Source organism: Dyella flava (assembly GCF_016904955.1).
In the GTDB taxonomy this organism is placed as follows: domain Bacteria; phylum Pseudomonadota; class Gammaproteobacteria; order Xanthomonadales; family Rhodanobacteraceae; genus Dyella_B; species Dyella_B flava.
Map to the genome: position 1 here is coordinate 1 of NZ_JADIKE010000027.1, position 115,343 is coordinate 115,343.

General features: G+C 58.4%; 95 protein-coding genes. 58 read left to right on the forward strand and 37 right to left on the reverse strand.

The genetic code is table 11. The features are described from left to right. Window positions 1–563: 563 nt before the first annotated feature. Entirely contained in the window at window positions 564–2,393 is a 1,830-nt protein-coding gene (locus tag ISP19_RS03460) for a PDZ domain-containing protein (protein WP_204679922.1), read from the reverse strand. A 483-nt stretch (window positions 2,394–2,876) separates the two neighbouring features. On the opposite strand from ISP19_RS03460, the gene ISP19_RS03465 reads away from it, so the two are divergent. The 8 genes from ISP19_RS03465 to ISP19_RS03500 all read left to right on the forward strand — a co-directional run bounded on the left by ISP19_RS03465 (window position 2,877) and on the right by ISP19_RS03500 (window position 14,802). After that, window positions 2,877–4,235, forward strand: a complete 1,359-nt coding sequence (locus tag ISP19_RS03465) for a glycoside hydrolase family 1 protein (RefSeq protein WP_204679924.1) — start codon at window positions 2,877–2,879, stop codon at window positions 4,233–4,235. Beyond that, window positions 4,232–4,921, forward strand: coding sequence for a TetR/AcrR family transcriptional regulator (locus ISP19_RS03470; RefSeq protein ID WP_204679926.1), 690 nt, complete (start codon window positions 4,232–4,234; stop codon window positions 4,919–4,921). Before ISP19_RS03465 ends, ISP19_RS03470 begins: the two co-directional genes overlap by 4 nt. Further along, window positions 4,918–7,158 (forward strand): beta-glucosidase family protein, encoded by a 2,241-nt coding sequence (locus tag ISP19_RS03475; RefSeq protein WP_204679928.1) that lies wholly within the window; start codon window positions 4,918–4,920, stop codon window positions 7,156–7,158. Before ISP19_RS03470 ends, ISP19_RS03475 begins: the two co-directional genes overlap by 4 nt. Before the next feature lie 44 nt (window positions 7,159–7,202). Then, window positions 7,203–8,819, forward strand: a complete 1,617-nt coding sequence (locus ISP19_RS03480) for a carboxylesterase/lipase family protein (RefSeq protein WP_204679930.1) — start codon at window positions 7,203–7,205, stop codon at window positions 8,817–8,819. Between the two features lie 99 nt (window positions 8,820–8,918). Beyond that, window positions 8,919–9,128 (forward strand): hypothetical protein, encoded by a 210-nt coding sequence (locus tag ISP19_RS03485; RefSeq protein ID WP_204679932.1) that lies wholly within the window; start codon window positions 8,919–8,921, stop codon window positions 9,126–9,128. Window positions 9,129–9,154: 26 nt separating this feature from the next. After that, window positions 9,155–11,437 carry a TonB-dependent receptor gene (locus ISP19_RS03490; RefSeq protein ID WP_204679934.1) on the forward strand — a complete coding sequence of 761 codons (2,283 nt, stop codon included), beginning with the start codon at window positions 9,155–9,157 and terminating at the stop codon, window positions 11,435–11,437. 20 nt (window positions 11,438–11,457) lie between these two features. Further along, window positions 11,458–13,650: a beta-N-acetylhexosaminidase gene (locus ISP19_RS03495; protein ID WP_204679936.1), complete on the forward strand. Its 2,193-nt coding sequence runs from the start codon at window positions 11,458–11,460 to the stop codon at window positions 13,648–13,650. Window positions 13,651–13,758: 108 nt separating this feature from the next. Beyond that, window positions 13,759–14,802 carry an alpha/beta hydrolase gene (locus ISP19_RS03500; protein ID WP_204679938.1) on the forward strand — a complete coding sequence of 348 codons (1,044 nt, stop codon included), beginning with the start codon at window positions 13,759–13,761 and terminating at the stop codon, window positions 14,800–14,802. A 71-nt stretch (window positions 14,803–14,873) separates the two neighbouring features. Here ISP19_RS03500 and ISP19_RS03505 read toward each other — a convergent pair whose 3' ends face one another. The 4 genes from ISP19_RS03505 to ISP19_RS03520 all read right to left on the reverse strand — a co-directional run bounded on the left by ISP19_RS03505 (window position 14,874) and on the right by ISP19_RS03520 (window position 19,172). Then, on the reverse strand, window positions 14,874–16,049 hold the full coding sequence (locus tag ISP19_RS03505; protein ID WP_204679940.1) for an NADH:flavin oxidoreductase/NADH oxidase: 1,176 nt from the start codon (window positions 16,047–16,049) through the stop codon (window positions 14,874–14,876). A gap of 143 nt (window positions 16,050–16,192) precedes the next feature. Then, on the reverse strand, window positions 16,193–17,173 hold the full coding sequence (locus ISP19_RS03510; RefSeq protein ID WP_204679942.1) for an amidohydrolase family protein: 981 nt from the start codon (window positions 17,171–17,173) through the stop codon (window positions 16,193–16,195). 503 nt (window positions 17,174–17,676) lie between these two features. Further along, on the reverse strand, window positions 17,677–18,624 hold the full coding sequence (locus tag ISP19_RS03515; RefSeq protein WP_204679944.1) for a LysR family transcriptional regulator: 948 nt from the start codon (window positions 18,622–18,624) through the stop codon (window positions 17,677–17,679). A 230-nt stretch (window positions 18,625–18,854) separates the two neighbouring features. Next, complete coding sequence (locus ISP19_RS03520; RefSeq protein ID WP_204679946.1) at window positions 18,855–19,172, reverse strand: acyl carrier protein; 318 nt, start codon at window positions 19,170–19,172, stop codon at window positions 18,855–18,857. Window positions 19,173–19,506: 334 nt separating this feature from the next. Between ISP19_RS03520 and ISP19_RS03525 the strand changes: the two genes are divergently transcribed. From ISP19_RS03525 to ISP19_RS03595, 15 genes are all read left to right on the forward strand, one after another. Beyond that, a complete protein-coding gene (locus ISP19_RS03525) occupies window positions 19,507–25,275 on the forward strand; it encodes a hypothetical protein (protein ID WP_204679947.1) in 5,769 nt (1,922 codons plus the stop codon). Between the two features lie 120 nt (window positions 25,276–25,395). Then, entirely contained in the window at window positions 25,396–26,790 is a 1,395-nt protein-coding gene (locus tag ISP19_RS03530) for a DOMON domain-containing protein (RefSeq protein ID WP_204679949.1), read from the forward strand. A 15-nt stretch (window positions 26,791–26,805) separates the two neighbouring features. Continuing rightward, entirely contained in the window at window positions 26,806–28,212 is a 1,407-nt protein-coding gene (locus ISP19_RS03535) for a hypothetical protein (protein WP_204679951.1), read from the forward strand. A 13-nt stretch (window positions 28,213–28,225) separates the two neighbouring features. Then, window positions 28,226–30,817, forward strand: a complete 2,592-nt coding sequence (locus ISP19_RS03540) for a hypothetical protein (protein ID WP_204679953.1) — start codon at window positions 28,226–28,228, stop codon at window positions 30,815–30,817. A 416-nt stretch (window positions 30,818–31,233) separates the two neighbouring features. Then, window positions 31,234–31,731 (forward strand): hypothetical protein, encoded by a 498-nt coding sequence (locus ISP19_RS03545; protein WP_204680086.1) that lies wholly within the window; start codon window positions 31,234–31,236, stop codon window positions 31,729–31,731. 121 nt (window positions 31,732–31,852) lie between these two features. Continuing rightward, complete coding sequence (locus ISP19_RS03550) at window positions 31,853–32,731, forward strand: lipase family protein (protein ID WP_204679955.1); 879 nt, start codon at window positions 31,853–31,855, stop codon at window positions 32,729–32,731. 566 nt (window positions 32,732–33,297) lie between these two features. After that, entirely contained in the window at window positions 33,298–33,471 is a 174-nt protein-coding gene (locus ISP19_RS03555; protein ID WP_204679957.1) for a hypothetical protein, read from the forward strand. Between the two features lie 234 nt (window positions 33,472–33,705). Then, window positions 33,706–34,515 (forward strand): hypothetical protein, encoded by an 810-nt coding sequence (locus ISP19_RS03560; RefSeq protein ID WP_204679959.1) that lies wholly within the window; start codon window positions 33,706–33,708, stop codon window positions 34,513–34,515. Between the two features lie 11 nt (window positions 34,516–34,526). Then, window positions 34,527–36,158 (forward strand): thiamine pyrophosphate-binding protein, encoded by a 1,632-nt coding sequence (locus ISP19_RS03565; RefSeq protein ID WP_204679961.1) that lies wholly within the window; start codon window positions 34,527–34,529, stop codon window positions 36,156–36,158. Window positions 36,159–36,247: 89 nt separating this feature from the next. Next, window positions 36,248–37,057 carry a phytanoyl-CoA dioxygenase family protein gene (locus ISP19_RS03570; RefSeq protein ID WP_204679963.1) on the forward strand — a complete coding sequence of 270 codons (810 nt, stop codon included), beginning with the start codon at window positions 36,248–36,250 and terminating at the stop codon, window positions 37,055–37,057. 64 nt (window positions 37,058–37,121) lie between these two features. Next, window positions 37,122–37,766 (forward strand): hypothetical protein, encoded by a 645-nt coding sequence (locus ISP19_RS03575; protein WP_204679965.1) that lies wholly within the window; start codon window positions 37,122–37,124, stop codon window positions 37,764–37,766. Window positions 37,767–37,840: 74 nt separating this feature from the next. Next, on the forward strand, window positions 37,841–39,532 hold the full coding sequence (locus ISP19_RS03580) for an asparagine synthetase B family protein (protein WP_204679968.1): 1,692 nt from the start codon (window positions 37,841–37,843) through the stop codon (window positions 39,530–39,532). Window positions 39,533–39,691: 159 nt separating this feature from the next. Next, a complete protein-coding gene (locus ISP19_RS03585) occupies window positions 39,692–41,197 on the forward strand; it encodes a hypothetical protein (protein WP_204679970.1) in 1,506 nt (501 codons plus the stop codon). Between the two features lie 67 nt (window positions 41,198–41,264). Further along, on the forward strand, window positions 41,265–41,681 hold the full coding sequence (locus ISP19_RS21595; RefSeq protein WP_204679972.1) for a DCC1-like thiol-disulfide oxidoreductase family protein: 417 nt from the start codon (window positions 41,265–41,267) through the stop codon (window positions 41,679–41,681). A 147-nt stretch (window positions 41,682–41,828) separates the two neighbouring features. Beyond that, on the forward strand, window positions 41,829–42,815 hold the full coding sequence (locus ISP19_RS03595; protein ID WP_204679974.1) for a phytanoyl-CoA dioxygenase family protein: 987 nt from the start codon (window positions 41,829–41,831) through the stop codon (window positions 42,813–42,815). Window positions 42,816–43,287: 472 nt separating this feature from the next. On the opposite strand, the gene ISP19_RS03600 is transcribed toward ISP19_RS03595, so the two are convergent. Continuing rightward, on the reverse strand, window positions 43,288–44,259 hold the full coding sequence (locus tag ISP19_RS03600) for a hypothetical protein (protein ID WP_204679976.1): 972 nt from the start codon (window positions 44,257–44,259) through the stop codon (window positions 43,288–43,290). A 291-nt stretch (window positions 44,260–44,550) separates the two neighbouring features. On the opposite strand from ISP19_RS03600, the gene bufA2 reads away from it, so the two are divergent. Genes bufA2 through ISP19_RS03615 form a run of 3 tightly spaced genes read left to right on the forward strand, consistent with a single transcriptional unit; the run spans window position 44,551 to window position 46,478 of the window. Continuing rightward, window positions 44,551–44,826, forward strand: a complete 276-nt coding sequence (gene bufA2 / locus ISP19_RS03605) for a BufA2 family periplasmic bufferin-type metallophore (protein ID WP_204679978.1) — start codon at window positions 44,551–44,553, stop codon at window positions 44,824–44,826. A 54-nt stretch (window positions 44,827–44,880) separates the two neighbouring features. Beyond that, a complete protein-coding gene (bufB, locus tag ISP19_RS03610) occupies window positions 44,881–45,732 on the forward strand; it encodes an MNIO family bufferin maturase (RefSeq protein WP_204679979.1) in 852 nt (283 codons plus the stop codon). Next, window positions 45,729–46,478 (forward strand): HvfC/BufC family peptide modification chaperone, encoded by a 750-nt coding sequence (locus ISP19_RS03615; RefSeq protein WP_204679980.1) that lies wholly within the window; start codon window positions 45,729–45,731, stop codon window positions 46,476–46,478. The genes bufB (ISP19_RS03610) and ISP19_RS03615 overlap by 4 nt, the downstream gene beginning before the upstream one ends. Window positions 46,479–46,712: 234 nt before the next feature. Here ISP19_RS03615 and ISP19_RS03620 read toward each other — a convergent pair whose 3' ends face one another. The 3 genes from ISP19_RS03620 to ISP19_RS03630 form a co-directional block, all read right to left on the reverse strand. After that, on the reverse strand, window positions 46,713–47,492 hold the full coding sequence (locus ISP19_RS03620) for an alpha/beta hydrolase (protein ID WP_204679981.1): 780 nt from the start codon (window positions 47,490–47,492) through the stop codon (window positions 46,713–46,715). A 64-nt stretch (window positions 47,493–47,556) separates the two neighbouring features. Next, complete coding sequence (locus tag ISP19_RS03625; RefSeq protein ID WP_204679982.1) at window positions 47,557–48,348, reverse strand: YkgJ family cysteine cluster protein; 792 nt, start codon at window positions 48,346–48,348, stop codon at window positions 47,557–47,559. Between the two features lie 153 nt (window positions 48,349–48,501). Beyond that, a complete protein-coding gene (locus ISP19_RS03630) occupies window positions 48,502–49,551 on the reverse strand; it encodes a hypothetical protein (RefSeq protein ID WP_204679983.1) in 1,050 nt (349 codons plus the stop codon). 232 nt (window positions 49,552–49,783) lie between these two features. Here ISP19_RS03630 and ISP19_RS03635 point away from each other — a divergent pair, with 232 nt between their 5' ends. After that, window positions 49,784–50,602: a DUF1223 domain-containing protein gene (locus ISP19_RS03635; protein ID WP_204679984.1), complete on the forward strand. Its 819-nt coding sequence runs from the start codon at window positions 49,784–49,786 to the stop codon at window positions 50,600–50,602. Window positions 50,603–50,876: 274 nt separating this feature from the next. Here ISP19_RS03635 and msuE read toward each other — a convergent pair whose 3' ends face one another. After that, complete coding sequence (msuE, locus tag ISP19_RS03640) at window positions 50,877–51,446, reverse strand: FMN reductase (RefSeq protein ID WP_204680087.1); 570 nt, start codon at window positions 51,444–51,446, stop codon at window positions 50,877–50,879. A gap of 648 nt (window positions 51,447–52,094) precedes the next feature. Here msuE and ISP19_RS03645 point away from each other — a divergent pair. Next, the gene (locus ISP19_RS03645) at window positions 52,095–53,027 is read left to right on the forward strand and encodes an ATP-grasp domain-containing protein (RefSeq protein ID WP_204679985.1); all 933 of its coding nucleotides are present in this window, start codon (window positions 52,095–52,097) and stop codon (window positions 53,025–53,027) included. Window positions 53,028–53,086: 59 nt separating this feature from the next. Beyond that, window positions 53,087–54,055: an LLM class flavin-dependent oxidoreductase gene (locus ISP19_RS03650; RefSeq protein ID WP_239556489.1), complete on the forward strand. Its 969-nt coding sequence runs from the start codon at window positions 53,087–53,089 to the stop codon at window positions 54,053–54,055. 222 nt (window positions 54,056–54,277) lie between these two features. On the opposite strand, the gene ISP19_RS03655 is transcribed toward ISP19_RS03650, so the two are convergent. Continuing rightward, window positions 54,278–54,919 (reverse strand): DUF1109 domain-containing protein, encoded by a 642-nt coding sequence (locus tag ISP19_RS03655; RefSeq protein WP_204679987.1) that lies wholly within the window; start codon window positions 54,917–54,919, stop codon window positions 54,278–54,280. A gap of 319 nt (window positions 54,920–55,238) precedes the next feature. On the opposite strand from ISP19_RS03655, the gene bufB (ISP19_RS03660) reads away from it, so the two are divergent. Together bufB (ISP19_RS03660) and ISP19_RS03665 are read left to right on the forward strand one after the other, a co-directional pair. Further along, complete coding sequence (bufB, locus tag ISP19_RS03660) at window positions 55,239–56,096, forward strand: MNIO family bufferin maturase (protein WP_204679988.1); 858 nt, start codon at window positions 55,239–55,241, stop codon at window positions 56,094–56,096. After that, entirely contained in the window at window positions 56,093–56,866 is a 774-nt protein-coding gene (locus ISP19_RS03665) for an HvfC/BufC N-terminal domain-containing protein (RefSeq protein WP_204679989.1), read from the forward strand. Before bufB (ISP19_RS03660) ends, ISP19_RS03665 begins: the two co-directional genes overlap by 4 nt. Window positions 56,867–56,892: 26 nt before the next feature. Here the strand turns inward: ISP19_RS03665 and ISP19_RS03670 are convergent, their stop codons facing one another. After that, a complete protein-coding gene (locus tag ISP19_RS03670; protein WP_204679990.1) occupies window positions 56,893–57,534 on the reverse strand; it encodes a DUF1109 domain-containing protein in 642 nt (213 codons plus the stop codon). Between the two features lie 327 nt (window positions 57,535–57,861). Between ISP19_RS03670 and ISP19_RS03675 the strand changes: the two genes are divergently transcribed. The 3 genes from ISP19_RS03675 to ISP19_RS03685 all read left to right on the forward strand — a co-directional run bounded on the left by ISP19_RS03675 (window position 57,862) and on the right by ISP19_RS03685 (window position 60,362). Next, a complete protein-coding gene (locus ISP19_RS03675; RefSeq protein ID WP_204679991.1) occupies window positions 57,862–58,149 on the forward strand; it encodes a BufA1 family periplasmic bufferin-type metallophore in 288 nt (95 codons plus the stop codon). An 83-nt stretch (window positions 58,150–58,232) separates the two neighbouring features. After that, window positions 58,233–58,712 carry a DoxX family protein gene (locus tag ISP19_RS03680; protein WP_204679992.1) on the forward strand — a complete coding sequence of 160 codons (480 nt, stop codon included), beginning with the start codon at window positions 58,233–58,235 and terminating at the stop codon, window positions 58,710–58,712. Between the two features lie 48 nt (window positions 58,713–58,760). Continuing rightward, complete coding sequence (locus ISP19_RS03685; RefSeq protein ID WP_204679993.1) at window positions 58,761–60,362, forward strand: methyl-accepting chemotaxis protein; 1,602 nt, start codon at window positions 58,761–58,763, stop codon at window positions 60,360–60,362. Between the two features lie 55 nt (window positions 60,363–60,417). Here the strand turns inward: ISP19_RS03685 and ISP19_RS03690 are convergent, their stop codons facing one another. Genes ISP19_RS03690 through ISP19_RS03700 form a run of 3 tightly spaced genes read right to left on the reverse strand, consistent with a single transcriptional unit; the run spans window position 60,418 to window position 62,422 of the window. Continuing rightward, entirely contained in the window at window positions 60,418–61,059 is a 642-nt protein-coding gene (locus ISP19_RS03690; RefSeq protein WP_204679994.1) for a DUF1109 domain-containing protein, read from the reverse strand. Continuing rightward, the gene (locus ISP19_RS03695) at window positions 61,056–61,601 is read right to left on the reverse strand and encodes a sigma-70 family RNA polymerase sigma factor (protein WP_204679995.1); all 546 of its coding nucleotides are present in this window, start codon (window positions 61,599–61,601) and stop codon (window positions 61,056–61,058) included. The genes ISP19_RS03690 and ISP19_RS03695 overlap by 4 nt, the downstream gene beginning before the upstream one ends. Window positions 61,602–61,615: 14 nt before the next feature. Then, complete coding sequence (locus ISP19_RS03700; RefSeq protein ID WP_204679996.1) at window positions 61,616–62,422, reverse strand: SDR family NAD(P)-dependent oxidoreductase; 807 nt, start codon at window positions 62,420–62,422, stop codon at window positions 61,616–61,618. 90 nt (window positions 62,423–62,512) lie between these two features. Here ISP19_RS03700 and ISP19_RS03705 point away from each other — a divergent pair, with 90 nt between their 5' ends. From ISP19_RS03705 to ISP19_RS03715, 3 genes are all read left to right on the forward strand, one after another. After that, window positions 62,513–63,109 (forward strand): TetR/AcrR family transcriptional regulator, encoded by a 597-nt coding sequence (locus ISP19_RS03705; RefSeq protein ID WP_204679997.1) that lies wholly within the window; start codon window positions 62,513–62,515, stop codon window positions 63,107–63,109. A 500-nt stretch (window positions 63,110–63,609) separates the two neighbouring features. Then, window positions 63,610–66,654, forward strand: coding sequence for a sensor histidine kinase (locus tag ISP19_RS21460; protein WP_204679998.1), 3,045 nt, complete (start codon window positions 63,610–63,612; stop codon window positions 66,652–66,654). A 366-nt stretch (window positions 66,655–67,020) separates the two neighbouring features. Further along, window positions 67,021–68,652, forward strand: coding sequence for an FAD-dependent oxidoreductase (locus ISP19_RS03715; RefSeq protein WP_204679999.1), 1,632 nt, complete (start codon window positions 67,021–67,023; stop codon window positions 68,650–68,652). Between the two features lie 94 nt (window positions 68,653–68,746). Here the strand turns inward: ISP19_RS03715 and ISP19_RS03720 are convergent, their stop codons facing one another. Continuing rightward, on the reverse strand, window positions 68,747–69,820 hold the full coding sequence (locus tag ISP19_RS03720) for an NAD-dependent epimerase/dehydratase family protein (RefSeq protein WP_204680000.1): 1,074 nt from the start codon (window positions 69,818–69,820) through the stop codon (window positions 68,747–68,749). 763 nt (window positions 69,821–70,583) lie between these two features. Here ISP19_RS03720 and lpxD point away from each other — a divergent pair. Both lpxD and ISP19_RS03730 read left to right on the forward strand, forming a co-directional pair. After that, a complete protein-coding gene (gene lpxD / locus ISP19_RS03725; RefSeq protein WP_204680001.1) occupies window positions 70,584–71,627 on the forward strand; it encodes a UDP-3-O-(3-hydroxymyristoyl)glucosamine N-acyltransferase in 1,044 nt (347 codons plus the stop codon). Between the two features lie 687 nt (window positions 71,628–72,314). Then, window positions 72,315–72,713 (forward strand): tautomerase family protein, encoded by a 399-nt coding sequence (locus ISP19_RS03730; RefSeq protein WP_204680002.1) that lies wholly within the window; start codon window positions 72,315–72,317, stop codon window positions 72,711–72,713. A gap of 227 nt (window positions 72,714–72,940) precedes the next feature. Here the strand turns inward: ISP19_RS03730 and ISP19_RS03735 are convergent, their stop codons facing one another. The 4 genes from ISP19_RS03735 to ISP19_RS03750 all read right to left on the reverse strand — a co-directional run bounded on the left by ISP19_RS03735 (window position 72,941) and on the right by ISP19_RS03750 (window position 77,381). After that, window positions 72,941–73,345 (reverse strand): Ohr family peroxiredoxin, encoded by a 405-nt coding sequence (locus ISP19_RS03735; RefSeq protein ID WP_239556474.1) that lies wholly within the window; start codon window positions 73,343–73,345, stop codon window positions 72,941–72,943. 237 nt (window positions 73,346–73,582) lie between these two features. After that, window positions 73,583–74,491: a helix-turn-helix transcriptional regulator gene (locus ISP19_RS03740; protein ID WP_204680003.1), complete on the reverse strand. Its 909-nt coding sequence runs from the start codon at window positions 74,489–74,491 to the stop codon at window positions 73,583–73,585. A 718-nt stretch (window positions 74,492–75,209) separates the two neighbouring features. Beyond that, window positions 75,210–76,046, reverse strand: a complete 837-nt coding sequence (locus ISP19_RS03745; protein ID WP_204680004.1) for an alpha/beta hydrolase — start codon at window positions 76,044–76,046, stop codon at window positions 75,210–75,212. Window positions 76,047–76,304: 258 nt separating this feature from the next. After that, window positions 76,305–77,381, reverse strand: coding sequence for an alpha/beta fold hydrolase (locus tag ISP19_RS03750; RefSeq protein WP_204680005.1), 1,077 nt, complete (start codon window positions 77,379–77,381; stop codon window positions 76,305–76,307). A gap of 504 nt (window positions 77,382–77,885) precedes the next feature. Here ISP19_RS03750 and ISP19_RS03755 point away from each other — a divergent pair. Then, a complete protein-coding gene (locus ISP19_RS03755) occupies window positions 77,886–78,425 on the forward strand; it encodes a c-type cytochrome (protein ID WP_204680006.1) in 540 nt (179 codons plus the stop codon). A 30-nt stretch (window positions 78,426–78,455) separates the two neighbouring features. Here the strand turns inward: ISP19_RS03755 and ISP19_RS03760 are convergent, their stop codons facing one another. The 3 genes from ISP19_RS03760 to ISP19_RS03770 all read right to left on the reverse strand — a co-directional run bounded on the left by ISP19_RS03760 (window position 78,456) and on the right by ISP19_RS03770 (window position 82,098). Then, window positions 78,456–79,721: a carbohydrate porin gene (locus ISP19_RS03760; RefSeq protein WP_204680007.1), complete on the reverse strand. Its 1,266-nt coding sequence runs from the start codon at window positions 79,719–79,721 to the stop codon at window positions 78,456–78,458. A 390-nt stretch (window positions 79,722–80,111) separates the two neighbouring features. Beyond that, window positions 80,112–81,020: a helix-turn-helix transcriptional regulator gene (locus ISP19_RS03765; protein WP_204680008.1), complete on the reverse strand. Its 909-nt coding sequence runs from the start codon at window positions 81,018–81,020 to the stop codon at window positions 80,112–80,114. A 196-nt stretch (window positions 81,021–81,216) separates the two neighbouring features. Further along, window positions 81,217–82,098, reverse strand: a complete 882-nt coding sequence (locus ISP19_RS03770) for an alpha/beta fold hydrolase (protein ID WP_204680009.1) — start codon at window positions 82,096–82,098, stop codon at window positions 81,217–81,219. A 216-nt stretch (window positions 82,099–82,314) separates the two neighbouring features. Here ISP19_RS03770 and leuC point away from each other — a divergent pair, with 216 nt between their 5' ends. After that, on the forward strand, window positions 82,315–83,736 hold the full coding sequence (gene leuC, locus ISP19_RS03775; RefSeq protein ID WP_204680010.1) for a 3-isopropylmalate dehydratase large subunit: 1,422 nt from the start codon (window positions 82,315–82,317) through the stop codon (window positions 83,734–83,736). A gap of 4 nt (window positions 83,737–83,740) precedes the next feature. Beyond that, window positions 83,741–84,349: a 3-isopropylmalate dehydratase small subunit gene (gene leuD, locus ISP19_RS03780; RefSeq protein WP_204680011.1), complete on the forward strand. Its 609-nt coding sequence runs from the start codon at window positions 83,741–83,743 to the stop codon at window positions 84,347–84,349. A 175-nt stretch (window positions 84,350–84,524) separates the two neighbouring features. Here the strand turns inward: leuD and ISP19_RS03785 are convergent, their stop codons facing one another. The 3 genes from ISP19_RS03785 to ISP19_RS03795 all read right to left on the reverse strand — a co-directional run bounded on the left by ISP19_RS03785 (window position 84,525) and on the right by ISP19_RS03795 (window position 87,187). Next, window positions 84,525–85,583, reverse strand: a complete 1,059-nt coding sequence (locus ISP19_RS03785) for a LysR substrate-binding domain-containing protein (RefSeq protein ID WP_239556495.1) — start codon at window positions 85,581–85,583, stop codon at window positions 84,525–84,527. Window positions 85,584–85,818: 235 nt separating this feature from the next. Continuing rightward, the gene (locus ISP19_RS03790) at window positions 85,819–86,814 is read right to left on the reverse strand and encodes an aldo/keto reductase (protein WP_204680012.1); all 996 of its coding nucleotides are present in this window, start codon (window positions 86,812–86,814) and stop codon (window positions 85,819–85,821) included. A 49-nt stretch (window positions 86,815–86,863) separates the two neighbouring features. Continuing rightward, window positions 86,864–87,187, reverse strand: a complete 324-nt coding sequence (locus ISP19_RS03795) for a carboxymuconolactone decarboxylase family protein (RefSeq protein WP_204680013.1) — start codon at window positions 87,185–87,187, stop codon at window positions 86,864–86,866. A 160-nt stretch (window positions 87,188–87,347) separates the two neighbouring features. Between ISP19_RS03795 and ISP19_RS03800 the strand changes: the two genes are divergently transcribed. Further along, window positions 87,348–88,250, forward strand: coding sequence for a LysR family transcriptional regulator (locus ISP19_RS03800; RefSeq protein ID WP_204680014.1), 903 nt, complete (start codon window positions 87,348–87,350; stop codon window positions 88,248–88,250). Window positions 88,251–88,568: 318 nt separating this feature from the next. Here ISP19_RS03800 and ISP19_RS03805 read toward each other — a convergent pair whose 3' ends face one another. Continuing rightward, window positions 88,569–89,531: a GlxA family transcriptional regulator gene (locus ISP19_RS03805; protein WP_204680015.1), complete on the reverse strand. Its 963-nt coding sequence runs from the start codon at window positions 89,529–89,531 to the stop codon at window positions 88,569–88,571. 109 nt (window positions 89,532–89,640) lie between these two features. On the opposite strand from ISP19_RS03805, the gene ISP19_RS03810 reads away from it, so the two are divergent. The 5 genes from ISP19_RS03810 to ISP19_RS03830 all read left to right on the forward strand — a co-directional run bounded on the left by ISP19_RS03810 (window position 89,641) and on the right by ISP19_RS03830 (window position 93,699). After that, window positions 89,641–89,946, forward strand: coding sequence for a putative quinol monooxygenase (locus ISP19_RS03810; protein WP_204680016.1), 306 nt, complete (start codon window positions 89,641–89,643; stop codon window positions 89,944–89,946). Between the two features lie 161 nt (window positions 89,947–90,107). After that, window positions 90,108–90,962, forward strand: coding sequence for an alpha/beta fold hydrolase (locus ISP19_RS03815; protein WP_239556475.1), 855 nt, complete (start codon window positions 90,108–90,110; stop codon window positions 90,960–90,962). Between the two features lie 262 nt (window positions 90,963–91,224). Then, on the forward strand, window positions 91,225–92,946 hold the full coding sequence (locus ISP19_RS03820; RefSeq protein ID WP_204680090.1) for a cytochrome c biogenesis protein DipZ: 1,722 nt from the start codon (window positions 91,225–91,227) through the stop codon (window positions 92,944–92,946). A gap of 100 nt (window positions 92,947–93,046) precedes the next feature. Further along, window positions 93,047–93,340, forward strand: coding sequence for a DUF1330 domain-containing protein (locus ISP19_RS03825; protein WP_275577098.1), 294 nt, complete (start codon window positions 93,047–93,049; stop codon window positions 93,338–93,340). A gap of 50 nt (window positions 93,341–93,390) precedes the next feature. Continuing rightward, window positions 93,391–93,699 carry a LysR substrate-binding domain-containing protein gene (locus ISP19_RS03830; RefSeq protein ID WP_204680018.1) on the forward strand — a complete coding sequence of 103 codons (309 nt, stop codon included), beginning with the start codon at window positions 93,391–93,393 and terminating at the stop codon, window positions 93,697–93,699. A gap of 84 nt (window positions 93,700–93,783) precedes the next feature. Here ISP19_RS03830 and ISP19_RS03835 read toward each other — a convergent pair whose 3' ends face one another. Continuing rightward, a complete protein-coding gene (locus ISP19_RS03835) occupies window positions 93,784–94,728 on the reverse strand; it encodes a hypothetical protein (protein WP_239556476.1) in 945 nt (314 codons plus the stop codon). Between the two features lie 423 nt (window positions 94,729–95,151). Between ISP19_RS03835 and ISP19_RS03840 the strand changes: the two genes are divergently transcribed. Next, window positions 95,152–95,988: a plasmid replication/partition related protein gene (locus tag ISP19_RS03840; RefSeq protein ID WP_204680019.1), complete on the forward strand. Its 837-nt coding sequence runs from the start codon at window positions 95,152–95,154 to the stop codon at window positions 95,986–95,988. A gap of 66 nt (window positions 95,989–96,054) precedes the next feature. On the opposite strand, the gene ISP19_RS03845 is transcribed toward ISP19_RS03840, so the two are convergent. Next, complete coding sequence (locus ISP19_RS03845) at window positions 96,055–96,966, reverse strand: LysR substrate-binding domain-containing protein (protein ID WP_204680020.1); 912 nt, start codon at window positions 96,964–96,966, stop codon at window positions 96,055–96,057. 258 nt (window positions 96,967–97,224) lie between these two features. Here ISP19_RS03845 and ISP19_RS03850 point away from each other — a divergent pair, with 258 nt between their 5' ends. The 3 genes from ISP19_RS03850 (at window position 97,225) to ISP19_RS03860 (ending at window position 99,547) form a co-directional block, all read left to right on the forward strand. After that, on the forward strand, window positions 97,225–97,848 hold the full coding sequence (locus ISP19_RS03850) for an isochorismatase family protein (RefSeq protein ID WP_204680021.1): 624 nt from the start codon (window positions 97,225–97,227) through the stop codon (window positions 97,846–97,848). A gap of 335 nt (window positions 97,849–98,183) precedes the next feature. Further along, window positions 98,184–98,747 (forward strand): DUF6933 domain-containing protein, encoded by a 564-nt coding sequence (locus tag ISP19_RS03855; RefSeq protein WP_204680022.1) that lies wholly within the window; start codon window positions 98,184–98,186, stop codon window positions 98,745–98,747. A 371-nt stretch (window positions 98,748–99,118) separates the two neighbouring features. Further along, a complete protein-coding gene (locus ISP19_RS03860; protein WP_204680023.1) occupies window positions 99,119–99,547 on the forward strand; it encodes a hypothetical protein in 429 nt (142 codons plus the stop codon). 153 nt (window positions 99,548–99,700) lie between these two features. On the opposite strand, the gene ISP19_RS03865 is transcribed toward ISP19_RS03860, so the two are convergent. From ISP19_RS03865 to ISP19_RS03880, 4 genes are all read right to left on the reverse strand, one after another. Continuing rightward, a complete protein-coding gene (locus ISP19_RS03865) occupies window positions 99,701–100,477 on the reverse strand; it encodes an enoyl-CoA hydratase/isomerase family protein (RefSeq protein WP_204680024.1) in 777 nt (258 codons plus the stop codon). A 175-nt stretch (window positions 100,478–100,652) separates the two neighbouring features. Beyond that, window positions 100,653–101,468, reverse strand: coding sequence for an alpha/beta fold hydrolase (locus ISP19_RS03870; protein ID WP_204680025.1), 816 nt, complete (start codon window positions 101,466–101,468; stop codon window positions 100,653–100,655). Between the two features lie 107 nt (window positions 101,469–101,575). Beyond that, the gene (locus ISP19_RS03875) at window positions 101,576–102,118 is read right to left on the reverse strand and encodes a 2,4'-dihydroxyacetophenone dioxygenase family protein (protein ID WP_204680026.1); all 543 of its coding nucleotides are present in this window, start codon (window positions 102,116–102,118) and stop codon (window positions 101,576–101,578) included. 206 nt (window positions 102,119–102,324) lie between these two features. Next, window positions 102,325–103,095, reverse strand: a complete 771-nt coding sequence (locus ISP19_RS03880) for a TauD/TfdA dioxygenase family protein (protein WP_204680027.1) — start codon at window positions 103,093–103,095, stop codon at window positions 102,325–102,327. Window positions 103,096–103,495: 400 nt separating this feature from the next. On the opposite strand from ISP19_RS03880, the gene ISP19_RS03885 reads away from it, so the two are divergent. Together ISP19_RS03885 and ISP19_RS03890 are read left to right on the forward strand one after the other, a co-directional pair. Then, entirely contained in the window at window positions 103,496–104,623 is a 1,128-nt protein-coding gene (locus ISP19_RS03885) for an alkene reductase (RefSeq protein WP_204680028.1), read from the forward strand. A 32-nt stretch (window positions 104,624–104,655) separates the two neighbouring features. Then, window positions 104,656–105,855, forward strand: coding sequence for an MFS transporter (locus ISP19_RS03890; RefSeq protein ID WP_204680029.1), 1,200 nt, complete (start codon window positions 104,656–104,658; stop codon window positions 105,853–105,855). A 210-nt stretch (window positions 105,856–106,065) separates the two neighbouring features. Here the strand turns inward: ISP19_RS03890 and ISP19_RS03895 are convergent, their stop codons facing one another. Next, window positions 106,066–106,986: a LysR family transcriptional regulator gene (locus ISP19_RS03895; protein ID WP_204680030.1), complete on the reverse strand. Its 921-nt coding sequence runs from the start codon at window positions 106,984–106,986 to the stop codon at window positions 106,066–106,068. Window positions 106,987–107,192: 206 nt separating this feature from the next. On the opposite strand from ISP19_RS03895, the gene ISP19_RS03900 reads away from it, so the two are divergent. The 3 genes from ISP19_RS03900 to ISP19_RS03910 all read left to right on the forward strand — a co-directional run bounded on the left by ISP19_RS03900 (window position 107,193) and on the right by ISP19_RS03910 (window position 109,890). After that, window positions 107,193–107,744 carry a carboxymuconolactone decarboxylase family protein gene (locus ISP19_RS03900; RefSeq protein WP_204680031.1) on the forward strand — a complete coding sequence of 184 codons (552 nt, stop codon included), beginning with the start codon at window positions 107,193–107,195 and terminating at the stop codon, window positions 107,742–107,744. A 504-nt stretch (window positions 107,745–108,248) separates the two neighbouring features. After that, on the forward strand, window positions 108,249–108,953 hold the full coding sequence (locus tag ISP19_RS03905) for a DJ-1/PfpI family protein (RefSeq protein ID WP_204680032.1): 705 nt from the start codon (window positions 108,249–108,251) through the stop codon (window positions 108,951–108,953). A 97-nt stretch (window positions 108,954–109,050) separates the two neighbouring features. Continuing rightward, complete coding sequence (locus ISP19_RS03910; protein WP_204680033.1) at window positions 109,051–109,890, forward strand: helix-turn-helix domain-containing protein; 840 nt, start codon at window positions 109,051–109,053, stop codon at window positions 109,888–109,890. Between the two features lie 136 nt (window positions 109,891–110,026). Here the strand turns inward: ISP19_RS03910 and ISP19_RS03915 are convergent, their stop codons facing one another. The 3 genes from ISP19_RS03915 to ISP19_RS03925 form a co-directional block, all read right to left on the reverse strand. Beyond that, window positions 110,027–110,623, reverse strand: a complete 597-nt coding sequence (locus tag ISP19_RS03915) for a peroxiredoxin family protein (protein ID WP_204680034.1) — start codon at window positions 110,621–110,623, stop codon at window positions 110,027–110,029. Window positions 110,624–110,812: 189 nt separating this feature from the next. Continuing rightward, window positions 110,813–112,414, reverse strand: a complete 1,602-nt coding sequence (locus tag ISP19_RS03920; protein WP_204680035.1) for an MFS transporter — start codon at window positions 112,412–112,414, stop codon at window positions 110,813–110,815. Window positions 112,415–112,546: 132 nt separating this feature from the next. Continuing rightward, entirely contained in the window at window positions 112,547–113,659 is a 1,113-nt protein-coding gene (locus ISP19_RS03925; protein WP_204680036.1) for an NADH:flavin oxidoreductase, read from the reverse strand. A gap of 154 nt (window positions 113,660–113,813) precedes the next feature. Between ISP19_RS03925 and ISP19_RS03930 the strand changes: the two genes are divergently transcribed. Further along, window positions 113,814–114,719, forward strand: a complete 906-nt coding sequence (locus ISP19_RS03930) for a LysR family transcriptional regulator (protein WP_239556478.1) — start codon at window positions 113,814–113,816, stop codon at window positions 114,717–114,719. Window positions 114,720–115,343 lie beyond the last annotated feature (624 nt).

The following is a 115,343-nucleotide window of genomic DNA, read 5'->3' on the forward strand; positions in this document are numbered from 1 at the left end:
TGGCGCCTGCCTCGACTTCTTTGAGGATCCGGACAATCTGTTCTTCGTTGAACTTCGACTTTTTCATGCAGAGCTCCTTGGGGTGGAACTCTACTTCCAACTGGATCGAATCAGCGAGGACGCTTCATATCTTCTCATGTTATAGAAAATTTTCACGCGCATATTGTTGTCGTCGGTATAGTCATAGTTAAAAATGACAGACATTTAGAGCGGAGCAACCTGGATTTATAACCGAATGGCGAATTGAAGGGCGGTCTAAGAGAGTGCTTGGCGGCCTACGCGCCTACCTGCGTCAAATGGTTAAAGTTAACTCAGGACTCTAATTCGCCTCGGTACTGAAAGCGAGGCGTGTGAGGTGACGAATGAAGCTCGCGCCATTCATCTTGAGGCTATTCGCTACCGAGTACGTTGGCTATATGCCGTGACCATTCTGCAGTAAAGGCGAGGCGAGGTCTTTTGGCAGTGGGTCTTCGCGGCGCGGTATGCCGAAGACCCTGCGTCTTGCCTATCTCAAGGATTGCGAGAGGAGCCTAGGACTCCACTCGGCAAGTCGGAACCAACGGCTACTTCCTTATTATTGCAAATACGCGCATGCCTTCTCGAAGTTTCATGCCTGCTTCAGGCCACAAAAATCCCGCACGATCTCCGGCGGAAGCGCTTAGCGCATTGCTTCCATCAATTTGTATCGAATCTATGTTTGCTTCCTCAAAGTAGATGTCACCCTCAACAACAATGCGGTCTCCCACGGAGATCTGATTCTCGGCCAAAACGACGCCGAATTTGCCGCTCATGACTTTGGCGATGTTTCCTATATAAATATAATGAGTTGGCACTATATCGATGCGCCCTTGTTGATACAAAACGGGCATTACGGTGTGGGATGGCCAATTAAGTTTTTGCGAATTTACAACTAATCTGTACAAGTCGAATCCCGTCATCAGGCCGAGACCAGTTTCCCCGGCAACGGTTAGCAATTCTTTCCGAAAAGGCTTGGCGTTTTCACGGTCCAGAGGAGGAAGTTGACGTTGATGATTGACGATGCTCAATCCTTTGATGTCAGTGCGATCGAGTTCCTTTGTGTTGATGAAGGCGTGTTTATCTGCTTGCGTAGCATCTTCATCACTCGGATATCCGCCAATTCCCTTGATGTCGACAATCAGAAGCGGGCTTGTGTCCTCTATCCGGAGGTCCTCGCGCCGACTCTTTCCACCTCGATCACGTTCCACGTCTACATCGATAACCTTTTCAAATCCTAGTGCATGCAACGCTTGCTTAACTGATGCCACTAGAGCATCACCAGTTTCCGTCACGAGACCATGCACCCAGCCTCTCGTCGAGCGCTCTTCAAGGACGGCCGCTTCAATTTCTTCAATGGCTTGAATGGCCGTACTCCGGATTGCGTCCAATTCGCCGAGAAGTTGGAGTACGCGAGGGAGCTCGTACTCATTGCGATGTGTCCACTGAGTTGCTTCGGCTTCTGGAAAAAGTTCCGGTACCAATTCCGGGAGTACCGTAGCCAAGAGATCTTTGACAAATCCGGCCTTATCCTTGATTTGCGGGACGACCAGGGTGGTGCCTTGACTGCCTCCAAAACGGGCAATCGACACGGGTTGATTAAACTTGTTTGTAGCCAAAACCTGCCAAGGGTTGTCGCTGCGACGCCCTCCGCTCAAGACGCAAGTGAACTCGCTCCCGGGCAAATATCGCGACAGTAAGCGCATGAGCTGGGAGTCTCCCGCTACTGTCATGGTCTTACCAGAATCCGACCTCGCGAGGGTGTCTATAAGTTCATTTGTAATCGACCAAACACTGGAATTAACCTGACTTTCGGGAGCGAACGAACCATACATTACCCTTCCCATGTACATTTCGATGCCGGTGCTTGGTGCTGCAAACACAACAAAAACGCCGCCAGCGTCCAGAATCCGATTAAATGTTTGTTGTTCTTCCAGTACGGTCCGAACGCGATTATCGATAAAGCCTTGATCGCACTTTGCCCAAAGATCAGTTTCTCCTTCGGGCCTATGAGGTGGCTCTGATGGGTGCGTCTCGAGGTGATTAGTTTGGAAGTCAATGATGACAATCTCCGCCTCTTCATGCCCATATAAGGACTCAGGTTGAATGACGGGCAGAAACTGCGACGATTGTTTTACTTGATATGGATGCCCCAGGGTTCCCGTGGAAACGTCCTCCCATTGCGCGGCTAGCGCGTCAGAGGTTGCGGCATCCATATCTAAAAGCAGAATTTTGGGCTTTGAAAATCGGCAGCGCAGCGTGGAAGCCTTTGAGCTTGCCGGAGCGACGGCGTCGACGGAATTGGCCGCCTGCTTAGCGCGGGAGGCATTAACGACATCACCCGCGGACTTTTTTGGTGATTTGGTAAAAATTGGCATATTCCTTTGTTCCTTAAGGGCTTGCGCCAATCCGGTGTTATCGAGTCTAGAGGATGCCTGAAAGATGGTCTGACAACCAAGCATATATTCGCCACGAGTTTGGACATTCGCCACTCAGCACATAGTCGGTGGAATGTGCCATTCCTCGCAAATTTGGGTCGACTTTAAGAAGTGCGAGCAACTAGGCGGAGCGCCTAACATTCGCGACCATGTCCAGAAGTTCTGGGAGCGCAAGAAGTCGGGCGACTGGACTAAGCACGTGCCCAAGGCGATGCGCGACGCGTTTAACCATACGCGACGGCGCACAGCTCAACGGCAGGTGCGCACTTGGGAAGCAATGCCCCTTATGCGCACCTCAACTTACAAACCATATTGACTGTTTGTTTTTAAGCCAATAGGCTCTCAACACGCCGGTAGAGGCTGTCGCTGGGGAAAAGGCGACTTCGGGGAGTTTGGGTAAGTCGAATTAGCTGGGGAGAGTCCATGACGTCGCCAATCAGCCGACGGAGCTTTCTTTCACGTTGCGCACTGCTAGCGGCCGCCGCGCCGCTGAGTCAGTTGGGTGGCATGCCTGGATCGGGTTCTCCTGGCGCGGCCTTGTCGGGCAGGGGAGTTCGTGCTCACCGCCGGCAGGGCCGCGATTTTTTGTGGGGAACGGCAGGATCGGCCTATCAGATGGAAGGCGGGAATGTCGCCAGCGACGTATGGGTGCTGGAGCACATGAAGCCTTCGATCTTCGTCGAGCCTTCGGGTGATGCCGACGACGTCTATCATCGCTTCGAGGGTGACCTGGCGTTGGCCGCATCGCTGGGTTTCAACGCGCATCGTTTGTCGATCGAGTGGTCACGCATTGAACCCGAGCCCGGCCAGATCTCGTTGGCCGAGCTGGCTTATTACCGTCGCGTGCTTGAAGCCTGCCATCGCCATGGACTGGCGCCGGTGGTGACGTTCAATCACTACACCGTGCCGCGCTGGTTCGCGGCGGCGGGTGGGTTCGAAACCGAAGCGGGCATCGAGCCCTTCGTGCGCTACTGCGAAACGGTCACGCAGCATCTGGGGGAATTGATCACGGTGGCGGCGACGTTCAACGAGCCGAACATCAACGCCTTGCTGTCGTGGTCGCCGGCTATTCAAAAGATGTTGCCGATGATCGCTGCCTTTCGAAAGGCGGCGACCCAGGCGGGCGGTTCTGCACAATGGTCGAGCCCGATGTTGGCGGATTTTCGCGTGCAGCAGCCGATCCTGATCCAGGCGCATGCAAAAGCGTATGACGCGATCACCAGGCTCTCGCAGGGGCGGTTTCCGGTGGGTGTCACGCTCTCCTTGACCGACGACAGGCCGGCCGATGGAAGTGGTGGCGTGGAACGCAAACGCGCCCAGGTTTTGACGCCATGGCTGCAGGCGCCTGGCGATTTCGTCGGTGTCCAGGTCTATACCTCCGCCGTGGTCGGTGCGAATGCGGAATTACCGCCCACGGCCGGTGTGGAGCTTACGCAGATGGGTTACCCCTACGCGCCGGAAGCGCTGGAAGGCGTCATTCGCATGGTGGCCCAACAGACGCGCCGCCCCATCTACGTCACGGAAAACGGTATTGCGACCGAGGACGACACACGTCGCATCGCTTTCATCCGGGGTGCCGTGGACGGGATGTTGAAGTGCATCGCGGATGGCATCGACGTGCGTGGATACATGCACTGGTCACTTCTGGATAATTGGGAATGGACGAGCGGCTACCGGCCGAAGTTCGGACTGGTGGAGGTCGATCGCACGACCTTTGCGCGTACGCCCAAACCCAGCGCCAACTACCTCGGGCAAATCGCCCGTAAAGGAAAAATAGCGTGACAGCCCAGAAGCCGGTGCGACGTACCCAGGCCGAACGCAGTGCAGCGATGCGCACGCGCATTCTCGAGGCGACGATCCGCAGCCTGCATGTAAACGGCTATGCGGCCACGACCACGCTCCTGGTGGCCAAGGAAGCCAAGGTGACGCGTGGCGCGATGCTGCATCACTTTGCGACCAAGGTCGACTTGATGTTGTTTGTGGTGCAGGCGGTCTACGAAGAAGAGCTGGAGCTTTATCGCAAGTATCTGGTCGAAGTGGCCGACCTCGAACAACGTCGGCTGATGCTGCCGAAAATGATCTGGGACGTGTTGAGCCGTCCGTCGGGTGTGGCAGTGCTGGAGATTTTGCAGGGGTCGCGTAGCGATGCCGTGTTGGCCAAACGGTTGGGGCCCTTGCAGGCAAAAATAGAGCGCGATTCGATTCAGCGCATCGAGAAGTACGACATGCTGGCCAGCCCGCAACCCCATTTGGCGATGGTGCGCCTGCTGGTCTGGGCTGTACGCGGCTTGTCGATCGCCAATGTGCTGGTGCGCAAGCCGTCGGAAATAGGCGAGTCGGTGGAGCTGCTGAGCGAGATGCTTGCGCATTACTACGTCGGCACCGGCGTCATGACCGCACCACAGAAAAAAGGCAGTAAGCGCGCGGCTTCAGGCCGTTCTGATGTCAAAAAGGGGAGACATCAATGAAGAAAGGTAACAAGACTCTGATGGCCGTGGCGTTCGCCGCGACCATGGTGCAAGGAGTCTGCCTGGCGGAAGGTCATGCCTGGGACGACAAGGCGCTTTCACCAGATCAGCGAGCGGCCAAGCTCGTGGATGCGATGACGCTGGATGAGCAGATCGCGCTGTTACGTCCCGTTGATGGCGCCAGCCTCGCTTCGCTGGGCATTCAGCTGCCGCCTTCGATCCCTGCATGGATGCGGCAACCGAAACCCGCGGGCGCGATTGGTTCGGCGGGTTACGTTCCGGCGATTCCGCGCCTCGATTTTCCGGCGCTGCAGGAATCGGATGCGGGCCTGGGCGTGGCCGACATCGGGTATCTGCGCCCCGGTGACGCCGCGACCGCGCTGCCGTCGTCGCTGGCGCTTGCGGCGAGCTTCGATACCGGACTGGCGCGCGAGGCGGGCAGTGTGATCGGCGCCGAGGCGCATGCCAAGGGTTTCAATGTGCAGCTTGCCGGCGGCGCCGACCTTATCCGCGATCCCCGCAACGGCCGCAACTTCGAATACGCCTCGGAAGATCCTTTGCTTACCGGTGACATGGTTGGCGAGGAAATCGCCGGCATCCAGAGTAAGCATATCGTCTCGACCATCAAGCACTACGTGCTGAACGACCAGGAGACCGGCCGCACGGTGCTCGATGCGCGGATCGATGAAGCGGCGTTGCGCGAATCGGATCTGCTCGCCTTCCAGGTTGCCATCGAGCGCGGGCATCCCGGCGCGGTGATGTGCAGCTATAACAAAGTGAATGGAAACTACGCCTGCGAAAGCGACTTCCTGCTCAATCGCGTACTCAAGGGCGAATGGGAATTTCCCGGCTGGGTCATGTCGGACTGGGGCGCGGTGCACAGTCTCAAGCAGTCGGTGGATGCGGGGCTTGATCAGGAATCACCGCAAGGTGGCGATCCGGATTATTTCGCGGGGCTCAAGGATGCCGTGACCCACGGCGACATCCCGCGCGAGAAAGTAAGAGACATGGCGTACCGGATCGTGCGCGCGCTGTTTGCCGTCGGCGCCATGGACGATCGCCCTGCGCCGGGTGGCACGATCGACAAGGTGGCGGATGCTGCCGCAGCACAGCGCGTGGCGGAGGCGGGAGCCGTGCTGCTGAAGAACGATGGTCAGCTGCTGCCTCTGCACGAATCGGTGAAAAGCATCGCGATCATCGGTGGCCATGCCGACATCGGCGTGCTTTCCGGCGGCGGGTCTTCGCAGGTTACGCCGTACGGCGGAAGTTTCCGCGATGCACGCGGCCAGACGGGTATCGCTGCCTTCCTGTCTCCGGTGTACGACTTGTCCTCGCCGCTCAAGGCACTGCAGGCACTGCGTCCAGGCACCAGGATCGTCTTTGACGATGGCTCCGATCCGCAGCGCGCGGCGGAGCTTGCACGCCACGTGGATGTCGCGCTGGTCTTTGCCGTGAAGCCGCAAATCGAAAGCCTGGATGCGCCGGATCTGTCGCTGCCGTACCAGCAGGATGCGCTGATCGATGCGGTGGCCACGGTCAACCATCACACCGCCGTCGTGCTGGAAACCGGCAATCCGGTGGCGATGCCATGGTTGCCGAAGGTGAAGGCGGTGTTGGAGGCGTGGTATCCGGGGCAGCGTGGCGGAGAGGCCATCGCATCACTGCTCGACGGAAAGGCCGCGCCTGCCGGACGATTGCCCGTGACATTTCCCGCCGGCACCGCTCAGCTGCCGCGACCCGCCATTCCCGGATTCGATCCCGCCAGGCAGGTGCCTTTCGAAGGTGCAGGCAGGCTGTCGCCTTTCCCGGTCGATTACCCGGAAGGCAGTAACGTGGGCTATCGCTGGTTTGAAAAGAACAAGTTCACGCCGCTTTTCCCGTTCGGTTATGGACTGACCTATACGCACTTTGCCTATTCGCACTTGCTGGTGAAGGGCGGGCAGGATCTGCAAGTGAGCTTCAAGCTCGCCAATACCGGCCGAACCGCCGGCGTCGAGGTGGCGCAGCTTTACGTGGCCGTACCTGGTCGCACCCATCGCCTGGTGGGCTGGGCGAAGGTCGATTTGAAACCTGGCGAGTCGCAGACCGTGACGATCACGGCCGATCCACGCTTCCTTGCTTCCTACGATGCAACGCTGCACCGCTGGACACGTTTGGCCGGTGTTTACGACGTCTACGTGGGCAAGGCCGCTGGCGTATCGACGTTGCATGGCAGCGCCACGCTCGCGGCGCAGTGATGTCTTCCGAGTACCCCCCGTCGAAGTCCGCTCGTGGAGAAGTGATGAACGCGAGGAAGTGGAGCCTGCTGCTTGCCGTCTGGGCCATGAACGCGCATGCCGGTGCAGTCGCGAGCACGTTCAACACCAAAGTCCAGATCGAGGATGGTTGGCTGCAAGGCGCATCATCTGCGGGTGTGCTGTCGTTCAAGGGTGTTCCTTACGCGGCAGCGCCGGTAGGGAATCTGCGCTGGCGTGCGCCGCAAGCCGCGCTGCATTGGAGCGGTGTGCGCCAGGCCATGGTGTTCGGGGCCGATTGTCCGCAGACGCCGACACCCGGCGATGATGCCGTCTTGCAAACCCGCTTCGACGAAAACTGCCTGTTCCTCAACGTCTGGCGTCCGGCGGGCGACACGCGCCATTTGCCGGTGATGGTGTGGATTCACGGCGGCGCCTTCGTCAACGGTGGTTCCTCGGCGCCGATCTATGCAGGGAGTTTGCTTGCGAAGCGCGGCGTGGTCGTCGTCAGCATCAACTACCGGCTCGGTCGTTTGGGCTTCTTCGGATTTCCTGCGTTGACCAAGGAGCATCCGGAGGAACCCAAAGGCAATTACGGCTATCTGGATCAGATTGCCGCGCTCAAATGGGTCCAGCGCAATATTGCGGCGTTCGGCGGCGATCCTCGTAACGTGACGGTGTTCGGCGAGTCGGCAGGTGGCATGTCGGTGCATATGCTGCTGACCTCGCCGATGGCGCGCGGCTTGTTCGCCAAAGCCATCATCGAATCGGGCGCCGGGCGCGGTGGACCTGACGGACCGGAGCGATTCCTAGGCGAAGACAAACCGGGCCTTCCCTCGGCGGAAACGATCGGCGTGAATTTCGCACGCGCGCAAGGCATCGCCGGTAACGATGCCGCCGCGCTGGCCAAACTGCGTGCCTTACCCGCCGACAAGATTGTTTCGGGGCTGAACATGGCCGTGCTTGGCTTTATGCTGGCAACTCGCCAGACGCCGACGTTCGCCGGTCCGATGATTGACGGGCGCGTCGTAGTGGAAACCCCTGATCAGGCTTACCTCGCGCATCGCCAGGCACGCGTGCCGCTCATCATCGGTGCCAATAGCGCGGATCTGAGTCTCGACTTCGCCAGTTCCACAGAGCAGGCGCTCGCGCCATTTGGTGCTCGCGCCGACGACGCCAAGGCACTGTATGACCCCACGGGGAATGCAGACTATCGCCTGGTCGCCGCGGAAGTCGGCGCCGACCGCTACATGGTGGAACCGGCGCGCTTTACCGCACGGACTCTGAGTGCGCAGGGCATTCCTGTCTATGAGTACCGGTTTTCCTATGTGGCGCAGAGCATGCGCTCGCAAGGGATTGCCGGCGCACCTCACGCGAGTGAGATCCCTTATGTGCTGCAGACGATCGATGCCCGCTACGGGCCTTCGGTAACGAAAACGGACAGGGCCGTGGCGGATCTCGCCAGCGGCTATTGGGTGAATTTTGCCCGCACCGGCAATCCCAATCGCAACGGACTTGCGCACTGGCCGCGCTACGAGAGCAAGAGCGACGAATTGCTGGACTTCCACGCCGACGGTACGGCTGAGGGCGAGGCAGATCCATGGAAGGCGCGATTGGATTTGACTGCCGCAGCCGCGAATGACGGGAGCAAGGCAGCGCACTGAGTTTGTGCATGGAAGGGTTTGCAGCGTAGGGCGTTGTGGTTTGGGGTAAACGTTGAGAGGGGCACTCTTGCACGGCCGATTTGCCAAGTGGAACGGATAATGAAGATGCAGTCCATCCTGCATGTAAGTTTGCCGGAGCGTCACGACAAGGATGTTCGATACGTCGCATCGCCTTCGTTCCGGGGAGTGGAACGGCGTGCGGCGATCAGGCGGACACATCCTGCGCTGCGTGCAGCGTTCGGCCGGTCCGCACTCAACAACATCAACCAGAAAGTCGGCGTGCTTCGGCCATGTCAGCTGGCCGCCTGAACACAGTTTGCAAAAGGGGAGAGAACATGACCAATAAGAAATGCGCATTGACCGCGGCCATTCTCGTCGCATTGACCATGGTCCACGGTACTTCGTTTGCCGCCGACGACACCACCCAGACGAACAACAAGAAACAAAAGCCGGCGGTGACTCAGCTCCAGACGGTAACGGTCACGGCGACGCACGCCGTCAAACCGCTGCAGGAGGTTCCGATTTCGATCTCGGCGATTTCCGCCGATCAATTGCAATCGTCCAATTTCAGCCAGCTCTCCGATCTTCAATATCTGGCGCCGGGCCTGTCGTACTCCCAGTCGGCGACCGCCGCGAACGGGGGCGGTTTCCAGGTGCGTGGCATTGGCACGCAAACGTACAGCCTGGGCACGGACCAAACCGTGGGCACGGTGGTGGACGATGTGGTGCTGAGTCTTCCACGCGACCCGGGCGTATCCGGCTTCAACGACATTCAGGACGTTGAAGTACTTCGCGGTCCGCAAGGCACGTTGTTCGGCAAGAATGCGTCGGCCGGTGTGGTCGCCATCAAGACCAACGATCCGGAAATCGGTGAAAACAGCGCGGACGTGCATGTGGCCGTAGGTAGTCGCGATGAGCGCGTCGTTCAGGCTGTCGGCAATGTGGCGGTCTCCAACGACGTGGCGCTTCGCGTTGCCGTGTATGACCAGTCGCAGGACGGAGCCATTCCCAATGTCTTCCACGACTGGCATGTCGAGGACAATCACGGTAATGGCGTGCGGGCAAAGCTGCTCTGGCAACCCAGCGACAAATTCTCCCTGGTGGTGACGGGGGAACATCAGAATCTGTTTATCCGCGATCCGTACTTCCTTTATTCCTTGGGTACGGATCCCAATTACAACGTCCTGTTCGCGGGCTTTCCCAATGTGGGCGGCAATCACTTTGTCAGCTATGCCAACGAGGACTGGTACGCCGAGCAAAGCGTGACCGGTTCGTCCGTCAAGGCGACCTATCAGATCAATGATGAGACAAGCTTCACGTCGATCACGGCGTTTCGTGCCTTGAAAGTGACGCAGGATGAAGATCTCGACCAGTCGCCCGCCGACATCCTGGACAACAGCGACAGCACGCTCCGCGGCCATCAGTTTACGCAGGAGTTCCGGTTCGTCGGCAAGGCCTTCTCCGACAAGCTGGACTACGCCGCGGGCGCGTTCTTCGACAAGACCGGGCTGGAATCCAACTACATCGTTTACGGCAAAGTGCTCCCGCCGTACACCTTGCCCTTTTATATCGATGCGACCGGGGGCGAGCAACGCTCAACCCTGTGGACCAAGAACTTTGCCTTCTATGGCAACACGACTTATTCGCTCACGGACAAGCTGGCGGTGATCATGGGGGCGCGTTATACCCACGACAACGTGGAAAGCGGCAACAACCCGTATATCCCGACCGAGATTGACGGATTGCCAGCGATCCCCTTTGGCATGCAGTTGCCATCCTGGAACAGTGCGGCCAAGGGTGATGTGTCCGGCAAGGTGGGCCTGCAATACAACGTCTCGCACGACGTCATGACGTATGCGACGGTATCAACGGGTTACAAGGGCCCGGCGATCAACGTCGCGGCGACGTCGACCCAGAAGATCAACCCTGAAAAGTCGGTCAACTATGAGCTGGGTGTGAAGTCAGATTTCCTCGACCACCGCCTGACCTTGAATGGCGACGTGTACTGGGACACGTTCCACAACTTCCAGGCGCAGGCCTTCGACACCCAGACCTACGAGTTTGTCCTCACCAATGCCGGCGCCATGCGAACCCGTGGCGCGGAGGGCGAGCTCTCGTGGCGAGCGACACAACACCTCACGCTCGGCATGAATGCGGCGTTCACCGATGCCAAATACCTTTCTTACATCACCGCTTGCCCGGTTCCCGGCGATGTGCCGTGCTACACGACCGACGGCTCCTCCCTGGCGAATTTCAGGGGTCAGGACCCGGCGTTTGTTTCCCGCTACACAGGCACACTGCATGCCTCTTACATGCATCCCATCAACGATGGGCTGGTGTTCGATGCCGACGGCGGTTGGGCCTGGCGTAGTTCCTTCTACAACGTTATCGGCCAGCCGCAGACCAAGACTGGTTCGTACGGGATTTTCAACGGCACCATCGGCATCAGCTCCGATAGTGATAGCTGGCGAATCGGCTTGTATACGCGAAACCTTTTCAACAAGCACTTCCGTGATTACGTGATCTACACCTCGATCATCAATACCGATGGTTATTTCCAGCACATGACCCCGGATGCCTTCCGCACCATCGGTATCTCGCTGGATCTGAAGATCTGACGGGCCGAAGGAATATCCCCATGATTGTGCGCCGAGTCCTTCTATCTATTGCCGTTTGCGTGGTGGCGATGACCGTTGGCGTGGTCAGCGGTCAGGCATGGGCGCAGGAGCATCCCCTTGCTCCTGCGCTCATGCCGCTTCCGGCGCATGTCAGCTATCAGGGCGGCGTGTTGCCGTTCCACGGCAAGTTCGATGTGCAATGGGACGGTACGCCAGACGCCTTTCTCTCGCAGGCCGTGGCCAGGTTCGATGCGGATGCGCGGCGATTGACCGGCATCCATGCGGTTGGCGGTGGTACCGCCTTGCATATCGCTTGCTGCACGAAACCGGTGAAGATCGGAGAACCCGATCTGACTGTGGCGGATGAAAGCTACCATCTCACGGTCGATCAGGCCGGGATCAGCCTTTCCGCTGCGACGGAACTGGGCGTATTACGTGGGCTGGCGACGCTGCGGCAATTGATCGTGTGGGATAAGGATGGTCCCGGCATTCGCCTGGCCGACGTGCAGGATACGCCGCGGTTTGCGTGGCGTGGACTGCTGATTGACGCGGCCCGGTATTTCCAGCCGATACCCGTGCTCAAGCGCCAGATCGACGCCATGGAGCTGACCAAGCTCAACGTGCTGCATCTGCATTTGAGCGACAACGAAGCCTTTCGTTTTCAAAGCCGGCGCTATCCCGAGCTGACGCAAGCGACGCATGGCGAGTTCTACACCCAGGAGCAATTGGCTGATCTGGTTGCCTATGCGCGTGACCGCGGTGTCAGTGTGGTGCCGGAGATCGATGTCCCCGGGCATGCGTTGGCGATTGTCACGGCGTATCCCCAGTACGCGTCGGGCCCGCTTCCAGCAGGGAGCATGGGGGGTGCGGCGATCGACGTCACCAAGCCGGAGACCTACACCTTTCTTGATCGACTGCTCGGTGAAGTGGCCGCGGTCTTCCCGGCCTCCTATTTCCACATCGGCGGCGATGAAGTCAGTGGCCAGGACTGGATGGCCAACAAGGACATCCAGGGTTTCATGCAGCGCCATGGCCTGGCGACGACGCAGCAGCTCCAGGAATATTTCTTCCTGAAGGTACACGCCTTGCTTGCCCGACATGGCAAGCAGGCGATCGGGTGGGAGGAGGTCGCGACCGGTGATACGCCCAAGGATGTGCTCGTCCAGGCGTGGCGAAGCTCCAACGCGATCTACGCCGCAACGGCGCGTGGAAATCGGGTCATTGTTTCCGCCGGGTACTACCTGGACTACCTCCTGCCGACCTCCGCCTATTACGCGGTGGATCCCCTCGATGCGGCCGGAGCTGGCATCGATCCGGCCATCTATGCCGAGATTCAAAAGAAATACCAGTTTCTGCTTCCTTATTTCCCACAGCGCGACGTCAAGAACCCTGCGCTCAAGTTGAATGATGCTCAACAACAGCTGGTGATCGGCGGGGAGGGTGTTCTATGGACCGAATTGGTTCCCGATGACATGCTGGATGGTCGATTGTGGCCAAGAATGGCTGGCCTGGCCGAACGCTTTTGGTCGCCGGCATCGGTGACCGAAGTCCCTGACATGGTCCGCCGTCTGATCGTGGTGCAGGACGAGCTGCGCGTGCTTGGGCTGGACGACGATGCGGACCGCGAGCGCATGCTCGCCCGCCTGGCGCCCGGTGACGCCGATGTACTGATGACCTTCACCAATACAGTGGCCCCGGTACGCAATTTCGCGCATATGCACAAGCTGATCGATTTTGTGCACCACCGTCCGCCTGGCGCACAGTTCTTCAACGAGGCGGCTGATGCGGCGTTTCCCGATAATGTCGTCACCGACGGGTTCACGATCGCCGCGTCTGATTTCGCGCACGGCGATCACTCTCAGGGCGATGCGCTCAAAGCCGAGCTGTCGCAGTGGCGTGACAACCATGCGCGACTGCTGGGGGTCATCCAGCGTTATCCGCGCTTGCAGACGCTAATGCCGATTTCGGCCGACGTTTCGGCGCTCGCTTCGGTGGGTATCGACGCCATTGACATGATCAACACGCATCGCGCGCCGAGTCAGGCCTGGTTGTCTCATGCGCATGGGCTTATCGCTCGTCAGGATGCGGCGCTGCAGGCTTCCAGCTCGCTGTTTGCCACGATCGTTTCGCCTGAACAACCGCCCGAAGATCTGCTCATCACCATCGTTCCCGGCGTCAAGCAACTGGTGGACGCGGCCGCCAAAACGCAATGAGTGTTTGAGCGTAGATGGCGCTCAATGACATGCCAGACCGGTGAATGTCATCGTGTGACGGGAGTCGATGAAGCTCGCCGGCCAATCTTGATGTTGCGAGGAATCTCTGTGCGCCCATTGAAAACCTTGCTGAAAATCGTGCTTGGACTGGCCATCACCGGCGTCATCGTCATCGCTGGGGTGGTTGTCGCTTTCAGGTTAAGTCCTTGGCCGGAGGCGCTGCTGCTTCGTCATGGCGGAGCCTTGCTGGGCGACCGCACGCCTGAGGTGGTCGCCGCTTTGAGCAAACATGTGCCGTCTGGGGTGGCTTCCCGACTTAATGTGACCTATGGCGAGGACTACCCGGATAGTTCACTGGATGTGTTCTTTCCTGAGCACGTTAGCGGCGCACTGCCTACGATTGTGTGGATACACGGAGGTGCATTCGTCGCGGGCAGCAAGGATCAGTTGCGTCCCTACCTGCAGATTCTTGCCTCGCACGGCTATACGGCCGTGGGCGTGGAATACGCGAAGGCCCCGGAACGAAAGTATCCGACGCCCGTTCTGCAACTCGCCCAGGCGTTGACTTACGTGCAGGCGCACGCCGCCTCGCTGCATGTCGATCCCCAGCGCATTGTGCTGGCGGGCGACTCGGCCGGGGCACACATGGCCGTGCAGGAAGTGTTGGCGATTACGAATCCCGCTTACGCGCACGAGGCCGGTATTCCTGCCGCCTTGTTGCCGGGGCAGTTGCGCGGAGTGGTACTTTTCTCGGGTGCCTACGATATGTCGTTGGTGCCGAAGACGGGCAAGTACGCCGGCTTTCTGAAGAATCTATTTTGGGCCTATCTCGGGAGCGCCAATCCCGATACTTCACCACAATATCGCTATCTATCCGTGGTGAATTTCGTCACGCGCGCATTTCCACCGGCATTCGTGTCGACCGGCAACGGCGATCCGCTATTGCCGCATTCGGAGCATCTCATTCAGGCATTGCGCAATAACGGTGTGCCGGTTGACGCAATGTTGTTTCCGAACGCCGTGCCGCCGCTGCCGCACGAATATGAAATGAATTTGGATATTCCCGCCGGACGTGAGGCGCTTGGTCAGTTGCTACAGGATCTGGCCACATGGACTGGGGCCGCTGAAGAAACGTCCACGCCGACGCGTTAGATTGAAGAAAATTTGGCCGCCTATCGGGTGCAAGCGGCTTTCAACCCGAAGTAGTTGCTGGGTGCGATCCTTTAACTACCCTTTTGTGAGCGAAACGGCAGCGCTGGACCTTGAAGTCCCCGCAGTACTGACTCGCGTCGCTCCAGCCACCAGCCGTATTGCTTTGGCCACGCATCAAACACCCCTTCGCTGCGTCCCGATAATTCGAGCTCAGCATGCAACGGCCAATTCGGGTCAAACAGGGCCTCGCGCCCGATCGCAACCAGGTCGGCTTCACCCTTTGCAACGATGTCCTCAGCCTGTTGCGGATGCAAAATCAACCCGACTGCAATGCTTGAAATACCTGCCTCTTTGCGCACAGCGGCAGCGAATGGCACCTGGAAACCGTAGCCGCGCGGCAGGCGCGCCGCGGTGGCGGGTCCTCTCAGGCCACCTGAGGAACAGTCGATCATATCGACGCCACGCGCCTTGGCCTCACGGGCAAACGCGATGGTGTCTTCAAGCGTGATGCCGCCGTCGACACCGTCCACCGCCGATACGCGAACGAATAGCGGCTTGCCGGCTGGCCATTCGGCGCGTACCGCCTCGATGACCTCCAGCGGAAAGCGCATCCGTCCTTCCCGGTCGCGACCGTAAGCGTCATTGCGAAAATTCGAAAGAGGGGAGAGGAACTGGTGCAGCAGATAGCCGTGAGCGAAATGCAGCTCAACGATATCGAAGCCGGCGGCCAGTGCTCGGCGCGCCGCCGCACGGAAGTCTTCGCGCAAGTTGTCAAGATCGCGCTGATCGAGCGCATGCGGGATCAAATACCCGTTATCCACCGGTATGGCGCTTGGCCCGACAACCGGCCATGGCTTGTCGCCACGTGCGATGTCGGCCTGGGTTAGCGCTGCGTTGCCATACCATGGGCGTTGCATGCTGCCCTTGCGCCCGGCATGTGCCAGCTGGATTGCCGGCACCGCACCATTGTCGCGAATAAAGCGGGCGATACGGGCCAACGGCGCGATCTGATCATCTTTCCACAGGCCAAGGTCACCATGGGTGATGCGGCCTTGGGCGGTCACCGCCGTTGCTTCCACCATGACGATGCCGGCGCCGCCTTGCGCTAACTTGCCGAGGTGCACAAAATGCAGGTCGTTGGCGACGCCGTCTTCGGCTGAATACAGGCACATGGGTGAGATCATGATGCGGTTCTTCGACGTCACCTCGCCGATGGTCACCGGGGTAAAAAGGGTAGGGGTCGACATGGTGGTTGTCTCCACGACAAGCAAACGGCCTTGATAAAAAAGCCAAATCAGCTGGATGCGATTGGAAGGTCAGGAGCGCGACATCGTCATTCGTGCAGCGCCCCTGACCCGGTCTCCGCGACGGGGTCGCGGAAGCTCTTGCATCAGCGCAGCTTGAACAAACGCCTGGCGTTCTCGCGGCCGATCTTTTCGCGATCGTTTTCGTTGATCTCGGCCTGATCGAACCAGGCGGCTGCCTCTTCCATGTCCTCAAACGGGTAGTCGGAGGAGAACAGCACACGGTCGGTGCCGATTTCTTCCATTGCATTGCGCATAGCGATCGTGCGGAAGTTGCCGCTGGTGGTGACATGGAAGTGCTTGCGGAAATAGTCGATGAACGGCAGCTTTGCCTTGACACCCAACGGGTTCTTGCCCGTCGCCGACGCCCAGTGGGAGGTGCGCCAGATGTTGTTCTGCACGAATTCGCCCAAGTGGCCAAGAATCACCTGCAGCTTGGGATACTCGTCGAACAGCCCGCTACCGATCAGGCGCAACGCATGCATGCCGGTCTCGCGCGAGAACTCCCACGCCGGTCCCATCAGCCAGGGATGGCCATCGATACCGGCCATCTGGGCTGGCAACGGGTTACGCGGATGCAGGTAGAACGGCACGTCCAACTGCTCCACCGCCGCCCAGAACGGCCAGTACTGCGGCAGGTCCAGATAGGTGGCGTTGTCTTCGCTGCCGATCTGCGAGAAGCCGTTGACCAGTGCTCCCTTGAAGCCCATTTCGGACACGGTGCGCTGAAGTTCGCGGGTCGCTGCTTCGGGGTCTTGCATCGGCAGTGCCGCGAAAGCACCGAAGCGATCCGGGCGGCGGGCGACTTGCTCGGCCAGCAGGTCATTCGCGCGGCGAGCCACATCGATCGCACGCTTCGGGTCGGTGATGCCCTGGATGGCCGGCGCGTTCAACGACAGGATGGAATACTCGATGCCGCAGGCATCCATACGCTCGATGCGCTCTTCCTGGATGTCCAGGAGTTGCTTGCGCTTCTTCGGCCAGATGTCGGTGGTGAAGTAATGTTCGGAGTCACCGATGGTGTCCGGTGAGGCGAAGTGTTCTTCGAGGGCGATCTTGTTTTTCATAAATCCTCCTAACAGGTGAGCATGGGTAATCGTTGATGCGGAAAAATCCGTGCAAAGTGCCCCTCTGACTGGAAGCACGCAGTCATGAAATGGTTGAGCCTGGTTGGGTCGCTACCTAAGCGGCAGCTTGCATTTGAGCCGACGCGCTGCGTTGAGAAACCTTGCAGAGCATCTGATTTCGCCGAAGTCGTCTATGACCTGGCTGGTTCGAGAGAAACCATATACCTGGGGCGGTCGCCTGTTAAATTTCTTAGGCAAATAGCGTCATTCACGGCGCTTATAGTGGTGGCGATAGGCCCTGAGCTATCCCCGCTTTTGCTCGACGACTCCAACAGAATTGGGAGTTATCCAGGTCATCCGCGTGGTTCAAACCACCATGCCGTCGCCCCGGCGCCGGCCGGGGCCCAGCGCCTTTGCTGCATCCAGGTCGCTAGGTCCCGGCCTTCGCCGGGACGACGAGCAAGAAGCGTGGGGATACCACTTGCACGCAATGTGCGCCAACCTCAAAGAACCGCACTCGGCCGTTGATCGTGAAAAAGATCGTAGACGAGCCCGCGTAACCAGTGATGTCCTTCGTCGCGTTGGTAGCGTTCATGCCAGAACTGCCCGATCTCGGCGGGGGCAATGTCAAACGGTAGCGCAACCGCACGAACACCTTCCCGGCTCGCCAGAACACGCGCAAGGCGACTCGGTATGCAGGCAACCAGATCGCTGGACGCTACAACACGATCCAGCCCGAAGGAATGTGCGAGTTGCAACGCTACATAGCGCGTCTTGCGATTCTGCGGGCACCTTTCATTGAGCTTTGCCTCGAAGTGCGAGTGACTACCCGCAGTGGGCATATACGCCAGGTGACTTGCAGCAAAAAACTGATCGATGGACATCGTGGCGCCGACAGCAGCGTGATCCTTGCGAACCAGTGCCACATACGTTTCACGAAAAAGCAGTTGCTGATGAAAATCGGCATGCAACCCGGTGAAAAGGCCGATCGCAAGATCGATTTGCCCGATTTTCATCAGCTGTTGCGCGGTATCGAGTGGCGGATCGATCGTAACAATGCGGATGCCAGGCGCAATACGGCGAAGGTGTGCCATCAGTGGCGGGACGAAGATGGCCTGTCCAAGGTCGCTTACATACAGGCGGAAAGTGCGTGTCGAGGTGCCAGGATCGAATGCACGGCCCGCCTGCAGCGCGAGATGCAATGACGCGAACCCTTCGTCAATGAACGCCGCGATTTCATCCGCCCGCGGCGTAGGTTGCATGCCATCCGAGGCCTTTACGAAAAGCACGTCATCAAACGCGGTGCGCAATCGCTTCAGGGCGTTGCTGACAGCCGGCTGGGTGAGGTGGAGCGATTCCGCTGCACGGGTGGTGCTTCGGTCCCGGTAAAGGGCATCGAACACAAGCAGCAGGTTCAGGTCGATATGACGCAGATCAGTATGCGGAGCCATGGCCTTGGACCCGTGCGTAGACGCTTGCCTTAACTATAGAGCTTGGGTCCTGGGCAGGGTAGACATTCCTTTTGAGCCGATCTCATCAGATCAGGATCGGGGCCTTGTATGAGCGTCAGCTCGCAGAATAAAAGGCCCCGTTGGCGGGGCTTCCTGATTTCCTGATGGCCGGAAATTTTATTGACGGTTTACTCGTCACCATTCACCTGACGCCACGGGATTCCAATCGATCAACTTGCACGTGAATCGTCGCTACTGTCCCGCGCATTCACCGCCGTGCCGATCGAATCGCGTTTGAGCGCTTCCTCGCGAGCGAACTCGATGATGTCGCCGACGCAGACGATGCGCCCGCGCAAATCTTCCAATGCCCCATCGAGCGACACACCTACACGCTCCTCGACCAGGAAGACCATTTCGATGAAATCCATGGAATCGACATTGAGCGATTCGAACGTGGTGGCGGGCGTAAGTTGCGCCACCGGCACGTCGAAATAATCTGCGATAAGCGCGAGCAATTGATCGCTCAAGGCGTCGTTGGTTGTTGTCATGGTTGATCGACCAGTCTTCGTGACAGGGATATCTGTAGGAATATTGATGGTTTATCCAATGACATTGCAATGACGTTGCAGTTTTTTTTCGAATGATATTTTCGCGCGTTATTCCGAGCGGCGGGTGACGCATTACGTCATCACGCCAGCTTCACCCCGTTGGAGTCTCACTTAATGGGAGGGGGGGAATCGAAATCCAGGTTTAATTCCCCGAGCAGTCGAATACGCGACGCCACGTCGAGCGCAGCCTTGCGCCGGGCGTGCGTGGGATCAGGTACGGCCAACGCATTGAACGAACTTTCAATCCGAAAACGCTACTGAGCGAGGGGAAGTCATGGATACGATTTTGCAGCTTGGAAAGACTGCAAACCTGTTTTTTGGATATCGCCCGGTATGGGTTCCTACAGCTGATTCACTGCCTTTTTTCGCGCCGCCTACGGCAGCGATTGCGCCGGTTACGGCAACACCGGTCAAGGTGCCATTTCCGGAGTGGAGCGCCACGCCGACCATTACGATCCATGAGTCGGCGGACAGCCTGTTGAATACGCTGTATGCGTATCAGGTCGCGCCCATGTCGGGCGATCCTGCGGGTATCGATGTGCCGGCCGGCCCGTTGGCGCTTGACGACGCGGATCACACCGCAGCGCTCGCCGCCCTCGGCACGTTTCTCGGCCTCGATTTTTCGCAGGATCGCGGCTACATGCTGGTGACGATGACGCGCCCGGACTCGACCTGCACGCATCCATTCAGCGCGAGCCCGTCGTTCTTGCACCGCTCCGATTACCTCACGCCCGAAGCACAGGCGATCATCGACGCGCTCCCTCCCGCTGTTCCGCCGAAAACAGGCTCTGTGCTGTATGACTCGAAGATCAGCAAGGCGGATGCGGATCAATACGTGGCGGCGCTGTACCAGCTTGGAAGCCACTTCGTCGGCGAAGTGTCCAGCGGCGATATGTTGCTTCAGGTCTTCGCCTACGACGCCAAGCATTTCGAGTTGATTCGCAGCGCCTTCAAGTCGGATGCGACGGTCCAGCCAGATGGCAGCAAGGCCGTGGTCGGCCAGTTGGCCACGGCATGGGCGTTTATGACCTCGCCAGCATCGAACGGGCGTGGCTACGTTGCGGCGTATGGCGCACTGCGTTGCCTCAGTCGCGATCCGTTGCTGGATGCGGCCATCAAAAAGGGCGACTGGGCCAATCCGTATGTGCCGACCGACAAGGCAAGTATTTTTGCCGCCGCCAACGCGTACAAGCTGATGTTGCCGCTGGTGCTGAATGTGCCGATCGCATTCATGCTGACGCCGATCGCCGACCTGATCGCCGACCCGCTGGTCTCCGGCCCCTGGGATCGCATCGTCAAGGGCGGCCTGCTGCAGAAGTACGGCGACAGCGTGCTCATCCCGCAGACCCGGCAGATCGATTACGACTGGACCACGATCTTCCCCGAGACTGCCGACACCGGCGCCGGCAGCATCATCACCCCGACCATCGATCTCTACCAGGAACGCATCGACCTGGCGAAGGTCAACCTGCTCGGTGGCAGCATCGTCGCCGAAAATTTCAGGATGCAATCGTTCACCGCATTTTCGCAGGTGCTGCACACGACCGGAGGCGTCAACTCGGACACCCTGAAGTTGCCCAGCGATCAGATTACCCTGATCGCCCAGATCATCGACATGAGCCAGGCCGTGAAAACGCCTACGCTGTCGATGAGCGTCGATGGCCTGGCCAATCTCACGGTGGTTTGTGAAGAGATGTACGGCGCGATGGTGTTCGAGGCCGACGACAACGGCAGCTTGCAGCGCAAGGTCGCGATGGATGGCATTCTGTTTGCCACCGACAGCCAGCTCGACCCCAACAATGGGCGCGCCAGAATCTCGGTATGCGGTGTGCTCGCCGACAGCATCGATCCGGAGTTGTTTGGATCGTTGAAGCAGAGCATCCAGTTTTCGCTGGTGGCTGGTGAGTCGCTGTTGCATTCGCGCGGCCCCAATGCCGATACCGTGCGCGAACTGGAATGCACCTATCTGCTCTGGCTGGCCGGCCTGATTCCGGCCGACACCCACGATTTGGATTTGGCTGAGGCGCGTGCACGCGCCTTGTACCTGGCCAACAACGTCGCGACGATGGGCGGCGACGTCATTTACGTGCCTTACGTCACCTACGACTCGTACAACAAGTTCGTTGGCGACATGATCGATCAGGCTCGGACGCTGACCGGGCAGATTTCCGAATATCAGATCCGCATCACCGACACCGTCAACAGTTTCAAGGTGATGGATTCGATCGCGAACCTCAACGACAACGTCAAGCAGATCGGCGGCGTATTGACATCGTATTTCCAGGTGCTGGCCAGCGGGCGTGGCGCCATGGACGGTTATTACAACTCCGTGCTCAATCAGCTGAACAGCCAGCAGGAGCAGACTGCCAAGGACATCCTGTCGCTCGGCAAGAAGCTGGCCGATCAGCAGGCGGTGATCAGCCATGTAGGCAGCGACCCGGGCATCATCCAGCGGTTTCAGCAGGACTATTCGGACTATGCCCGCGACCTGGTCGCCCAGTGTGTTGTATCCGCGGTGGAGGGCATATTCAGTCTCGGTCTCTCCATGGCCGCCATTCCCGGTGAGGCAGAAGGCGGTGTGCTGAAAGCGCTCAAGTCCATCAAGGATGTGTACGACAAGCTGCAGGCGGTGATGAAGGTCTTGCAGAGCCTGTCGGCGGTGGAGAAGGCCGCCAACAACATCAAGAACCTCAACGACCTGTCCAAGGACATCAGCGCGGCGAGCGCTGCCGGCACGCTGGATCTGCCCAGCCAGGTGGATTTGCAGGCGCTCGCCGAAAATGTGCGCGCGGCCCTGACCAATGTTCCCAACACCGGCAAGCTCAATCAGGACAAGGCCGATCTGATCGCCGCGGTCAACACGCTGGTCAATATCGGCACGGCCTTGCTGGAGGCGCAAACGCGCGCCAGCCAGATCGCGATGCAGATCATCAACCAGAACCGCCTGAAGACCATCAACGGCGAGCAGCAGGGCAAGCTCGATGGACTGACCAGCCTGCTGCATCTTGGCGACAGCAAAAGGGCGCCGGACATCAACAGCATCAACCTGATCGGTCTTACCGGACAACTGCAGTATCAGCTCAAGCAGGTGCTCTCGGTGCTGGCGGGCACGCTGGAATTGCAGGACGGCGCGATCCAGTACGAATACTTCGGCCAGCCCACGCCGATCACTTCGTTCAGCCTGCTCAACCTGCAGACAGTGATCGCGACGCAGGACAACGCGATCATCTCCGCGCTGCAGCAACTGAATCCGCCGCCGCAGGCCGTGCCCAAGCCGATCACCATCCGCATACCCAATGTACTGGCGTCGCGTGTGTCCGGCAGCAACGTATTCCAGTTCCCGATCGCGCTGTGCGGCTCGGAGTTCTACAGCTACGACATGGTGCGCATTGACCGTGTGGTACCACGCATCCTCGGCATCAAGAGCAGTAACAGCGGCAACTACGAAGCGCACCTGAGCTGTCAGGCCAAGCCGTTCCAGGACCGTGACTACAATCGCGACGCGTACACATTCGCCACCTCGCGGCGTGACTTCGGGCCCTATGTGTACGACATCGCCACCGGCGTTGCCGAGTTTGGCACCAACACGGGGACCTTCGCCAAGCAGACGACGCACCTGACGCCGTTCTCGACCTGGGAAATCAGCCTGCCGTCCGATGTGCTCAACAACCAGGGCATCGAATTCGACAGCTTGTTCGTCACCATCGAAGTGGACTTCTACATCACTGCCCACTACGACGATCCGGCGCTTTTGCGCCGGCCGACGTTGCGTTCGCCGATGCCGCAGGCGCTGAAGGCCATGGTAGGCCAGGTGAATAGCGGCAGCTCACCTACGCTGGCCAACCTGGAAGCGCAGATGTACCAGAACGAGGCGGTGCTGCAGAAATGGGACGCGGTATTCAATGTCCTGTCCGGCCCGGTCAATGCCTTCATGTACCAGCAGTTCCAGCAGTACGTGAAGCAGCTCAACCCCGGCAGTTCGGACAACCTGATGAAGGTCAGTGCGTACTACTGCGAGAACGTCCAGCAGGTCCACGGCTTCTGGTTCACCAATGTCACCAAGATGACCTTCAAGCTCAGCAACCCGCTGCTGCAGTTCGTGCCCGGAAACGATTCCGTTACCGTCGTCCAGAACATCTTGAGCGGCAGCGTCGTGGTCGGCACGCTCGGTGTGACCGAGAACGGCTTCGATCCCACCAAGTGTTACCTGGTCGATCAGGATGTCAATTTTACCGGCAGCGGCGGGCAAAGCACCTTGACCCTGTCCGTGCATGGCGTGTTCGAGAACAACATGCAGGTCAAGCTGCGCTCCACCGGGCAGTTGCCGGCGCCGCTGCAGGCCAATACCGATTACTGGGTGGTCGGCTGGACCAGTACGGCGACCGTCACAAGCCTGCAGCTGGCAAGCACGGCCGGCGGTGCGCCGATCGTGCTGACGAGTGCGGGCAGCGGTACGCATACGGTTTACGCGGATATCGAATGGGGCACGCCCAATAACGTCGACGTGTCAAAAAAGCCGTACGTCAACGGCAGCGTTGCGCTATCCAAGGTATCGGGCATCGTGACGCCGCCACCTGGGCAGGGTTCGTCGAGCGAAACGCATACGGTCGTGCTGGATTTCCCGGCCGGTGCGTTCACGCTCAACCAGTTCGCGGTCGATCCGCCCAATTGGGATCCGAACCACCATGCGGTGCAGATATCCAATGCGTTGGCGAGCTACTACGCGACCAATGACATCAAATACCAGGTGCAGACGATCAACTACACCAATCTCAACCAGGACGTCGCGCTGCAGCCGTCCAAGTTCGTGATGAACGCGCTGACGACCAATGCCGGCAACAATATCCTGCAGATCCTGATCGCCACGACAGGCGATGTGCAGCATGCGCATACCATCACGCTGAACGAGCCGATTCCTTATGACCCGAGCAACCCGATCCCGGGCGTGAGTGATTTCTCGGTCAGCCTGATGATCAGCACCAAGCTGATGTTCGATCACATCTTTGTCAGCAGCTTCAATCAGGGCGGCACCAATCTGCAGGTCAAGGCGATCGATCCCGGCAAGGATTTCAAGGCGTGGAGTGCCGAGGTCAGCCAGGGTAGCGCGACCGGCAATGTGGACTTCAAGAATCCCTATACCATTCGTAACACCAGGACGAATTTCCGGATTTCGTCCAGCGGCAATTCGTTGACTTGGGACTTGACCAGCCTGAAGTTTGAACGCTCGCCAGCCGCCGGCCTGGTGATGAACTATACGAACGGTACCGCGAGCCCGCCGACCGGCGGCACCAACGTCAATTTCGAGTACCAGCAGTATTACCCGCCGGTTTGCACTCGGGGTGGATGCAGCCCGGGAGGCTGGGGTAATTGGCATGGTTCCAGTGCGATGGCGTACATCACGATGACCGGCGCCTATCCGCTGGAAGTCACCGGCGCCGGCAGCGCGCAGTTGGTCAAGTTCAGCACGGTCGAGCCGACGGTGACCTTCTCCCAGTCGTCCGACCTGAAACCCACCGGGGCTTGCGAATGCAACGACAACGATTTGAAGATCGCGTTGCTCAATAGCCTGGGCGATTCGGTGCCGAAGACGCTCAAGCAGTACATGCAGCAAATCACCTTCAAGCCGATCTCGGTGTTTGCCTTGGAGAATCTGCTGTTCCCGGCCGAGCAGTTGATCACCATGCGGCAAGCGCGCGTACCCGGCGATCTGCTGGTGGTGGGCAGCTTCCTGCCGAGCGTACGCAAGAGCGCCTCCTCGTACAACGTGACCATCAGTGCATCGGCGGGCGCCAAAGGCGTGTTCGGTACTACCGCGTTCCAGAACGGGCAGGGTACGGGTAGCGCGACCGTCACCGGCCTGCCGAAGCAGTTCCAGTTCCAGTACGGGCCGATCAACCCGGCGCTGGGCGGCTTGGTCACCTACACCATTGATATCGAGGCGGGCACGGTAAGCCCGCCCCTGATGGTGGTGGTCGATCAGCCCGATCCGGATCACAACGCATCCGAAGTGATCCTGCTGCCGCCCGGTTATGCGACAAGCTGAGATAACCGGGCGAACGATACGGAGGCCGGCCCGCGCGCGACCGCAAAGTCGCCGCGCGGAGCCGGCGGTCGAATGTAGCAATGGCGCGTCCATCATCGCCAACCAAGCCAAGGAAACCTCATGAACACCAGCAGCGCTGCCACCAAGGCGCAACTGTTCCAAGAGATGTACGCGAAGGGATCGGTATTGAACGGCTGGAGTGCCGTACTGAATATCAACGGCGACTACCTCGCGCGGCGCGTGCGCAACCAATGGCCCATGGATCAGGCCGGAACGCACAGCGTTACCTTGCTCAGCGCGCAACCGTTGCCGCCCGGTCCAGGCGTCGCCAATGCGATGCGCGGTGTTGGACAGATGACCTTCGTCTTGGGCGAGCCGCAAATAAGCGTGGTGCATGGGCGTTCGGCGCTCGCCATCAGCCACCCGGTGCAGCAGGTGCTCGGTCGTTCGGGCAAGGCTACAACGATGCCGACTGCCGCCGACGCCGCAAGTGTCGCCTGGGACACCGACAGCGCAGTGAACGTGCCGGCTCATCCGGCGGCACGCGTGGATATCGAAGTGCCGCTGGTCGTTCGTCCCGCCGGCAGCGGCGCGTCCGGCTTCGACATCGTGCTTGATACGGCAGCTGCGTCCGCGGCGGCACACCATCTGCCCGCGGCGGCAGGAGACGGCGGGGCCTTGGTTCAGCACTTGGTGAATGTGCTGGGCGACAGTAACGGCAAGCTGCTGGTAGCGACTGTCGACGACAGTACCCAGGCTGATACGCCGGCGTTGCAGCCACGTTCGCTCGCGCTGCTTACGGTGCGCACTCCCGGCGGGAACCAGGTGCTGCAGGTGCACTTCGCCACGGGCGATACGCCCGCGCCGACCGGCACCGGGGTCGATCTCGGTGAACCGCTACCGGTCGTCGACGGTGCGGACTGGTCATTGATGTTCAGCAGTCAAAAAGTATTCCAGGACGTTGTCGCGCCGGAATTCAATACGCTTTCGCAACATGTGAAGCTGGCCGCTGCCGCGCCGCCCGCCGGCCATGGCGCGTGGTTCCTGCAAACGCAGAATCGCATGTATTTCGCGGGTACCGTGGATTGGGGCAACGCCATGCCGCCGGTAAGCCAGCAGGCGCAAATCGGGCTGAACTTCATCGGGTCGCCAAATGAGGGCCTGGTAGTGTCCACCTATACCGACCCCGGCGCGAACGTCGACCTTCAGTTCGATATCGCCCAGAACTACCCCGTGAAATGCAGCGGCAACCCGGGGCAGCAAACGCTGAGCTTCGCTGGTACGCAGGCGACGGTGGCCGGTGCCGGGGTGGCCGAGAACACCTTCAAGCCTTATCTGGATCAAATTCTCAGCCAGGAAATCCGCAGCGATCTGGATGCGACATCGCTGGCCTCGCTGGCCGCATTCGCGTTGCGCACCGTGCGCTTTCCTGGTGACGAGACGGTGATCGATGCGGTGCAGATCCCTGGCGACCTGGTCATGGTCGGCAATTTCGATCCCGACACAAAGGCTTGAGCCAAAGGATTTCCGATGCCCGCAAGCCCCGCGACGTTAAGCAACCTGCTGCAGCAGATGTACCAGAACAAGGAGGTACTGCAAGGCTGGGATGCCGTGATGAACCTGCTGGAGAGTTCGGTCAACACGTTCTTCATGGCGCAATGGAACCAGCAGACTGGCCAGACCGGCAGATTGTCGATCGCCGTCATCTGGTGCGAAGGCGTGCTGCCGGTGCCGCATGGCCAGGGGTATTACACCAACGTCACACAGTTCAACGTCGAGCTGGGCGCGCCGCTGTTTCAGTTCACCAGCGGCCGCAACGAAGTCACGGTGCGCCAGGATATCCTGCAGGGCGCATCGCGCCTGGGCACCATGGTGGTGCCGCAAAACTTCAACCCGGCGACCGCCAACCTGTCGCCCAACGATCCGCGCGTGGAATGGGCCAATCCACAACCGGTGGACATGTCCAAGCACCCGTACCTGTCCGGCACGGTGGCACTGCAACAGGTGCAGGGCATCGTCAACAATGCGCAGTCGCTGGTGCTGTCGTTTGCGCAGGGCGCGTTTACCTTGAATGCGTTGACCATCGTGGGGGTGGACAATACCGTGCTGGTCAACCAGCTCAAGAGCTGGTTCGCGACGCACCAGATCCGCTATGTGCTGGCCTCCATCGATTTCCAGAGCCTTGCCGGCTCGCCCGGGCTGACGCCGCGATCGTTTCGTTTCAACGTCGTGACCACCAATGCCGGCAATACCATCGTGCAGTTGCTGATCACCACTAACGGCAGCACGCCGTCGAGCAATGTGATCAATGTCAACGAGCCGATTCCCACCGCCGACGGCTTGACCTGCACCTTGATGATCAGTTCGCGCGTGCTCTACCAGGACGTGTTGACGCGCGGATTCAACAACCACGGCGGCGGTTTTTCGCTGATTCCGCTGCCGCCGAAAAACGGCTACAACGCGTGGTATGCCACCATCAATCCGCAGATGCATTTCCAGGGCAGTTTCAGCTACGGCAATTGCTGCAATCGTCATGATGTGACTTACAGCGTGTATCTGGGCGGCGACTACACCGGTACGGCCACTGAAGGTTTCGCGCTCTCGCAGCAGATTCACACGCAGGGCAATGCGCCGGTCGACATCACCGTGTCGGCGCGTTACGCGGTGGCCTTGTCCGGCAGCGGGCAGGGCCAGGCGATCCGGATCGTGCCGGGCACGCCGTCGGTGACGGTCAGCGGCGGTGCCGAAGGCGAGATGAAATCGCGCCTGCAGGACATTCTCAATAACGACATTCGCAACTCGATGGCAGGCGTGTCGTTTTCTCCGGTGACGTATTTCGCCTTGAAGAACCTGGTTTTTCCGGGCAACTTGATCAGCATGAGCCAGGTGCAGGTTCCCGCCGATCTGCTGATCGCCGGCCGCTTTTCGCCAAACTGAGGCGCTGTTGGTAATGAGTGCGATCGTGCAGTTGGGAAACAGTGTGAATGTGCTGCACGGGCTTCGTCCTGCCTGGTTCGGGTCATCCGGCACGGCGGCGCCGTTCGATTTGCCGCCATGCGCGGCATGGGTGGGGGTTCCCGTGCCCGAACCCGCGGGCAGGGGGAGTTGGGGTTCACCCGAAGTTGGCTTGCACGATACGCTCGAATCATTGGTGGACGCGCTGTTCGCCTATCGTGTTCGCCCGATACTTGCCGACGCCGGCCGTTTTGCCTTGCCACCGAGCGCCTTGATGCTTGGTGGCGGAAGGCGTGCTGCAGTGCTGGCTTCGCTGAGCGCACTGCTGCATCTGTCGGTGGAGCAACTCGAAGGCGGCGGCCTGGTCTTGCTGCAGTTGCGGCGCGAAGATGCCGATCACCGGCACGAGGCGGAAGAGGGCGGTGTCGGGAGGCGCATCCATATCGACAACTATTGGACGCGCGAAGGCCGTCACGCCATGGGCCGCCTGCGTGTCGCAGGGCGCGCGTGCGGTCATGGCGGTGCTGACGCCATCGTCCACAAGCAGCAGGCCGACCGTTACCTGGATTACTTCGATACGTGCGGAACGCACTTTGTGACGCGGATCGGCATGGGCGACCGCCTGTTTCAGGTCATGGTCTGCCACCCGCAGCGTTATCGCTTGCTGCGGACGCTCTGGTCACAGTCGGCGTGCGATGCCGACGGGCCGCTGGCCAAGGCATTTTTTGCCTATACCGGTGACGAATGGATCGCAGCGCGCGGCTGGATCGTCAGCGCGGCGGGCGATCCGCTGTTGGAGCGCAGCGTGGCCGCCGGAGCGTGGCGCGGCCATCGTTCCGCTGCCGCAGACAATCTGCTGACCCCTTTCGTGCGACCGGGCGAAAACATCGCGGCTTTGCTCGATGGTTTGCAGCGCAGCGTTCCGATCGGTATCGAATTTACCGCGCATAGTCCCTACATGGAGAACTATCGCGCGATCGCCTGGCAGCGCGTGTTGAAGGGCGCGCTGCTGCAGCGCTTCGGCGATGCCGTACGCATTCCTTTGGGTGGCGAGGCCGTCGAGACTGGTCATGACGGCGATATCGTCGTGCGCGACAACGGCGACAACCTGGTTCTTGGTGACACGACGTCGGTGAGTGCATCGCTTGTCGCTCGCCTGGATGCAACGCAATCACTGTGCCTGTTCGGCCGGCAACTTTCGCTTCGCAGCGATGAGCCGATAACGCTGCCGGGGCAACGGGTCACGCTGTTCGCTTTCTCGATCGATGCGCGCAGCAAAGACGACAGGGTGCCGGTGTTACGCTTATCGGATGAAGCATTCACCAGCTTCCGGTGCTACACGCCGGCACTCGCCGGGGCGGTACGGATCGGTAACGAAACCGGCGAGCGCTGGAACGTATTGTTCCAGGGGCTGCATTTCGGCACCGACGATCAGGGGCGTGTCGTCATCCTCGGTGAACTGGCGCAGGCCGATGCCCGCGCCCTGAAAATGTTGCGGGCGCCCCTGGTCGGTGCGCTGGCCGATGTCGAGGCACAGATCGCCCGTGCCGACGGAGAGGGCGATGTAGCGCATGCCCATGACGCACGTGCCGCCCTTGAATGGATTCATGCCATAGTGAGTAGCAGCGGCGTTGCCGATCTCGACGAAAGTCATCGTGGCGTGTGGGAAGCGATACAGCGTCGGGCCATCTATCAATCCCGGCTGGGTGCCCGAAGCGAATGTATCGGTCAGGATGTCGCGGACCCCGCTGCCCGAATGGCGCACGAGTTGTTGTTGCGTCTGCGTCTGCTTGCCAACGAACCGGAGCCGCTTACTGATGACGCCTTGGACGTAATGATCCAGGATCTCGAGCAAGCATCGCAGCAATGGACTTCTTCATTTCCACCCGCCGAGACCGACAGCCGAATGCTGACCGAGTGTCTCGCGGAGATGGAAGCCGCACAGCTGCGCGGCATGTTTGCGCTGCACCTTCTGCTCGGTAACGAACAAGTCACCACCGAGCAGCCATCGGCCGATCGCCAGAGGGCCCGGCGTCTGCTGCATGGTTTGGCGTGGTATTGGAGCGATGGCGCTACGGGTAGCCTTGTCAATAATACCGACGATGCGCTGCTGGCATCGGCGTTATCGATCTTCTCCAGGGCCTGGAGAACTTACCAGGCTGCCATGCTCGTGCAGGCGCTCACCCATGATGCAGGGTATCTGGCTATCGCCGAGAGCATGACGGTATTCGACGGCGCGGAACGCCTCGATATGACAGCGCAAGAGTGGCATCAACTTCCGCAGGTGCTGGCCTCGCTATGGGCGCCGGCCCTCGGCGTGGATGGTGGCATCGGTGCGGAAGAACTTCTTTCCGCTTTGCAGGATTTCGCTGCGGGCGGCATCAGGTTGGAGCGTGCGGCAGCCGCTGCGCGCCGCAATTTGCACTTGCGATATCGCGCCACCTGGCACAGCGATTTTCCGCCGCCAGAGCTGCCGTGGATGCGCGCGTATCACTATTCGCGGTACATCCGTGCAGTGCTGGACGTTGATCGGCACTTACCTCGACGTGCTCTCCATTCACGCCATTTCCACATGGACGCATGCTAGCTTCGTTTTGCTAAAGGGGAATTCAGGGATTCGTATTAGTCGGCCAGGGCGGGTCAATTTGCTGCATCAAGCACTGGTCGCCGGGGTTTTCGGCGCCCATTTGGTGTTTCTATTGGTGGGCTAATTCTCTGGCTTGGCGCAGGGGTATTTCATCGAGCTTTTTTGTTGGCAATCGGACGAAGGTTCGACTGCCGTGGAATCCTGCGCGCCAGCTTTTCTGCCCGGAGCAACGCGGTAGTTATTAGACGCACGAATGCGGCCATTGACGTGTGGCGGAAGTCGCGCATTGATTACGACGCTGTCACCGACGCAAAGGTCATTAGTTGTGTAACTTCAACAAGGAAAGAGCCAATATGCGCATTAAGAACACTCGTTTAGGTTATTTGTTGGCATGTGGCGTGACATCGTTGATCGCCATGTCTTATGGGCAAGCTGCTGTCGCGGCACCTGTCACCGGGACGGCAAAGGTTCAGCTGACCCATGTATTCGCAACGTTGCAGACGGGGCAGCCGGACCCAAAGCCTGAAGATACCGCTGCCTGCCGCAAACAGGTGTCCGCACCGAATTCCCGGTACCTCAATGACTTCGTCACGACCCGCTACTCCATCGATACCAAGTCGCTGATGATGAGCGCCACGTCGTCGCTCCCGTCTCCGCACGTCACGGAACCGCTTGAGATCAGCATTCCACTCTCACCGCTTGGTCTGGCGAATCAGTACGCCTTTGGTGCATTTCGTCCGGCCGGGTTGCCCGGCACCTACGTTTTGTTCTCGATCGGACTCGACTTCAAGGGAGCGAAATCGTCGGTGCTGGTTCTTAATGCCGACAAGGACTACAACTGCCTCGTTTCCAGTGATCCGAAGCCGTTCAACGGTGGCTTGAGTGCAAAGTTCGGGTCCGATCAAAAACAATAATTTTTGACGGTGTCTGCGTGGATGGCGCGCTACCTGATGGCTGGCGCGCCATCCTTTGTCGGCGCCACCGTGTTCAGGGGGATCAAGCCGTCCAACGTTACCGAACGTAAGGAGATGTCCGATGACCACCGCACCTTCAAGCCTGCCGATGTATTTCCCGCCTGGTTTTAGTCAAACCGAGGCATCGGCTTGTGCTGCATTGGTTCTCACCGCTTACGATCAGTTCAATCAATGGAAGAATCAAGGTTATCCAGAACAGTCCAGTTTCACCTGGAAGCCTAATGGCCCAACCTTGAATTACAGTGCGGCCATTTGGGGCACTATCACCATCTATGGTTATTCCTATCCAGAACCCTTTGGATTTGTTGCATGGGATGGACACGGGAATGCATTTGTCGTCTTTCGAGGCACGATGACCTACATCGACGGCATTGTCGACGCCGAGATAGACCAGGCCCCATATACGTTCACTCCAGGATTCGGCAACGTCCAGACTGGCTGGAACGGGGTCTACGCAACGATGCGTGCCGCACTTCTTGCGCAGCTAGGCAAGATTGGTACGGTTAGCCGGCTGCTGATTACAGGTCACAGCATGGGATCCGCGTACTCGTCGTTGGCGGTGCCTGATATAGCGAAGAATTCGTCAGTTCCGCCCGGAGGATCCCGCAGCTACGTGCACTACAATTTTGCCAGTCCACGCGTTGGCGATACGGGATTTGCCGCGGGGATGAATTGGAACGCACAGGCCACCACTTTCCGCATCGTGAACACCGAGGACATTGTCCCGGCTGTTCCTCCGCCGTTGACTGGATCGATGGTGTATCAGCATGTCGGGACGCCAGTGGATTTCACGGCGGAATATCTGACCACGGACGGTAATCACAGCATGGCGAATTGCTACTCATACGCCATCAATAACTACCAGCAGCCGCAAGGTCCGATACCATCCCTGGCGCTACTCGACCGGCCGATTCGCTTCGAGGAAGTCGTTAAGCCTTGAAGTTTGGCCTGGGCTCAGTGGCTATGTCCGCTCAGCCTTGGCAACGTGAATATGGCGGCTATCCAACGCGCTGCTTGCCGGGTATTTGGGCGTCATTCTGAGCTTCTCCAGAATGACGTCTGCCTTGTTCCTGTTTCAGGAGAAATTCCGGCAGATGCTGTTACGTGACCCGCAGGATTTTGGTTACATAATTTCTTGCGCTTCGTGACGCAAGTACGAAGTTAAATTGCATTAATAGCGTCTATAATGGTGTGTATGAAATTGTTAAGAACAAATGTTCTATTAGTTTTTACATTAAATATCCGCGTTTAATACTTAAATGCCATGAAAATTTTAAAACATGGACGAAAACTCGTGCCTTGATGGCTTTTTTCACATTGACGTCACGTGATTTATCGTCCGATTAGCATCGCACGCGAAATGTGTTTTCTCCAAAGCTGTACCACCCAAGTGACATCAGAGCTCGCCCCATCATTTTGGTGGGTTGTGCGTGTAGTGTTCGCACGAAAATATTTGACGTACAAAAGGGTTCGTTATCAATCACAGCTCATACTAGGATGGTCGCCATGTCAATTAGCGAAAATATCAATTTCGTTCCGTCTGCGTCGGACATTGACTCGATCGAGCGGGCCGACAAGTCCGCCGCCAAGCTTGTTGAGGATACGACACAAAGCCTGCCGAAAGGCGATTTTTCTGCCTGGAATTGCCCGTACAAGGAATGTCGTCAGCGCACGCAATGAGTGTGCACTCGGCACAGAGCCTCACCGACTGAGGTAGCCGGCTCAATGATGACTCAGGAGCAGCGGTGAAACAGCGCGTTTCACCGCACTGCTCACGAGTGCCGATTGCCTTCGAAATGGGGCTTCTCCAGCCTTGCTCGCACGTCAGCGGGTGATGCCGCCACGCGCCGTTGTGGCGTGATGCGGGTTGTGACTGCGACTCAGGCATTTCTACGGGCTTCAAGGGGGAATTGCATGAAGTTTGTTGCGGACATGACGCTTTTGGCGCTGCATGAACTTGGTATCGCCCCTTTGCCGCTATATGAAGACTTGTTGCTCAAGTCCATGGACGCGCATCCGGTTCCCTTCGGCCAGCGTTGGTATGGCGACGCCTACCGAAAACGTGCGCGTGATCCCATGTGGTTTGTTCACTCTCTGGTTGCCAATGCCAGCAAGGAATCAGAAGGATCCCGTCAATTATGGAAAATCGCTGCGCGAACCGCCGACCCTGATATTGCCGTCCAGATTCGCAGTCATGCGATCGATGAAGCGCGGCACGCCCGATTTTATCTGCTGATGGCCAAATTAACCTTTCCTGATGCGGCGGACGACATGAAGTGGGGCGAACTAATGGCGGATACTCCGAGATATACGCGGCACAACGTTCCGGAGCCGTCAGAGCCTAATCATTTTTCCGTCACGCTCGACGAATTGATTCAAACCAATATCGGTGAAATTAGAACGCGAATTCACCAGCTTCTTCTGCGCTCGGTCATCGTTTTGCACTGCGAACCGTCCGTTCGTGCGCGGCTGGAAAAGATCGTTGATTCCGTGCTGTTCGATGAAACACGCCACATAGCCTACACGGCCGCCATAATTGATAAAGCCATGCGTGACGGACATGATCGGCTGGTGCGCGAAATTATGTTCGAGCGGCTTGCGGAGTTCAACGCGCTGACTTTGGTCGAGGTTGATGCCGACACCTACGATGGCGCGTGCGGCCACCTCGCCAGCGAACATGTTCCCGTCGCTGAAAAGAGCACGGCATGGCAACACAACGCCTGAGCGGTCGCCAGATGGTGCTTGAGATGCTGCGTGCCGAGCACGTCACGCACATCTTCGGCAATCCGGGCACAAGCGAGATGCCATTACTCGATGCACTGGAGGCCTATCACGACATCGATTACGTCCTTGCGCTGCACGAAGGTGTGGCTGTCGGCATGGCGGATGGTTATGCGCGGGCGAGTGGTCGTCCATCTTTTGTCAGTCTGCATATAGACACCGGCCTGGCCAATGGCATCAGTCTATTAGCCGATGCGGCCGATGGCGGTACGCCCATCGTTTTGTCATCGGCAAACAAGGACATTCGCAAGCTTTGCGAGGGCAGAACCGATCTGCCTCAGATGGTGTCGCAATTTACCAAATGGAGTGCCGAGGCCACGCATCCGGAGCAAATTCCCGGTCTGATGCGGCGTGCCTTCAAAGAAGCCAAGACCGCGCCGACCGGCCCCACCTACATTGGCTTTGCGGCGAACGCGCTAAACGAAGAGGCCAGCGTTGAGATAATACCTTCCAGCCCAGCCTTCGACAGGATCGCGCCCGATGAGCAGGCGCTGGAACGGGCCGCGGCTCTGCTTTCGACAGCCGTCAGTCCGGTGATCCTGGTGGGCGACCGCGTGGGTCAATCCGGCGCCTGCGTCGAAGTGGTGCGCGTTGCCGAATTGCTGGGCGCTGATGTCTACGCCACGTGTCTCGGGCGCGTAAACTTTCCGACCGGACATCCGCTGTTCAAGGGGGCGTTGGGGCAGCTATTTCCAGCCACGCGACGCATGCTAAGTGAAGCGGACATCGTGCTTGCCGTCGGAACCAATGTGTTTAGCGGGTTCTTCTATTTTTCGGGCAGGGCGCTCGAAGGCTCAACCAAACTAATCCACATCGACTCGGCCGCGCAAGAAGTGGCAAAAAGCGAGTCGACGGAGATAGGCATTGTTGCCGACCCGAAGACAGCGCTGGCACAACTGGCCGCTCGCCTGACAAATGCGTTAACTCCGGCCCAGCACAAACGGGCGGGATCGCGCTTGCGTAGCGCGAGGGAGCAGCGTGGTGCACGCGAGACGAGCCAACATGTGCCATATGACGCCAGCCAGCCAATGCCAGCCAGACTCATGATGCGCGAACTGGCACGCGCACTGCCGCGCGGCGCCATGCTGGTTGATGACGCCATTTCATCCAGCAAGGATCTGCACGAGGCATTTGAGTTTGGCGATCCGGATGGCTATCAGGGCCGCGGCGGCGCTGCCATTGGCTGGGGGATGGGAGCTGCCTTGGGCATCAAGCTCGCCAAGCCGGAACAGGTTGTCGTTGCCGTCGTTGGCGATGGCAGTGCAATGATGACGATTCAGGCACTTTGCACGGCGGCCATGGCGCGCATAGCGGTGGTGTATGTGGTGTGCAATAACCGTTCCTACCGCGTCCTCAAGCAAAACATGCGGGTTTACAAGCGGGAAATACTGCACGTCGACCGTTTCGATAGCCGCTTCATCGGAATGGACTTGCCGCCGCAGTGCGACATAGCGGCAGTGGCACGCGCGATGGGGGTTTTCGCTGTCACGATACGCGATGCCGCAGCGTTGGGCCCAACACTGGAAATGGCGATTTCCCGCAACGAAGCGGTGCTACTGGATGTTGTTATAGACGGCTCAATCTAGGCCAAGGCTTCTCTGGCGACCCCATAAGTAAGGGCTGGCTACCCATGACAATCAGCAACACAGAAACGCAAGACAGGGCGACACGGATAATGAGCGAGGGTTGGTGTGTCCTGCCCAATCTCATCTCACGCACGACCACGGATTTGCTGGCCAAGGCGGTCATTGATCAGGAGATCTCCCAGCGGCACGAGTGGAGCGCCATGGTCAAGAAGTTCAATGCGTCCGGACAACAACGGCCACCATCCGGTGTCGGGCACGCACAGGCTTTGATCAACTACATTCCGGAACTGGCGCAATATGCAACCGACGCACGCATTATCGAGCTGGTGGAATCGATCATTGGCCCCTCCGTGCGCGTTTCGTCGATTTCAGGCCTTGTCAACTACCCGGGAAACGAGCGCGGCTACTGGCATTCGGATTGGCCGTTCAATCAATCCCTGGCGACCTACATGCGGGCTCCGTATGCCGATGTGGCGATGCAGGTATCGGGCATCCTCATGCTTACACCGTTTTCGCCGGAGAGTGGTGGCACATGGATAGTCCCAGGTAGCCATCGATCGCCGACCAATCCGAGCAATGACAATGGGGTGGATCGCTTCGCACCCCAGCCTGGCGAGATGCAGGTGACTGGCGCCGCCGGCAGTCTGCTGTTGTATGACAGTCGCCTGTGGCATGCGGTAGCTACCAATTTCACGGATGCGCCAAGGGTGGCTGTCGCCATTCGCTATGCCCCGTGGTGGCTCAACCTGGAAGTGCGGCGTAAGGGCTCACCTGATTTTCATAGGATCGCCGAGCAAGCTGGCGGCAAGGACAATTCCGTTCCTCTCATTCCAAAGAGCGTGTTTCAGCAGTTTCACGAAGACGCCAGACCTTATTTCATGCATTGGCTTGATCAATAAAAGGTCTGCACGGCGAGTTCATCGATCCAGTTCACGACCTTTCCCAACTGAACAAGGAACTGACATGGCTCAATATATGATTGTCACGCGATTCAATTCCGGCCACGATCTGGCGACGCTGCGCAGTCGCGCGGCATTAGTCAAGCAGAAGACAGTTGCCGCTGTACCCGAGTTGGCCAGCAAGTGTGGCGCCAAGTTCGCACTTTTGGGCTGCAGCATCGATGCCATCGATATTTTCCACACCGATGATGTCGATGCTGTTTCGCGCGCCGCCAACATCATCTCGGTCCATGGTCAGGCGCAGACCGAGGTGCTGCCTGTGGTGGGTTGGGGCGAATACCTGTCTGCATTTTCGAGCCTCAAACATGAGCCTCCCGCACGCTTGGCGAGCGCAGGCGATGGCGCCCGCAAGTATGCAGTCATCACCAAATTTCCCCAGGGATTTGATCACGCTACGCTGCCGCAGCGTTCCGCCGCTGTCAAACACAACATCATCGCGGCCGCGCCCGTGTTGACAGGCAAATGGAGCAACGAGTTCATCGTGCTCGGCGGCAGTTTTGACGGCATCGACATCGTTGAATCGGACGACTTGATGGCTGTTGCCACGGCGGCCAATATCATCCGCGTGTACGGCGGTTGCAGCACCGAGCTTGCAGTGGCTGTGCCGTGGAATAACTATCTGGCCAAATTGCCCCAGGCCGCCGCCTGATGCCGGCAATCTGGGCATCCCTGGGCGACGATCCACCGGGCGACGTCATTCTCCGCGTCGCCCATCGCGGCTCGGTGGCAACGGATCTTCAAAGTCTCAGCACGCCGGCCGGCCCGCTACATCTCTGGGCGGCCCACCATGATGGGTCGGATCACCCGGGACCGGGCACGCTGGCGTCCAGTCGCAACTGGATCATCTTCGATGGCGTGCTTTACAACCGCGCCGAACTGGATGAATGGATCGGGGATGCCCGTGTGGACAGTGATGCCCTGCGTGTACTGTTTCTGTTCGAGCGGGGTGACGTGGAGGGGTTCGCACGTTTGACCGGCATGTTCGCCTTCGTTATCTGGGACGGCGAGCACAAACGCCTGCACGCGGTACGCGACCGCTTTGGCATGAAGCCGTTGTATGTATATTGGCACGGCAAGGGGATTGCGTTTGCCTCGGAGATGAAGCAATTCTTTGCGTTGCCAGACAGCCAGTCCCGCCTCGACCATGATGCCTGTTTCGATTTTCTGGTGTCAGGACTGACCGACCATGGCGAACGCACTTTGTTCGCCGATGTTCAACGCATACCGGCCGGTGCCCGGCTGGAACTTGATATGAACGAATGGAGGCCGGGTGCGGCGCTGCCTGCATGCCGGCGTTGGTACGAACTGCCGCCAGCGGGTTCGCTGGTGCTGGACGAGCCCAGCGCGGCAGAGGGTTTTCGCGGTCTTTTCATGCAGGCTGTCAGTTCGCAGTGGCGCGAAACGGGGCCGCGCGGACTTTGTTTGTCGGGTGGACTCGACAGCTCCGCGATAGCCGGTGTGCTGGCGTTAAATCACGGCGACGATGCACTCGTGACCTTCAAGGCCTGCTTCGGCGACCCTGTTTATGATGAGCCAGAACTGTTGAGGTCGGTTCTGGCACGCTGTCGCGGCAGCAGCCACGTCACGCATACCGGTCCACTTGATCCCTTCCGTGTCATGGACAGGCTGGTGTGGCACATGGATGAGCCGTTCGGGCGGGCGAGTCTGGCTGCGCAGTGGATGTTGTTCGAACTGGCCGCGAGTCATGGCATACGCGCCACGCTCGACGGGCAGGGGGCGGACGAACAATTATGTGGCTACATGAGCATGGTGCAGGAGCATCGCTTATTCATGGCCGGAGAATCCGTCGCGGACGCCCATGGTGATATGTCCTCGCGCTCAAGCCTGCAGTTTCATGGGCACGCCACCGGCTTCGGCTGTTTCGTCAGCGCATGGCGTGAGCGGTTAAACGCGCGCTTTTCGCGCGCCATCATCGGAGCGAAATCGCTGGGGGAGTTGTGCCGTGAGCGCATGTTTCACGGCGACTTGCCGATGATGATGCGGCATAATGACCGGATCGGTGCCGCGCACGGTATTCAGACCCATGTACCGTTCATGGATCATCGCCTGGTCGAATACTCCATCGCGCTTGGCAATCTGCATAAATTACGCGGCGACGAGACCAAGCTATTGCTACGGCGTGCGTTACACGATGTTCTGCCGCAAGCATTGCTTGACCATCGCGGGAAGGGAAGCTATTCGGCACTTGAGGCGACATGGCTGCGCGGGGAGGGGCGGGCCGCGCTTCGGTCCGCAGTGCTGGACACAGTGCGCGACTGGACTCAGCTGTTCTCGGAAGCAGGCATCATCCTAGCCTTGACGCCACCTGCTGTGGACGACAAGGAACAATTGATGCTGTTGTGGCGGATCGCGTGTTTCGGCTGCTGGGCGCGTCGATTCGACGTTTCATACTAAAGATGCCGGATCGGCGGTTTGTCCCGGTCTTGACATTGAAGCCGCGGCGGCACAGAGCGTGATGATCGACGGCGAAAGAGTCCCTTTGATCGAGCTGTAACCGTTAACGTCATGACTTGATACAGCCAGCCGGACACTTCATGGTAGCTGGAGGGGAACTTGGAAAATCTCGAGTGGTACAGGCTTTTCGTTCGCCTGATTGCATGTTCGATCCTGGTGCATGATGCCCTCTACGTTTGCCGGGACGGCAAGGCTTACCTTGTTAACTGCATCTTGCCCACCTTCGGGTTGCGACTTAGCGCTCCAGGCAAGCTGGTAGTACATGCGGGCTTGTTGCTGGCCTGCCTCGGCCTGATCTGGCGGCCGATGGAAATCTATTTGTATCCCACCTGTCTCGTGATGTTGACGCTAAAAATTGCCAGCTACTCGCTGCGCCTGGCGAATCATATGATCTTCGCCTGGTTTATCTTGCTGTTGTTGTGCATAGGAGCATTTGGCGGTGCACAAGGGATGGTGACGACCGGGAGCGTCGTCTTCGTCATCGCAGGCACGCAAGGACTCGTCCTCATCCTTTATTTTTTTGCTTTTTTTCACAAATTAAACCGCGAATATTTCGTCATGAAGAAAAGCTGCGCCACCGCCTTTGTGGATTTCTTTTGTATGGACAGGGGTATCAGTCGCCAGGGTCTGGTGCGGTTTTATCGCTACTTCGGTGTATATGGCACCGTCTGCATTGAGGTGATGATTCCCATTCTGTTGTGTTTCGAGAAAACCAGGTTGGCAGGCCTTGTCATGGGCATCTGCTTTCACTTCATCCTGGCATTGATGGGCATCGTGAATTTCTCGATGTTCATGTATACAGGTTTGTTTGCGTTCTTGAGCCCGGTCGAGTTCGACTCGGCATTGCAGTCGCCCTCTGGTACCGGCGCGGCATGGCTTGTGTGCGCATGCTTGATGTCACTATTGACCGTATGGCGTTGGACGCCGCGCAAGGCTGCGGCCAATTGCGACTATGTCTATCGAAAGCCCGCATGGATCATTCAATCCGGGTTTGCCTTGTTGACCGGATGCTTCCTGTATGCGGCGATGCTGGCGATGAAGGCACCATTGTCATCTTTATTCTGGCATGGGCTGGATCACCATCAGCACACTATTTTATGGCTCTTCTTTGCCGTCTTTTTTCTCAATGGCCTCGGTCCTTATCTTGGATACAAAACGGAATTCAGTTTCGCCATGTTCAGTAATCTTCGCCTCGAACCATGGGGTCATCTCCTCATTCCGGCCAGCTGGCGTGTGTTCCGGCGCTCGCAATACATTGAAGTGAAGAAAATCGAAGGCTTGCCAGGATTCGACGACGTCAAAGGCAATCGCGCGGCGGAGCTGGCGGTATTTGTTTTGTCCAAGCCACGTGAATATTATTACTCTCGCTACTTTTTTCGTTACGCCCTGCGCGTGCTTGAAACAGCGGTATCTCCCGCCCCGGCCATTTTCGTGGCTTACGTCGAACGCAATACATACCGTGAGGCAATGGACGTTCACGCCGGTGAACTTGGATTTTGCATTCCCGTCAACCGCTTTCCTTTCGTGATGCCACGTGACCCGGATGCTCGGCATTCAGAGCAGGGAAGCCTGGTGCCGGAGGGGGCGGCGCGTCAGTTGTTTTAATAAATTGCGTATGGAATGAAAGCGGTCGCCCTCATATTCATCTGTGTGGCATACAGTGAACAGTGCAATGGCTTCGGGATCATCATCGAGAGACAAAACCTCCCACAGACTTGTCATTGTCTACGACGGCGCATGCCCGTTTTGCACAAGCTACGTTCAAATGCTTCGGTTGCGCAAAGCAGTGGGTGAGCCAACATTCATCAATGCTCGTGACGATGACCCGATCGTTTCACAGTTGTGGCTCAATGGGTATGACTTGAATGAAGGAATGGCCGCGAAATACGGTGGCCGTGTCTACCATGGTGCCGATTGCATACATTTGTTGGCCTTGCTCAGCACAACGTCCGGACTTTTCAACAAGATCAATGGAATGATTTTCGGATCCAGGAAGCTATCATGCATTCTTTATCCCGTGCTTCGAATGGGCCGAAGCATAACGCTTAGGTTGCTGCGAATCCGAAAAATCTCCTATCCGGGCGGGTAGCTCTTGGCCTGGGACTACCCGGGTGACCAACATGCATGAGGGATGCTCCAGGCCGGCCTTCTCCGCAGACACGAAACGCCTCATGATTCTGTGCAGCGTCGCCGAGACGCCCGGGGCTGAAAAATTTCTGAGGTAATGGGGAGCGCAATGGTCGAGACGGTGACAAGTCTTGGTATCGATGAGTTGCACACTTACTGGGCTTGCGAGTGCGCGCCAGGATCTGTTGCGCCGCTACCGCAGGATGTCGTGAAGACGTTGCTGGCTGGCTTGCGTCTTAACGTGCTGGAAACCCTGCGCTATTTGCATCAGGAGCGGCCGAGTTATGTGCAATTCGAAGCCTGGGTGTGGGAGCGCAATGGCGGCGAACTGACAGAAGTCTCGCTGGATCGCTTGCGGCGTGCACTGGCAGGCGAGGCCGTCGGCGCCGAGGTCGGTAATCTCGAACGTGTCGAAGGCCTGACCGCCGATGATCTTGCCCACTGGGACGAGCATGGCTACGTCATCCTGCGCAACGCGATCAGCCCGGAAGCGGCAGGAATCGCAGAGATGGCCGTCTACGATTTTTTAGGGATGGACCGCGATGACCCGGAGTCCTGGTATCGCGAATCGCTGGGCCATTCCATCTGGGTGCCGCTACTGCGGCATCCGGTGCTGGCAGCCAATCGCCGCGCGCCACGCATTCATAAGGCCCATGCACAACTGTGGGGGCGCGAGGATCTTTGGGTAACCATCGACCAGGTCGGATTTAATCCGCCGGAGCGCAAAAACTGGCCGTTCCCCGGGCCGCATTTGCACTGGGACGCCACGCTTGCCGAACCGCACTGCCTTGAATTGCAGGGCATCCTGTATCTCGCCGACGTTGATGAGGACCAGGGGGCATTCAGTTGCGTGCCGGGCTTTCATCGCACGCTCAAGCAATGGCTGAAAAGCGTCCCGGCAGGCGTGAATGCGCAGGATCATGCGCGGCGCACTTTGACGATGAAGCCGGTTGCCGCAAAGCGCGGCGACATGATTATCTGGCATCACCTGCTGCCGCATGGCAGCAGTCCGAACCGTGCCCAGCGACCACGCGTCGTGCAGTATATGTCGCTGCGGCCCACTCGTTTTGCGTATACCGAGGAATGGAAGTCTTGATCGCGATGGCTTGGCCAGTATGGCACCCAGGTTGACCTGCGCCGGAAAAATGTAGCCAGTCAGGCAATGAGTCGGGTGCGCTTAATAGCCTGATTCCAGTCTCGCCGGATGGATGCTGCCTGAGGGCGCGCCCATATGATCGGCGGCCAGCGTCGTTAACGGCCTTGTTACGCGAATAACCCGTGTTATCGAGGTGGGGTCGGCTGAGTCTCCCGCCCTCGAGAAACACTAACTGTTTTGGCGCATACCAATACAACGCATGCACACGGGCTGCCAGAGTGATGGCGGTACTTATCCGCGGCTGCGGAGTGTTCTAACGCATCGAAAAAGAATGGTTGCGCCCCGAACCTATGGGGGGAGGTAAAGGCGCCGAGGCGCAACCATTAAAGCCACAAGAGTTCGGGCTCATGAACTTCTTGTGTTACAGCAACCCGGTACATTTGCAACAGATTCCATTTGTATAGGCAGAGGGTTAAGTCGGAGCTCGTAGTGTCGTGACAGATCGGCGAAGACCGGCCAGAGGTGCGCGATCGTCAAAGCGAATAGCCCCGTCGACTTCCGAGATGCCCAATTGCTGGAGTACATCGGTGAGATCAACGGTGACTGGGCGATCCTTTTGCGCTCGGTAAAGTGATTCCAGGGCATTCCCGTGCACGGCGGCGTCTCCCACGAAAGTGGTCTGCTCCACACTCCAAAAGGATGTATTGCCGCCGCTTTTGCGATTGATGGCTCGTAGTGCGTCCTGCAGGCGATATCGGCCGCCGCTGCTCTTATAGATAGCAATTTCAGCGAGTAGCCAGTACATCGCACCGCCCCAGTACGTCCTGCCCCAGGTGTGGGTATGATCGAGCCCCTCATCACCGTCGCGCGGTTGTCCCTTAGGCATGTCATCGACGGCCCAACGCCACACTTCTTGCGGGGTGAGTTGTCCCCGTTGTGCGCGAGCAATGGGTTCAACGTAGGTTGCGTTGCCCTCCATAAACCATGCGCTGCGCTGAGGCACCCTGGGGAGTGCCAAGTGCGTCATTTCATGCACCATCACCCAGTCATCGCGCAGGGCGCTGTCACTTACGTTCCGTCCCAAGTTGATGTGCGTAATGGAGCTTGGATGTCCCCATGTCGTCGCGGGGCCGATGTGATCGCCATCGTTGAGCGTGACGAGTAAGCCCCAATTCTCCACCGAAAACCGTCCGAAGTAAGCTGAAATCGCCGATGCACCTCGGCGCACCCAGGCTTCTATACGGAGTTTGTCGAGCGGAGAGGCGTTTCCGGCAATCGCGACGCTGATGTTCCCGCCCGCTACGGCAAAGCGAAGCTCGGTTGATTGCTTCAGTCTGTTGAAGATGTCCTCCGGATCGTCATCGGATGGCGCGATAGCACGCAAAGGTGACGATGCTGCGATGGTCAGGCCGCCTGCCCATTGGAGAAAGCGCCGACGTTTCATGCCACCTCCGTGATCACAACAGGGTTCTTGGGGCCATCGGCAAAAAGGAAGCCCTTCTTCAGCATTCGTACGCCGCGTGACAGCCGTTACATGATGAATGGCTTATCTGTCACACCGCACGTATCGAATGCTGTGGTGCAGCAGACTACGATGCATTTAAGGTTTGATCTCTTCCGTTCCTGCTTGTGGACATTTCATTTTTCATTTTGTGTGCTGTGTAACTTCTTCGGAAACGACGACGAACTTCCCATGCCATCACGGCATCCATTCTTTCAATGTTGGAGTTATCTCATGATTAAACTTTCGAGTGGTACCAGCCTCGCGGCCGCCGCAGCGTTCATCGCCTTTGCCAGCCTCGCCCAAGTGAACCCGGCACATGCGGCACCTGCCGGAAGCGATCAGGCGCAGCCGTGCTACGGCGTCAATGCGTGCAAGGGACAGTCTGATTGCAAATCGGGCGATCACGCATGCAAGGGCCAGAACTCCTGCAAGGGCCAGGGCTTCAAGAAGATCACCGCCAGCGAATGCCAGGCGCAAGGTGGCAGCCTCACGCCTCCCTCGAAGTGATTATCAGAGCCCGATTGCTCCCTACAGTCGGGCTCCCTTTTCTCGGAATTCACTATGCGTACGCATCATTTACCCGCTTTCGAAGGATTCGGCCTGGGATTGCGCCCCGTGCATTATGAGGAAATCCTCGGTGGCCAAGTCCCGGTCGATTTTGTCGAGATAATTTCCGAGAACTTCATGGTGCAGGGAGGCAAGCCGCTCGCCATTCTGGAAAGGGTGCGAGCGCACTATCCCGTCGTGATGCACGGCGTGTCATTGTCGATTGGTTCGGCGGATGGGTTGAAGCTCGACTATCTACAAAAGCTGAAGGAACTGGCCGCCCGCATACAGCCGCTTTGGGTCTCCGATCATCTGTGTTGGACAGGTGTGGAAGGATTCAACTCCCACGACTTGCTCCCACTGCCTTACACAGATGAGGCCCTGGATGTGGTCTGCACCAACGTCAACGTGGTGCAAGATTACCTGGGGCGGCCGATACTTCTGGAAAACCCTTCGACGTACCTGGGCTATTCTCAGGCTGACTACAGCGAACCGGAGTTTCTCGCCGAGTTGTGCCGGCGGGCAGGGTGTTACTTATTATTGGATGTCAACAATATTTATGTTAGTGGCGTAAATCAGGGTTTCGACCCATTCCATTACCTGTCCGCCATCCCCAAGGACTATGTGCGGCAGATGCATTTGGCGGGTCACAGTCAGGGAGAGAGTCGCCTTATCGATACGCACGATCAACCCGTGCCTAACGCGGTATGGTCCGTTTATCGAGCGGCCTGCGAGCGATTTGGTTCGGTCGCGAGCATGATTGAGCGTGACGACAACATTCCGCCACTCAACGAATTGATCGACGAGTTGAACATCGCTCGAACGGTGGCGTCCGTAGCCCGCCGATCGGAGGAGTGTCTCGTATGAGCCTTCTGGACATGCAGCGGCAGTTTCGCTCTTTTTTATTGGACGACCCCAATGTCCTCAATCGGTACGTGTCAGCGGACGCTATCCCTGGTTTGGCCGTTTATCATTATGCCTACCGCGCTCAGTTGGAAGAGTGCATGCGTGAAACCTTTGAACGTACGTGGGCATGGCTGGGAGACGATGACTTTCACGACGCCATCCATCGCTACATAGAAAATCATTCACCCACAAGTTGGACGATTAGTGACTATGGCGACCACTTCGTGAATATGCTGGATACGCTCCACCCGGATAGCCCCGAGGTCGGAGAGTTGGCACTATTGGACTGGACGTTGCGCCGCGCGTTTGATGGCCCGGATGGCGCGGTGGTAACCACTGCAGCTATGGCCGAAGCCATCGATTGGGATCATGCCAAGATCCGTTTCGTGCCAACCCTGCGGATGTTTGCCGTGCGGAGTAATTGTGGAGCGCTATGGTCAGCAATGGCTTCTGAGAAAGTCCCTCCCGTCGTTGAGTACTTTGCCGACGCGGCAGCCATTCGCGTTTGGCGGGATGGGCATAGCTGCCGTTTCCAGACGATCGACGAGCTTGAGATGCTTGCGGTCAACTATATCGCGAACGGGGCTTCCTTCGCGGAACTGTGCGGAAATCTTGCTCATCTGCTCGGGGATGAACACGGCACCTCTGCGGCTGGCGAATTCCTGGCAGCGTGGGTGGGCGAAGGGTTGGTTGCCGCCATCGACTGATCAGACACGCAACAACTTGTTCTTTGCGCCGTTGCGCGTATGTGTGCAGGAAAGGGATCCACGGACGGCCTTGTAATCGCCTCATGGCGAATGACGAACCAACCATGGCTGCTGCAATGTCAGTCGGAGGAGTCTTCATGTCCCTTGCGTCACTGAAAGGTGTTGTCTTCGCGCTTTTTCGATAGCCGTCCATCTACCAGGCGACATTCGCGTTGGCAGAAGCTTCCAGTGTGATCAGAGATTGAGTCGTGAGAGGAATCCCAGGATGGCCTTCCAATTGTCTTCGGCGCCGGAGGGATCACGACTGGCGATCAATGTGGAGGATCCATGGACGCCGCCGGTGCTTGGAACGTACTGAACCTTCAGTGTTGACGGTGAGGCCGCCAAGATTGCCTTTGCTGCAGCAATCTCCTCGGGGTTCTTCGCCGAGGTGACAAAGAAGGGAACGGTAATTTTCGCCGCGGCGGTGCGAATCATGGTGGGGGATTGGTCAAAGTACTCGCCGGGCGAGAACACCGCGAGGGCGCGAATCTCATTGACGTGCTCTGCCGCCACCACTACGGTCAACGACGCAGAATAACTACTGCCCCAGAGAATGATGGGAAGTTTCTGCGTTTGAGCGAAGGATAGCGCAGCTTCAAGGTCACGTTTCGCCGCCAGATAGTCTGACGAGTGGCCTAGCGCTTGTACCGTTTGGTTCGGGCCAAAGAGATCGCCTCCAGAACGTTGATCGATAGCGAGTGCGCTATATCCGGCCGCTGCGAGCCGTGGGGCGATGGTTTTATATTCATCCTTACTGGAGCGCGCCTGATGAAATAGCAAAATCAGCGCGCGAGGAGAGGCGGCGTGGTAGTACCTGCCGTAGATAACTACGCCATCGCTGGCCTTGAAGGTCACATTGGTCGGCACCATGGCGGGGGACGACAACGGGGTGGCTGCCGTAACGAGCTTGGGTGTCGTTATGCCGCCTAGGGCAAGAAGCGTTGATGCAATAAGAACGAGTGCCGGGCGCATAGGAACTCCTCTGCAGGGTGTGGGGTATCTGATGGATGATGCTGACGGGAATCGATCACTGATCTCAAGCCGGTTGTTCCCTCGGCGGCGCATCGGGACGAAAGCCCAGGTAGTGGGATGGGCCATCCGCGAGTGCTCTCGCATACACAGGCTTGGCACTGACCAGGCAAAGCGCATCAAACGTCGTGGCTTGATTCGTCACCATCGACCACTGCCTCCGCGGCGACCTATCGGTTGCGACGGGCGGCGTCTGCTGCAAAACGGAATGGAGTGCTTCGGGGGAGGGGCAATGAGCCATGAACCCTTCATTCGAAAGGCCCGCACTCTGGATGTCCAATGCTATGCAGAGCCATGCCTTGGCCGCTACATCCAGCTGATCGCCATGACGTAACAGTGATACATGAAGTTGGGTTTGCGCGTCCACAACCTGGTTGTTGCGTACAAAAGGAGTTGGCGACGTCCAGGCTTCCGGAGGACACTGTTTATGGCTGGGCAATACGGAGCGGAAGGGGCTCACTTCGGCCGGGTAAATGCGGCAAACGTGCGGGCGGTTGTCATAGATGCCGCACTGCATGTCGCGGCCAAGATGCGGGCATGCTCCCTTGAAGCTTGCTGCGAGCACGACAATGACCCGAATGGGCAGCTCGCCGCTACAGGCGGGAAAGGAGCGCTGACGTTTATGCATCGCCGGGGCATCCGAGGCCGCCGGTTCGGCCACCCAGGGGACCGCCTCGCATAGCACTTCGACGGTCCCACCCCTCTGCAGCCAGGCTATCGCCTCCGGACGCGTAAGCGGAAGCCTCAGGTCATGGCAGCATTTGCCGCATTGAGTGCAGCTGAAATTGAGATCGGACATGGCTTCCCCGGATTTCCTCTTCGAACCATTCGTTCCCGTCATGCGGGAAGTTACAAAGAGAATGGGGGGCGTCTTATGGTCTGACGGCCAGGTTGGTACGGAAGGATGTCGTACCAGGGAGTGCGCAGACTCCCTGGCACGATATGAGCGCGGCTAGTAGTTGAAATCGTCGTCGTTCCGGATGATCGCAATGCCGTTTGTCGCGGGGTTGTTGAGGGTGACGCTGCTCTTCAGATTGAAGTTACCGTCTCCGTCCACGTTAAAAATGGACACGTGCGACACCGATGCATTGGCATCGACGACGGCGGCAAGGTTGTCACGGTAGGTAATATCGGTCGGGTCGCCGTTGAAGGTCGCCACCACTGCCGCGTCCTGGATGATCTTCTCACCGTACACCGCGTACCGGGATACCGAGTGGCTGGGCGAGTTGGCCGAGAACAAGAACGGCCCGTCGAGCGTTACCCAGCAGGGGGCCATTTGGGTACCTGACCCTGTGATCGTCAGGACCGCGTCGTTACGAACCAGGCCAATCTCGTTGGCGTGCGCGATGGTCACGTACGCGTCATTCCCGCGCGTCGCCAGTCCGAAGGGTGCGTTGACGTTGGCAGGGATGTTGGCGACCAGTTTCGTGGCGCCCGATACGGCGCCTTGGTCGGTCAGGTTGACCGTCTCAATGGCATTACTTTTCTCGGTAAGGATCAGCTGTCCTCCGAGGACGCCCACCTGAGCTGCAGAACCGTCCGCAATAGCGAGTTGCGCTTCTCCGTCGGCTTGCGCGCTCACGCCGTACCGATCAATGAGGTGCGACTCGATGTGGGTGGCGGTAAGAATGTAAAGATGATTGCGGCCGAACGCGACGCTCACCGGGTTGGTAATGGCCGGAACGACTCTCTGCAATTGCAGCGGAGCCTGATTGCCCCATTTTTGGAAGATCGACACGTTGCCGGACCCGAAGTTGACGACGGCAAGCAGATCGTGATTCTGCGCGATTCCACCGGCATTGCCCGTGACGCCGCCGGCACCACCGGTTTTGGATTGTTCGATCAATGTCCCTTGGGTGTTGTAGACGAGCAACTCGTTGCTGGCCGTATTCGATGAGGTAACGATGAGGTCACCGTCATTCCATCCATGGCTGGTTTGTGCATTCACGGTACCTGCCGCCATCAGCGCGAGCAGCGCCGATCCATAGATTGCCCTTTTCATGGTTGTCCCTCGATGTAAGCGTAGATAATTGCGGCAACATGCATTGCCACGACCGGTTGCTTCCCATGACCGTGTGGATTGGTCGCTGGTTACTTCGGGAAGAGGGCAACTTGGTTACATCGAAACGCGATGAATTTCGCTTTTTTGTGACGCATTACTGTCATCACAAAATTTCCACATGTCTTAAAGGTGTCAATGCGGGCTATATCGCAGCTTGCGATGTAACTTCATCGTGGAATATGACGAAGTAGCATTCGGACGGCTGCGGCCGAGCGCGTCATTGTGTGTTATCAACCTGCGGTGTTCTATGGCGAATAGACGGCTTTATCTGCGCGCGATCCTGCCTGCGCTTCTTGCACTATCCATAGGAACCTCCGTGTATGCCCAGGATCATTCCGACACGCATGAGCATCCGGTAGTGGTCGAGCTTTTCCAAAGCCAGGGATGTTCTTCGTGTCCGCCGGCCGAAGAGAACCTCAACGCACTCGCCGACGACCCTCATGTATTGGCACTATCTTTTGGTGTCACGTATTGGGACGATTTGGGCTGGAAAGATACCTTTGCCACGCAGGCCTATACGGATCGCCAGTGGCGTTACGCCCATTACCACCGCCGTGACACGGTTTGGACGCCACAGATTTATGTGAACGGTCACACAGATCTGGTGGGCGACAATCGCATGGAATTGAACGAGGCGATCCGTGAGGCGCAGAGTACCGGGCCGTCCATTGCATGGCTGCCCACGAATCGTGTCGAGGTCAAAGCGTCTAACCTGGACCCAAGGGCCAGCGATGTGTGGCTGGTGCGCTATGACCCGCGAACCCTTCACGTTCACGTTGGGGGTGGCGAAAACGGCGGGCGTACGCTCGATCAGCGCAACATAGTGCGCGAACTGGTTCACCTCGGAGAATGGCAGGGCGATGACGTGGCGTTTTCGTTGCCGCTTGCTTCTCTTTCAGGGCTTGATACTGCCGTACTTGTTCAAGCGCAGGACGATGGAGACATATTGAGTGCATCCGTGCAACATGCTGGTGACTCAGAATTGCCCTGATCGCCAGCGTCGCGCGTCGGTCGTCAACAAAGTAATCGCTACGTAGATCGCGGGTAGAAGAAGACCACCGAGCATGTCAACGTAACCGGTGGCTCCACGATCGCCATATCGCACAGTGTTGATAGCTTGACATGCCTAAGACGATGGGCGAGGGCGAGTTCGCGCTCCGTGCTTGACCAGTAATGGACTGGGTCGTTCGTCACCAGACTGCGTCAAGTCGCCTGGCAGCATAAATATGAAGCGGGTGAACTGAGTGCGTGATGGTGAGACGACATTAGGCAAGTCGGCGCTTATTGGTCGCCGGCTTGCTCCCGCCTAGCACCGCCGCCGCGCGCTCGGCGGCTACTGCGATGCGTTCGAGCAGCAACGGATCAGTCACGCGTTCGCCTTCGAAATCGGGCGGCGTACCGTAAACGCCGATTGGCAAGGTTAACGCCTGCATGAAGCCAAAAAGCGGTCGCAACTGATGTTCTATCACCAGCGCGTGGCGCTCGCTTCCCCCGGTGGCCGCCAGTAGCACGGGTACGTTCACCAAGGCATCCGTGTCGATCAAGTCGAATAGATGCTTAAACAACCCCGGATACGATCCACGGTATACCGGAGCGGCTGCCAGCACCAGGTCCGCAGATTCGATGCGTTGAAGTTCCTTTTCTACCTCTAGTGGCAATTCACTGCGGATGATCGATTGTCCAAGCGGTCGCGCGATGCGGGTCAATTCCACCACATGGCTTTCCAGTGGCAGGTGGCATGACAATGCATCCAGCATCGCTCGTGCCAACACCAATGTGCGCGAGAAAGGCGACGTGCTGCCGATCACGGCAACAACTTGCAGAGGAACGAGCATGTTTATATGACCCGGTAATTGTATTGAGCAAAGCGGCAGGGATTTGTCGTTCATCATGGTCGGGTAATTTGCCAAACGACTGATGAATTTTCGGCGGCGGCCAGCGCTCAAGCTGCTGAATGCCACAAATACAGAGATGTGATTCGAAAAAGAAAATGGACTTGTTACACCGCGATAAGTGAAATCCGATTGTGGCGATATGCAAAACTCTCATTAGCGGAAGGTCTCGTTCTTGCCAGTATCCGGTTATTTCCTGGCCTCACCAACCCAGCGCTAACCATGAATAGGCCGTCTGTGAGGAGCCCGTTCACGCGCCCTGTAACCGAAATCGGTCAGACGGCGAATAGCCACTATTACGGGCTGACCCACTTATCAGCCTCATGAACCGGCGCGCCGCAGACCGCGGGACTCTACGGCGCGTGATGGGACAATCCATCGCTGGTAACCGTCGACGCCGCGACGGGTCGAGCACTCGAGAACAGGAAGACTTGGGCGTTGCCAGATTTATTCAACAGGAATCGGCATGTGCCACTTGAATTCCGAAACACGAAATCGGATGTGTCACTTGAGTCATAGGCCATCTAATTGTATGCCGTGACTATGCGCGGCAAATCGTAGTCAAACTCCTTTCAAAGAAAAGCCTTTCGCATGTCCAACCGACCTCCGTTAGCGATCGTTTACGAGCACCCCGACTGGTTCAGGCCGCTATTCGCCACACTTGATCGGCGAGGCGTCGACTACCAGGCCATTCAATTCCAGGATCACTATTTCGATCCTGCGAACACTCACGCACCGGCGCCACTGGTATTTAGTCGTTTGGCCATGAGTTCTTTTCTGCGCCAGGACGAGCATCCGATTTTCTATGCGCAATCGTTGTATGCGTCCTGGGAATTGAATGGCGCGCGTGTCATCAACGGAACCGGCGCGCTAGCGATCGACGCCTCCAAGGCGCGACAAATGGCGTTGATCCGGTCACTGGGGCTGGATATTCCGGCCACACGCGTCGTCCATCGGCACGCCGATGTTGTTGCTGCAGCGAAGACGCTTCGCTTCCCCGTGGTCGTCAAGGTCAACATCGGCGGCTCGGGCGCAGGTGTATCGCGTTACGAAACAGTGGAAGAGTTGGAGCATGCCGTGACGGACGGGGCGGCACCAAAGAGCATCGATAGCGTCACGTTGGTCCAGGAATATGTGCCGGCCCGTGACCGGCATATGGTTCGAATGGAAACGCTCGACGGCAAGTTCTTGTATGCCATCGCGCTCAACACCGATGGCGACACGTTTGACTTGTGTCCTGCGGATGTCTGTCTGATCGACAAGCCCAAAGTCACAGTTCGTGAATACAAGCCCGATCAAGCTGCCATCCGCGCGGCGGAAGCGATCGCGCGGGCCGCCAAGCTCGACATTGGTGGTATCGAATTCATGATTGACGACCGCGACGGTGTACGTCGCTTCTACGACATCAATGGCTTGTCCAATTTCGTTGCCGACCCGCTCAACGTGCTTGGCTGGGATCCGCACGAGACGCTGGTGGATTACCTGATCAAAGCGATCGAAGATACCCTGGAGAATGCGGCATGAGGTACGGATTTTGGGCGCCTGTATTCGGCGGATGGCTGCGCAACGTGCGTGATGAGGGAATGGAGGCCAGTTGGGCCTATTTCAGCCGACTGTGCCAGCGTGCCGAGCAAATTGGGTACGACCTCACATTGATCGCCGAATTGAATCTCAATGACATCAAGGGTGTTACCGAGCCGGCGCTCGATGCGTGGTCCAGCGCGGCCGCATTGGCCGCGATAACCAACACGTTGGAAATCATGGTCGCCGTGCGTCCTAACTTTCATCATCCGGCGCTGTTTGCCAAGCAGGCCGCCAATATCGACCGTATATCCGGCGGCCGCCTGGCGTTAAATGTGGTGTCTTCATGGTGGGCCGACGAGGCCAAGCAATTCGGCTTGACCTTCGATCAGCACGACGACCGCTACGCACGCACTAACGAATGGTTGCAAGTTGTCGACGGACTTTGGTCGCAAACGCCATACACGTTCCACGGCGAACGCTATTCGATGGTCGATGCCATCTGTGAGCCAAAACCCATGTCCTCGCCACGACCGACCATTTATGCCGGCGGAGAATCCGACGCCGCTAAAGCTTTGATCGTCCAGCGCTGCGATGCATACGTCATGCACGGCGACGAACCCGAGTTCATTGCAGCAAAGATCGCCGACATGCGCGAGCGCCGCGCGCGACTTGGTTTGCCGCCCATGCAGTTCGGCATGGCCGCGTACGCCATCGTTCGGGATACGGAAAAGGAGGCCGAGAAAGAGGTCGTACGTATCACAACACTGGATCCGAAAGCGCCGGGTTTCGACAATTTCGATCAATGGCTCTCGGGCACGCAGCTCGAGCGCGAACTGAAGATTAAGGAATATTCCGTATCCAATCGCGGCCTTCGCCCCGGCCTGATCGGCACACCCGAGCAGGTGCGTGCGCGCATCGCGGAATTTTCTGATGCAGGCGTGGACCTGTTGCTGCTGCAAATGAGCCCGCAACTTGAGGAAATGGAACGGTTCGCAGAGCAAGTTATCGCGCCGACCATGGCCGCATGAAGAGAGCGGTAAACGAGGTGACGCGCTTTCCTTCGATCGTAAGGAAAACTATCAGCTAGCAAATTGTCCTATCGATGAGTTGCTGATAGAGATGGCGCAGCTCTCGCGATCAGTGATCGGGAAGCCCAAAGAGTAGGGGCTTCAGACCTGGTGGATGACTTGACGTCCTTACGATGCTGAATCGCACTGCATGGCGCGTGCGCTCGATCTCAACGACATGAGCTACCAGCGCAACACGTGCCGGCCAAGGAGTGCACCCGTTGCTGTGGGGATCGCCATGCCGAGCAGATACCAGGTGGCCCAAAACGGAACGCCCATTTCCGGGCAGTGCAGGCAGTAAGCAAGCGTGCCGAGTGCCCCGGCGAGCAATCCGGCAACGGCGCCCGCTGTGGAGCGACGCGTTGGCGCCAGTTGCCGGACGGCGAAGAGCACCGCGAAAAGACACGGGGCCGACAGGAGTGCGATGTTGAACGGACAGGTGCGCCACGTCTTGCCCATGAGCAGCGAAGCGCGAAGGTCCGGAGGCGCTTCCCAGAGCACGATCGCGGCGGCGAGCCATACGGCCAGGATAGGCACCGCAATGCCATTCCATTTGCTTCCGACAGCCTGTCCGGGTCGAACTAGTCGCTCGAGCATCAAATATGCACCGGTGGCCACCGATAGCGGCAGGGCGAGTTTGAGCCAAAAGAGGGGGGTCACCAACATGACGGCCATGTCAGGTCGCAGTCCATAGCCGACCAGCGCAAATATCGATGCACAGACATATGCCAGCAGCAACGATGCGGTCAAGTACCGCTTGACGGCGTCCCCACGCACGGGCGCAATGTCCGTGGCAAGCAGCGAGACGAGAGTGTCGGTGTTCATAGCGTCTAAGCTCGGCGGCAGTCTTCATGGTGATGGCGAGACGAAACGTAGATGGCGTCTTCTGATATCTCGCTCGTCTTACGGGCAACGTCACGAACATCTACGGTAAGGATCCATGGCGGATACACCCGGCAGATCTGTTCATGTCGCCACTGTGTTCAAGTTCGGCGAGGAGAACGGGAGGTTACAACCGTCAGCTAGCGCGGCCAGAGTCGACGGCGCTCACGGCGTGTAACCATGGTGTACAGCCACGCGAACTTGGCTCGGAGGTCACCCAACGTGCCGTGACCGACATTTCCATCGAATCGCAGGCATTGCCGTGGCCTCTCCATGCCATACAAACATCGCTCTCGGGGCTGGCCTTGGCCTGAAGCCGCAGCACTACGAAGACGCCTATGCAGTGGTCGGGGATGGGACGTGGTTCGAGGTCCATCCTGAGAATTACCTGGTTGATGGCGGCCCCCGGCTTACATGGCTTGAGGCGATCCGGGCGCGCCACCCCTTGTCACTGCACGGGGTATCGCTGTCGCTGGCCGCGGATAGAGATCCCGATGTCGTGCACCTGCAGCGACTGAAGGCCTTGATCGAGCGTGTTGAGCCGGCGCTTGTGTCCGAGCACCTGGCGTGGTCGGCATGGGGGGATCACTACCATCCGGATTTATTGCCGTTCCCGCGTACGCAGGACGCATTGGTGAGGGTGGCCGCCAATATCAGTCGCAGCCAAGACACCCTGGGTCGTCGGATTGCGATCGAAAATCCGACGCACTATCTGACTATTGAAGGACATGACTGGAGTGAGGGCGATTTTTTAAGGGAAATCGTCCGTCGCACGGGATGCGGCTTGCTGGTAGACGTCAACAATGTATTCGTCAGCGCCCACAATCTTTCTATTGATCCCGTAGCCTACCTCAATGCCATTCCGTCCGATGCGGTGATGGAGATCCATCTGGCGGGGCACAGCGTTGACACCAATGGCGCACTATTGATCGACTCTCACGACGCGGCGATCGCTGATGGCGTGTGGCGCCTGTATCAATGCCTGATCGATCGGATCGGCCCTTGCCCTACGTTGATCGAACGCGACGGTAAGGTGCCAGCGTTCGATGTTCTTCTCCACGAGCGTCAGCGTGCGCAATCTTTGTTGGACCACGGGGTATCGATGGAAGCGATGGCATGAAGGCCACATTGGCTTCGTTTCAGGATGCCTTTGTTGACGCCCTCTACGGTCAAGCGCCCCATGACAGTCGCGTGGCGGCCTTGGTGGGCCAGCCGGGGTTTGCGGTATACCGCAATACCGTATTCCAGGGCTCTGTGGATGCACTGGAAGCAAACTTTCCAGCCGTACTTCGCCTTGTCGGTGAGGACTGGTTTCGTGCCACGGCCGCCGAATATGTCGCTCTATCACCGCCGACGGAGGCACGACTATTGCACTATGGCCGGAATTTTCCGGATTTCTTGGCTGCATTCGAGCCCGCAAGGCCGCTACCCTACCTGCCCAGCGTCGCTCGACTCGATTACTTGTGGGTGGAGGCGCATGTCGCGCCCGACGCGGGACATATCACGGTTGCCGATTTGTTGGGGTGGCCTCCGCAACTGTTAGAGCGGGCCACACTTCGCGTGCATCCGAGCGCGCGCTGGCACTGGTTCGCGAATGAACCTGCGTACACTATCTGGCGAGCGAATCGCGAAGGCGTGGATGTCCCTGACGATCTTGTTTGGGAAGGTGAGGGGGCTTTGCTCCTTCGGCCTTTGAGCAACGTCGTATGGCAACCACTTTCGATCGGTGCCTGTGCGTTGCTGGACGCATGTGCCGGCGAATGTGATCTTGAGTCCGCTGCCAAGCGAGCACTGGAATGCGAGCCAGATATGAATCTGAGTGAGTGCATATCCATGCTGCTGACGGTTGGCGCCATCGCGGAGATCGCGATGCATGACACGACCCCTTAGACTGCAAGCGCCATGGTATTGAGCCATCACCACTCCAGCAGTCGTGGGCCAAGGAGTGCGCCTATGGCGGTGGTGGTTCCGATGGCAAGCACGTACCAAATGCCCCAGAACGGCACCGACATTTCAACGCCATAAAGCGTATAGACCAGTACGCCTTCTGCACCAGCCAGCAACCCGATGCCAGCTCCAGCCAGCGGCAGATGGGGCGGCGCGAGTCCCTTCATGGATTTCATGGCCACACCTAGTGGCGGTAGCGAAAGAAGCACAATGTTGAGCGTGCTTACCCGCCACGTCGACCCCAGCATGAGTTCAAGGCGGTAGCCGTGTGGTGTGAACATGAGGATGATCGCGGCGGCGAGCCAAAGTGTGAAGATAGGCAACAGGGCTGTTATCCACGCACGTTTTGTGGGAGCGCCAGGCTGCCCAAGTCGCTCTGCCAGTTTGAGTGCCGGCACGATGATGGCCAACGGAAACGTGAGCTTGAGCCAGAAGAGCGGCGTTGCCATCATGGCGGGCATATCGCCTCGCACACCGTAAAGCGCGACAAGCACGATGGTGCTCGCTGTCAGACCTTGTATGAGTGCTCGCCCAATGCGTTTCGCTACGGCATTGGATTCGATGGGAGCCAGGTCATCAGCCAGCCTGTGAACCAAGTCCCGCGTTTTCATGCGCATCTCCGCACGACGTCCATAATTCACCTAATACCAACCTTCCTGGGGAATTTGCCGCTCAGGAGAGGGAAGGCCTGTCTAGGTTGATTCGATCAATCACTGACAAGAGTTACGGCGACGGCTCCTTGGAACGTCAAACATTTGACGCCAGCAAGGACGCAAACGGAATCGGGTGATCTTCTTTCCGGTGCGCTGTAACCACGCCATCAAATGCTTCGAACTACCTCCCGAACCGGTTGGCAGGCGCCGTCTTTCACGCAGAGTGTGACGAGAAGGAAGACTGCTGCTGCGTCGCTGACATTCACTTTTATGGGATTTACTCCGATGAACAAGATCACGCTTTCCGCTACCGCTGTTCTCATCGCCTCGCTGGCGTCCTCCGGCGCCTTCGCCAAGCCTCAGCCCTCCGACGACGGCGGTCAGAAGGTGGAGAAATGCTACGGCGTAGCCTTGGCGGGTCAGAACGACTGCAAGGCAGGCGCCGGGACCACCTGCGCAGGTACGGCTGCGAAGGACTTTCAAGGCAACGCTTGGAAAAACGTACCGGCCGGAACCTGCACGTCGATCAAGACCCCGAAAGGCCACGGTTCGCTGACCCCTGTCGCACCCTGACCAACCACAACTGGATCTGGTGCGGAGTGACCTTCGGATCCTCCACACCGGATTTGTCCCGAAGAACTATCCCGGAGTTCGACATGGAAATTGCAAGTGCAGTGACCCCAGCCGCATCGCGTCTTCGCGGGCGGTTTGCAGCCTGGAACCAGTGCGCCGACCTCGCTTCACGCCTCATCAGCCACTCGCTGTTGGCTTTGGTGTGCCGCGTGTCGATTGCGGCCATCTTCTTCCTTTCCGGACGAACCAAGGTCACGGGGTTTCTGACGTTGAAGCCTGGCACGTACGAGTTGTTCCGGACGGATTATCGCCTGCCTTTTGTCCGTCCGGAGATTGCCGCCCATATCGCCGCCTACTCTGAACACTTCTTTCCGTTACTCCTGATACTCGGCCTCTTTACACGCGGTGCCGCACTGGCGCTGTTAGGGATGACCACCGTTATTGAGGTCTTTGTGTACCCCGATGCATGGCCAACCCATTTGTCGTGGGCTGGACTGATGCTCTACCTCATTGGGCGCGGCGGCGGGAAGTTGTCGCTCGACAAAGTGTTTGGCATCAAGTAACGCGATCAACAAGGTGCTTGTCACGACAAGCACCTGAGGGGATGGGGCATGTTGGCGAAGTTGACGATACGGACGTGGTTGCTATTGTTCCTTGGGTTGTTTTCCCTGGCGTTATGGTGGTCGGTGACGCAAGCCTGGGTGGACGCGCGAGAAGCGACTCAGACTGTGAGTGAGTTGGACCGTCTGTCTGCTGCCGACATCGAACCATTGCACGAGATACAGCGCTTGTTGCTAACAACGCTCGTGAGCATGGATAACGCTTACATCAATCTTCAGCGTGGCAATCAAGTCGCGGCAACAGACTATACGCGCCGCGCGTCGGCGTTGCGTATGCAAGCCGATAAAATCTTCAAGTCATGGAGCGCCAAGGTCTCCAGAGACGATGCGCCTGCTGATGAAGTTCACCGCATAAGCGATGCTTACGCCAAATACACCGACATCCTTGGTTCCCGCGAAGAGGCGCTCTATGACGTCTCGTTGAACGATTACGTGGCCGCGACGAGTGGCGCGGAAAAGGCGGATTCCGCCTTTCAGTCCACGTTGCGCGACGCCATCGAAGAGGCCAAGCAGCGCCGCGATGCCTTGAAGTCCCAATCGGATGCGCGCGCTGTTCGAAATGGCCAGGTGGCGGTGGGCATGGCCGTGCTTTCGATTTTTCTCCTGGTCGTCTACTGGCAGCTGATTTATCGGGTACTCCTGCGACCTTTGCATGAGGTGACCCAAACTTTCCAGCGTATTGCGACGGGCAACCTGAGCGTGACGATTGAAAGTCGTACAAGAAACGAGATCGGCTCGCTCTTTGCGGCACTGAACGTCATGCAGTCGGATCTTGTGCAAACCGTGGCCACGATCAGACAGGGTACGAATGACGTCACGTATGGCATCCAGCACATCTCGAGCGATAATCGAGAACTATCCGGCCACACGCAGCGACAAGCGACATCTCTGCAACTAGCATCGGCGACCTTGGGGCAGTTGGCAGCGGCGGTGCGTCAAAACGCCTCTAATACGCTTCAGGCTGATAGGTTAGCCAGTGAGGCACGAACAGACGCGGTGCTCGGCAGTGAGAAAGTGTCCCTATTTGCATCGACCATGGACACCGTCTCGGAGAATGCCAGCCGCATCGCTGACATCGTGAACATTATCGAAGGCATTGCATTCCAGACGAATGTTCTGGCGCTAAATGCGGCGGTTGAGGCGGCGCGTGCCGGTCAGCATGGCAAAGGCTTTGCGGTCGTCGCTGCCGAGGTGCGCTCGTTGGCACTACGAAGCGCCCAGTCCGCCAAAGAGATCAAGGCACTCATCGAAGCGTCGACCGAGTCGGTTCAATCGGGTGCGCGCCAGGTTCTAGAGGCGAGCACCGCGATGAATCAGATTGTCAGTTCCATCGAACGTGTCACAGCCACGATGAAGCGCATCGCGGCGGCCACGTCCGAGCAATCCGAGGCCATTGCGCACGTGAGCCATGTCGTTGCCGACTTGGATAAGGCTACACAGCAAAATGCTTCGCTTGTCCAACGTACGGCTAGTGCCGCAGGGGCCCTGGAAGGCGATGCCGGTCGACTGGTAGAGGCAGTTAGCGTCTTTCAGATTCGTGAGGGTGCGGACTCAAACCATGCTCGAAGAGAGCCGGCGGCTGCGGTTGCTTAGTGCACTGGGCGATGTCAGTCCAACCGGATGATTCGCGGTGGAGGGGCAACAATTACTACCAGCGCAGCAATCGAGGCGCCAGCAATGCGCCAATGGAGGAGGCAATCATCATGCCGAGCAGGTACCAGATGCTCCAGAACGCCGGGCTCATCTCAGGGCAGTGAAAACAATACGCCACGGTTGCAAGGGTTCCCGCAAGCATTCCTGACGCGGCACCTGCAAGTCGTAGACGCGTAGGCGCCAGCTTTGCCATGGCGTAGAAGATGGCGATGAAGCCGGGGATGGAAAGCAGCAGAATATTGAAAGGGCAGGATCGCCAGGTGTGTCCCAACAGGGCAAGGGCGCGATCAGCCGGCGCCGCCCCGTAAACAACAGCGGCGCCCGCAACCCACACACATGCCACTGGCAGAATCAGGAAGGCCCAGCCTGCGCCGATTGAGGCTCCGGGCCGGCCGAGTCGGCTGGTGGCGATCACCGCGCCCACGCTCAGGCTCAAAGGGAAGGCGAGCTTTTCCCAAAAAATAGGCGTAGCGATCACGCTCGCAAGGTCGGGACGAATACCGAACACGGTCACCATGATTACGAATGCTCCTGCCAGTGCGGCCAATACCGATCCCATCAGGAGAAGCGCGAGCGCGTTCTTCTTGACCGGCTCGATATCCGTGGACAGCAGTTCGACGAGGTCTTCGGTCTTCATGTCGCCTCCCGCATCCGTGCAGCGAGCGCTTTGATGCCGCGATGCACGTTTACTTTCACGGCGGCCTCGGAAAGACCTAATAAAGTGGCAGTCTCAGCGATTGACATGCCCTGCAGTTTAACATGGAGGATAGACAGGCGCTGTTTGTCGGGCAGATAGTCCAGCAGTGTACGTATGTCGCGGCGTGCGTTCTCTGGCTCATCGTCCGATAGCGAAAAGATTTCCTGATGATCGTCGATCGGATCATGCAATGAGCCGCGGCGCGCATGCGCTCGAAAGAAATCCATCAATTTGTACCGTGCTATCGCGTGAATCCAGGCGGTCAACGGGTCTTCAGGTCGATAGGTATGACGCGCGTGGTGCACGGCCAGCAGTGTTTCCTGAATGAGATCTTCGATGTCTTCGCGCATCTTGGGGATGCGTTTACGAAGGTAACCGCGCAGATAGCGCGTCAAGTCACTTAAAAAGAGCCGATAGCTGGCGGCATCCCCGGCCATGCTTTTGATGAATAACGCCTTTAATCGAGCTTCTTCCGAATACACCGTGGGGTGCTCCATCACAATGCAGTGTGGTCTCGTACTGCTTCGGCGAGCGCGTCTTTGATGCTGGCGAAACGAGCATCAAGCGCCGCAGGGTTGTCACGATTGAGCGCGATCATCTGAGACCTTGCCTCTCCGCCCCGGATAACTTCCCAGGCGTCATTGTCGATACCGGCTGCGATGGCGCTGGCCACTTCGTCGGCTGATTCGCGTGTAAAGCTCAGCTCCGGACCAGCTTGCGAGGTGCGCATCATGGGGGTGTCCGTCGCACCAGGATAGACCGTCATGACATGGATATGGTCTCCGGTCAATTCACGGCGCAAGGCTTCGCCAAAACGAGCGAGGCCCGCCTTCGCGGCTGCGTATGTCGTGTAGAAAGGCATACCGATAAGCGCAATGCCCGAGGCCACATTGACGATAAGCCCCTGCGGGCCTTTCCGTAGATGGGGCAGTGCCAATTGCGTCAGAAGGATCGGGGCAACGAGATCCACCTCGATCATCGCGCGAATTTCGGCTTCCGTCGTCAGCTCGAGTTTTCCAGCGCGCACGCCACCGGCATTATTGACCAGGACATCAATGCCCCCAAGTGCCTCAGCCGCCCCGGCGATCGTGGCTTTTCGACCCTCGTCGGTCGACACGTCTGCAACAACGGTTGAGCACACCGCGCCCGCTTCTCTGAGGCTGGCCGCTGCGTTGGCGACAACGTCCGCACGTCGCCCGGTAATAACCAGCTGGGCGCCTTTTTGTCCCAAGGCCGCTGCAAGGGCGAATCCAATCCCACTGGAACCGCCCGTGATGAGTACGCGTTTACCCTTGATATTCATGATTGTCTGGCAACAGTTTTAGATCAATTGCTTTAGAATATCAAAGCACCGTACCAATTCAAGGCTGACTCACGTCACAGTAGAGGCTCTATGGCCCGTCCACGGGAATTCGACGAAACGGCCGTGCTCGATGCGGCAGTGCGGCAATTTTGGATGTATGGCTACGAGGCCACCTCCGTTCGAGATCTGGCGCAAAGCATGGGAATCACGGGCGCAAGCCTCTACAACGCCTTTGGAGACAAGCGCTCCGTGTTTCGCCGGGCGCTCGCGCACTACGTCGAAACGAGCTTTGGCGACCGGGTAGGGCGTTTTGAGAAAGGCTTGCCCCCTAAAGCCGCGATCGAGGCCTTCTTCCGCGAGATTGTCGAACGTTCCATTCAAGATAAGGATCGAAAAGGATGCCTTCTGGTTAATTCGGCACTGGAGGTCGCGCCCCATGACCCCGATTTTCAGGCAACGATTGCAGAGGTGCTTGTCAAGGTTGAAGCGTTCTTTCGCCGCTGTGTGCAGGCAGGACAACGGGACGGTGAGATATCGACGACGCAGTCCGCGGAAGACTTGGCTCGACTCCTATTAGGTGTGCATCTGGGCATACGTGTCCTCGCCCGAGCACGTCCGGAACGAGCCTTATTGGAAGGTCTTGTACGTCCCGCACTGGAGCTCCTCAAGCCAACGCCGTCATCCTGACGAACGCTACTCAGGAATAGCTCGCGATGTCAGCCAGGCGTCTGCCGCGAAACGCCATGATTTTTTAAGTGGCTGATTTACCCAGAGGAGCGCGGCAGCCAAGCTTTCACGTCTGCGCCTTCGCCAGTAGAAAACTAAACTGCTATTCGGGCAAACGCCGAAACTACGCGCAGTTCCAATCACGCGGCGAACGAGTATGCGGTGATTCGGTTATGGATACCGTGTTCAGCGCTTCCGGCACCCTCGGAGGCGCTCCGATTCCGGCGTGCAATGGCCGAGTAGATTGATCAATTCGCTAAAGCACACAAACGAAGATCACAACCGCCAGGGTAAAGGGTGCTCAGCCGTCCTATCGATCAACACAAGAGCTGTCGCGCGCCTGTTACAACGTGGCATCATCGGCCTCAACTTCACCCCAAGATTCCGAATGACCAGAAAGAACGGGGAACAGCCTCAGTCGTTCAGTTGACAACTTCGAAAGATGCTGGAGATGCCTTGCCGTGAGCTGGAAGGACATGCAGAGCGCGATATTCGCTCGCCTAGGACGATCGATAGCGATGGTTATCTCATTTGTCGCCATGTTTGGAATCACCAACAACGCTATCGCGCAGCGGACGGTTGAACGAGTTGGCGATTACACGCTTACGAGCTGGTCCCAGAGCGACGATGTGCCTGTGCACGTAGAAGCGATGGCTCAAACGGCGGATGGGTGGTTGTGGCTGGCTTCAAGAAGTCATCTGTACCGTTTCGATGGCGTAAGTTCCGAGCTATACAACGTCCCCAATGAAGATGGCACAAATCTGGTTCGCATTCTTGCAACGAATTCCGGTGACTTGTGGCTCGGTTACGTCACCGGAACAACTTTAGTCATTCACGGTGGCTTTTTTTCCCGCTCTGTAGTTGTGAAAGGATTTGTTGGCCAGCCTATCCAATTCGCGCAGGATGGTGAGGGCAACGTATGGGGCAGTTCGTATAATCGTTTGTTTGAGGCGTCGCAATCTACTTGGCAGCCTGTCGATGAGCATAGGGGAATTCTTGGAAGTTACTTTTATGCCATAGCCCTCGATACACAGAAGACGTTTTGGGTCTTCACGGACCAGGGACTTTTTAGTCTTGATCCTGGCCAAAAAACCTTTCGACAACGTACCGACATCACTCGTGGCTTGGATTGGAAAACGTTGGTCAATGGGGACAAATCGCCTGCTCATGTTCAAGCTTATGCCCAGATTTATTTTTTAAGCGTGCTCGCGCTTGCAGGAAGACACATTGTTCCCATGTACAGCAGTTCCAGATATTTCGCCGGGCCTGGCGTATCTGATCTTTGCTGGATTGCTTTATCGACCGGGACATACAAGGGGCGCTATCTAACCGCTGGTGAATTAAAGAAATTTGCGAATGACCTGCCCGGTGTGATGGCGTCAAACCCAGCCGATTTTGCCAAGATTGATTCGGGTGCATCGGGCATGATTTTCGAAGACCGGCAACATAACATGTGGTCGGGAGCGCGAGGCGGACTTAACAGGTTTCGTCCAAGCAGCGTCAAGACCATAGATGTGCCTGACGGTGTAACCAGCTTTGCGATGCTTCCGGATAAAAATGGTGGCATATGGTTTGGAAACGCAGTCTCTGTTGATCTCTATCGTTGGTGGCATGTCGACAAGCAAGTGACGGCCTCCCCAGGCTACGATTTAGATACAACTGCTGCGTATCGCGACACCGATGGCAGCATTTTGATCGGGACGGGCGACGGATATATCCGTCGCTTTGATGGGATGACTTTTCAGCCAATCGATCCTTTGCCACCAAGCGCTGAAAAGGGCGACGACATTATCGCCATGGTGAGGGATGGTGAAGGGCGACTTTGGGTCGCCATTCGAAACCACCCCATTTACGTAAAAAGAGATGGCCAGTGGCTGGAAAATGGTGGCTATAAGGAGCTGCCAAGCCTAGGTTTGCTCCGCGCGGTGGCGGGTGCTGACGGCCGCTTGTGGCTGTCCTATGCACATGAGCTTTTCGTTATCGATGGCAGCCATTTACAGCGTTATTCGCAAGAGGCTGGCATGAATGTCTTGAATGTACGAGACATCATCCCGAATGGTACGCCCTTGATCGGTGGTGACTCCGGACTTGCGGCATTCGATGGACATCACTTTCACGACGTTTCGGCTTTAGATCCCGCGGCGCTGACGGGCATCACCGGCATGATTCGAGAGGCCAATGGCACATTGTGGATCAACGGACTTAAAGGTGGCGTGCGCATTGATGCAGATGAACTCAAACGTGGCATTGCCGATCCCAACTACAAAATATCCGTGCGTATCTACGGGGCGAATGAGGGCATGCCCGGCACCGCACAAATGAATCGGCCAGTTCCCACCCTTATCCAGGGAACAGATGGACGGTTATGGTTTGCCACAACTCAGGGCATTGCATGGCTCGATCCCGCAAAAGCACCTACTGATAATTACGCGCCCGTCCCCGCTGTTCGATCGATGAAGGTCGCCAATAGTACATTTCGGCCCGGAGCGCAGGTGAACTTGCCGGCCGGCTCTCGCGCCTTCGAAATTGATTACACGGCACTTGGCTTGAGTGACCCGGCAACGGCACGTTTTCGCTATCAGCTTGCGGGCATCGATTCGGATTGGCAGGACGTGGGGACACGCAGGCAGGCGTTTTACACAAACGTCGGGCCTGGAACGTATCGATTTCGTGTTGCGGCTTCCAACGAGGATGGGGTGTGGAGCACATCCGATGCCAGCATCCGTATTTCCATCGAGCCTTATTTTTATCAAACAAAGTGGTTTTTGGCGCTCTGCTTCTGTTTGACGCTACTCGTGTTATGGCTCGCGTACATGTATCGGCTCAATCAGGTTACCCGCCGACTTCATCAGCGATTGGGTGAACGTCATGCGGAGCGCAATCGAATCGCAAGAGATCTGCACGATACATATATTCAGGCCGTACAGGGATTGGTGCTTAAAGTGCATGCAGCCAGTTTCGAGTTACCCGAAGGCGGTACAAAGGACAAAATTGTCCGCGCGCTCAATTTAGCCGATGACGTACTGATCGAGGGTCGCAAACGCGTTTATGCACTGAGGACCGCTGCGATAAACAGCATCGACCTCGCTGCCGCTTTTGAAGAAATTGCCCTGGGATACGAGGGTGATGAATACCCTTCATTTAAATTGACGTCGACGGGCATGGCGAAATTGACTGATCCGTTGGTTATCGACGAGCTGTATGCCGGCGGGCGCGAGGCGATCATCAACGCCTTCAGCCACTCTTGTGCAGAGGTGATACGTGTCGACGTCGACTACGCCAAGAGGGGCATACGGGTACAGATTTCCGATAACGGAAACGGCATCGATCCGCAAGTTATCGTAGACGGTGGTCGAGGCGGCCATTGGGGGCTTCGTGGCATTCGAGAACGCATGGAACGCATTGGCGGACAATGCCGTTTCATCAGCGACAGCCATCGTGGCACCACGGTGATCTTATTTGTCGACGCGTCTCGCGCTTATGTCGGGCGGTCGCCCTTTCGTTAAAGTCGGGCGTTTAATCCCATTGAGCACCACAGGGAGCGTCGGCAGGCTACTTGGTTTGCGGTGACAGGAATGTTTCCAGCTGATCGACCGACGCGGGCAGGGGAGTAGCCCTACTCGTTTCGCACCGTGGGGCGTGAATCCCGAGTGCCACCGCTCCAGACGGGAAGGGCGGGCACACTCGAATCAGGCACGACGTGGTATTCCGGAGGCGCCAGAGCGACGCGATGACTTCCCATGGCGAATAAGTGCCATTATTCGCTACCTTAAATGGGCAACAGCTCGTTGCAGAATTTGGCCTGCGACCCGGTACAGATCGTATAGCGACATTCACGACGCCACGGACGACAGAGCGGTGGAGAACCCAGCATGAGCCCGGCCAAAGCGCGCGACGTTCAAATGTTTCCCCGGCTGAACGCCGCACAGATCCAATCAGCACGACGTTTCGCCAGCGGGCCAGAAACCACGTTTGCGCCAAATGACACCGTCTATGAGACCGGCCAGCGGGCAACGCTCCTGTGGTTGGTGCTGCGTGGATCGATTGAGGTGGCCCGACGCGATGGATTAAGCCACGAGACACTGATCACGGTGCATGGCATCGGTCAGTTTAGCGGTGACGTCAACGCACTGACGGGGTGGCCGTCCATGGCGACGGGGCGTGCCGGTCCCGAGGGTTGTACGGCGCTGCCGTTTGATGCCGCACACCTTCGTGCGCTGATGGTCGGCTCAGCGGAGCTCGGCGACATTGTTATGCGGGCCCTCATTCTCCGACGCGTGAGATGGCTGGAAGAAGATAGTGCGGGCACCATCGTCGTAGGCATTCCTGGCACGTCTGACGTTTTGCGCCTCCAAAACTTCATGATGCGCAGCGGATTGCCTCACGTAGTGCTGGACGTGCGGGAAGATGAGGAGGCTCGTGCCGTAGCCGAGCGAGCAGGTGTGCTCCCAACGGAGTTGCCGCTGGTCGTGTGTCCTGCAGGCTCAGTGCTGAAGTGTCCGTCTAACGAGGAGTTGGCCACTTGCCTGGGCATCGTGCCAGAGATAGATCCCGAGCGGGTTTACGATGTCGCCGTGGTGGGCGCAGGCCCGGCCGGACTTGCCACCGCGGTTTATGCCGCTTCGGAAGGGCTGTCCACGATCGTGCTCGATTCACGCGCAATCGGCGGCCAGGCCGGCGCGTCGGCGCGCATTGAAAATTACCTGGGCTTCCCAGCAGGCGTTTCAGGTTATGCGTTGGCCAGTCGCGCCTTCACTCAGGCCATCAAGTTCGGCGCCGAAATTGCCATCCCGGTGTGCGTGAACCAGTTGGTATGCTCTGGCACCTTGCTGAAACTTTCATGCTCCGGCGGCGTGCACATCCAGGCCAAGGCCGTCGTTATTGCATCAGGGGCACGCTACCGTCGTCCCGACGTGCCCAACTTATCGACCTTTGAAGGCGCCGGCGTGTCCTATTGGGCATCGGCCGTCGAAGCGCGGCTGTGCGCGGACGCCGAAGTAGCTTTGGTGGGTGGCGGCAATTCGGCGGGACAAGCGGTCGTGTTCCTTGCGCCGTACGTCAGGCGGTTGCATCTCGTGGTGCGCCGGAACTTATCGTCCACGATGTCCCGCTATCTGATCGACCGGATTGCGGCGCTACCCAATATTGAGCTGCACGTCGGGTCGGAGGTGGCCGAACTTGAAGGCGATCAGGCCACTGGCTTGTCTGCTGTAGTTTTTCGTCGTCACGATGGCACGACCCATCGGCACAGGCTGCGTCAACTGTTTCTTTTCATCGGCGCGGATCCCAACGCGGAATGGGTGCAAGACTGCGTGGAAACGGATGCGAAGGCATTCGTGGTGACGGGGCAAGGAAAGTTTTCGCTGCAAACCAACTTACCTGGCGTGTTCGCCATTGGGGATGTGCGGGCAGGCTCGATCAAGCGCGTGGCGGCCGCAGTAGGAGAGGGGGCCGCCGTGGTGGCACAAATCCATGCGATGCTCGCCGAACAAACACATCCATAGTGGTGACAGTTGGTTTTTCCGAGCTGAAAGGAGCGCGCGTAATCCTGCGCAACGCGATCAGTGCGGAAGCAGTGATTGCCCCTCGCCCTTTCAACTAAGCCTTGGCGAACACGCCGCGATCGATCATCTGTTGAAACATGTCATTCATCGACGTTTGTAGCGGCCTATATTCCAAGCCAAGCTCGCGCACGCCTCGACGGTTGTCGCCCTTCCAGGGAAGGTCCACGTTGCGGGATATCGCCCGGCGCGTCATTCCTCCGCCCGCCATGGGGCCAATCATCCATAGCATCCATTTGGGCATGGCGCGGGGAGGGATCGGATAGCTGCGGCCATATTTCGGCAGCAGCAGCTTCGCGAGTTCAAGGAGATCGGTGTTGTGACCATTGATGATATGCCGGCCGGCCGCAGTCGGCACGAAGGCCGCCGCCAAATGCGCCTTGCCCAGATCGCGAACATCTACCACGCCGAAACCCCAGCGTGGAGCCCCCATTCGCAGCGTGCCGTCTCCCATTTGCTTCACCATGGCGAAGCTCTCCGATGTCGGATCTGGATTGAGCGAAGGCCCGATAACCAGCGAGGGATTCACTACAACGAGATTCCAGCGTGCTTGTGCGCGAGCGATCGACCAAGCTTCCTTTTCCGCAACAGTCTTTGAATACGAGTATGGGTTGTGCTGAAGCGAAGAGCTGGTATTCCAGATTTCTTCGGTAAAGACGCCATTCGGTGTCGCCAGAAGATCGGCGTTGTCTCCATAGATGGCGGCACAGCTACTGGTGAGGACCACACGCTTGACGCTCGGTGTGCGATTGGCCTCCTCCAGAACGTTGCGAGTACCAAGCAGAGCAGGGTCGACAAGTTCCTTTTGCGGATCCTTGACGTCAATTTTGAAGGGTGAAGCCGTATGGAAGACGACCTCGCACCCAGCCATCGCATCGTGATAAGAGCCAACGTCAAGCAAATCGGCCTTGAAGAACTTGATGTGGCCCTTGGATGCGGCCGCCAACTGCCTGAGATGATCGACCTTTGCAGCATCGTCGGGATTGCGGACCGGGGCGTGAACGGTCAGACCGGCATCCAGCAGTTCCTTCACTATCCACCCAGCCACGTAGCCGGTGGCTCCCGTCACCATCACAGGCGCAGTTGTTTCGATAAGGATGGTCTGGCTCATGGCGTTTCCTGATCTGATTTTCCCGGATTGTGGCTACGCGGGATCAAGCTGTAACTAGCAAACCGTGCCACGCTTCATGCGAACGGCGCCAGGAAACTTGCTGAAGCATTTGCCGAGCGAAGGACTGGGCCGGCTATCTACGGGGGTACATGCCGATGACCGACTTAAAAGGGGGCGCCGATTAAAGGCGCCTGGCTGTTGGCTGGGATTTGGGTCCGTTCGTAATTTTACATAATATACATTATGCGCAAATAAGAAGGTGTCCGATGAGGCGGCCACAGCCCAGCCCGTGGCCTCCGGAGTTCGCTTTCCTGCTGCTTCTCGTCTGTCTGAAAACGACAAACCGCCCCGTACTGGCAACAAGCCGCCCTGGACTTTGGCCGACAAACTGCCGCGAATTCTGTTCTGGAAGTTGGTCACCACCTTTTTTCTGGGCCGCAACTACTCGAAGTTTGGGCAATTCCCGCTAATAAGTTCGGACCAAAAAGTCTGCTCCGCGGTTCGAGTACTGAAACTGCGCAACGGCGCGAGCTCGATACTTCGCGTGCAGAACGCGTTTGGTCGCCATGCTTATCCCTTCTTGGGGTTGAGCCGAGATACGTGTAATTTTGTACAGTTCGAGCCTAAATCCTTAATATAATTAAAGGATTAGGAAGGTTTCGTTTATGAATCCTGCAAAGAAAATGTGTTGTCTTCTCCAACCGAACAGCATCAAATAGCTACGCTTCAGTGACCCTCCATTCCACGCCCGGCTTCGAATGCGATGAGCACACATTCCACCAACAAGACCACCATCAGCTTGGCCGATTTGGCCGAACGCTTCGGGATGACTCTTCACGGAGATCCTTCCGTGCAGATTGAAGGCGTGGCCACTCTGGCTGCAGCCGGCCCCGCCGAGCTAGGCTTCATCACCAATAGCAAATATTTGGCGCAACTGGCAACCACTCGGGCTGGCGTGGTGATCTTGCGCGAGCACGACCTGGCCACCTGCCCGACCGCCGCCCTAGTCGCAGCCGATCCCTACCTCGCTTACGCTAAGGTCGCTGCCCTGTTCGAACAGGCAGCGATGCCGCCGCCAGGCATTCACCCCACAGCGGTGATTGCCAACGGCGCCCACGTGGCGGTGGGCGCCAGCATCGGTCCGTACTGCGTGATCGAGAGCGGCGCCGTGATTGAAGACGGCGCGGTGCTGGGGCCACATTGCATAGTCGGGCCGGGATGTGTGGTCGGCGCGCAGTCGCGGTTGGTGGCGCGTGTCACCTTAGTTCTGCGCGTGGTGCTCGGCAGGCGGGTGTTGATTCATCCGGGCGCGGTGCTTGGCGCCGACGGCTTTGGTCTGGCTTTCGACGGCAATCAATGGGTCAAGTTACCCCAGCTCGGCGGCGTGCGTGTGGGCGACGATAGCGAGATCGGCGCCAACACAACCATCGATCGCGGCGCGCTGGAAGACACTGTGCTCGAAGAAGACGTGCGTCTGGACAATCAGATCCAAATTGGCCACAACGTGAAGATCGGCGCGCACACAGCGATGGCCGGCTGCTCAGCGGTGGCTGGCAGCGCCAAGATCGGGCGCTACTGTATGATCGGCGCGGCCGCTGGCGTGCTTGGCCATCTGGAGATCGCTGATCGGGTGACCGTGCTGGCCTGGAGCTTGGTATCTAGCTCGGTGACCGAAGCGGGCGAGTATTCCTCGAGCATGCCCTTGATGGAGAGCCACAAATGGCGGCGCAATGCAGTCCGCTTCAAGCATCTGGACGAATACGTGCGCAGGCTGACGGCGCTGGAGAAAAACGGCGAGGACTCTTGAACGCAATCCGTCGATGCGCGCGAGGGCTGTGTATTCCTGATCATTTTAGGTGCCGTGTTTTCGAGCCGCATAAGCCTCGTTTTCAGCCTTAGGTTTTCCCCTAACCAATGTTTCGTGCAAACTCTACCAATAGCTTTGTACCACTGATGCGAACTGCCAATTAGTCGCTGTCACGAGCTAAATATCTGCCAATAACTTGAGGCCAGCCCAGATATTGGATCAAAAAGTCTGGTCCAGCAATTGATCGCACGTTTGATGGTTCTAGCAGACAGGCTGCACCCGTTTGGCCGTCAATTGCCCGTCCGTGCTCGGCTATTTCTGGATTTTCTGGTCGAGCAGTTTCGTCGAAAAGATTAACGGGTTGCTCACTGCCTCTTATCTTTGAGCTTGCGCTCAGAGCCAACGTGGTATGCGTGCGGGTAGCTGGAATTGCGAAGCTCGCAACGCGTCAATCAATCCATTTCGGAAAGACACGCTAGCTGCCGCGGCGTATCGACAAAGAGACGGCACTCGCATTCGCTGCCGAATTTGATCCGCAAGCCAACCGTACTCGTTAATAGGTACTCTTATGTTTGATCACGTTTTAATTTGATCTGCCAATAGCTCAAATAACAGTATGATGGATAAAACGCGGGTGCAGGCAGCGCACCCACGCAATCGATGTACCCTGAACTGTGGAGACTTGTGATGCCGTTTGTAACCTTCACCGTTCGGCGCGGCCTCAGCACTGCCGACAAGTCCCTCTTATCGGAGGCCATGCTGGAAGCCCAGATGGCCGCCGGCTTTCACCGGGATGATCTCTTCCACCGCTTTCTTGAAGTCGACGAAGGCGACCTTCGGGTGGACTCCCGTTTCCCCGACTACACAACGGACAGAACCGATCGGTTCATGGTTGTAGAGGTCATCATCTCTAAAGGGAGGCCGACAGAAATCGCTGCCACCATTGCCGAGGAAGCGGTCAGACTGTTCGGCGAGCGTCTACATTTGGCGCCTCAAGACGTTCTGTTTATCTTCCAAGAAGTGGAACCGAGCCTGCCGCGCTTCCCCGCTGAATCGACCAGCCGGAAGGTGATCGCGGATGCCTAAGCTATCCAAACGTGATCAGTGACCGGTCTGAATTAACCAACCCGTGGGCTCCGTGTTCGACAGATCAGTTCACGCCCAAGATGAAGTGCTTCACCATCGTGGATCGCATGGGCAATGCAGCGACTATGAAAGCGGTGGTGTACCAGAGCCCCATCAACTCCTAGTCTTTCGAAGACTGATGGGGCATGGAAATGCTCTTCTCCAGACTCACCGAACCGATATGTGGTTCACCACATTGATGTTGCCCTTGATGGCATTCGAATAGGGGCAGACGGTGTGGGCGGTGCCGACAAGCGACTCTGCTGTCTGCTGGTCAACGCCAGTGATGGTAATCGCAAGCGTAACTGAGAGCACGAAGGCATTTTTTCGTTACGGCTAAGACCAACCTCGGCGGTAATTTCAACATCATCGTCAGCGAGTCGACGACCTGCCTCTTGGCTAACGCGAAGGAGCGCATTCTCGAAACAGGCAGCGTAGCCACCAGCAAAGAGCTGCTCGGGATTAGTTGCATCGCCTTTCCCTCCAAGCGTTTTAGGCAGTGCCAGTTTGAGCTCCAGCAAACCATCGTCGCTCCGAATTGATCCATGCCGCCCTCCGACTGCCTTAACTTTTGTTACGTAAAGTGCTGACATGGCATCGTCTCCTCTAGGATTGAATTGAGTACTATCACCTGGGGCTATCAAAGCGCAAAGCAGCGTGCGCCAGTCATTTCACGCAATTGCAACCGCATCCGGGAAGGCCACGGATGCGCGAACTTCATGTTGCCACTGCCATCATTTGCCGTCCAGCGCGTGGTTCGCAGCATCCTTTATCAATGTTGCAATTTCCTTTGGATACGACTCATGGACAGAGTGGCTGGCAGATGACCTTCAGTCGTCGCACGAGCTTCGCCACACACTTGGGCTCACCCCCATTTTTCTGGTGAACGTTCGCGTGAAATGGCTTTGGTCTGAAAAACCGCTGGCGATCGCGATATGAGTCAACGAAGCTTTGCGATCGCGCATCAGTTCGATGCTTTTTTCAATGCGCTGCAAAACCAGCCATTGATGAGGGGAAAATCCCGTGCTCTTCTTAAATAGGCGCACAAAGCAGCTCACTGAGATGCCGCACTCATTTGCAACATCTACAAGGGCGATGCCGCCGACCAGGTTCTCTCGCATCAATTGCATGGATTTTCGTAACATCCATGACGGAAGCCCTCCATGCGCATGGGAATAAGGCGCTTTGAAGCCGCCGTACTTCATGACGAGGTGGCCAAGAAGTGCAAATAGCAAATGATCGACGAACATCTTGTTCATTGGCATCCCCGCATTCATGGCATGGAGCAAACACTTACCTATCTGGAAGATGATGGGGTCTTCGATTGGCTCGCAACATTCCCATGCCAGATCGTTGACGGCGGAAACATCAAGAATCTCCGCGAACTCAACGAGTGCATCACGAGAAATGTAGAAATTCAGAAAATGGAACGGTCCATCAATGTAAATGACTGGATCTTGCTTTAAATCATAGAAGGACGTGTGACCCACCCCTGCGGAGCGTACGGGAAGTGATTGCCCGTTGAGCCGGACTTCGTAAGCATCAAGTGCGCGCAAGTGCACGAAGATCCAATACCCTTCCTGGCCACGTATCGGAGCGCTAGGGCCTGTTGCCGGCTTATCCGATCGCAGCTCCGTCACAGCAAGCGGGAAGTCACGCGACGTCCTTGTCACAAGTGTGGGAGGATCATCGATGTTGAACGATTGTCCCAATCGTTGACCATACGCAAAGACAGACAATCTGGACTCCCTGAGAGCTAACGCACGCGATGGTGCTTTGGTAAGAAAAAGTAGGTTCCCTACCCTATCGATGAACCATTTCGACGCTGCCGGACGATCTCGTCGCGACCAACATCCATGCGTGCCGTGCCGTCGTGCCGATCCGCGCCGGGCTCAGCCAATGATGGAGATACGGCGAGCTCGGATTGGTCAGGACGCGGACATAGTTGGCAGTCAGCGCGGTCACGTCGTAAGCCGAGAACCGCTCTACTGGTTCGGCCGTCCGACGTCCCCGCTGACGGGAGGTGAATCCATTCTTCCGCTCGCCGTATATCCTGAGCCAAATGCAACGCGCACCCGCATCTTGGAAACGCTAAAGGCTGCGGGCCGATCCTACCGAATCGCGGTTGTCAGCAGTCGCATTGCCGTTACCGCAGGATTGGGTATTAGCGCCTTTCGAGGGGACGTCATTCCGTAGGGGCTTATCCGTCTGACCGGCGACTTGCCCGATCTTGGCGTCCTCGAATACGTCATCGACCGCAAGGAGTCGATTTCTCAGGCTGTTGCGGCAGTCGAACGCATTATTGCGGACACGGCAAGAACGCCCTGAGTTCGCTGCCCAAATGCAAGGCGGTGCGCGTTGGTCGCTTCACGTGATTGCAACTGTCGGAACCCTTCCAACAGTTGCAACCGAATCCTAGAAGGCCACGGATTCGTGAGCCTCATGTTGCCGTTGACATCATTTGCCGTCCAGCGCGTGGTTCGCGGCATCCTCGATCAATGCCGCAATTTCCTTTGGATGCGACTCATAGACAGAGTGGCTGGCGCCCGCCACTTCGATGGTGTGGCTGTGCGCACGCTTGGCATACATCCGCTCCAAATCGGGACTGATGATGCGGTCATCCATGGCCACCGCGAACCAGCTTGGCTTGTCCTTCCATGCCGGATGACCTGTCGGCGAATCGAACACCGAGGCGGCCGTCAACTCCTGGGCGTTGGCCTCGAATTCAGCCTGCGGGAGCGAGAGGTCTGCCGCGAAGTCCTGTGGGTACTTGGACGGCTCCAGGTACAGAAAACCATCGGCGGTCTTCTTGACGTCGTGGGTCTTGCTCGTCGCATTAGGATAAAGCTTGCTGTTTGCCACTTCGGTTTCCCCTTCATCCAGTGCGTGCGCGGCGACGTAGACGAGGCCCACAACCTTCGGATCGTTACCGACATCGGTAATGATGGCTCCGCCATAACTGTGCCCCACCAGGATGGTCGGACCGTCCTGCATATCGACGATGCGCTTCACTGCAGTCACATCATCGTTAAACGAGGTAAGAGGATGTTCGGCGATCGACACGTTATACCCGTCCTTTTTGAGGATGTCGTAAACCGGCTTCCAGCCACTACCGTTGACCCATGCACCATGCACGAGAACGATGTTGTGTACCGGCGCAGCCTCAGCTTTGTTGGTGGCGGTGAACGTGATGAACAAGATGGATAGCGACGCGGCAACAAAACGCATTTTCATGAATTTCATAACGAATCCTTTTTGGCGTGTGGACGTGCTACGTGTTACTTCACACTGCATTTCTGGGGCCGCCTCCATCGAGCGTGGCGACCTTGTCGCCATCCTTTATGCCTGGTAACCGAAGCCTCTGGACGTCCATATCGCCTAAGCATAAAGTCGCAAACTCAGCACTACGGCACGCGCATTCGTCGAGTAGTTGACGCAACTCTATGGACGCATGCAAGGCCTATCGAGGCCAAGGGCCTGATGGTGACTCCTGGTGGCATTCACAGGAGCCACTTTTCGCAATGCGGGGCGCGCAGCTTGCGAATCCCTGGCTCACGCACTAAAGAAAGTGCGTAGCTCCTTCAACACTTCGTCAGGCTGCTCTTCCGGCAAGAGATGTCCGCAAGGGAGCGCCCTGCCCGTCACGGGTCCGGCGGATTTCACCTTCCACGTCGCGATGACGTCCCACAATTTGCCGACAGTTCCCTCTGCGCCCCACAGAGCATGTACTGGCACTTGAATCTTATGCCCCGCCGCGTCATCTGCGCGATCCATGTCCAGATCGATGCCGGCGGCCGCACGATAGTCCTCGCAGACCGCGTGAATCGCAGTCTTGGTGCAATAACAGCGAATATATTCACTCATCGCTTCTGGCGTCACGGCACCCGGCGTCTTGCTCTGCACGAACAGGTGATCGCGCAGGTAATAAACAGGGTCAAAACTAATAAAGTGCTCCGGCATGGGTTCGGGCTGAATCTGGAAGAACCACCACAGATATTTGGTAGCGAACTCTTTGTTCGTATCGTTGTACATGGTGAGCGTAGGTGCGATATCGAGCAGTACGACCTTCTCAACCAATTCTGGATGGTCGAGGCATAGCCTGTGCGCGACTCTCCCGCCACGGTCGTGGCCGGCCATGAAAAAGCGCTTGTGCCCTAATTGCGCCATCACCTCTTTCTGATCCAGCGCCATGGCACGGAACGAATAGTTGATGTGGTTCTCGCCGCCAGAAGGCCTGCTCGAATCGCCATATCCACGAAGATCCGGGAGCACGACACTGTACTGTTCTGCCAAGCTTGAAGCGATCTTGTGCCAGGTCACGTGAGTCTCAGGATGACCGTGCAGCAGCAGCAGGGGTGGACCTTCACCTTTTGTCAGGACGCGGATCGTCGCCCCCGACGTCTTGATGTATTGCGATGAAAATCCCGGGAACAGCCGCTGCGTTACGGCTTCTGATGGCGGCGCAGGATTGTCACTAAGATTCGCTCCCACGGCCGGTACCGGATCAGAGCTTGGCAATGCTTTGCTTAAATTTTCGGGGGAAGGTGATGTTATCTGCGCGAATGCAGGCTTGAGAAAAGCTGCTGCAGCTGCGCCGATGCCAAGGGCAGTGAATGCTCGACGGTCCATGACCAATCCTCTCAACGATCTGTTGGATCAGTAGGGTATGCCTGAGACCTGGAAGGCGCTTGCACAGAATGATCGGAAATGGAACGAAATCGTTAACGCCATGGGACGCCACGAAAGCATGGTTGATCGCGACGGCTCGCGCCGATATCGAGTGTGTTCCAAAGCACTTGGAACCTTCGTCTGCCAAGACGTGCCTGCGGCGTTCGTTGATGTCGTCTACGCGCCCGCTACGGCCAGTCCGATTAACGATTTCGTTCTATTTCCAATCATCCCGTACAAGCGCCTTCCGGCCACTCGATATTACGCTTTCCTAGGCCACTCCAATGGGAGAATGAAGACATGCTCGCGAGAGTCCGTGCTACCGGGATGATGTCTTCGCCGTCTTCCCAACGACTTCAGGGGCTGGTGTCCCGTGCCTATCGGTTACCCGGTGGCGTCTTGTTGTGTCTTCTGTGTCTCGCCGCCCAGGGGGCCACACTTCCTACCACGTTGCCAGCGGCATCCATGCCGGAAGCCGCGCATGTTTGTGCCGCGTGCCATGGTGCTTTAGGAGCGGGAAACGCTTCGGGTGTCCCGCGCATTGGCGGGATGAGTGCCGATTACCTGGCTCACGCCCTTTCCGCGTTCAAGGCGGGAAGACGTCGAAGCAAAACGATGCAACCCATCGCGCGTACGCTTTCCGATGCCGACATTGACACGCTTGCCAGGTACTTCGCTGCACAGGACCCTCCTCTCGCACCTTCTCCACAGCCACCTTCGCCCGACTGGGTGGCTGCCGGCAAGGCTTTGGCCTTCCGAGGCGGCAACAAAAGTACGCCAGCATGCTTCGAATGTCATGGGATGAATGCCAGAGATGATGACCAGCGTGCCCCAAGGATTACCGGCGAACCTGCCATCTACGTAGTAAACAGGCTGCACGCATTTCAGGCACGCGCGCGCCTTGGTACTTTCAAACCCGGGTCAATGACTGAAGTGGCCTCCAAACTCACCGACACGGAGATTCGCAACGTGGCGGCTTACCTGTCTGTGACTCCACCTGATTGATTCCATTTGACGGGACATGGCACGGGCCGATTAGAGCGTCGCCTGCACGTGTAGTGAAAAAATCCAACTGTTCGGTCGGATAGCGTAAGCACCTGGTTGGAAGGCGTATTGAATAGCTGGCCGAATCAGAAGCCAACGAGCAACTTGAGCGCCATAATTCAACTCGAACAACTGCTCGTTTGTTTGGGGCGGCTCATTGGCCAGTTCCTCGGCGAGCCGCACGCGATCAGATATGTCCAACCTCGTCCAGGCAAGGCTCACGATATCGTCATCCCTATCAGGAAGCGTACCGCGCCAGCTGAGGCCGGCCTCCCAGGAATAACGGACAAGGCCGGTCGTGGCGTCAGCTTGCGTGGCCACTCCAAATAGGGACAGTCCACGCACCGAATAGTCAGAAGGCTTCCATATCTTTTGGGCAGCCTGTAGATACTCGCCGGTACGATGCGACGCCAGCTGATTCATCATGCCAAGCACCGGAGCATTTGACGTGTCCAGATAAAAGCCAACCTTGTAGATCCCCGCATAATCGGCTGGTGCTTGTCCGTGCGCGTATCCAAACTCGACAGGGATCAATTCTCCAGTAGTACCGTCGAGGCTCACTTTGAAGCCGTTGTCCTCCTGCTTGTTCGACGGATTGACATCGTAAACACCGGCCTGCGCATACCACCCGGAAGGATCGCTCCATTTGAATCGCATGCCCCATGCTCCCGTGGGACTGTCGAGCCAACCGGAACCATAAACGAGGCCTAACGGATGGCCGCATTGGCCGTTATTGTTGAAGTCACATACGTAAGGAAGGCCGCCGAAATCGTTCCCCATGGAATAGAAGCCACCCTTGAGACTCAAGCGATAATCGAGAAAAGATCGCTCGTAGGAAAGCTCACTGAAGCGAAAATTCTGCCCTTGTCCCCAATACGACTGGTCCTGAATATAGGCGCCTGTATAGCGCTCCTGGATCGCACCGCCCAAACGATCGGAAAAGACAATGCGTACCGTACCTTCGAATCCCAGGAGTCTGCTGGTATCGATAGTGGCGCCAAAATCAATTTGCTCCGCAGAAACAACGCCTGACCCTTTGTATCCGTCCGTATTCGCGGCGGGCTCGATGACAATGTGCGCGTTCAGATCAATGCCATTTGCTTGCAGCCACCTACGGACAGACCAATTCGCAGTAAGTGGCGTTTGCGGAACGCCGCCGTCGGATGCGTACGTTGACTGCTGGCTCGCCTGCGGAGAGAAGGACGGGGCGGTACTCTGAGCGGATACGCCGGTGCTTACCGCAAATACACTGGCCATGACGATGTGACGTCTATGGATCATATCGATGCCATCGCCTCTCAACTCGCCGCAATACAGACAATGCACGCAGCGTCCGGGCGGAAAAATGACGTAGTCGGAGTCACAGAGTTTTCGGCAAACAACGCATCTTTGGCCGCGGACTCGTAATGGCAGTCACTAATCGACTTTGGCTGTCCGCGGCAGGTGCGATCCTCATAATCGCGCCTCGAGAAAGGATGAGCAGTGATTAAGATTGATGCTAGCGTCGGCGCGGCGTTGCTCGCTTGAACAAATTGATTAGGAATATGCGAAACCGGTTTAACGCGAATCATGGCTGAGCGTTGGGTGGAAAACGCGACGAACGAGATGGATAGCGATGCGGCAACAAAACGCATTCATGGATGGCCTTCAGTCGTCGCACGAGCTCCGCCACACACTTGGACTCACCCCCATTTTCCTGGTGAACGTTCGCGTGAAATGACTTTGGTCTGAAAAACCGCTGGCGATGGCGATCTGCGTTAACGAAGCTTTGTGATCGCGCATCAGTTCGATGCTTTTTTCAATGCGCTGCGAAACCAGCCATTGATGAGGAGAAAAGCCCGTACTCTTCTTAAATAGGCGCATAAAGCTGCTAACCGAGATACCGCACTCGTTTGCGACATCTACAAGGGTTATGCCGCCGACCAGGTTCTCCCGCATCCATTGCATGGATTTTCGTAACATCCATGACGGAAGCCCTCCCTGCACATGGTGAGAAGGCGTTTCGAGGCCTCCGTACTTCATGACGAGATGGCCAAGAAATGCGAAAAGCAAATGATCGACGAACATCTTGTTCGTCGGCATCTCCGCGTTCATGGCGTGGAGCAAACACTTACCTATCTGGAAGATGACGGGATCTTCAATCAGCTCGCGACACTCCCATGCCAGGTTGTTGACGGCTGGAATATCCAGAATTTCCGCGAACTCAACGAGTGCATCGTGAGAAATGTAGAAATTGAGAAAATGGAACGGTCCATCAATATGAATGACTGGATCCAGCTTTAAATCATAGAAGGATGTATGACCCACTCCTACGGAGCGCACGGGACGTGATTGCCCGTTAAGCCGGACCTCGTAAGCATCAAGTGCACGCAAGTGCAGGAAGATCCAATACCCTTCCTGGCCACCTATCGGAGCGCTAGGACCTGTTGCCGGTTTATCCGACCGCAGCTCCGTCACAGCAAGCGGGAAGTCACGCGACGTCCTTGCCACAAGTGTGGGGGGATCATCGATGTTGAACGATCTTCCCAATCGTTGACCATAAGCAAAGACAGACAACCTGGCCTCCCCGTGAGCTAACGCTCGCGGTGATGCTTTAGCGAAAAAAGGAGTTCCCTGCCCTATTGATGGACCATTTCGAAGCTGTTACGGGCACTTGAATCTTGTGTCCCGCCGCATCATCTGCGCGATCCATGTCCGTACGACGCATCTCACGGATACGTCCGACACAGGAACCGGGTGGGCGAACTGACGCCTAATCGCCTACCAGGAACGGCAGCGCTTCCTTGAGCAATAGCTCGGGCAGTTCTTCAGGTATGTAATGGCCGCAAGGCAAAGCATGACCTTCCAACTGCCGGGCGGCTTGTCCCCACTCTTGTAGAGGATCGAAACATCGCCCCACTGCACCGTGCTCACCCCACAGCACTTTGAGTGGCATTGGCAAACTCCTGCCACTCTGGCGATCAGCACGATCATGTTCGAGGTCGATTCCGGCGCTGGCCCGGTAGTCTTCGCAAATGCCGCGTGCCGTACCTGGCAGTCGAAGACAGCGAAGATATTCGGCCAACGCCTCTTGGGTGAAAGGCGCCATACCAGCATGGCGCGAACCCATCACGCTGCGCAGGTAAAGCTCAGGGTCCGCCTCGATCAGTCGCTCAGGCAGCGGTGCGGGACGACTCAAAAAGAACCAGTGCCAATAGGCGCGGGCAAACGCCTCGTCGGTCTGCTCGTACATGGCCAGGGTCGGCGCGATGTCCAGCAGCATCAACCGGCTTACCGCGGCTGGATGGTCGGCGGCGAGTCGATGTGCCACGCGGGCACCACGATCATGGGCCAATACCGCGAAACGTTCGAAACCCAGGCGACGCATAAGGCCAAGCTGATCGGCAGCCATCGTGCGCTTGGAATAAGCGAGGCCATCCGTCGAAGCGAGTGGCTTACTGCTGTCGCCATAGCCACGCAGGTCAGCCGCTACGACGGTGAAGTGCCGACTCAGCACAGGCGCCACACGATGCCAGATCGCATGGGTTTGGGGATGACCGTGCAACAGCAGCAACCCAGGCCCATGTCCTCCAACATGACAGGCGATGGTAACGCCGTTGGTTTCGATCAATCGTGGGGAGAAATGCTCGAACATGGGTAGATCCGTTTGTCGCTTATGAGTGGTCATCCTAAGCCGTCGGCGCTTCACAGCAAGCCATGGCTCGTGATCGCAGCCTCCATGATCTGTGTTCAATGCCGCCTTATCCCCATTCAACACGCAGCGTGATGCCAGTCTTCATGCTTTGCGCGTTGATGCCTGCGCCGTTCGGCTCGAACATCTTTTTCACCTTCCCTGCGAAGTCAGAACGCCATGCCGGCTCCTCGCACGCTCTACGCCAAGCTCGTCGATGATCACACCGTGCGCACACTCGACGACGATGGCCACGTACTGCTCTACATCGATCGCCAAGTGCTCAACGAGTACACCAGTCCGCAGGCTTTCAGCGGCCTGCGTGACGCCGGTCGCCGGGTGCGCAGGCCACGATCGGCGCTCGCGGTGGTCGACCACGTGAATCCCACCGTACCCAAGCGCGGTCCTGCCATGGCCGATCCGGGCGGCCAACGCCAAGCCGATTATCTGGCGCAAAATTGCCAGGACTTCGGCATCGAGCTGTTCGATGTGCTGGATCCGCGCCAGGGCATCGAGCACGTGGTTGCTCCGGAGCAGGGCTTCATTCTGCCTGGTATGGTCGTAGCGGCCGGCGACAGCCATACCACCACCTATGGTGCCCTGGGGGCTTTGGGCTTCGGCATCGGGACTTCTGAAATCGAGCATCTGCTGGCCACTCAAACCCTGGTCTATCGCAGGCTGAAGACCATGCGCGTGCGGGTCGACGGCAAACCAGCACCGGGCACGAGCGCCAAGGACATCGTGATGGCCCTGATTCGTCAGATCGGCGCCGCCGGGGCCGCTGGCTACGTCATCGAGTTTGTCGGCAGCGCCATCACCTCGCTGGGCGTCGCCGGGCGTATGACCATCTGCAATATGGCGGTTGAGGCGGGCGCGCGCGGGGCTCTCGTAGCGCCCGATGCCAAGGTCTATGCCTTTTTGCGCCATCTTCCTCGCACGCCTCAGGGTGCCGTGTGGGAAGCGGCGCTGCGTGATTGGCAAACTCTCCGTTCCGATGATGATGCCGTGTTCGACCGCGACATCCAGCTCGATAGCGATAGGTTGGAACCGCTGGTCACATGGGGTACCAGTCCGGACCAAGCTGTACCCATCGGCGGCCATGTTCCTAATCCGACCGAAGAAAATGACTCGGCGCGTCGCCGCGACATGCAACGCGCCATCGCTTATATGGGCCTTACGCCTGGCATGCCGGTGCGCGATATCGCCATCACCCATGCCTTCATTGGATCTTGTACCAATGCTCGCATCGAAGATCTGCGCGAAGTCGCGGATATCCTGCGCCATCGACGCGTTGCGCATGGCGTGCGCGCCATCATCGTGCCAAGCTCAAGTGCCGTGCGCAGACAAGCCGAACGCGAAGGCCTGGACCGGATCTTCGTCAATGCGGGTTTCGAATGGCGGCAATCGGGCTGTTCAATGTGCCTGGCCATGAACGGCGATGCGCTCAAGCCCGGCGAGCGCTGCGCTTCCAGCACTAATCGCAACTTCGAAGGACGCCAGGGCACGGGCGCGCGCACTCATCTTATGAGCCCGGTCATGGTTGCCGCCGCAGCGATTTATGGCCGCCTGACCGATGTACGCGAACTGATATCTGGAGACTGAAACCATGCAAGCTTTCACCACTGTCCACGGCATCATGGCTGCGTTGCCTGCCGCCAACATCGATACCGATGTCATCATGCCCAAGCAGTTTCTTAAAGGCATTGACCGCGCGGGATTGGCGGACGGCTGCTTCCATGACCTTCGCTTTGACGCGCAAGGTGTGCTGCGAAAGGATTTTGTACTGAATCAGTCGCCCTGGAATCGATCCAGCTTCCTGGTCACCGGCCCAAACTTTGGCTGCGGCTCCAGTCGCGAGCATGCCGTGTGGGGACTGAGGCAACTTGGCATCCGCGCTTTGCTGGGTACGAGTTTTGCCGGCATTTTCTATGACAATTGCCTGCGCAACGGCGTGCTTGCCGTGTCATTGCCCGATAGGTATTGGCAAGAGCTGGTGCAGTTGGCGCAAAAGCCCGCTCATGCGGCCCTGGCCATAGACCTGCCCGCCGGCAAGCTAACCTTGACTGATGGTCGCACGTTGCCCTTTGAGCTTGATGCACTGAGCCGCGAGGCTTTGATCGAAGGTCGGGACGCCATTGACAGCACCTTGCGCTTTGCTGCGCTCATTGGTCGCTTTGAACAAGCCCACCATGCGGCCAAACCTTGGTTGGCCTAGGGATGCTCTGAACTGGCCCCAACGTATTGAATTTAAAATGACGGGGTGATGTCCAGAAGGCACGCAGGCTGCGCCGCGCGACTTGGCAAGACGGCCAGTCTTCCCTGCGCCACGCACCACACCCTGCGAGCCTTCTGGACATCATGCCACCCGCGCAGAATTGATCAGAGCATCCCTAGCGTGGAATAGCCGCGAAATACTGTTCGAAGAACTCCACGCAAACCCGCAACTTGGCCGATTCGGACAGACGCGTTGGATAAAGCGCCCAGACATTGGCAGGCTGACTGTAAGCAGGCAACACCTGTACCAACGCACCCGTTTCCAAATAGGGCCGCACGTCCCACATTGAGCGCAATATGATCCCACGGCCACGTAGAGCCCACTGCAAGACGATTTCGCCATTATTGGAGGACAGCGGCCCATCTACGCGAACGTCCACCATGCCATCCGGGCCATGGAGCCGCCACAAACCGAACGCATTATTTCGCTCCTTCAATACCAGGCAATCGTGCTGAGTCAGGTCGGCCAGTTGTTCGGGCTTGGTGCGGTGAGCCAGGTACGCTGGCGTCGCGCAAAGCACGCGCTGGTTGCTCATCAAACGCCGCGAAATAAGCTGAGGCGGCAGATCATCGCCCACCCGGATTTCCAGATCGAAGCCCTCTCCAAGCAAATCGATCGCGCGATCATAGACGTCCAGACGCAACTCCAACTGCGGATAGCGCTCAGCCAGAGCGGCCAGTGCAGGTGCGACGTGATTGCGACCAAAGCCGAAGCTGCTGCACAGATGTAGCCGCCCGCTTGGCTCATTGCGCAGAGCGTTCAGATCGTCAACGAAACCATCCAGATCGGCCAGCAACTGCTCGGCGCGCTGGCGCACCCGCTCTCCGTCATCGGTCAAGGAAAATTGACGGGTGCTGCGATGTAGCAAACGCGTTTGCAAGGTCGTTTCCAATATCTGCATGCGCTTGCTTACATAGGCCGGGGATAAGCCCAGCTCTTCTGCCGCCGCGGCAAAGTTCTGCTTGCGCAGCACGGTGAGGAAAACGCGCAAATCCTCGGGCAACGGTAGAGGTCGGTGTTTACTCATTGCCTTGTCACCGGATGTGAGGTGTGACTTGGGTGCTGCCGCTGCCAGGAAGACCGAGCCTTCTACGATGACATTACACTTGCGAGAGTAATCAGATTGGGTTGATTTAGCGTAGCACAGCCCCTGTGCCACCCGAGGCGCCAGCATGAGACCCAATGGAAATACGATCCTGGTTGCCGGCGACGGGACCGGCATTGGCCGCGCTCTGGCGAAGCGCTGGCATGATCCAGCTAATCGCGTTGTCTGCGATCAAGGCTGACAACGCAACGAGAGAGCTGCCGATGAACCCTTCGCCTCAGTTGGTCATCGGCCACTGCCCTACCCTCGATAGCACGGAATCACTCGACCCCTTCCCGCGCACCCATGGGCAACAGCTCAATCATCAGCGCCCAGTGATAGCCATCAAGTGGGGCGGATAGCGTTCGCCTTCGATCTGGATGGCCGCGGCGGCCTTCTCGATCTTGGTCAGATCGGCAATGGTCAGCGCGACACTCGCAGCACCCAAATTCTCCTCCAGGCGATGGAGCTTCGTAGTACCGGGAATAGGAACAATCCAAGGCTCGCGGGCGAGAAGCCATGCCAGCGCGATCTGCGCGGGTGTCGCGGACTTGGCAGCGGCGATCTCCTTCAACAGGTCGACCATCGCCTGGTTCGCCACCATGGCTTCCGGCGAGAAGCGCGGGAGGTTTTTGCGGAAGTCGTTGTCGCCGATCTTGGTGTCTTTGCTCATTGTGCCAGTCAGGAAGCCTTTGCCGAGCGGGCTATAGGCGACTAGGCCAATGCCCAATTCCTTGCACGCGTCGAGGATACCGTTGGTCTCGGGGCCACGAGTCCACAGCGAGTACTCGTTCTGCAACGCGGCGACCGGCTGCACAGCGTGGGCGCGACGCACTGTCTGCGCGCCCGGCTCGGACAGACCAAAATGGCGAACCTTGCCTTCAGTGATCAGGTCCTTGACCGTGCCGGCCACGTCTTCGATCGGCACATTGGGATCGACACGGTGCTGGTACAGCAGATCAATGGTGTCGACGCCCAGGCGCTTGAGTGATGCTGCGGTAACAGCGCGAATATGTTCCGGCCGGCTGTTGAGGCCGACGTACTTTCCCGTCGCAGGATCGATGTCGAAGCCAAATTTGGTAGCGATGACAACCTGGTCACGAACAGGTGCCAGCGCCTTGCCGACCAGTACCTCGTTGGTGAATGGCCCATAGACTTCCGCGGTATCGAAAAACGTCACGCCCCGGTCGAAGGCCTCGCGAATCAAACGAATGGCGTCATCGTCCGCGAGGGCGTGGCCGTAGCTGAAATTCAGCCCCATGCAGCCAAAGCCGAGCGCCGAAACCTCCAAACCACTCTTTCCAAGCAAGCGCTTTTGCATATGTCACCTCGATGAATTTTAAAAATGGATCAACACGTATCCGTGCTGATCAAGTGCTCTCTGCGAATACCTTGCGCGCGATGCCCACGGCGGTACTCGCCGCCGGCCATCCGGCGTAAAAGGCCATGTGCGAGATGACCTCAACCAATTCGTCGCGCGTAACGCCGTTCTGCTGGGCGAACTTCAGATGGAACGGGAGCTCGTTGATGCGGTATTGCGCGATCAGCGCGGCGACGGTGATCAGGCTGCGGTCCCGCTTGGAGAGCTCTCCACGCTCCCAGACTTCGCCAAACAGCACCTGCTGTGTGAGCTGGTCGAGCGCGGGCGCGATGTCTGCGAATGGGCCTTGGGCCTTCTGGTTGGTATCGGTCATGGTCGGGCTCCCTGAGGAAGTGGCGAAGTCACCGACCGGCCGGATGAGAAACGCCAGGCCGCGATGGCTGCGCCAGTCTGGCCCTGTTGTGCCTATCTGATAAGACGGCAAATATCGAATGGACTTATGATCTGTATCGATCAATCACATCGGTGCAGCCATGGGTGGCGAGAACTACAACGACCTGCAGGCGTTCCTCACGGTGGCGCGTGAAGGCAGCTTTACCCGCGCCGCCGCCCAGCTTGGCCTGTCGCAATCGGCGCTCAGCTACAAAATTCAGGGGCTGGAGGCCCGGCTTGGCCTGCGCCTGCTCACCCGCACCACACGCAGCGTGTCGCCCACCGAAGCCGGCCAGCGACTGCAACAGGCGCTTGCCCCCAACTTTGAAAACATTGATGCGGCGCTCGCCGGGCTCAGCGAGCTACGCGACTTGCCCAGCGGCACCATCCGCATTACCAGCAGCGAGCACGCCGCTGCCACCCTGTTGTGGCCAGTACTGAAGACCTTTCTGCGGCAATACCCGGATATCCGCGTGGAAGTGATCAGCGACTCCACGTTCACCGATATCGCGGCCGAACGCTTCGACGCCGGCATTCGATTGGGAGAGCAGGTTGCACAGGACATGATTGCGGTGCCAATCGGTCCGCCCACGCGGCTAGTGGTGGTGGGCAAACCGGCCTATCTGGACGCCAGTCCACCGATCGCTACGCCGCACGACCTCACCGAACACGACTGCATTAATCTGCGCTTCCTTACCCACGGCGGCCTGTACGCGTGGGAGTTCGAAAAGGGAAGCCATGCACTGAACGTGCGCGTCGAGGGCCGGCTGACCTTCAACAGCCTTGAGCGTATCCTCGCCGCCTCGCTTGCCGGCTTCGGCCTCGCCTACCTGCCCGAAGACATGGTCCATCCGCACATCAGGGCCGGCCGTCTGCGCCAGGTACTGGATGACTGGTGTCCGCTGTATTCGGGCTATCACCTGTATTACCCAAGCCGGCGACAACCATCTCGCGCATTTGCGTTGCTGGTCGATGCGCTTCGATATCGCTCGCACAAGCCGTAGGAACCCATTGTCCCGCACCGAAGGCGGACGACCCGTCATGTGCCGCCCAATCGGGAGGCATCAGTCTCATGAACACCAAGCATCAAGCGCAGATTTTCGATGTAATCGTGACGCGCAAGAAGGTAGGCATTTTCATGTGACGCATTTGCCACGGGTATAAGGCGCACATTGGCTGCCCTTTGGTCAAATTTTGCACGAGCGCGTACGGCGTTACTTCATCTGCGGTTCCCTGAAATACAAATACAGGTACGGATGGTAAGCGCATGAAGAGCTAATCTACAGGTAATTCTCTTGCAAGCTGTCGGCAACTTCGGCGGTTTACTCACGCGGCCGTAGTTCGCGTATGCCCTTTCCAAGTCGTCTGCGCAACAGCGTGCGTAGCGTCACGCCATCCGCATAACCCACCTGCCCTGCAATCTGATCGACACTGTGCTTGCTGGTTTTCAGTAACTGAACAGCGCGCTCGATGCGCAGATCCTGAATGTATTCGAGAGGCGTTTTTCCCAGCACGCCGTCGAGACGCCGCGACAGCGTGCGCTTGCTGGTGCCCAGCGCTTCGGCGATCGCATCGAGCGTAAGCGTCGTATCCAGGCGTTCGCGCACCCAGCGATCGAAGCGTTCGACCAAAGGATCGGAATGCGCGAGGTGATCGGAAATCACGTAACCCGACTGCGATAGCCGTGAATCGAACACAAGATATTTGGCGGCGAGCGCCGCTAGTTCGGGGCTGTTGTTGCGGATCAGCCACAACGCAAGGTCGAGATGGCTGAGTGCCGCGCCCGCCGTCACCATCGTGCCGCTAGGAACGACAAGGCGATGCGCATCGAGGGACACATCCGGGTAGCGTTGACGAAACACAGGCGTGAGCCACCAGGTGGTCGTGGCTTCGCATCCATCGAGCAAGCCGCTCTCGGCCAGCACGAAAGTGCCGGTGCAGGCTGCCGCAAGGCGCGCACCGGCACCATGCCATCGACGCAGGGCGCCGAAAGCATCGACCACATCGTCACGAGCAAGCGTGGGCAACAGCTGCTCGGGCACGATATTGGCGAGCGCGGGCACGATGACCCAATCGGGGGTCGGCGTATCGGCGACATCGCTTACGGGCACCTGCAGACCAAGTGCGGTACGCACTTGAGGACGCACCCCCATCACCGTGACGTCAAAGCCCGGTGTGGTGATGCCCGTCCACTGCGCAAGCACGTTGGCCATCGCCAGCGCGTCGAGCACCGTCGTCAGGCCGGTATCGAACATCCCTTCTAGGGCAAGTATGGCAATACGCATGGCACGATCGATATTAAAGATGTCAATCACGCCAATATTAGCGCGGGCCACCCGTTTGTAAAGTTTCGCCCACTGCGCAGCCCACCCAAGCCTTTACAGGAGAACGACGATGGTTAAATGCGGATTGTTCGTCCGGCTCGAAGCGAAGCCGGGCAAAGAGCAGGCAGTGGCGGATTTTCTTGCCGCCGGCCTGGAGATGACGAATCGGGAAGCGGCAACGCCTATCTGGTTCGCCATCAAGCTGTCGCCCACGACGTTTGGCGTTTTCGACGCCTTTGTGAACGAAGACGGCCGCCAGGCCCATCTGAACGGCGATATGGCTAAGGCCCTGATGGCACGTGCCAGCGAAATGCTGGCCACGCCGCCATCGGTGGAACCGATCGACGTCCTGGCCATGAAGAACAATTTGACCTGACATCTTTGCGCCCCGGTACGCAGCACGCGAATGAGGCGTGCGGCGTACGCAGGTCGAACGCGGCCGAGATTCGCTGGCATCACCGGCGCAAAGGCACCGTGGTTGAAAAGACCCCTTTCGAGAGCGCGCGGCCGAACTAACGCGCGTACTGGGGCGCTTCTTTGCACGAACCCACAATCCTTACCACTCGACATCTGCCCGACAGCAGGGGATTCAGGCAAGGCGTCGGGCGCGTCAAACCATTTTTGGAGATTGAAATGCTCACACTACGAAAGAAGATTGCCGTTGCGCTGCTGCTTGCCCTGGGCGGCGCCATCGTGCACGCCGAGTCGACGCCGGCCGCGAAGGATATCGTCATCGTCCATGGCGCACTGGTGGACGGTTCGGGATGGCGCGCGGTCCATGACATCCTGACCAAGGACGGCTTTCATGTGACTATCGTGCAGGAGCCGCTCACCGGCCTTGCCGCGGATGTCGATGCCACCAAGCGCGTGCTCGATCAGCAGAACGGCCCTGTTGTGCTAGTCGGCCATAGCTATGGCGGCTCCGTGATCACGGAAGCAGGTGCCGACCCGAAGGTCAGTGCGCTCGTCTATGTGTCCGCACTGCAACCCGATGTCGGCGAAGCCAGCGGTCAATTGATGTCGAAGTTTGCCGCGCCCAACGACGCGATGCGCGCAACTCCGGATAAGTATTTCTACATCCCCTCAGCGAAATTCCATGAGACTTATGCAGCGGATCTCCCGGCCGCACAAGCTCAGTTCCTGGCGGACTCGGAGCAGCCGCTCGCGCAGCAAGCGATGGCCGCACCAATTTCTGTGGCGGCGTGGCACAGCAAACCCAGCTACGCGATTCTCACCACCGAGGATCATGTCATCAGCCCTCAGCTTCAGCGCTGGATGTATCAACGCGCCGGTGACAAGGTGACCGAGGTCGCCGCAAGCCACGCTTCTTTCATGTCGCAGCCAGCCGCGATTGCTCGTGTGATCGAGACGGCTGCAAAGCACGCGGACTGATCATCGGTCACTTCAATGGGATGTGCCGTTTTGCGTGGAAGGTTGGATGTCTCCGCAAATCGGCATGCCCCGTCGCTTCGAGACGCGCAGTCCGCGACATCGTGGCGATCGAGTGGGGCACGCTGCGCCGACCCTTTGAATCTTCCGGCGTTCTCACCACATGGATGCCGACAACAAAATCAGCACACACTTCGTCGCCATGCACCCGGTTTCGTGCAAGCCGCGCAAGTCGATCTATGAATCCATCACGGACGTCACCCATATGCTCTTACTAATCCTTGCCTACCTAGGCGGTGTGCTGACCATCCTTAGTCCGTGCATCCTGCCGGTGCTGCCTTTTGTCTTCGCACGAGCAGACCGCCCATTCGCACGCAATGGATTGCCAATGCTGGCAGGTATGGCGCTCACCTTCGCCGTGGTCGCCACACTCGCCGCCGTGGGCGGCGGATGGGCTATTCGCGCCAACCAATTTGGCCGCATCATCGCCTTGGCTGTGCTCGCGGTGCTTGGCATTACCTTACTCTCCAATCACGTTGCCGAATGGATCAGCCGTCCATTCGTGACGCTCGGCAACAAGCTCACGCAGCGTGGCGAAAGCGAGGACGATTCGATATTCTCGGCAGCTGGCCTGGGTGTCGCCACCGGGTTGCTGTGGGCCCCCTGCGCGGGTCCCATCCTGGGTCTGCTGCTCACCGGGGCGGCACTTAACGGGGCGAGTGTCAAAACCACCCTGCTGCTGCTCACCTATGCAGCCGGCGCGACGACGTCGTTGGCGCTGGCGCTTGTCGTCGGCGGGCGCGTGTTCGCACTGATGAAGCGTTCGCTGGGTGCCAGCGAATGGGTACGTCGCGCACTGGGCGCGCTGGTGCTGGCGAGTGTCGTAGCCATTGCACTGGGGCTGGACACCGGATTGCTGACACGCATATCACTGGCCAGCACCGGCGGCATCGAACAGAAGCTGATCGATACCGTGCGACCCGCTCATCCTGCACAATCCGCTGTCAAAGCCGACGAACCATTGCCCGTGGAAGGTGAGCTGCCCTCGCTCGATGGCGCAACCCAGTGGCTAAACAGCCCGCCACTCACAGCACAATCGCTGCACGGCAAGGTGGTACTAGTCGATTTCTGGACCTACTCCTGCATCAACTGTATTCGCGCACTACCCTACGTGCGTGGCTGGGCCGACAAATATAAGGATCACGGCCTGGTGGTGATCGGTGTGCACTCGCCCGAATTCGCCTTCGAGAAGGATCCACACAACGTCGCCAACGCCGTGAAGGAACTGGGTGTCGATTATCCCGTCGCACTCGACAATCACTTCGCCATCTGGAAGGGCTTCGACAACGATTATTGGCCTGCGCATTATTTCATCGACACGCAGGGGCATATCCGCCACCATCACTTCGGCGAAGGCGACTATCAGCAGAGTGAGGACGTGATCCGCCAACTGCTCGCCGAAGCCGGCCAGAAGAACCTGCCTGGCGGCTACGTACAACCGCGCGCCCAGGGAGCAGAGGCCGCAGCCTCCGGCAATACCACACGTTCGCCTGAAACGTATCTGGGCTATGCGCGTGCCGAGAACTTTGCCGGGGATCATCTGGTGCAGGACGATAGCTCGACCTACCACGCGCCGCAGACGCTGATGGCGAACCAGTGGGCACTCGACGGACGCTGGACCGTGGACGATCAGAGTGCACACCTCGACAGCGCCAACGGGCGCATCGTCTATCGCTTCCGCGGCCGCGATTTGCATCTGGTCCTGGGCCCCGATCGCGACGGTAAACCCGTGCAGTTCCGCGTACAAATAGACGGCAAGGCACCCGGCCCCGACCACGGCGTGGACATTGATGCAGATGGTGATGGCGTGATCACCTCACAACGACTCTATCAGCTCGTACGGCAAGCAAACGGCAGCGGTGAACACACGTTCGAAATCACCTTCCTCCAACCGGGTGTGCTGGTTTACGCATTCACCTTTGGCTGAGTTCCACCTTGAGCATGCGTAGGATGTAGTGTCCTGCACTTATGACGCCGCGAAATTTTCAATAACATTAAGTTGACTTTCCGCTTGGGCGAGGTAACCAATGGCTAGTGGATATTGGGTTATGACGTTTCGTTCGATTTCAAATCCAGATGGCTTTGAAAAATACGTTGCCGCGGCAACGCCGGTCATTCAAGCAAAGGGAGGTCGCGTTTTAGCGGCGGGATTACCTGACTTCAACTACGAGGCCGGCCTGTCACAGAATGTGGCGATTGTGGAGTTCGATAATCTGCAAACAGCCGATGCCGCGTATCGAAGTCCCGAGTATCAAGCGGCCGTGCGGTACCTCGTAGGTGCCGCTGAGCGCGACGTACGCATCATTGAGGGAAGGACGTAATTCGCTGCACGACTCTTCAGTGATGATGTCAGTTACCCGACTGACCGCAGGTGACAGGTCTCGATCAACCTGATAGAGCGCAAGAGGCATCGAAGGCAGCCAACGTGCGGGTGGAGCGCCGACTGACCTTCAACAGCCTTGAGCGTATCCTCGCCGCCTCGCTTGCCGGCTTCGGTCTCGCCTACCTGCCCGAAGACATGGTCCATCCGCACATCAGGGCCGGCCGTCTGCGCCAAGTACTGGATGACTGGTGCCCGCTGTATTCGGGCTATCACCTGTATTACCCAAGCCGGCGACAACCATCTCGCGCATTTGCGTTGCTGGTCGACGCGCTTCGATATCGCTCGCACAAGCCGTAGGAAACAATGGTTCCGGCCACGCGGACGCCCTGGAAAAAGTGTTTGCCCCCTTAAGTGCAGGGCGTAGGAAGTCAAATACAGGGCTCAGTGCGAACCCACGCTAGAGGAAACCGCTGGCGTGGATGACTCGGCGGCTGCGCGCTTTGGCGTGTCGGCTGGGCACCAGGTCTTGAGGCGCTTGCCGGCGCGAAACAGATCGATGCACACACGCATTTCGGCCTGGAAGGCCAAGTCAGGCGTGTTTATCGGGCAGCCATACGATAGTGGCTTGCCGTCGTTGTACTCGGTGATGCAGGTCGACAGTGGCAATGACTTGATCGGTTGCGGATCACCGACCAGCGACGGCGGCGGCAGATTGAGGCGCTCGTCGCGATCCTTCGGCGACGGCGGCGTGGGAGGCACGCCGCACAGCAAGTTGGAAGCCGTACTGCGCTTGGTGGGATCACACATGCTTTTGGTGATCTCCTGGATTGCATCGCCTATATGGCGACCTACCGCACCGCCAGCTGTTTCGTTCGGAGGCGGAAAATATTTATCGAAACGCGTGGGCTTGAAATGCATGGGGTTGATGTCGTGCTGCATGATCTGACGATCGTCCACACGTTTGGCCGGCTTGGTCTCGACGCTTGCCGCTACCGAATTGTTCGTCAGCGCGGGCGGAAGCCGTATCGAGCCATCCTGGTTGAACAAACTGATAGCGGCCGGCGCGGCCACGGAGGCCGCCGGCGCAGGTACCGCTTCATGATCCTGCACGACCATCGCATCACGACGTGGTTTCTCGTGCGACACGGGGCGAGCGCGTGGGGGCGCCGCCGGCTGCGGTGGTGCCAACTCGGGCAGCGCGGGTGGCGCACGTGGCGTGCCGGTGTCATCCAGCAGACGCACGACCAGCACCTGATCGTCGTCGACAGGCGCTATCGGCTGCATCGCAGACCACAGCATCAGCGCGAACAACGCGTGCAGTGCCAATACCAACGCCAACACGAGCACCCGCGCCCGGCGCGTCAGCGCCGGCGGTCGCCAGCGCATGTGATCTACGGCCTGATGTCGGCCCTGCCAGGAACGTTCGATGACACAGCCTCATTCAAGCCAATTACCCGCGCAAAACTTACGCATACCGTCAGCGCGTGTTGCGGCCAACCTAGGTAGACACGTTCTTTCATCAAGGGTTCCCTTGATGGAAAGCCCAGCGAGGAAACGGGGCCGAGGAGGCTAAATGCCCTTTAGCCTGGCGTTCGCACGCTTCGGCCTCCAGGGGCTGAAAAGTGTCAGGAGCAATCTCCCAATCACGCGCCCCAACACCACCCGTTTTCGCGTTGCCCCCACGCCGACCAGGGCATTGAAGCCTTCCGGTACCAACCGATCAGCACCGGGAGGCCATGCTGTTCTCACTCCGGCCGGACCCACTACAATGCGCGCCCTTTGCCCTGGTACCGGACTGCGCGGACATCGATGGATATCGTCGTCAACGAAGAACTGAAAGCCTATATCGATCCTCTGACACCGGAGGAACACGAATCGCTGGAGCGCAGCCTGCTTGCCGAGGGCTGCCGCGATGCCCTGGTGCTGTGGGGCGACGTGTTGGTGGATGGCCACAATCGCTATGGCATCTGCCAGAAGCACGGCTTACCGTTCCAGACAGTGCAAAACCCGCGCTTCCAGTCGATCGAAGACGTGCATCTGTGGATGATCGAGCAACACCTGGGTCGGCGCAGTGTGTCGGATTTCCAGCGTGGCGTGCTGGCGTTGCGCAAGCGCGAGATCCTGGCACAGCGATCCTCCGCCCAGGTCCAGGCATCCCCTGCGCCCACGGCCGATCGCGCGGACGAGGCAGCGCCCATCAGTGAACAAGCCTCACCTGCCCCGGCACCTACCGAACGGCCGCCCAGCCGCGAGGCGCTCGCGCGCGAGGCCAAGCTCAGCGGCAATCAAGTGGCGTTGATCGAAAAGATCCAGAAGCAGGCGACACCCGAGGTCGTAGCCGCCGTACGGTCAGGCCAGATCTCAATCAATGCTGCGGCTGCGGTCGCGAGCCTTCCGGAAGAGGAGCAGCGGGAGGCTGCATTGGCGGGAAGCAAGGAGCTCAAGGAGGTGGCCAAGCGAGTGCGCGAATCCAAGCGCAAACCGCGGGAAGCGACCGCCAAGGAGACGATCGCTTCGCCATCAGAGACTGACGTCAATGACGATGTAGACGAACTGACGCGACTCCGCAGGCAAGTGGCCGAGCTTCAAGAAGAAAACGCGGCGTTGCGTAAGGAAGTGGCTGATTTGCGCGCAGCGCTGGCATAAACAGGCCGAGCCCTCAGATCTGAGCCTTGCCCCAGTACACACCAGCGCCTTGCCAATACGTCGTCTCTAAATAGACACGGCTGCCGGCAACTCAGCCACAAGGAAATCAAGGAAGGCTTTCACCGAAGGCAACCGGCCATGCCGGTAAGGCATGACGGCCGTCAACGTGGAGTCGCCGGCAATCCATGTCGGCAACACGCGGCGAAGCACGCCGGATCTCAGTTCCGCGCGGCATGAATAACCCGGTAGCGCAACGATGCCAACGCCGTCCATGGCTGCTCGCTTCAGAGTTGTGATGTCGCCACTTAAGAGCCGCGGCGCCAATTTGACGGTTGCCCCCTCTCCCCTTTTGGTTGAATGACGAAGCCGCCACATCGGCGTTACGTCACCGCGCAGCATGAAGAGCGAAGGATGCTTGTGCAGATCCTGCGGAGTTTGCAGGGGCTTTTGCGCGTCGAGGTAGCTCGCACCCGCGAACAGATACCAGGGAACCGGCGCCAAGGTTCGTTGAATCAGCGTCGAGCTGGGCAGCGGATCGGAGTGACCTCGAATCGCTACATCGAAATTCTCGCCGACGATGTCAACGTAGTCGTCGGTCGCGTGAGCAACTACGTTGACCTTTGGATGGCGCCTCAAAAAGCTCGACACCAATTCATCCAGTGCGAACTGCATGGTCACTAGACCCGCGGTAAACCGCACCGTCCCCTTCGGTTCGACCAACCGCTGCTTGATGGAATCCTCCGCCCGCTCAGCCTCGCGCAGCATCGCCATCGCGTGGGTGAAGAATTCGTCTCCCGCATCGGTCGTCCCGAAGTGGCGCGTGGTGCGATTGAGCAAGCGCACGCCCAGGTCGGACTCCAATTTCTGCATGCGATGGCTGAGTGTCGACTTGGGAATCCCCAGGGTTCGGCTGGCTGCGGTAAAGCCACCCCGATCGACCACGTGCACAAAAAGAAAAAGATCATTCAGATCCAGCACGGGACCTCCTTTGTTCAATAGTTTGGACACTAAATTCCATATTTACCTACTTCTTGTCCATGGGCTCAACGCCTACGATGCCCTTCAGCGGTGGTCAGCGCAGGTCGCTCACCTGGACGATCACGCAAGTCCGCGATGGGAGAGCCCGTGAAACGACGTGAGTTTCTTCGATCGGGTCTGGTTGCTACCACCGTAACCGTATTGGGCGTTGCGCCGGCGGCCATCGCCTTAGCCCATCCTCCGTCTAAGGAAACTGCCATGTCTGACGTCAAAAACGCCTACACCCCGCTGACCTCCGAAAATGCCGCGCTGGTGCTTGTCGACCACCAGGTGGGCCTCATGACTGGCGTGCGCGACTATTCCACGGGCGAACTCAAGCACAATGTTGTTGCCCTTGCCAAAGCGGCCAAGGCGCTCAAGCTGCCGATTGTCGTCACGACGACGGCGCGTGACAGCATGTGGGGACCAACCTTCCCGGAACTTGTGGAAGCGTTGCCGGGCACGCAGATCATCGATCGCTCGTCGGTCAACGCTTTCGACGATCCCGCGGTGTCCAAGGCCATCTTGGGGACGGGTCGAAAGAAGCTCATCTTTGCCGGCATCTCTCTGGAGGTTTGTGCCGCCTTTCCGGCCATGACGGCCGTCGCCAAAGGACTCGACGCTTACGTCGCCGTCGACGCGTCCGGCACATTCTCTGAAACGAAGCGCCAGACGGGCCTCATGCGCATGCAACAAGCAGGCGTGATGCTTTCTGACTATGCAACGCTGATGGTTGAAATACTGAAGGACAACGCGCGACCAGAGGCCTCCGAGGTCTATGGAGCGATGGACATGGCCTGGGCCAAGCTGGTTGGGCAGGTTGCTCAGGCATATGGAAAGTGACAGAGGCACCATTCCCATGGCGCCTATACCATCATCGCGCCTCTCGAACTTCCGTGGTCCCACCTGTGCTCGCTACTCGATAAGGCTGGGCGAAAGCGTCGGCCGAACCCGCAGTTGAAAGTGGATCTCTCCGCAATACCCGATCAAGCCAGGTCCTGGCGCCTCTTCGAGTTGCCTTTCGCCTCCCGTTGCGGGTCGAGATCCATCCTGCTCTACCCTCGATAACACAGGCTAATCGCATTCAGGGCAGCGCCCTGCTCCAATAGGCGGTAGACGTATCCCCATTGGCAAAGTCGCTTCGAAACCAAGCTAATGAACACCGTTAAAATCACGCCATGATCGCGCTACGCTGCACCACCAAGTTATTGAAGCGCCTTCATCAGTCGGCCAAGCTGCCGGCGCCTCCTGTGCCGACCAATCCGCTGGGTGAGTGGTACGCCGATCTCGACTTCTTCGAGCGCAAACCGTTCTTGACGCTGCTAAATGCGAGTACTGGCGCCGGGCTTGTACTCCCTGGCAATGCCGAATTCTTGAAGTACCTCCACATTCATGCCGGGCAGCAGCTCTTCAAGCTCTTGCTGCACTATGACTTTGACCCGGAATGGCCTCAGTGCAGTGCCGAATTGGCTGCCTGGGAAGCGCCGCCGATATATGCAAACACCAGTGATCGCAGTCTGTTGGGATCGATGAATCGGTTCAAGCTCGAAGCTTGGCACCGCTTCGCTGACGGGAATCGCTCGCTTCCGGAAGTTGCCGCCAGTTGGTGGGAGGGAATCTTCAGCCACCCTGCACTCCCCAAATCGCATCACGGAAGCGGCCACTATCATCGGCCATTGGACCTGGTCTTGGATAAACTCGCCCCGCCCGGCACCATGCTTATCGACTATGGTCGCAGATGAGCTCATCCCTGGGTCGCTGCCAACGACGACGCTTGAAAACGATCAGTTGGCCATTTCACGCAGTAACAGTGGCATGCCTGCGCCTCAGCAGACAACGAACAGTGCCTTTTGAGAAACAAGATCCGCGCCTGTCCTACCGACGATAACCCTCTCTAATCGCTTCGCACTCTTAAACGTCGCTTTGAAGTTGTGCGGAACGATCTCTTTCCCATAGCCAATCCCTTGGGGAAAATCATGGGCTGGAAGTGCCGCAACTCGGGAGTAGCCCAGGTGACCAATTAAATTTCCAGTGGAAATGCCCTCCCCCTTAACTGGAGTACCCTCTTAGGCGTTCGGATTCTGCGGACAGATGACCAGGCAGAGATTTGCACATGAACGTACGCAGCCAAATCAAGGACCATATCGCAGCTCAGCCAGAGCCAAAACGAAGTGACATGCAAGCGCTGCATGACATCATTCTTGGAATCATGCCTGACTGTAAATTATGGTTTCTCGATGGCAAAGATGAAAATGGCCGGGTTGTTTCCAATCCGAATATAGGCTACGGGGTGCAGACTATAAAGTATGCCGATGCAAAGACCAGAGAGTTCTATCAGATCGGCATTAGTGCAAATACAACAGGCATCTCTGTCTACATTATGGGGATAAAAGACAAAAAGTACCTGGCCGAGAAATATGGGAAAAAGATCGGCCAGGCAAGCGTAACCGGGTATTGCATCAAGTTCCGGGCACTACGAAATATAGACATTGACGTTCTCGTGGACGCAATGCGCTATGGAATCGAACAGACGCGCGTCTAACCATTCATTATCGGGGGCATTCAAGACATTGAGATTGACTTCAAAGTGCATCGCCCTTCCCTAACGTCCGCTTCCGTTCGGCACCAGGCGAACATGGCGTTCTCATTCCAGCCGGACGCGCTATAAGAAGCCGCGTGCATTCCCCGACTTTGCTCAGCCCTTCGCTCGCATTGATTTCACAAGTGCGGCCGCAGACGCGCCTTCGAGCGACAAACCGTAGCCTACTTCCTGCACGATGCGTTGCTTCAACGGCCAAATAAAGTGTATGCGCGTGTTGCGGCGTGCTACTTCGGGCGCTTTTAAATACTTCCGCGCCAATTCCTGTGCGCGGGCAAGCGCCTGTCCGTGCGGCACGACTTCGGCAACCACGCCCCACTCGCGTGCGACAGCCGCCGTAATCGTCTGCGCGTTGAGCAGGAAACTTTCCGCCCGCCCCGCTCCCGCACGATAGCTCCAGGTAGTAAAGATGCCGTCACCGGGCACGACGCCCGCAGCATAGTGGCCCATGTCGTGGAAAGTGGCGCCTTCTGCGGCCACAATGATGTTGGCCAGCAATGCATATTCCGTGTGGATATGGGCACGCCCCTCGATCGCCGCGATGACTGGCACGCGTATGTTGGCTATGTTCTCCAGGACTTGAACGCCTTCATCATGGATCTGGCTCCAAATGTCGGGATCGGAGACGTCCTTGAAAGACTCCCAGTCAACCCCGGTCATGAAGTCTCCGCCCGCACCGGTGAGGATGACGATCTTGTTCGCCCGGTCCTGCGAAATCCGGTAGAACGCATCGACCACCTCCGTGTGCGCCTCCGCCGTGAAAGTAAGTGGGCCGCCATTGCTATGGAGTTGTACAACCAGCACACCGTCTTCATCCCGCGTCAACTTAAGGTTGCGGTAGGCAGTGAAATAGCTATCCGGAATCGTTTGCATGATGGTCTCCCAAATTGGAAGGTATTGAATGAGTCACGCCACGTTAAAGCGGGGGATGCTTTGGAAGGGCTTCTCACAAAAGCCCCGTGCAGTAATACGAGAGCTTGAAGGTTCGCTTTCGAAACACGCGTGCCATTGACCGGACAGCGATACCGCAGCTGCCGGTTGCTCCGGGTCAGGTGAAGAAATCCGCCAACGCACGAGCCACGGTGGCAGCGTCATTTTCCATAGGAATGTGGCCTGCCTTGGGAATCCGGACCAGCTGCGTGTTCGGGATCTCTTTGACGAAGCGCTCCGCGTTCGCGATGAGCTGGAAGCTGTCGTCTTCGCCCCAGACGAGCAGCTTCGGCGTCTGCGACGCGCGAAGACGCGGCAACAGCTCCATCGTGTAACGATTGTCCGCCGCACCGGCCAGGGCGAGCCACGACCGTGCCACGCGCGGGTCCGTCCACGGTTCGAGATACTCGGCCACTTCGCTTTCCGTTGTTGGCCTGGCCAGTGCCGTGAGGACCGACTTGCGACGCGCAGCAAGGATATCTTCCGTCGTTGTCGCCGCGGCCACCGCCGGATCGCGGAACCGGGCAACGCCGGGCACCGGCCACGAATCGAACATCACGGCGTTGACGAGCGCGAATTTGCGCACGTCGATCTTCCCATCGACCAGCACCTGCTGCGCAACGCCGCCGCCAATGTCGTGCCCTGCGACGCCCACTGGTCCTGCGATACCGAGCGCATCCAGGAAGCGCGGCAACCAACCGGCCAACGCGGGAATCGATGCATCCGCGATGGTCAGCTCGCCACCGGAGCGGCCGAAGCCAGGGAAATCGACCGCGATGGGGCGTAATCCGGCGGCAGCCAGGTCATCGAGCACCGGCTGCCACACCCGGCTCCAATAGGTGCCGTGCAACAACACCACCACCGATCCTGCCGGGTCGCCGGCACTCAGGTAGCTGACCGGTACACCGGCCACGTCAACAGTATGTCGTTTCATGATGAATATCCTCCGTTGCGGCCCGTGGCGCGCAGCGATCGAGGTGTATAAGGCAAATCTTCGTGCGTGCTCTCGCGGTATCCGAAAATCGCGCGCAACAAAGACGCTTAGCGGATGAACTGCTTTACGTAGTCGGCGCCGAGGCCGATCGCTTCGTAATGCTTGCGAGCGGCCGCGATTTTCGTGAACACATCTTCGTATCCCACTGCTTCTCCTTGGGGATCAACGTAGGTGTATCCGCCCGTGACGTGGAACCACGTAATCATCTCTTTGACGTCGTCGGGCACGTACAAGGTGTGCGTCTCGCCGGCCGGCTCGTAGGCGTAGCCACCCTGCTCCGCCACCCAGTCATGCTCGAGGTAATACCATCGGCCTTTCAGAACGATCGCGTGCACCGGCCCGGTATGGCGGTGGCGCGAGAGCACGCCAGATTGGCGCACCCTGAGCAGATTGACGTAGTAGCCCTGGCTGGTGCTGAGCAGCAGCGGCTTGAACGAAACCGTCGGCGTCATCGGCACCCAAAGCTTATCGTCCTCCAGCCACTTGTCGAGCACGCCCAAATGCACGATGTCGGGTGACATGTCAGGGGCTTGCGGCAGCTGATAAGGGATAGCCCGCTCATCAGGCTTTCTTGCAGTCGTGTTGGTCATGTTACGCGGCCTCCAGAAGATTACGGTGCCTCGATGGCACGAGTCAGGCGGCGAACTGGAATGTGCTCATGATCTTCTCCTAACGAGAATTTCGTGGCTTGTAGATAATGAGCGTGTTATTTCGCCGGCAGTAGACCAACCAGGCACCTATCTTCATTCCCGGCAGGCATAAAACGTTCAATGTGTGAACCAACAGGCCAAGGCCCTCAGATCTGAGCCCTGCCCCAGTACACGCCACCCGCCCGTATCGTCGTTCGATCCAGAATGCGATGCTGATCCTCCGAGATCGGCGTAGCGCGGTGGGCAACCCGAAAGTTGTCGGCAATGACGACATCGCCTTCACGCCAGTCATGGACGTAAGCGGCACCCGCGCGGGACAGGTGATTGTCGAGATCATTCCGCAATGTCATGAACTGTTCGGGCGTGTAGCCCACGACGCCATCGGTCAGGCCGACGTTGAAGTAGAGCGTCGGCTCGCGTGTCGCGGGATGCCGGATCACGAGCGGATGTTTTATGCCGTTGCGATGCTGCGTGATGAGACCGTCGATCGCTGGCTTCGCCTCATCCGGCAATGCCCGGTACGCCTCGCGCAGATCGGCAAACAGCGTCTCGCCGCCATGGGCCGGTTGCGCGACCAGATACCAGATCGAGATGGGCGTGGCCTGCGCACGGAACGAACCGTCAGAATGCCAGTAGCGGCCAACGTTGGTATGACCTTCCACGGGGCGGCTGGCCACACGGAAGATTTGCGGATAGTCGGTCAACTGCCCCTCGCCCGGCGAGAACGTCTCGAGCGCGCCAAAGACCTCCGACATCCTGATCTGCTCAGCCGGCGAAAGCTTCTGATTGCGGATGACCAGCAAGCCATGCGTTAGAAGCGCCGCACGCAACCCATCCACATCGTCTTGCGTCAGCGCGGTCAGGTCGGTTTCTTCGACGTGCGCGCCAAAGCCGATATTCATTGCTTTGATCTTCATCGTTCCTCCGAATGTGCTAGCCGCTGATGGCCTCTGCCATGGAAAGGCGGCCGTCAGTCGATGAAGAAAAGGCTAGCGATGGGAAAGTCGGCGGAATACATCCGCGCGCGGCATAGGAGTCATTCCTGGAAGCCATACCACGCTGCGGGAGCAAAAATCACAAACTCGGCCGCTGCCATTTTGACCATCGGAATTCGCGAGAAATGAGCGCTATACAGGGCTCCGGCAGGCAAACACCGTATCGGCGTCCGTGCCATGGAGTCGGATCCCAAGTCGTCGTACCGTGTCCTTTGCACTCGTTGCAAAAGTCTATTGCGCATGGGGGCATTCTTCTTTGAGATGAGCGCCCCTAAGGTGTCGGCCAACGCGCTGACGCGCATCTTTGCGACCCCTCCCCCACATGAATACTCACCTTTTTTCACCCCTTCGGATCGGCAACCTCGACCTCCCCCATCGCGTCGCCATGGCGCCCTTGACGCGTTCTCGCGCCGGCCAACCGGGCAATGTGCCCACCGCCATGAATGTGGAGTACTACCGGCAGCGGGCCGGGGCAGCGCTTATCGTTAGCGAGGCCACCCAGATTTCGCCGCAAGGGCAAGGCTACGCGTGGACGCCAGGCATCCACACGGACGCCCAAATTCAGGGCTGGAAGGCCATCAGCCAAGCTGTGCACCAAGAAGGCGGTCGCATCTTCCTGCAACTGTGGCACGTGGGTCGCGTATCGCATGCGCAATTCCAGCCCGGCGGCCGGGCTCCCGTGGCGCCAAGCGCTCTTGCTGCGCCGGACAAGACGTTTATCGTTGCCGAAGACGGTCAAGGAACCTGGGCCAACACGACGACGCCCACGGCCCTTTCGCACGAAGGCATTGCCGAAGTGATCGCCGATTACGCGGCCGCCGCCGCGAACGCCATCAAGGCGGGCATGGATGGCGTGGAGATTCATGCCGGCAACGGTTATTTGCTGGACCAATTCATCAACAGCAATAGCAATCATCGTGAAGACGCGTATGGCGGCAGCGCGGAGAATCGCGCCCGCTTTCTGCTTGAGGTCGTCGATGCGATGGTTGCCACGGTTGGTTCGAAGCGGGTCAGTGTCCGACTCACTCCCATGGGTCGTTACCAGGGCATGGGTGACGACACACCCGAGGCGACGTTTGGCTATATCGCGCGCGAGCTGAGCAAGCGCGACCTTGCTTACCTGCACCTGGTCGAACCGGTCATTGTCGGCACCGTGCGCGACGATGATGTCGATCCGCGCTGGGACATGATCATTCGCCAGCTCCGTCACGACTACCAAGGCGTGCTGATGCTCGCCGGCGGCTACACGCAAGAGACGGCCGAAGCCGCCCTGGCCAGTGGGCGCGCAGACATCATTGCTTTTGGACGCACCTTCATCGCCAATCCGGACCTGCCCTATCGCTTTCGTCACGGCTTGCCGTTGAACACGCCTGATCCAAGCAGTTTCTTCGGCGGCGGCGAAATCGGCTACCTCGACTATCCCTTGGCCAAGCAAGCTTTAGCCGGCTGAGACCTTTTCCATTCTCGTCCAGGATTCTCGTCATGCAGCCCGATAACGCATCATCACCCCGCTTATCCAAGACAACCCTGTTTGCGATGGCCGCGGCCGCGGGCATGGGTGCGGCCAATATCTATTACAACCAGCCCATGCTGGGCGTCATGAACGAGAGCTTGCACGATCCTCGTGTCAGCGCCTGGATTCCCACCATGACGCAGTTGGGTTATGCCAGTGGCCTGCTGTTCCTGTTGCCACTGGGCGACATGCTGGAACGTCGCCGCCTGATCGTGCTGCAGTTCCTGGGATTGGCGGTGGCTTTGATTTTTGCCGCCGCCGCCCCTGGCTTGGCGACGCTGGCCATCGCATCGGTGCTGGTGGGAGCCATGGCCACGGTGGCTCAGCAGATCGTGCCGTTTACCACCATCCTGGCCGAACCCACGAAACGTGGTGCAGCCATTGGTAGTGTGATGAGTGGTCTGCTGGCCGGCATTCTGCTCAGCCGAACACTCGCCGGTGTCGTGTCCAGCATGGCCGGTTGGCGCGCGGTGTTCTGGCTGGCCGCACCCGTGGCCGTCGCGGGCGCCGTGTTGATGCGACGTGTGCTGCCGGCTCATCGGCCAACTCAGGCAGTGCAGTACGGTGCACTGATGGTCTCGTTGGGCAAGCTCTGGGTGCACGAGCCGATGTTGCGCCGGGCCGCCGCGACTCAGGCCCTGCTGTTCGCGTCGTTTTCAGCGTTCTGGACCATCCTCGCCCTGCGCCTGGCCCAGCCGCCGCTTAACCTGGGCGCTGCCGCGGCTGGCCTGTTCGGCATTGTCGGAACCGTCGGGGTGGCGATGGCGCCTCTCGCGGGTCGAATGGCTGATCGCAAAGGGCCCGCGCCGGTGATCGCGTTGGGCGCTGCCGCCATGATTCTCGCCTGGGTAGTGTTTGGCGCCTGGTCCAATCTGGTAGGCCTGGTCATTGGCGTCATCGTGCTCGACTTTGGCGAACAGATCGCACTGGTGTCCAACCAGCATCTGATCTACAGCCTGCACCCCGAATACAAGAGTCGCCTCAACACGCTATTCATGACCACCATGTTTGTCGGCGGCGCGATTGGCTCGTTCTTGTCCGCGTGGGCATGGAGCCACTACGGCTGGGTAGGTGTAACGCTACTGGGTGCGGTGTTGCCGGTCGGTGCGCTGGCATTGAGTTTGAATTCCCGGCGCTTGCTGCGTGCGCGTGTTGAGTCGGCTGGTTGAATAAAGCCCATCCAATAAGGGGATGTGTATTGCAAAAAAAAGATCGATCTCGCGTGGCCGTCATTCCCGCGAAAGCGAGGATCCATGTTGCTTTAAGAGCAGGAGCAAGATGGATTCCCGCTTTCGCGGGAATGACGGCGAGGAGAGCGTGGAGATACTTCAGAACAGGAGTGCCATTTTCGCTTCCAAGCCAATCCATCCATGCGTCATTCAAGCATGTCGATCCCAATAAGGCGGATTGCCAAAATGCTGAATCAAAAAGTCGAGAAATACCGCGACTTTTTTCGACCCGCGGCGACTGGGCAGATAGACGGCCCAGATGGCTCCCCGCTCAGCACCCAGCGAGGGAGCCCATGGCTCCAGCACGGGCACCAGCCGGCCCGCCGCGATGTCCTGACCCACCAGCCAGGTAGGCATCAGCACCAATCCCGCTCCGCCAATCGCAGCTTCCCGCAGCAGCACAGAGCCGTTGGCGCGCAGGTTGCCGCTAACCGATACCTTTACGCTCTTGCCATCGCGCACCAAGGTCCACGTGCTTTCACCGGTTAGATAATCGAATAGCAGGCAGTTGTGATGCGCCAGATCCTGCGGTTCCTTGGGGATTCCATGCTCTTCAAGATAGTCCGGACTGGCGCAAATCACCCGTCGATGTGGCGCAAGTTGGCGGGCGATCAGATTCGGGGAGGCCAATGAGCCGAGTCGAATGGCAACATCGATCCGGTCCTCGACCAGATTGACCACCGTGTCGGTAAGCCCGATGTCCAATCGCATACCCGGAAACTGACGCAGAAACGCCGACAGCGCGGGCGCTACATGTAATCCGCCGAAGGCGACTGGCATCGTGACCCTAAGCAACCCACTGGGTGGCCCCGCCGACTCGCTCACCGTGCGATCAGCACTTTCCAACGCTTCGAGAATCCGGCGCGCATCTTCGTAGTACTGCTCTCCGGCCTCGGTCAAGGTGACGGTGCGCGTAGAGCGGTTCATGAGCCGGGTGCCAAGACTTTCTTCAAGCGCATTGAGTTGCCGGGTCAGCGACGACGGCGCCACCCCAAGCCGGCGAGCGGCCGGCGCAAAACCACCGTGCTCAACAACGGCGACGAAAGCGCTCAATACCCCGAATCGGTCCATGTGCCACCTTTGCGCCAGACAGGTTGCTGGAAACACCTCTCGCTCGCGACGCGACAGCCTGCTTCGGCAGGGCGTCCGCCTATATTACCTGAGAGGTAATTGAGGCCACACAGTCGAACTCGCATAGTGACAATCACTCGGACACACAAACACCCGAGAGAGCATTCCCCACCCCATTGATTCAATGTCACTTGAGAGATAAAGCCATGTCCAATTTCCCCGTTCATACGATGGAATCCGCTCCCGAAGCCTCCAAGCCGGCGCTGGAAGCACTGCAATCGGCCTTTGGATTCCTCCCCAACATCGCCGGCGCGATGTCGACGTCCCCGGTGCTGATCAACAGCCTTGTTGGCCTGTTCGGTCATGTTCACGGCGGCAACTTCTCCGAGCCGCAGGTTCAAGTGGTTCTACTTACCAATGCGGTTACCAATGCAAGCACCTGGCCGGTAGCGCTGCACAGTTTTCTTGCACTGGAAAACGGCATTGCTGCGGCCGATGTGCAGGCGATTCGTGATGGCGATCTGCCCAAGGATGCCAAGCTGGCCGCCTTGTCCAGGCTCGCCAAAACCTTGATCGAAAAGCGTGGCCGTCTCAACGCGCACGACAAGGAGCAGTTCCTGCAGGCAGGTTTCGGACCGGATCACCTGCTGGAAGTAATCGGGATTGTCGCAGCGTCGACCATCACCAATTACACCGGCAGCGTGACGCAGCCGCCGCTGGAAGACGGTTTCAAGCCGCACGCCTGGGCTGCTTGCTGAGCCACCGAGAGCCAAGGCGACCATGGATGCAGTGAGTGTGATTTTCATTGCATCCATGCGCCTTGCAAGCGATCTCTTTTGACACCACAAGAGAGGTCAAGATCAATCCCTCCGTAACGGTCATACTCGATTGCGGAGGGCGTGATTTAAGGCAACGCTGATCAAGTATCGCCGTCGTCATGATGTCTGGAAGGCTCGCAGGCTGTGTCGCGTGGCGCCGGGAAGACTGGCCGTCTTGCCAAGCCGCGGGGCACAGCCTGCGAGCCTTCCAGGCATCACCCCATCATTTAAAATTCAACGTTGGGGCCAGCCCTGTCTGTTCGCATGCCTTCGGCCCGCCGTCTCGACAGACAGCCAGTCTGCCCTCGCCGACGGTCCTGTGGCCTGCAAACAGACAGGGCTGGTGACGACGGCGATACTTGATCAGCGTCGCCTTAACGTCGCAGCTCGACCATGGAGTTGGCAAAAGCGGCATCGTCCATCTTTCACATGAGAGTACATGCCATGAATACCATCGACCCGAATACTCATCTGACCATCGGTGCGCTGATCTTTCCCGATATGGATCAATGCGATTTCACCGGGCCTTTCGAGGCGCTTTCCCGGGTGCCCAACTCCACCTTCTTGACCATTGCCAAAGACACCGGGCCTGTTCGCGATTTGCGCGGCCTGCGAATTTTGCCGGATCTGTCGATCGCCGATGCGCCTCAGCTCGATGTGCTACTTGTACCGGGCGGGCACGGTCAGGAAGCATTGATGCACGACGAGGCCATTCTCGGCTTCATTCGAAAGCAAGCGAGCCACGCACGTTACGTTTTCTCGGTCTGCACCGGCGCGTTGTTATGTGGCGCGGCGGGCTTGCTGGAAGGCAAGCGCGCGACGACGCATTGGACCGCCATGGATGTGCTCCCTTACTACGGCGCCACCCCGGTGAACGAACGCGTGGTTATCGATGGCGCCATGATCAGTGCCGGCGGTGTTACGGCGGGCATCGATGGGTCGCTGGTGGTCGTATCCCTGCTGCGAGGTGTCACGGTAGCGGAAGAGCTGCAACTCTACATGGCTTACGACCCACAGACGCCTTTCACCGCCGGCTCACCGGCCACCGCGCCGGTACACGTATTAATCGCGGTGACCGAGCGTGCAGAGGCGATCACCAAGCAGCGCATGGAAACCGGGCAGCGCTATCGGACAAGGCAACACCCATGAATGCCTGCTGGCGGGTGAGCCCGATGGATTTACCCGCGTTCGCAGCCGAACATTGAAAAGTCGAGGCGTGTTCTTACGCCTTACCAGAGATAGAGTCATGGCCTCCGCACTGTTAAAAAACGCCTCCCATGCCGGAGTTCAAAACGACTTGGGTTCGCTGATGCGCTATTGGCGCGGCATACGCGGAAAAAGCCAGTTGGACGTATCGATGGATACCGGCATTTCACAGCGGCATATCAGCTTTATCGAAAGCGGGCGAAGCAACCCCAGTCGCCAGGCGCTGATTCATATCGCCCAGGCACTCGATATTCCTTTGCGCGAGCGAAATGTGTTGCTGCAAGCCTCTGGTTACGCGCCTATTTACTCAGAGAGCTCACTGGAAGCGCCGGAGATGCGCAGCCTTCAAAAAGCGTTGTCGCGAATGCTGCACCAACATGCCCCGTTCCCGGCGATCGTGATGGACAGGTATTGGAATGTCCTGATGACGAACGACCATGCACCGCGCTTTTTCAACGGCTTTATCGATATGTCGGCCCGCGCTGAGCCGCGCAATATCCTTCACCTTATTTTCGATCCTGATGGCTTGCGTCCGTTTATGGTCAATTGGGAACAAACGGCACGCAGCCTTATTCAACGCGTGCATCGCGAATCGGTGGGTCGCGTCGTTGACGAAAAAACGGGGCAATTGCTGCGTGCTCTTCACGCCTACCCTGATGTCAAAGCAGAGTGGGTAGCACCCCATCCCCATGCAATAGCACCCCATGCGCCGGTTATTCCCTTGAGCTTCGCCAAGGACGGCGTGGTGATGAATTACTTTTCGATGGTCGCCACGGTGGGAACGCCACAGACCATAAGCGCACAGGAAATTCGTATCGAGTGCATGTTCCCCGCCGACGATGACACCGAGGCGAAGCACATGCAGATACTTGGCGACTGACCGGCGATACTTGCCCAAACGCCGGGCACGCCATGCCGTCCCTTGGCGTCGCACGAAGATGGTGATCGCCAGCGACGCAGCACTGCGTTATTCACGCTCCGCCACACCCATGTCGACGATTACCGCAATCCCGCCGCTAATCCTGTTCGCCGATCGTTTGGGCGTACGTATTTCCGTACGGATAGAACAATTGCTTGCGGCCTTGCTGCCATGCCGCCTTGAGTTCGGGCGTAGTGATGTCCCAGTCCAGCCGGCATTTCTTCATGACGGCACGCATGTCCTGGCGCAGCTCTTCTGAAGTGGGGCGGCCGAAGAACCAGTAGCCGTTGTAGATCTTGTAGATGACTAAATCGGGCTCGAGGATGATCGTGTGGGGAATCATCGGATTGTGGGCCGGATCGGTGTATTCGGCGATGTCGAGGTCCTTCTGCACAGTCCGCCGCGTGTCCGACAGGAAGGGCCAGTGGGCGCCTACTCCACTGCGAAATTCATTCGTCTCAGTGATGTTGTCGGTACTGATCGTGACCAGCCGGCAATAGCTGACTTCGAGTTCACGATGCAATTGAACCAGCCCTTCGCACTGGCGACGGTCCTTGGGGCAAAAGCCGCCGCGGCTCAGAACCAGCACCATGGGATCCTGTCCTTGCAGCTCTGAGAGTTTTCGGCGTTTGCCGGTATGGTCGGAGAGCGCATAGTCGGGGAAGGTCGCCCCAGGAATGATGTCCGGTCGCATACGAAGGCCTCCTCTTCAGTCGATACGAAGGTTACTCCGCCCCGTTATTCGCGGATAAATCGGGGCACGCTCCGAATGAAACAGGTTCGCAAGACTGCCCCTCACCCCAGCCCTCTCCTCGCTCCTCAAAGCTGGCGCCATCCACTCCCCGCGTGCCCCACAGGGGAGAGGGAGCAAAGCATGGAGCTTTTAACCACGCCGACGGGCTTGCGCATCACCGATCACTTTTCCTTCAATGAAAACCCAGGCACTGATCGCGCTAAGCAACGCAAGTGCGGCGGCAACCAGCATCACCCAGCGAAATCCCGCGACAAACGACACCTTGACCGCATGCCTCAGCGCAGCTGCGGCCGCTTCCGCATAACCCCCGGGAATCACGATGCCGGCCAGTTTGCCGCGCTGCGTGACAACCGCAGCAACGAGTCCTGGCGATGCATGCATTCGAGCCAACTCGCCGTTCAAGGTGGCATCGAAAACCGATGTCAGCACGACACCGAACAGCGCGATGGCCAGCAACGCTGCCGCGCGCGACACCGCGTTATTGATGCCCGACGCCGTGCCTGCCAGTTGCTTGTCCACACTGTTCATGACGGTGGTGGTCAGCGGCGCCACGGTGATGCCCATGCCCAGCCCGAGCATGCAAATGGCCGGGAAAAATGCTTGCCAATAGCCGCTGCTGGTCGATGCCAGCGTGAACATGGCGAATCCGATGGAAGCCATGAACGGACCGATCACCAGCGGCAGCCGGGATCCGAACCGATCCACCAAGCTCCCTGCCCAGCGCGACAACACAAACAGGATCACGATAAACGGCAACAACGCGGCGCCCGCCACGGTGGCGCCATATCCCTGCACTTGAATCAAGTTCAGCGGCAGGAAGAACAGACTGCCACCCAGTGCTGCATAAAGCAGCGCCGTCAGTACGTTGGCGCCGGCAAAACTGCGCTCACGAAAAAGCTTCAACGGCAACATGGGCGATGCGATGCGTGCCTCGACGTAGACAAATAGCACCAACGCCACGAGACCGACAACCACCGCCATCCAGATCGGCGTCGCGCTCCAGCCACGAGCGGGTGCCTCGATGAAGGCGAAGACCAGCCCGGCCAGGCCGATTGTCACCAAGCCCGCGCCGAATGCATCGATGGAACCACCGCCCTGGCCGCCTTTGCTTTCAGGCACCTTGGCCGCGCATATCGCCCACAGCACGATCCCTATCGGCGCATTGACCAGAAAGGCCAGGTTCCACGAGTAATGCTCGACCAGAAAGCCGCCGATGACCGGCCCGATCGCCGCCGTGATGGCGCTGAATGCCGACCACGTACCAATGGCTGCTCCACGCTCCGACGTTGGAAAGGTCGCGCTGATCAAGGCCAGGCTGCCCGGAATCAGCAGCGCCGCGCCGACGCCCTGCACCGCCCGCGCTGCAATGAGTGGCATCACGGCCGTCGACAGCGAACAACCGATCGACGCCAGCGTGAACAGGCCGCTGCCGATCAAAAAAATGCGCTTGCGCCCAAAGCGATCGCCTAGCGCGCCACCGACCAAAAGCAGTGACGCCAGGAACAACGCATACGATTCCATCACCCATTGCGCATCGGAGGTGGTGGCGCCGAGCGTTCGCTGGATGGCGGGAAGCGCGACATTGACCACGGTGCCGTCGATGAACGCGAGACTGGATCCAAGGATCGCCGCGACCAGCGTCCAACGTCGCGATGACCTCGCACAAGGCGTCGCGGACGGCCCGCCAAGGATGACGCCTTCTTCGCAGGGTGGTTTTCCAATCTGGCTCACGGCAACTCGCCTGTGTGGGCGGCCGGCGCCGATACGCGCCTTCAATCGATCATGTTGGCGACCCTGCCCTGGATTTGGCAATAGCCGTGAAGCACACAGGCTTTTTGGAATAGCAGCGAGGCATCACCCGGATCAACTGAGTGTCGCAAAGGCTGCCGGCGTAAAGTCGCCCAGCTGATCAACACGGCCCTGCCGAACTTTTTCAAGCCAGGAAGGATCCTGCAGCAGCGCACGCCCTACTCCAGCCAGGTCAAACTCGCCGCGTTCCAGCCGCTCGAAAAGCCGGTCCAGCGATGCGGCGCTGGCACTCTTGCCGGCGAAGGATTCCCAGGCGTCGCCATCCAGACCCACCGAGCCGACCGCGATGGCGGTGACGCCGATGAGCTTCTTCGCCCAGCCGGCCAAGCTCAACGTCTTGTCAAAGCCGGGAAAGGCGGGCTCCCAGAATTTTTGTTGAGAAAGATGAAAAGCGTCCGCACCGGCATCGACGAACGCGCCAAGCCACCGTTCCAGCACGCGAGGTGTTTCGGCGAGTCGTGCGTGGAAATCCCTGGGCTTCCACTGCGAGAGACGCAGAATCACCGGAAAGCCGGCCGGCACGACGGCACGAATGGACTTGAGAATCTCGACCGCAAAGCGGGAACGCTCGATAAGCGTCGCGCCGCCATACCGATCACTTCGCCGGTTGAGCTCCTCCGAGAAAAACTGATTGATAAGGTAACCGTGCGCGCCATGCAATTCGACGCCGTCAAATCCGAACTGCGCCGCATCTGCGGCTGCACGGGCAAAGGCGTCGATGGTGTCGGCGACATCCGTCTCGCTCATCGGCTGGCTTACGCGCTCACCCGTCTCCGCCAGTCCCGAGGGGCTCTCGAAGGGTGCGGGTGGCGTCCAGTCAGGTGCCGAATTGGAGGGCTTCTGACCGACGTGCCACAGCTGCGGCACGATCCGTCCTCCCGCCGCGTGAACCTCGTCGACTACCGTCTTCCAGCCGGCGAGCGCCGCCTCACCATGAAAGCGCGGGACATCGGGCAGGTTGAGTGCAGCCGGACGATCCACGCCCGTCCCTTCCGTGATGATCAGGCCAACGCCCTGCTCCGCGCGACGGCGATAGTAGGCAGCGACCTCGGCCGTCGGCACGCCGCCCGGAGAGAAGGATCGCGTCATCGGGGCCATCACCACGCGGTTGGGCAAATCGAGGGCATTCAGCCGATAGGGGCTGAAGAGAACATCAAGACCGGACATGGGGTACTCCCTATCGGAATGTAGAAGTGCCGGCCGCGGGCGCGGGAACCGCCTTGGCGTGGCCGGCCGGATGCGTTGAGGGGAAAATTAGACCCTTCCAGACCCACCCACTAGCCGGTAAATTCGGGAGGAACCCTTCCATAGGTGAAAGGCCATGGACCGACTCGAAGCCATGCGCATCCTGCTCGCGGCGGTAGACACGGGCAGCCTTTCCGCCGCCAGTCGCCAGCTGCACATTCCACTGGCTACCGTCAGTCGTCGTGTATCCGAACTGGAGGAACACCTTCGTGCCCGACTGTTGCTGCGCGGCACGCGCAAGCTCACGCTGACCGATGCAGGCCGCGATTACGTCGCCTCATGCCGGCGCATCCTGGAAGACCTGGTGGAGGCCGAGCGCACGGCAACCGGCGAGTATCGCGCGCCGCAGGGCGAGCTGATCATCAGCGCGCCGCTGGTCATCGGCCGCACCCACGTGGTCCCCGTGCTAGTCGAGTTTCTGCAGGCTTACCCGGAGATTCGTGCGCGCATCCAATTGAGTGATCGCGTCAGCAACATGCTCGAAGAACAAGTCGATGTCGCCATACGTCTGGGTGAGCTTCCGGACAGTGACATTATTGCCACCCGCGTTGGACTCATCAGCCGCGTACTCTGCGCAAGCCCTGGCTACCTCGCATCACACGGCGCACCTGAAAAACCCCACGATCTTGTCTCTCACGACTGCATTACCTATGAAGGCTATTCCGCCGCAGACCGATGGGAGTTTCGCTTCGATCGAACGTCGCAACTGATCCAGGTCGCGTCGCGCCTCACCGTAAACTTGGCTGAAGCTGCCGTTATTGCCGCTATTGCCGGTGCCGGCATTGCCCGCGTTCTGTCAGACCAAATCGCAGAACCATTGAAATCGGGAGCGTTGGTGCGACTACTCCAGGCATTCGAACCCACGCCCATGCCCGCCAGTCTGGTGTATCCGCGACAGCGTCACGTGCCGTTGAAGCTGCGTGCATTCCTGGACTTTGCAACGCCACGGCTGCGGCAGCGGCTTGGCTATGAAAGCGCGTAGAACGCTTACTAGCCAACATTATGCAGACGGTATTTCGCACATCCATCGATGACGACGAGCGACGTTGCACGTACACCAAGTGTCAAGAAAATCCTACATGACACCCGCAGCAGTACTCGATTAAAGTGGTGGGGTCATCAACGCAGTTCGCGAAACAGCCAACGCTGATGGCCCAGGCAGCAATGCTTGGAGAGGCGCGAGTCGCGGGAGTAACGAGCTCCCACGACCCGCTAAACCACAAACAACTCAATGGAAGTTGCTCATGATCTCCCAACATCATACGGCACCGCCGTGCCCCTCGGATCGCAACGATCCAACACCGGCACCCACCTTGAACCTCGACGGCAGGCTCCCAACGCGGAGTTCGGGTCGGGAAATGCGGCAAATCCCCACATCCAGGCAGGCTGACATTGCGCTAGCGGTGCTTGTGGCTGAAGGCAAAGGCCGGGTGGACAACGCCTTCACATCCCATCGCACCGGCGAACGCAACGGCCTGCACGCCGCCCCTCACTTCCTGCATCACCTCGTCGACACGCACACCCCAGCGTAGGGTGGATTAACGCGTGTACGTATGAGGGCGGCCATGTTGGTTCGCTGAGTCAGGACAGTGCGCCATTTTCGGCA

Excerpts from the sequence above, each read along its gene's own strand:
- ISP19_RS03675 (WP_204679991.1), top strand. The coding sequence starts at position 57,862 with ATGAACAAGATCACGCTTTCCGCTACCGCTGTTCTCATCGCCTCGCTG.
- ISP19_RS03930 (WP_239556478.1), top strand. The coding sequence starts at position 113,814 with ATGGACCGACTCGAAGCCATGCGCATCCTGCTCGCGGCGGTAGACACG.
- ISP19_RS03655 (WP_204679987.1), bottom strand. The coding sequence starts at position 54,919 with ATGAACACCGACACTCTCGTCTCGCTGCTTGCCACGGACATTGCGCCC.
- ISP19_RS03870 (WP_204680025.1), bottom strand. The coding sequence starts at position 101,468 with ATGAAACGACATACTGTTGACGTGGCCGGTGTACCGGTCAGCTACCTG.
- ISP19_RS03495 (WP_204679936.1), top strand. The coding sequence starts at position 11,458 with ATGATTGTGCGCCGAGTCCTTCTATCTATTGCCGTTTGCGTGGTGGCG.
- ISP19_RS03625 (WP_204679982.1), bottom strand. The coding sequence starts at position 48,348 with ATGTCCGATCTCAATTTCAGCTGCACTCAATGCGGCAAATGCTGCCAT.
- ISP19_RS03880 (WP_204680027.1), bottom strand. The coding sequence starts at position 103,095 with ATGAAGATCAAAGCAATGAATATCGGCTTTGGCGCGCACGTCGAAGAA.
- ISP19_RS03595 (WP_204679974.1), top strand. The coding sequence starts at position 41,829 with ATGGTCGAGACGGTGACAAGTCTTGGTATCGATGAGTTGCACACTTAC.
- ISP19_RS03745 (WP_204680004.1), bottom strand. The coding sequence starts at position 76,046 with ATGCAGTGTGAAGTAACACGTAGCACGTCCACACGCCAAAAAGGATTC.
- ISP19_RS03700 (WP_204679996.1), bottom strand. The coding sequence starts at position 62,422 with ATGAATATCAAGGGTAAACGCGTACTCATCACGGGCGGTTCCAGTGGG.
- ISP19_RS03530 (WP_204679949.1), top strand. The coding sequence starts at position 25,396 with ATGAACACCAGCAGCGCTGCCACCAAGGCGCAACTGTTCCAAGAGATG.
- ISP19_RS03545 (WP_204680086.1), top strand. The coding sequence starts at position 31,234 with ATGTCTTATGGGCAAGCTGCTGTCGCGGCACCTGTCACCGGGACGGCA.
- ISP19_RS03515 (WP_204679944.1), bottom strand. The coding sequence starts at position 18,624 with ATGGCTCCGCATACTGATCTGCGTCATATCGACCTGAACCTGCTGCTT.
- ISP19_RS03915 (WP_204680034.1), bottom strand. The coding sequence starts at position 110,623 with ATGCGACCGGACATCATTCCTGGGGCGACCTTCCCCGACTATGCGCTC.
- ISP19_RS03680 (WP_204679992.1), top strand. The coding sequence starts at position 58,233 with ATGGAAATTGCAAGTGCAGTGACCCCAGCCGCATCGCGTCTTCGCGGG.
- ISP19_RS03565 (WP_204679961.1), top strand. The coding sequence starts at position 34,527 with ATGGTGCTTGAGATGCTGCGTGCCGAGCACGTCACGCACATCTTCGGC.
- ISP19_RS03910 (WP_204680033.1), top strand. The coding sequence starts at position 109,051 with ATGGCCTCCGCACTGTTAAAAAACGCCTCCCATGCCGGAGTTCAAAAC.
- ISP19_RS03835 (WP_239556476.1), bottom strand. The coding sequence starts at position 94,728 with ATGCGCTGGCGACCGCCGGCGCTGACGCGCCGGGCGCGGGTGCTCGTG.
- ISP19_RS03855 (WP_204680022.1), top strand. The coding sequence starts at position 98,184 with ATGATCGCGCTACGCTGCACCACCAAGTTATTGAAGCGCCTTCATCAG.
- ISP19_RS03895 (WP_204680030.1), bottom strand. The coding sequence starts at position 106,986 with ATGGACCGATTCGGGGTATTGAGCGCTTTCGTCGCCGTTGTTGAGCAC.
- ISP19_RS03490 (WP_204679934.1), top strand. The coding sequence starts at position 9,155 with ATGACCAATAAGAAATGCGCATTGACCGCGGCCATTCTCGTCGCATTG.
- ISP19_RS03735 (WP_239556474.1), bottom strand. The coding sequence starts at position 73,345 with ATGTCAGCACTTTACGTAACAAAAGTTAAGGCAGTCGGAGGGCGGCAT.
- ISP19_RS03550 (WP_204679955.1), top strand. The coding sequence starts at position 31,853 with ATGACCACCGCACCTTCAAGCCTGCCGATGTATTTCCCGCCTGGTTTT.
- ISP19_RS03690 (WP_204679994.1), bottom strand. The coding sequence starts at position 61,059 with ATGAAGACCGAAGACCTCGTCGAACTGCTGTCCACGGATATCGAGCCG.
- ISP19_RS03485 (WP_204679932.1), top strand. The coding sequence starts at position 8,919 with ATGAAGATGCAGTCCATCCTGCATGTAAGTTTGCCGGAGCGTCACGAC.
- ISP19_RS03715 (WP_204679999.1), top strand. The coding sequence starts at position 67,021 with ATGAGCCCGGCCAAAGCGCGCGACGTTCAAATGTTTCCCCGGCTGAAC.
- ISP19_RS03720 (WP_204680000.1), bottom strand. The coding sequence starts at position 69,820 with ATGAGCCAGACCATCCTTATCGAAACAACTGCGCCTGTGATGGTGACG.
- ISP19_RS03520 (WP_204679946.1), bottom strand. The coding sequence starts at position 19,172 with ATGACAACAACCAACGACGCCTTGAGCGATCAATTGCTCGCGCTTATC.
- leuC (WP_204680010.1), top strand. The coding sequence starts at position 82,315 with ATGCCGGCTCCTCGCACGCTCTACGCCAAGCTCGTCGATGATCACACC.
- ISP19_RS03840 (WP_204680019.1), top strand. The coding sequence starts at position 95,152 with ATGGATATCGTCGTCAACGAAGAACTGAAAGCCTATATCGATCCTCTG.
- ISP19_RS03790 (WP_204680012.1), bottom strand. The coding sequence starts at position 86,814 with ATGCAAAAGCGCTTGCTTGGAAAGAGTGGTTTGGAGGTTTCGGCGCTC.
- ISP19_RS03615 (WP_204679980.1), top strand. The coding sequence starts at position 45,729 with ATGAGCCTTCTGGACATGCAGCGGCAGTTTCGCTCTTTTTTATTGGAC.
- ISP19_RS03475 (WP_204679928.1), top strand. The coding sequence starts at position 4,918 with ATGAAGAAAGGTAACAAGACTCTGATGGCCGTGGCGTTCGCCGCGACC.
- ISP19_RS03925 (WP_204680036.1), bottom strand. The coding sequence starts at position 113,659 with ATGTCCGGTCTTGATGTTCTCTTCAGCCCCTATCGGCTGAATGCCCTC.
- ISP19_RS03860 (WP_204680023.1), top strand. The coding sequence starts at position 99,119 with ATGAACGTACGCAGCCAAATCAAGGACCATATCGCAGCTCAGCCAGAG.
- bufA2 (WP_204679978.1), top strand. The coding sequence starts at position 44,551 with ATGATTAAACTTTCGAGTGGTACCAGCCTCGCGGCCGCCGCAGCGTTC.
- ISP19_RS03665 (WP_204679989.1), top strand. The coding sequence starts at position 56,093 with ATGAAGGCCACATTGGCTTCGTTTCAGGATGCCTTTGTTGACGCCCTC.
- ISP19_RS03465 (WP_204679924.1), top strand. The coding sequence starts at position 2,877 with ATGACGTCGCCAATCAGCCGACGGAGCTTTCTTTCACGTTGCGCACTG.
- ISP19_RS03630 (WP_204679983.1), bottom strand. The coding sequence starts at position 49,551 with ATGAAAAGGGCAATCTATGGATCGGCGCTGCTCGCGCTGATGGCGGCA.
- ISP19_RS03535 (WP_204679951.1), top strand. The coding sequence starts at position 26,806 with ATGCCCGCAAGCCCCGCGACGTTAAGCAACCTGCTGCAGCAGATGTAC.
- ISP19_RS03820 (WP_204680090.1), top strand. The coding sequence starts at position 91,225 with ATGCTCTTACTAATCCTTGCCTACCTAGGCGGTGTGCTGACCATCCTT.
- ISP19_RS03555 (WP_204679957.1), top strand. The coding sequence starts at position 33,298 with ATGTCAATTAGCGAAAATATCAATTTCGTTCCGTCTGCGTCGGACATT.
- ISP19_RS03900 (WP_204680031.1), top strand. The coding sequence starts at position 107,193 with ATGTCCAATTTCCCCGTTCATACGATGGAATCCGCTCCCGAAGCCTCC.
- ISP19_RS03650 (WP_239556489.1), top strand. The coding sequence starts at position 53,087 with ATGGAGGCCAGTTGGGCCTATTTCAGCCGACTGTGCCAGCGTGCCGAG.
- ISP19_RS03825 (WP_275577098.1), top strand. The coding sequence starts at position 93,047 with ATGGCTAGTGGATATTGGGTTATGACGTTTCGTTCGATTTCAAATCCA.
- ISP19_RS03770 (WP_204680009.1), bottom strand. The coding sequence starts at position 82,098 with ATGTTCGAGCATTTCTCCCCACGATTGATCGAAACCAACGGCGTTACC.
- ISP19_RS03875 (WP_204680026.1), bottom strand. The coding sequence starts at position 102,118 with ATGACCAACACGACTGCAAGAAAGCCTGATGAGCGGGCTATCCCTTAT.
- ISP19_RS03670 (WP_204679990.1), bottom strand. The coding sequence starts at position 57,534 with ATGAAAACGCGGGACTTGGTTCACAGGCTGGCTGATGACCTGGCTCCC.
- ISP19_RS03810 (WP_204680016.1), top strand. The coding sequence starts at position 89,641 with ATGGTTAAATGCGGATTGTTCGTCCGGCTCGAAGCGAAGCCGGGCAAA.
- ISP19_RS03755 (WP_204680006.1), top strand. The coding sequence starts at position 77,886 with ATGCCGGAAGCCGCGCATGTTTGTGCCGCGTGCCATGGTGCTTTAGGA.
- ISP19_RS03795 (WP_204680013.1), bottom strand. The coding sequence starts at position 87,187 with ATGACCGATACCAACCAGAAGGCCCAAGGCCCATTCGCAGACATCGCG.
- ISP19_RS03760 (WP_204680007.1), bottom strand. The coding sequence starts at position 79,721 with ATGGCCAGTGTATTTGCGGTAAGCACCGGCGTATCCGCTCAGAGTACC.
- ISP19_RS03505 (WP_204679940.1), bottom strand. The coding sequence starts at position 16,049 with ATGTCGACCCCTACCCTTTTTACCCCGGTGACCATCGGCGAGGTGACG.
- ISP19_RS03785 (WP_239556495.1), bottom strand. The coding sequence starts at position 85,583 with ATGCTGGCGCCTCGGGTGGCACAGGGGCTGTGCTACGCTAAATCAACC.
- ISP19_RS03750 (WP_204680005.1), bottom strand. The coding sequence starts at position 77,381 with ATGGACCGTCGAGCATTCACTGCCCTTGGCATCGGCGCAGCTGCAGCA.
- bufB (WP_204679979.1), top strand. The coding sequence starts at position 44,881 with ATGCGTACGCATCATTTACCCGCTTTCGAAGGATTCGGCCTGGGATTG.
- ISP19_RS03510 (WP_204679942.1), bottom strand. The coding sequence starts at position 17,173 with ATGAAAAACAAGATCGCCCTCGAAGAACACTTCGCCTCACCGGACACC.
- ISP19_RS03480 (WP_204679930.1), top strand. The coding sequence starts at position 7,203 with ATGAACGCGAGGAAGTGGAGCCTGCTGCTTGCCGTCTGGGCCATGAAC.
- ISP19_RS03800 (WP_204680014.1), top strand. The coding sequence starts at position 87,348 with ATGGGTGGCGAGAACTACAACGACCTGCAGGCGTTCCTCACGGTGGCG.
- ISP19_RS03805 (WP_204680015.1), bottom strand. The coding sequence starts at position 89,531 with ATGCGTATTGCCATACTTGCCCTAGAAGGGATGTTCGATACCGGCCTG.
- ISP19_RS03850 (WP_204680021.1), top strand. The coding sequence starts at position 97,225 with ATGTCTGACGTCAAAAACGCCTACACCCCGCTGACCTCCGAAAATGCC.
- ISP19_RS21595 (WP_204679972.1), top strand. The coding sequence starts at position 41,265 with ATGGCTTCGGGATCATCATCGAGAGACAAAACCTCCCACAGACTTGTC.
- ISP19_RS03600 (WP_204679976.1), bottom strand. The coding sequence starts at position 44,259 with ATGAAACGTCGGCGCTTTCTCCAATGGGCAGGCGGCCTGACCATCGCA.
- ISP19_RS03885 (WP_204680028.1), top strand. The coding sequence starts at position 103,496 with ATGAATACTCACCTTTTTTCACCCCTTCGGATCGGCAACCTCGACCTC.
- ISP19_RS03575 (WP_204679965.1), top strand. The coding sequence starts at position 37,122 with ATGGCTCAATATATGATTGTCACGCGATTCAATTCCGGCCACGATCTG.
- ISP19_RS03460 (WP_204679922.1), bottom strand. The coding sequence starts at position 2,393 with ATGCCAATTTTTACCAAATCACCAAAAAAGTCCGCGGGTGATGTCGTT.
- lpxD (WP_204680001.1), top strand. The coding sequence starts at position 70,584 with ATGAGCACACATTCCACCAACAAGACCACCATCAGCTTGGCCGATTTG.
- ISP19_RS03570 (WP_204679963.1), top strand. The coding sequence starts at position 36,248 with ATGAGCGAGGGTTGGTGTGTCCTGCCCAATCTCATCTCACGCACGACC.
- ISP19_RS03525 (WP_204679947.1), top strand. The coding sequence starts at position 19,507 with ATGGATACGATTTTGCAGCTTGGAAAGACTGCAAACCTGTTTTTTGGA.
- leuD (WP_204680011.1), top strand. The coding sequence starts at position 83,741 with ATGCAAGCTTTCACCACTGTCCACGGCATCATGGCTGCGTTGCCTGCC.
- ISP19_RS03705 (WP_204679997.1), top strand. The coding sequence starts at position 62,513 with ATGGCCCGTCCACGGGAATTCGACGAAACGGCCGTGCTCGATGCGGCA.
- ISP19_RS03560 (WP_204679959.1), top strand. The coding sequence starts at position 33,706 with ATGAAGTTTGTTGCGGACATGACGCTTTTGGCGCTGCATGAACTTGGT.
- msuE (WP_204680087.1), bottom strand. The coding sequence starts at position 51,446 with ATGCTCGTTCCTCTGCAAGTTGTTGCCGTGATCGGCAGCACGTCGCCT.
- ISP19_RS03730 (WP_204680002.1), top strand. The coding sequence starts at position 72,315 with ATGCCGTTTGTAACCTTCACCGTTCGGCGCGGCCTCAGCACTGCCGAC.
- ISP19_RS03685 (WP_204679993.1), top strand. The coding sequence starts at position 58,761 with ATGTTGGCGAAGTTGACGATACGGACGTGGTTGCTATTGTTCCTTGGG.
- ISP19_RS03645 (WP_204679985.1), top strand. The coding sequence starts at position 52,095 with ATGTCCAACCGACCTCCGTTAGCGATCGTTTACGAGCACCCCGACTGG.
- ISP19_RS03865 (WP_204680024.1), bottom strand. The coding sequence starts at position 100,477 with ATGCAAACGATTCCGGATAGCTATTTCACTGCCTACCGCAACCTTAAG.
- ISP19_RS03620 (WP_204679981.1), bottom strand. The coding sequence starts at position 47,492 with ATGCGCCCGGCACTCGTTCTTATTGCATCAACGCTTCTTGCCCTAGGC.
- ISP19_RS03890 (WP_204680029.1), top strand. The coding sequence starts at position 104,656 with ATGCAGCCCGATAACGCATCATCACCCCGCTTATCCAAGACAACCCTG.
- ISP19_RS03540 (WP_204679953.1), top strand. The coding sequence starts at position 28,226 with ATGAGTGCGATCGTGCAGTTGGGAAACAGTGTGAATGTGCTGCACGGG.
- ISP19_RS03905 (WP_204680032.1), top strand. The coding sequence starts at position 108,249 with ATGAATACCATCGACCCGAATACTCATCTGACCATCGGTGCGCTGATC.